Below are 93,564 nucleotides of genomic sequence, written 5' to 3'. Positions count from 1 at the left end.
TAAACCCATTTAAATAATTTTTCTAATTCTTCTTCTTTCAAAATATAATTTATTGAATCACAACTTGATACAACTAAGTCATATTTTACATTGAACATTAAATTTTGCATATCTTGTTTATAAAAATTAACACTCTTATTTACAAGTTTATTAGATGCAACGGCAAGCATCTCATCAGACAAATCTATTGCATCCACATCAAAGTCATCTACCAAAAATTCTGTTAAATTTCCTGTTCCACAACCTAATTCTAAACACTTGCCTTTAAGATTCCCATTTTGCTCAACCGTATCTTTTATAAACTTATAAACTTTTTTATAATCAAAATCCCACATTAATTCATCATACACAGCTGCAAACTCTTTATAATTATCCATTCATTACCTCATTATAAATATTCATTAGTACTTCTCCAGAATTCTCTCTAAAAACAAACTTAGCTCTTCTATCTTCTGGAGTGGGAGTATTATTTATTATTATCAAATCCTCCACATATCTTGGCAAAAAATTTACAGGACTTACTGTCAAGCTCGAACCTATTACAATCAACAAATCTGTATCTTGTAACTCATAAGTAGCTTTTGTGTAATCGTCTGGCATCATATCACCAAACATTACAACATTTGACCTAACTACCCCACCACACTCTTCACACTTAGGAGGGATTTCTCCGTCTTCAATCTTATTTTTCAAATAGTTAAAGTCATATTTAGCACCACATTTAATGCAGTGCACTCCTCTAGTCTCTCCGTGAACTTCATATACATTCTTACTGCCTGCTTCAAAATGTAAATTATCTATATTTTGAGTTATTATTCCTGAAAGATATCCCTCTTCTTCAAGCTTTGCCAATACAATATGTCCATTATTTGGTTTTCTATCATTTAAATCCTTTAAAATTAAATATCCTTCAGAATAAAATCTTTTAGGGTCCCCAATCATTGTATCAACTGAGAGAGCTCTTATAGGATCAAACTTTTTATAGTATCCGCTACTTGACCTAAAATCAGGTATTCCAGACTCTGTACTTATCCCCGCTCCTGTTAAAGCAAATACTTTCTTACTATTTTTTATAAGTTCAGCTGCTTTTTTAATATTTTCCATAACCTTAACTCCTCGTATAATATATTTTTAGGTCAATATTTTTAAACCTTATAACTGTAATTGAGATACCCCAGTGCTATAATTATTTTGAATATATTTAGCAAAGGAAAATTCTTTCAACTCCTGCAAATCTTTTGATATTGCTTTGGAAAGCATGCTTCCTGACTTAATAACCAAATCTTCTCACTTAAGGTGCTGCATCTTTTTGATTAGGCTCTCAGCATGGCTATTTTTCAACTTGAATGCTTATAATGCAAGGGGGAAGTTAGTTATTAAGATTGGGATATTTCTTTTGCTTACTTTCTTCACTTTATTTTTGATAAGAAGGAGGTGAAAACCTGTGAAGAATGATTTCTTATCTACTTTAAATTAAGTGAACTTATTAGATTAGATAAGTCTCAAAGAGCTTTTTCTGATATTTTTGGTGCTTCTTCTAAAGCTGTTATTAATGATTTTCTTTCTCTTGATGATATTGCTTATTCTTCTTTGGAAGATTTATCTTCTTTTTTAATTGAAAAAAGCAAAAATCGTTTTGAGGATCCTTCTCTAATTGCAAAGATTCTTCAAAAGGCGGCTAGAGATTCTTATCGTCTCGATAAGGTTTCTTATGAGCCTATTAATGTTCTATTGCTTCTTCTTTTAATGTTATTAATACTTTTGAGAAAGAGGTTAAATCAGTTGATTTAGCTATAGAGAGAACTTGTAAAGGTCTTAATCCTAATGAATACAATGTTTTAATTTCAATTCCCGGGATTGGTCCTGTATTTGCTTCTGGTATTTTATCAGAAATTGGCACTATTTCTAATTTTGATTCTAATGATAAATTAGCGAAGTATGCCGGTATTACCTGGAGAGAAACTCAATCAGGGTCTTTTTCTTCTGACAATACTAGAATGACTAAAACTGGTAACAAGTATCTTAGGTATTATCTTTTTGAAGCTACAAGCAGTATTATTCGTCATATTCCTGAATACAAGAATTTTTATCAAAAGAAATATGATGAATCCACAATACACAAACACAAAAGAGCCCTCGCACTAACAACTCGTAAATTTATTGGATTGATTTTTAGTTTGCTGAGCAAAAATCAACTCTACTCCAACAATTATGTTGAGTAGAACAACTTAGCTTAATTTTTTAACCTGCTTTTTATAGGGTCTTTTTGTCATGCGGTTTTTTCCTTTTTAAGGATAAAAAATTATTTTTTATCCTCTTGACATATTACTAGGTCGCTTTTAATAAAAAACAACTTTATAATAAATAAAATACAAAATAAATAATGCTATTATTGGCACAAAATTAAAAAAATCAAAAGTTTGAGCTGCTCTAATTCTCTGCCTACGCCCGTAAAATTCATCTTCTCTTTTCTTCTCAAAATACATTTTTCTATACATATTCTTTAAAATAAAAATTGATATTCCTGATAAAATAATCAATAAAGTTATTATATATAATTGTAAAGAGCCTATATCCCTAGCCAACGAAGTACTTTGTAAATAGCTAAATAGAGAATCGTTCACATATCTTGCTGAAATTAGAGCTATTACATTATTTACAAAATGAGCAATCATGCATGCAAAAATTGAACCTGTAAGTTCTAAAAAATTACCAAACATTATTCCTAGAAGAAGTGGCGCCAAAAAATTTTGAATATCAAAATGAAATAATGCAAAAACTAATGCACTCATAAAAATTGCAAATTTTGGTCCATAAATATCATATGAATTTATAAGAGCTCCTCTAAAAAATATCTCTTCACATATAGCAGGTACCAAACACATATAAAATAAATATCCACTTAGGTTCATATCTCTAGTTACTACATCCATAGAAAAATTATTTAACTCTGTTATATTTGAAAATATACTTAAAAACAAACCATTTACTAATAAAATTATTGGATATGATAATATTGTCATCAAAATGACTCTAAATATATTTTTTAAACTTATGTATTTAATTCTTAAAACATGAGTAAACTTTCCCGTACCCGCAATAAATAGTGCTGGTATTAAAATTATAAAAATTTCATTTATAAATGTTCCTCTAAAAAAATTTTTGCTCTGTATATAATTTCCTATCAATAAAAATAATATAGAAAGTAAAAGAGTAAATGTATTTACACTCAAAACATTTAAATTTTTCTTTTTATATTTTCTACGATTTAAATTTATCTTCATTTTTTTGCCTCAACATAATATCTAATTTTAAACTCATATCTTTCATTATTGCCAATATTTTACTCAATGTAATTTGACTACTAATTAAAATTATAAAAAATATAACAACCCTTAAAACTTTGTGCTTCATATCAAACATTATCCATAATTATATCAAATCGAATAAATATTTAAAACTTTCATCCTAAATGATATAATAAATTAGGAGGGATTATATGGAAACTTTTAATATCCAAGAGTTAGCTCAAAATAAATTAATCATTTTGTATATAATTCAAAAATCTTCTAATACGTTTCATGAAGATGATTTAACTTCTTTCATATTAAAAAATGAATTTTTAAATTATTTTTTTTATAAACAATATTTAGGAGAGTTATACGACAATGGCTTTGTTGAAATTATTGACCATTACATCCAATTGACTGAAGAAGGTCAAATCGCTCTTGAAATGTTCAATGATCGTCTACCTAAAAATATTGTAAATTCGATAGATAAAGAGATTGAAAACCTGAAAGAACCTACTGACTACGAAAATTCTATAATAGCTAACTATAAAAAAGAAAATGAAAGATTCTTTGTAAACCTAGCTATAATTGAATTTGAAGTAGACATCTTTAATTTAAACCTTGAAGTCCCTTCTGAGCAATATGCGATAGGCATCTGTGATAGATTTAAAAAAAATCCAGAAGAATTTTACATGAATGTAATTCAATATTTAGAATCTTAAAAGTGATGTTGCAAAGATAGACAATTCTATTTTGCACATCACTTTTTAATTAAATAATTGAATTTAGATATTATATTTTTTGATTGAAAATTTTCTTCTATATTAATTTAGTCAATTTCTTTTAAAAATGAGTACACTAAATATAGCTATACTTTCGAAAATTTTTTCTTAATCAGCTTTTTATTTTATGATTTCTAAGTTCTTTTTTATTATTTTTGTAATTTATTTAGGAATAGGTTTAATGTATATATGCAATTTGGATGGTGTGATATGTTTTCTCCTATGATAAATCCTGATGCACTTGCTAGTTGTATGTTGTATACCGGTTTTAGTTGACCATTTTTCATATGGTCTTCTTTCATTCGCATGAATGTTGCATCATAATCTGTTTTTGAGTATGAGTTTCTATTCTCTCCCATTATTTCTAGATGTTCTTTGTATTTTTCAAACTTTTCTTTCCAGTCTTTTAGCATTTCACAATCTCGTTGAATTTGTTTTTTATTTTTCCTTGTCCATATACAAATTCTATATTTTTATCTATACATTCTTTTGCAATTGAGTTAAAAACTGTTCTTACTACTTCAAGGACTTCTTCTGCTGTTGAATGTTCATTAAGTCCTAAGTGTTTTATAGCTTTAATTCTTAGCTTTTCTTGATATTTTTCTATGCTTTTTCTCCATACGAAGCTATATCTGTTGGCGTAGGCTTCTATTTTTGTTCCATCTATATATACTTGACATATCTATTTGATTTTCTTCTATTAATTTCTCTACTATTTGATTAAGTATACCTGGTGTTATTTCTGCTATTTTTTGCCTAAATCTGTTTATTGTGCTATGGTCCGGGAGTTGTTGTGTATCTAGTAGATATTTAATTCTTAAATCATATTTACAAGATTCTTCTATTTCTCTTGATGAAAATATTCCTTCTGAGTCGTACATTGTATTAGAAAAAGGTGAGGATTTTTATTAGTTTCCTCGTCTTTTTTCATTCTGAGACTTTTGCAACAACCTCTTCTTTAATATTATTTTAACTATATGATTTGTATATGATTCATCTTCATAGTCTTAATTGCACTTTCATGACTTTCTAAAGTCACACCCGCACAACAACTCTCATCAACTTTTATAGGTATATTAGGCAGATATGATTTTATTAGAAGTGCATTTGATACTACACAAATATCTGTACAAAGTCCAACTAAAGTTATGCTGTCAATTTTATTTTCTCTCTCCAATTCCCTTAACTCTTCAGCTAATTCAACAGTTCCAAATGATCCCTTATCAAAAATCTTACCTTTTATTGCCAAATCAGGATGAATTTCCCAACCATCAGTTCCCTTAATACAATGTTTAACCGGTAAATTCTTCCCTTCCTCAGTTTCAAGATAATCTTCTCCATGAGTATCCCTTGTGTAATATATTTTCCCCTCAAAACTATCAATTTTGTCTTTTACATTTGGTACTATATTAACCGCTTCTTTAGTACCCAAACTTCCATTTATAAAATCGTTTTGCATATCCACAACTATTAAAACTTCCATATTATACCTCTTATAGTAAATATATTTCCTCAGTACTTTCTATAGGTCTAATCTCAATTAAATTTTTAGATTTTAAACTGCTAAGTGAATTTTTTACAAACTCTTCATCTATAAACAATTCATAAAACTCATGTAAAAATACTTTTTTATATTTTTTTATAAAATTTAAGATATTTACTTCATCTTCCTCTATTTCCTTTTCTCTTAAATCAGAATGTTCATGTATAAAATTTAATAATTCCTTTTTTGTTTTGTATCCCTTAGCTATAAATTCCTTTCCCTCATTATCCACATACATAAAATTTGGAAAATTATCAAATCTTCTATCAAATGTACTCATTCTATCCTCTAAAAAAATTTGAGCAGAGTCTCGTTCAAATATCTCTATAAATTCCTTTTCATTTATTCCTATTTCCTTTAAAATAGGAATAATATTTTCAATGTCCATTGTATTTACTCCATAGAGTATGGTATCTTCTCTCAATCTTCTTAAAAAAATATTCGCCTTTTCTGGAGCTATTTCTCTAACAGATATAAAATATTTATCTAACTTATTTGTACTTGGATTTTTTCTAGAAAGCAAATTCGGTAATTTGCTCGACACAGGCATTTTATGTATTGTAGAACCAGCTATCCAAATTTGTTTTAAAATTGCATTTGCAGTTTCATCAGAATCTTTGTCTTTCATATTCATTGGAAGTATATCATGGTAATCAGAAATCATCCCCCCCATTATATTTTCAAACTCAACTTTCCCATCAAATAAATAATCTATTGCCCTTAAAACTTTTTCTTCTCCCCACGACCAAGTACATACTACATCTGAAAAAATATATATCTTCAAATTCACACCCCACACTTAATTAAAAATTTTCATTTACAAAAATTACATAATCCACCTCTTTCTCTGAAAAGGTTTTTCTTAAAGTCCTATAACACTGCTTATTTTTCTTGTGCTGTAATAATATTCTTGAATACTCATGCCTTTTTTATACTCTTCTTACTTTTTATAGTTTATATAAATTAAGTATATCATAAATAATATTTTTATGTGATAAATTGTAAAATTAAACACGACACCAAATAAAAATTAAAACTTATATTGACTAACTTCATGTAATTTTAATAGCCATAAACACACTAAGTCAATATGAGTAGTAAATATCTTCCACTAGAATTATAGAAATAAGATAGAGTTATTAAATAAAGAGGGTTATTTTTCTGGATAAATAGCAAAATTTTTGTACAGACATCATTTTACAATTTTAAGAGAATTTAAATAACAAACCATAGATGCAAATAAAATAAGAGATATAAATAATCATTTAAGGGAAAAAACTAATCTACTGATATCTTATATAAATATCTTGATTAATTTTACAATTTAAACATTATATAACTATTTACAATTCTACTTTTATTTTTTATTATACATTCAATTTATATCTTAATATTTTTATTTTTATCCTTAAAATCCCTTAATATACACCTTTAGCATATTCCCCAATATATAGTATTCATATATCTATCCAATTGATATTATCCACCATATATAGTATAATTACATAAGCGGAAAAGGAGAGGATTATATGGCAATATTAGAAGTTATAAAGAGAAACGGCAGAAGAGCAGATTTTGACGGTAAAAAAATAGAAATTGCAATTGAAAAAGCAATGAATTCAATGAGTGGCGTATACATAGAAGGTCAAGCTAGAAAAATAGCTGCTGAAATTGAAGAACAAGCTATGTTAAGTATGGAGCCAATTTCCATATCATCTATAGAAGAACTTGTATATTATAAATTAATTGAAAACAATAACCCTGCAACTGCAAGAGCTTATGAAAATTATAAAGCAGTTCAATCTTATAAGAGAGAACAAAACACAACAGATAAAGAAATTTTAGGCCTATTAAATCAGACGAATTTTGATATAATGGATGAAAATTCAAATAAAAATGCCATAATTGCATCCACTCAACGTGATTTAATTGCTGGAGAAGTTTCAAAAGATATTGCGAAACGTAAAATGATTCCTGCCGACTTAGTAGATGCTCATGAATGTGGAGCAATTCATATTCATGATATGGATTATATAATTCAACCTATTTTCAACTGTTGTTTGGTTAATATTAAGGATATGCTAGATAACGGGACTGTGGTAAACGGAAAAATGATTGAAACTCCTAAGTCCTTCCAAGTAGCTTGTAATGTTATGACTCAAATAATAGCTCAAATTGCATCTAATCAATATGGCGGTCAAAGTATTAACATTGCATGCTTGGGCAAATACTTAAGACGTTCTTACGATAAGAATCTAACTCTTGCTATAGATACTCTTGGCGATATCAAACTTGCAGAAAAGATGGCAGCCAAGATGACTCAAAAAGATTTAGAAAGTGGTATACAAACCATTCAATATCAAATAAATACTTTGATGACTTCTAACGGTCAAGCTCCTTTTGTAACTTTATTTATGCAACTTGAAGATAATGACCCTTATATAGATGAAATTGCTCAAATAATCGAAGAAATTTTAAAACAAAGAATTCAAGGTATTAAAAATGATGCTGGAGTATATGTAACTCCTGCATTCCCTAAATTAATATATGTACTTGATGAAAATAATGTAAAACCTGAATCTAAATACTATTATCTGACTTCCCTTGCAATCAGGTGTACTGCAAAGAGAATGTATCCTGACTATATTTCTGCTAAAAAAATGAAAGCAAATTATGAGGGCAATGTATTTAGTCCTATGGGTTGTCGTGCATTTTTGCCACCTTGGAAAAATAGCAAAGGACAGTATCAATTCGAAGGTAGATTCAATATGGGAGCTTGTTCTCTTAACCTACCTCAAATTGCAATCCTTGCTGGAGGCGACGAGTCAAAATTCTTTGAAATTCTTGAGAAAAGACTTGAATTAGTTAAGAGAGTTGGTATTTTAAGATATGAACATCTTAAAAAAGTTAACTCCGATTCATCGCCTATCCATTGGCAACATGGGGCTATTGCAAGACTTGGCAAACATGAATCCATAGCTTCTCTTCTTGAAAATGGTTATTCAACTGTTTCAATGGGCTATATCGGTATATATGAGGCTACTTACCTAACAAAAGGTGTGTCTCACACTGATCCTAAAGGTTATGATTTTGCTATGAAAATAATGGATAGTTTAAACGATGCAGTTAAGAAATGGACTGAAGAAACAGGAATAAAATTCACTCTATACGCAACTCCTGCTGAGTCACTTACTAACCGATTTGCAAGTATAGATAAAAATAGATTTGGTGTCATTGAAAATGTAACAGACAAAGGCTACTATACTAACTCTTTCCATGTTGATGTAAGAGAAGAAATTTCTGCATTTGAAAAATTTGCATTTGAATCTAAATTCCAAGATAAGTCTACTGGCGGATGTATTTCTTATGTTGAAATACCTAATATGTCTCATAACTTAGAAGCACTTGAAACAATAGTTAGATACATCTATGACAACATTCAATATGCTGAGTTCAACACTAAAAGTGATTATTGTGCTGAATGTGGTTATGACGGAGAAATTAAATTAAATTCTGATAATGAATGGGAATGTCCTCAATGCCACAACAAAGATAAATCTACACTTACAGTTGTAAGACGCACTTGTGGATATCTTGGAGAAAACTTCTGGAATGAAGGCAGAACTAAGGAAATCCATGATAGGGTTTTGCATATCTAATGAGATATGGACAAATAAGAAGATACGATGTTGCAAATGGTCCGGGAATAAGAACTAGTCTCTTTGTAACAGGATGTACTCACCATTGCGAAGAATGTTTCAATCAAGAATATCAAGACTTCATGTTCGGAGAATTGTGGACTGATGTTCAAACTGCTGAAATAATAGACCACTTGAGTGAGTCTGTAAACAATGGACTAACTATTCTTGGTGGTGAACCATTCCAAAATATTCCCGATTTAACATCAGTAGTCAGAGAAATAAGAGGTTACACATCTAAATCCATTTGGGTTTATTCAGGATATACTTTCGAACAAATATTAGAAGACGATAAAAAGCTTGAACTTTTAAAACTCTGTGATGTTCTTGTTGATGGCTTATTTATAAACAGCCTTAAAGACTTGAGTTTAAAATTTAGAGGTTCATCCAATCAGAGAATAATAGATATAAAAAAATCACTCGAACAAAATCAAGTGATTTTATTAGAAATATAAGAGCTTTATGATTTTTAGCAAATCTAATTTGCCATTAATCAAAAGCTCTTTTTTGTGCGCATTAAATATTTTTTATCTCTTTTATAAGATTAATAGATTCTATTACCGTCATTGCAGCATCATAACCTTTATTCCCCGCTTTTGTACCGGCTCTTTCTATAGCCTGCTCTATAGATTCTGTTGTGAGAACTCCAAATGCAACTGGCAAGTTTGTATCCAAAGATATCTTCGCCACACCTTTTGAAACTTCACTACATACATAATCAAAATGAGGTGTACTTCCCCTTATAACAGCTCCCAAACAAATCACACCATCATAATTTTGCGTATTTGCCAATTTTTGTGCAAAAAGAGGTATTTCAAAAGCTCCCGGAACCCAACACACTGTTATACTATCATCTTCTATCTCGTGTCTTTTAAGGCAATCTATAGCACCACCAAGTAATTTAGATGTGATAAATTCGTTAAACCTGCTCACAACAATCGCTACCTTACTTTCTTTTGCTGAATAATTCCCCTCAATAATTCTCATTACATAATCTCCTCAGTTTTAAATTCTTTTAATATATGACTCATCTTTTTAGCTTTTGTCTCCAAATAAAATCTATCTGTTTCATTTGAATGTATTTCTATTGGAACTCTCTTAGTAATCTCAATTCCATATTCCTCAAGATTATATACTTTATCAGGATTATTTGTCATGAGTTGCAACTTCTTAACTCCTAAATCCTTTAAAATTTGAGCTCCTATATAGTACTCCCTCGCATCTTCAGGAAATCCCAAGGCTAAATTAGCCTCTACAGTATCCATTCCTTTATCTTGTAATTCATAGGCCCTAAGTTTATTTATAAGGCCTATTCCCCTGCCCTCTTGCCTCATATACAAGACTATTCCTCTGCCTTCTTTTTCAACTCTTCTCATTGCCTCAGCTAATTGTTCCCCACAATCACATCTCGCAGAACCAAAAGCATCACCTGTCAAACACTCTGAATGTACTCGGCACAAAACATCATTACCATCTGATACATCCCCTTTTACCATTGCAACGTGGTGCTCTCCGTTCAATTTATTTATATAACCATAAGCTGTAAATACTCCATGCTTTGTTGGAAGTTTACACTTTGTAACTCTTTCTACTAATTTTTCATTTGTCTTTCTGTATTTTTTAATTTGATCTATGTGAATAAAAACAGCTCCTAAACTATCAGCCATTTCCTTTAACCTGTCTCTTTTCATCATGGTGCCATCTTCTTCCATTATTTCACAACACAATCCTATTTCTTTTAAACCAGCAAGTCTTAACAAGTCTACAGTTCCTTCTGTATGTCCCTCACGCTCTAAAACACCACCATCTTTAGCTATAAGTGGAAACATATGCCCCGGTCTTCTAAAATCAATTGCCCTTACGTTCTCATCACAACACATTCTCGCCGTAAAAGCTCTCTCCTCTGCTGAAATCCCTGTAGTTGTTTCAACATGGTCTATCGAAACTGTAAATGCAGTTTCATGATTATCAGTATTTTTACTCACCATAGGTTCCAAACAAAGTCTTGCCGCTTCCTTCGAACTCATTGGCATACAGATAAGTCCCTTTGCCATAGATGCCATTTTATTTAAAGTTTCAGTTGTTGCAAACTCTGCCGCTAAAATCATATCTCCTTCATTTTCTCTGTCCTCTGCGTCCAAAACAAATATTATTTCTCCTCTTCTTAACGCTTCTAATGCTTCATCAACTGTATTCCACATAATTCCCCCTAAAAACCATATTTTCTCAAAAATTCCATGTCTATTTTAGATTCACCATTTTCATTTTTAAATTCAAAATATCTATTTATATATTTTCCAAGTATGTCAAACTCTACGTTGATACTATCTCCTAAATTTAAATCTCCTAAATTTGTCCTCGCTAATGTTTCAGGAATAAGAGATACCATAAAAGAATTTCTATTCACACTAGCTAAAGTTAAACTCACTCCATTTAACCCAATGGAACCCTGTGCAACAAACTGTGTTTTAAACTCATCTTCAACACTTATCTCAAGTAAATAGCCATCTTTATTTGGTATTTTGGAAATTATTTTGCCAACTGTATCAACATGACCTTGCAGGATATGTCCTCCTAATCTGTCCATCGGTCTTACAGCTCGTTCCAAATTCAATTTACTCCCAGAAATTAAACTATTTAATGTAGATTTTTCAGCCGTGACACGCATCATATCAGCCGTGAAAAAATCATCTCCAAATTTTGTAACTGTTAAACACACACCATTAGTTGCAATACTATCTCCAAGTTTCACATCTTCTAAAACTAATTTTGAATCAACACAAATAGTAATTCTATCTACTCTCTTTTCAATTTTTCTAAGTGTTCCTATTTCTTCAACAATCCCCGTAAACATCTCTCACTCCATGTATTAAAATGTCTCCATCTAAATTTTTTGTACTGATTATATTAAAGTTCAAACTATCAGATAAATTTAATATTCCCACTCCATCATCAACAGACTTTCCCCCACCTATCAATTTTGGAGCTATATAATGATAAATTTCATCTACCAATCCGGACCTTATAAACGAAGAGTGAATTTTAGAGCCGCCTTCAACTAATATATGAGCTATATCTCTCTTTAAAAGTTCTTCACAAATTTCATTTAAATTTAAACCATCCCCATCTCTTGAAATCCTTACTATATCAACACCTTTATCCGTTAAATTTTTGTACTTTTCTAAATCAGAAGAATTTGTAAAAGCAATTGTCTTAGCTTCAAAATTATAAATGTTGTAGTTAGAGTCTATTTCAAGCTCACTGTCTAATAAAATTCTAATTGGATTATATCCTTTACCACTTCTGTTAGTTAATAATGGATTATCTTTAATAGCTGTGTTTTTCCCAACCAATATTCCATCTACCTTACTCCTTAAGATGTGTGAATCTTGTCTTGAAGTAGAATTTGTAATCCACTTACTTTCTCCAGAATTCGTCGCTATTTTCCCATCAAGAGTAGTTGCAAATTTAAGTGTTATAAATGGTCTCTTCATAGATTTATTCAGTAAGAAAACTCTATTCTGAAACTTTGCTTCATCTTCAAGCATTCCAATTTCAACTTCAATTCCCTCTCTTTTTAAAATTTCTATTCCTCTTCCAGAGACTCTTTCATCAGGGTCCCTTATTGCAACCACAACTCTTTTTAATTTTTCTTTTATAATCCTGTCTGCACAAGGTGGTGTCTTCCCATAGTGTGAACACGGCTCTAAAGTTACATACATAGTTGCTCCTTCTGCCAATCCATTCACCTTATTAAGCGCATCCACTTCTGCATGATTATCTCCATATCTGTGATGATAACCTTCAGCTATTACTTTGTTATCTTTTACCACAACTGCTCCAACCAATGGATTTGTCTTTGTAAATCCCCTTCCCATCTCTGCCAATTCAAGGGCTCTCTTCATAAATTTATTTTCTTCAGAAAATATAAATATCGCCTCCTTTATAAATGAAACAAAATCATATTTTCTTACATAAAAAAACCGAAGCTCACAGAGCTCCGGATGGACGTCAAATTATAGCAAGATAAATTATCCTGCCTAAATACTCTTCTCCCATCCGGACTATAACCGTCGGTATCGGAATTTCACCGATTCAATCTTTCGACTCGTGGACTATCACCACCGGTGAGGAATTACACCTCGCCCTGAAGAAATATGAAAATGTTTTTCTTATTAAGAAAATAACATAAAAAACTTTAAAAGTAAACCTTAAATTTTAATTTTAAAATGGTTCATAATTATAAAATTTGTTATAATTATAGATGTTATTTATATAATAAATTATACGGAGGAAATTAATGGACCAAACAATTACTCTTGCTGAAATTAATTGGCAATTTATAGCAGGAGGTTTAGCACTTTTCCTATATGGTATTAAACTTATGGGAGATAGTTTGACAAATTTTGCCGGCACTAAGATTAGAAGTTATATAGAAAAATATACATCTTCTCCAATCAGTGCAATATTTGTAGGTATACTCATGACGGGTATAATGCAATCATCATCAGCCACTACAGTAATCGCCATAAGCTTGGTTAGAGCAGGTCTTATGAATCTTAAACAAGCTATAGGTATAACACTTGGTGCCAATATCGGTACTACAGTGACAGCAATCTTAATAGGTTTTGATTTAGATTATTTAGCATACTTTATTATATTAGTTGGTGTTTTAATATATATGCTCTCTGACAAAAAGAGAAGTACTTATGCTGGTGAAATAATAATAGGATTTGGACTTTTATTCATTGGACTAAATATGATGGGCGGTGCCCTTAAAGATTTAAAAAACATTGCAGGATTTGAAACTTTTGTTGTTAAAATGTCAACTACACCTGTATTTGGAGCTATAGTTGGCGCAATAGTGACAGGAGTAATACAATCTTCAAGTGCCATTGTAGGTATTGTACAATCACTATATCAAACAGATGCACTAACACTAAAAGCATCTCTTGGATTAGTATTTGGTGCAAATATAGGTACTACAATAACTGCCCTTTTGGCATCTATAGGCGGTACTGTTTCTGCTAAAAAGACCTCCTTATTTCACATTATATTTAACGTTGGAGTATCTGTAGTATTTTTAATTTTAATCACGCCTTATTACCATATCTTGTTGTTCATTGCTGAAAAATTTGAACTCAACAAGATGATGACTATAGCTGTTGGACACTTCATGTTTAATTTCTTAGGTATGCTTATATTCTTACCATTCATTTCTAAATTTGGAGAAATACTTGACAGACTTATGCCAGGTAAAGATGAGCTTGCAATTGACTATGGTAAAGTTGAATTTGATGAACAAATGATTAAAAATTTTCCAGCCGGTGCTTTAAAACAAGCAAGACTCGCTATCGAATCTGCTTCTGCTCTAGCTCTTCAGACTCTTCAAACTTCACAACAATATCTTGAAACTGGAGATAAAAAATACTTTGACAAAGTAAATCAAATAGAAGAAATAGTAAACTCACAAGATACGGAAATAGCAACTTACCTACTAAAAATTTCAAAAGAAAATTTATCTTCAGATATGATTTTGGAATACTCAGTAGATTTACAAGTTCAAAAAAACTTTGAGAGAATATCAGATTTAGCTCAGAATTTAGCAGAATACTATGCAATGATTTATGACTCTGGTGAAAAGATCAGTGAAGATGCAATGGAAGAATTAAAAGACGTATACGATCTTATTAGCAATATATATATAAATGCTGTAGAAGTTTTTAAAACTAATGATATATCACTTTATGATACTATGAAAGATGATGAAAACAAATTAAATCAATTGGAGTATAGATTAAGAGAATCACACTTCAATAGACTTACTACAAGACACGTAAAAGCAACAGTTGAAACATCACTTTTTGTAGACATCATTGGTACGCTTGAAAGAATTGGAGACCATGCATTCAACATAGCACGTATAACTTTTAAACCAATTAAAACGCACGATGAAAAAGCTGATCCTGCAGAATTTTTTGAATAATATTAAAACCACCTTGGTTGGTGGTTTTCAGAACGTAGACAAACCCCGAAAAAATTTCGGGGTTTGTCTACGTTCTGACATAAATCTTTTATAACTTTATGCTATAATGAAAAAAATAAAGGGGGATTTTCACTTGAATACTATAAAAGATATAAAAGGACCAGTTATATTTGTACTGTGTCTATTATTTTCTTTGGCAATAATGTTTAGTTTTAAGTATATTGTTTGGATACCGATAATAAATAATCTTTTATTGGGAATAAATTTTTTGATAGTATTTAGTCTAAGTATTTGGATTTTAATATTTCTTAAAAAAATCAAAGCCAGAGAAAAAGTTGAAAAATTTTTAAAAATAATTGTAATAATTTCATTTTTTCTACTATCAACTATAATAGTGTTTTTTTTAATCCTATTTTCTGTTTTTGCTGGAAAATCCAATAATAAAATTGAGTTTAAGAACCAGGTTTACTATTATCAAGATGAAGGATTTTTAGATACTTATTATGTATTTTATAGAAAAAAAAGCTTTTTTACTATGGAAAAATTATATAGCTACAATTATTTGCCTGAATTAAATGAAAAAAATTTAGAAGCACTTATTAAGGGCAATTATGAAAAAGAAAAAATTAAATCTAAAAAACCTAATGAAAATAAAAAACCTATAAAAAAAGAAATAAAGCCTTTAAGCCTAACAGAAAGAGAGGAACTAATAAACAAATATAAGGGGCCTGAATATATAAATAAAATTAAAGATTCCAATTATGTTATTATATCAGTTGACAAGGCTATGCACCAAAATTTATATTACTTTGGACTTGAAGAAGGAGAAAAAATAAAATATATTTCAGAGTTGCCTGAAAATTCAGCCTTTCTAGATGGACTTATAGAAGATGAAGTAATAAAATTAACATTTAAAGACACAAATGGAAAGCTTTATAAATATAAATCCATAAACGATGGTATAAGTTGGGAAATAGAAGAATAAGCTTGAACAAAACTTATTCACAAATATAAGGACTTATCTATAAAAAAGCAGTCTGAAAGTTCAAGCTACTTTTCTTAGTTAGCTTCCTTTTTTAAATTTAAATTTTTATCTCTTTAATTTGACAAATGAAAAATTTAAAAAACAATAAAATAAGTATTAAAGCTTCAAAAATATTCCATACATCACTATATTTAAGTTTGTTGCCTGCTACTTTATAAGTATATTTTATAGTCTAGATTTGGATATAAAAGTAGAGCTTATAAAAAGCTCTACTTAAGTAAATTATAATTCAGCTATTGCCTCTATTTCAAGAAGACCATTTTTAGGAAGTTTTCCAACTTCTACACAAGATCTTGCTGGTTTGTGGTCCCCGAAAAATTCAGTATAAACTTCATTTACTGCTGCAAAATCGGCTATGTTATCTAAGAAGATGTTTACTTTTACAATTTTATCAACGCTTGAACCAGCTTCTTCAACAATAGCCTTTACATTGTCTAAACTTTGTTGAGTAGCTTTTTTGATATCATCAGTTACTAATTCCCCAGTTTCTGGAACTAACGGAAGTTGTCCTGAAGTAAATACTAAATTACCAACTATCGTACCTTGTGAATATGGACCTACTGCTGCAGGTGCCTTTTCTGTTTGAATTATTTTCATATTTCCCCCTTGTCACTAAAATTGTCTCTATTAGACCAAAGTCTCTCAATATTATAGTACTCCCTTTCATCTTTGTGGAATACATGTACTATTATATCATCAAAATCCAATAGAATCCATCTCATTGAATTTCGGCCTTCTTTATTAGTAGGTTCAAAACCTGCCTCTGCCATCTTTTCTTCAACTTCATCTGCTATAGCAGAAACTTGAGTTGATGAATTGCCACTAACTATGACAAAATATTCTGCAATACCTGACATCTCTTGAATATCCAAAACTTGAATATCCATGCCCTTTTTATCTTCACATGCGTTTTTTATAATCTCAAGTTTTTTATTTACCATTTACTCTCCTTGCTTTAAATCCAATTCTCTAAGCAATTTATCCGTCGCATTTTCATCTAGAAAAAAATAAGAAATCTTATTCTTGTATCCAGCTCTACCAGGTAAAGTATGCTTTTCTATATTTTCCATTCTAAACCCACCAACATTCTTTCCAAGCTTCATAACAGTTGAAAAAGGCATATTGGTATCAGTATATTGCTCATACGCCTGCAGTAAAAGTGGTGCCTTAAGCCAAGTTTTAGGCTCCTTCAACTTCGACAAAAAAGCTCCGGCAAATTGTTGCTGAGCTTCAACCCTACCTAAATCTTGATTGACATAGCCCTTTCTAAATCTTAAAAACTGTATAGCCTCTTCGCCATTTAAAGTTTGGACACCCTTTTTAAGATCTATGTGTAGAGGAGGATCAGAATACTCATCATTATATTTCATATCCATAGGAACGTCCACTTCCACTCCATCAACTACATCAGTTACCTTTTTTACAAAGCCGTAGTCCACTACAACATAATTCTTTATATTTGTTCCCAGCGTATCATTAATAGTCTTTAAAGTCAACTCAGGACCACCAAAATTGAAGGAATGATTTAATTTTTGTCTTCCATGTCCCTCAATCTTAGCATAAGTATCACGCGGCACAGAAATTATATCAGTCTTTCCAGTCCCGGTATCAATACTTACAATCATCATAGTATCTGAACGTGTGCCATTTTCAATATTCTTAACGTCCTTTACGTCCACTCCCATAACTATAAAAGTTTCTCTTTTAGTACTATCATTAAACACTTCATTAAAGAAATCACTAGGATTTTCAATATGGTTTTTTAATAAAAAATATCCTATAGACCCTACAAACACTACAATAAGAATTAATAATGTAGCGAAAAACGCCTTAAAAAACCTTCCCATTCCTCATCTCCAATAAGTAATTTCTGGCATCAAAAGTATATCTCGCAATATAATTCATGTCTTTTGCCAAAAACAAAATTGTATTATTCAAACTTTCCAACATAGCTAAATCAATATCCTCATAACTCAACTTACGAGCTCTCTCAACACCAGTAAAGTTTCTCATAGGCTCTATATAATCAGCCAAATATATAACCTTATCCAGCATAGTCATATTAGCTCTGCCGGTAGTATGAAATCTTATAGCATTTAAAATTTCTTCATCATCTATTCCGTATCTTTGCTTCGCTATTTCAGCGCCCAAAAAAGAATGAATTATCTGTGGTGAAAAATGCATATCATGAGTGAGTTCAAGATTGTATTCCCTACATTTTTCAAGTAGCAAATTCAAATCTCTTATCTTGGCGCAGTCGTGAAAAAGACCCGCTATCTTAGCTTTTTTAATATTAACCCCATGTATATTAGCAAGTTTTTGAGCTTCATCCGCCACTCTTAAAGTGTGTTCAAATCTCTTTTCTCCTATTAAGGAGATTATTTCATCTCTATATTTTTCTATCACTTGTACAATTCCTTCTCTTTTATAAAATCTATAACAACATCTGGTATGAGATACTTAACTGATTTATCCTTGGAAATTCTATTTCTCAAATCAGTAGAAGAAATTTCATAAAGCGGGGTTTCTACTATATTAATCTTGGCATCATATTTTTGCTTTAAATATTTCAGCTCAAGAGCCAAAATTTGAGTAGACACATATTCAGGTCTAATAGCACAAATAAATTCAACCCTTTTAAATAAAAGGTCTATCTTTTTCCAAGTCTTTAGTTGAAAAAGAGTGTCTGAGCCAATTATGAAATAAATTTTTCCGTCAAGCTCACTTTCTAACTTAGAAATAGTGTCCACAGTGTAACTTATGTCACTATTTTTCACTTCAATATCTGAAATAGAAAAATACTTATTTTCCTGAACTGCCAACTCAACCATCTCATACCTAAGACTTGCATCAGTAGTTTCTTTGTGAGGTGGATTTCCAGTTGGAACAAAAATTATCTCATCAAGTCCCATATCCACCCTGATATATTCACTTATCATCAAATGTCCAAGATGAATAGGATTGAAAGTCCCACCCATTATGCCATACTTTTTCATTATTCAAACCTTACAGCTCTATCTTTTTATTTTCCTTAGATTCTCTATAAATAGTAAGTTTATTTCCTATTTGTTGTACAAACTCAGCATTTGTAGCATCTAATATCTCTTCTACAATCTCTCTTGCTTCTACAGGTGAATTTTTTAGAACAGTTATCTTTACCAACTCATGGTCTTCCAAACTCTTATCTATTTGAGATAACACTCCATCTCCAATACCACCCTTGCCAACTTGAATCAATGGATTTAAAGTGTTGGCAATTGACTTTAAATATGATCTTTGCTTTCCTGTTAACATTTTACTCCTATTCAAAAAACTCAAATTCGTAGTCTCCGATAAACACCGAGTCCCCTTCACCTACGCCAAGTTCCTTAAGTTTTTCCACAACTCCGTTCTTTCTCAAATTTTCTTGGAAATAACGAAGTGAATCTCTATCTTCAAAATTAGTAGATCTCAACAACTTGTCAATATAAGGTCCATCTACAATATACTCATCATTTTCTATATATACCTTGATTCCCTCTTCACGAACTTCCTCTTCAACATGGATTTCATCATAAGTTTCATATTCTTGCTCTTCGACACTCTGAAGTTCAGTGTAAACAGCTTTCATCAGCTCATTTAAATTTTCAGTAGTGGCTGATGAACCGGCAAATATCTTATAGTTAGATAACTCTTTCTTTACCCTTTCAACATTTTCCTCACTACCCGGTATATCAGTCTTATTTAAAAATATAACTTGCTTCTTTTGAGAAAGCCTTTCATTATAATTCTTCATTTCCTCATTGATTTTATAAAAATCTTCAATCGGGTCCCTACCCTCTTGACCAGAAGCGTCAATTACATGAATTAAGACCTTGGTTCTCTCAACGTGTTTTAAAAATTCATCACCAAGGCCAATTCCCTCACTTGCTCCCTCAATAAGACCAGGAATGTCTGCAATAACAAAACTCATCTCATTTCCAAGACTTACAACACCAAGATTGGGGGTCAAAGTTGTGAAATGATAATTTGCAATCTTAGGCTTAGCCGCAGTTACAACAGAAAGTATAGTGGACTTACCTACATTAGGAAACCCTACAAGCCCTACATCCGCAAGCATCTTTAACTCAAGAATTACTTCTCTTTCCTGACCACGAGTACCGGCCTGTGCAAAAGAAGGCGCCTGTCTAGTAGAACTGGTATACTTAGCATTTCCCTTTCCGCCACGTCCACCTTTACAAATGACATACTCATCATTCACACTCTTTAAATCAACAATAACTCCGCCAGACTTAGCATCCTTTACAAGAGTTCCAACAGGAACACGCAACACTATATCCTCACCGTCTTTACCAAACTTGAGCTTGTTCATTCCATTTCCGCCGCTCTCAGCTTTATAAACTTTCTGATACCTAAAGTCCATAAGAGTGTGTAACCCGGAATCTGTCTTTATGATGATATCTCCGCCACGTCCTCCGTTTCCGCCCGCAGGGCCGCCAGCTGGCTCATATTTTTCTCTTCTCCAAGCCACAGCTCCATCTCCGCCATGACCCGCTTGTAATTTTATCTCTGCTCTATCTATAAACATATTTCATCACTCTTTAATTATATCATTTAAATCCTGCCAAACTTATTAAAGTAAAGCTAAGATTTCTATAATATTTCTAAGAAAAAAAGTCGTAGGTTTCTACGACTTTTGTGTTTAAGCGTAAACGCTAACTATCTTTTTGTTACCTCTGCCTTTGGTTTCAAATTTAACTACTCCATCTGCAGTTGCAAATAGTGTATCATCATTACCACGCATAACGTTTAGTCCCGGATGGAACTTAGTACCTCTTTGTCTTACAATAATGTTACCGCTAAGTACAGGTTGTCCGTCACTTCTCTTAACCCCAAGTCTCTTAGAATTAGAATCACGACCGTTCTTTGATGAACCTACACCCTTCTTAGAAGAAAATAACTGTAAATCAAACTTTATCATTATCCCACCTCCTGTGAGTTGTTATCTACTTTAAGCATCACATGCTCCGAGTAATTTTTTTCCAACAAGCTTAGTCCCTCAATTAAAAACAAGAAACTATCTTGTAACTTTATATAATCAGATTTATTTTTAAAAACGATCTTTAAATATCCCGAATCTTGTTCATCATAGATATCCCCTTCAGCAATACCCAAATTGTTTATCGCTTGAAAATAAAGTGTTTGAGTGAGAATTGAAACCCCTGCACACACAATATCATACTCAGAATTTCCATAATCAGCATGTCCCTTAGACCTAAATCCGAAATATAAATCATCTTCCCTATAAAGAGTTATCTCAACCATTAGTTAATAGCACTGATTTCTACTAATGTATATGGTTGTCTGTGTCCTCTTCTTTTTCTTTCGTTCTTCTTAGATTTGTATTTGAAAACAACAATTTTCTTATCCTTAGCTTGTGCAAGAACTTTAGCTTCTACTTTAGCTCCTTCAACATAAGGCTTACCAATCTTTGTAGATTCTCCACCAACTAAAAGGACTTTGTCAAAACTTACGTTAGAACCTTCTTCAACGTCTAACTTTTCAACCTTTACTTTGTCTCCAACTTTAACTTGGTATTGTTTACCACCTGTTTCGATTACTGCGTACACTGTAGCACCTCCTCATTTTCAAGACTCGCCTAATAGGTAATATAAAATTTTAAACCTAGTTCGTGCGGTTACTCTTGGTATATTAACACAAAGGCTTGTATTTTGCAAGAAAAAAGCTATTAAAATTAACTTTTTAAGCTATTTAATTCTTTAAAATTTTTATAACCTGAATAATCAAATATATAAGAACCACAAACCCAAAAATTATTTGAGTACATCTACTGAATAAATTAGTAAAATAAAATACAAGACCTATCAATAAAATTATCAATCCAATAATAAAATCTTTCAATCCATATTCTCCTCATAAAGACTAGTACTCCACTTTATCTAAAATCCCTTTTAATTTTGATATTGCTAGTCCATAATTTGTAACTGAGATTTTTGCGGTTTTTGCCTTCTCTATTCGATTCATTACTCTCGCCCTGTTAAACATACAGCTTCCACACATAATTATCAAATCATAGTCAAGTTCTTTTGGAAAATCCAATCCTCTTGAAAAATCTATTTGCATATCTCCATACTTTGCTCTTAGCATCTTTGGAATTTTAATTCTCCCTATGTCTTCTTCAAGTGGAGCGTGTGTACAAGCTTCTGAAATTAAAATTTTAGAGTTTTCATCTAACTTATCTATTTTTTCTGCGCCTTTTACAAGTTCTGTTATATCACCCTTGGCTCTTGCCATTAGTATAGAAAATGAAGTTATCTTAGAGTTTTTAGGTTTTAGTTTATAAACTTCTCCGAACACTTGTGAATCTGTGATAATCATGTCCGGAGCATTTTTTAATAATTCAAGTGTTCGCTCTAAATCATCTGTCTTACAAGAGAATACTGAGCAACCCAAGTCAAGTAGAGCTCTAATAGTTTGGACCTGTGGAAGAATCAATCTGCCCTTAGGCGCTTGTAAGTCTTGTGGCATTACCAACACAACAGTTTCTCCACCTACTAAAAGTCCTTCTAGCAATGGCCTTTCGCCTATCAATTCTTTTGCGACTTCTCTTATCTTTGCTAAAATTTCTTCTTTGACAAATTTGGTGTATCCTTCTTTTTCTGAGCCGGAGTTATCTATCTTTATAAGAGGTTTTTTTATGCTCTTTAATATTTCCAAAAGTTCATCGTTAGTCTGATTCCTTTCAATATAGATTAAAATATCACACTCTTCTAATACTTTTTTTGTACGCTCGACTCTCTTTTCTCCAAGTTCTGAATAGTCGTCGAATCCCGCGGTATCTATTAGCGTTGTAGCCCCAACGCCTTGAATCTCCATCGGTTTATAAACCGGATCTGTAGTAGTCCCTGAAACACTCGACACGAGTGATGTTTCCTGCCCTGTCAACAAATTTACCAATGTCGATTTCCCTGCATTTGTGCTTCCAAAAATCCCTATATGAATTCTGTTTCCCTTTGGAACTTTAATTCCTTTAGAATCTAAAATCTCTTTCTCCACTTTTTATTTTCTCCAAGTATTCTTTAGTTCTCTCTCTAACTTTTTCATTCTTTATTACTCTCAAATTTTCTTCTATTATTCTATTTCCCTCTTCAAGAGTCTTTTCATTTCCATAGTCGCACATATATTCTTCAAGGGTTATCAATGCATTTGGATGGCAACAGTTCACGATTTGCCCGCTCTTTAAAAGACTCATAAATCTATCGCCTGTCCTCCCTTCTCTGTAACAAGCTGTACAAAAACTTGGTATGTGTCCAAGTTCTAAAAGCCAGTTAACTACTTCTTGCAATGACCTTCTATCTGATACATCAAATTGTGCCGACTCAGATTCTATATCTTTTATATATCCTCCGACAGCTGTTCTTGAGCCCCCCGATATTTGACTTACCCCAAGGTCAAGAGCCTTTCTTCTCATTTCCATAGATTCTCTTGTGGAGATTATCATTCCTGTGTATGGAACTGCTATTCTAATGAGGGCTATTAATTTTTCAAATGTTTCATCGTCTAATGCGTTTTTAAAATCTTCTGTATCTATGTCATCAGCCGGGCAAATTCTCGGCACTGAAATTGTGTGTGGGCCAACTCCAAATGTGGCTTCTAAATGTTCTGCGTGCATTAATAGGCCTATGAGTTCATATTTATAGTTTTCAAGTCCGTATAACACGCCAATCCCTACGTCATCTATCCCCGCTTCCATTGCTCTATCCATTGCCTCTGTATGGTATGCGTAGTTTGACTTTGGTCCTGTTGGATGAAGTGCTTCGTAATTTTCTTTGTTATATGTCTCTTGGAAAAGTATATACGTTCCTATTCCGGCTTCTTTTAATTTTTTATAGCTTTCAACGTCTGTGGCCGCTATGTTTACATTAATTCTTCTAATTGATCCATTTTTATGTTTTGTATCGTAAATTGTCTTTATACTTTCTAATACATAGTCTAGTGGATTGTTTACCGGGTCTTCTCCAAGCTCAACTGCTATTCTTTTATGCCCCATATTTTGTAATGCTATTACTTCTTGTCTTATCTCGTCTTGTGTAAGCTTTATTCTTGGAATACTCTTATTTTTACTATGGTAAGGGCAATATACACAACCGTTCACACAATAGTTTGATAAATAAAGTGGAGCAAAGAGTACAATTCTATTCCCATAAAATTTTTCTTTTATCTCTCTTGCTATGGACTTCATCTCTTCTATTATTTCCTCATCTTCACAGTTTAGTAAAATAGCAGCTTCTCTGTGTGCAAGTCCCTTTAAGCTTCTGGCCTTTTGTAAAAGTTGTCTATGTAATTCATAGTTATCTTTGTTCTTTTTCCCATACTTTAACGATTCTAAAATTTCATCATTATCTATAAATTCAGTAGCTAATTTACTTTTTACGTTGTACATCTTTAAAATCTCCTCTATTCATAACAACACAGTAACCTAATTTCCCAAACATACTTTTTAATTCTTCTAAATTTTCTGCTGCTTCTATTTTGAAACAAGCTTTATCTTTATACAGGGCATAGTCTTTCCTTCTATAAGTCGGGGTCATATTCGGCATATATACATTCGCTGCAAATTCTATTGCCTTATCTCTCCACTCTTTTGAAAGTGTTGCAAGTGAAGTAGTGGCCGGTATATTGGCTTTTGGGAACATAATTCTCAAAATGCATAGTAAAAATACCGTAAGTTCCGCCGACCCACTCTCTTCATTTTCAAATGGTGTCCCTTTTGCCGGTATAAAAGGTCCTATCCCCACCATTTCAGGGTTTAACTCCGATAGGTAAACTAAGTCCTCTGCTATGTTTGATACTGTCTGCCCTGGTGACCCAACCATAATTCCTGAGCCTGTTTGAAACCCAAGCTTTTTTAAATTACTTAAAGCTTGTAACCTATGCTCTTGGCTCATAGATTTTGGATGGAGTTTATAGTAATGTTCTTGATTTTTAGTTTCGTGTCTCAATAGAAATCTATCAGCTCCTGCCAATTTATATTTCTCCAACACATCAAACTCTTTCTCCCCCACCGATAGAGTTATTGCCGTTTCAGGATTGATTTTTTTAATCTCTCTAATTATCTCCATCAGTTCTTCGTCTTTAAATCCGTTGTCTTCCCCACCTTGCAACACAAATGTTTTAAATCCTATTTCCGTTCCGAGCTTTACACTTTCCAATATTTCCTCTTTGGAAAGTCTGTATCTATTTACATCACGATTAGAAGCTCTTATTCCACAATAATAGCAGTCATTTTTACAACAATTTGAAATTTCTATAAGGCCTCTGACATATATTTCTTTATTAAAAAATCTTTTTGTGATTGCCTTTGCCGAAAGATATACTTCATCTAATATCATATCTCTATTTTCGATTAGCAATTCAAATTCTTCTTTTTTTAATTTTCTTGTCTTTAACAATTTATCAAAAATTAAATAAATATCGCTTTTAAAAATCTTTTTATTCATCTTAATATCCTCACAAACTAAGAAAATTATAGCACAAAACAATGGTGTTAATATTAAATTTTAAATTTAAAATAAATTGGTCGGTATTAAAATTAAATTTATTTTATATCTTTAAATGGCTTGGTTATTAAGTTTTCTAATTTTTCTAAACTGTCTGTCTAAATATTTCAAAACAACTAAAAAACAGTATACTTTTATTTGTTTTTTACAAATTTTATTCTTTGTGATTTTAAACTTTGGGTATATTAACATCATAAAGGAGTTGCTTATGAAAGAAGTTTTTAAAAATATATATACGTTTGAAGTTACTTTGCCTAAAAGCCCTTTAAAGGCTATAAATTCTTATGTAATCAAGGGCAAAGATAGAAATTTATTGGTTGACACCGGATATAACAAACCTGAATCAAAGTCCGATTTATTAGAAGGTCTTAGCGAGCTTGGACTTGAGATAAAAGATATGGACTTAGTCATCACTCATCTACACGCTGACCACAGTGGACTCGTAAATTTATTTAGTGATGCCAATTGCAAAATATACGCAAGCAAAGTTGATGGAAAATTTATAAATTCAATGAGTAATGACACTTATTGGAATATGATGGATGGTTTTAAACATCTATATGGTGTCGATGAAGATGAAATGACCATAGCTGACAACCCAGGTTATAATTTTAAACTCGACCATCCTGTTGAATTTATTGAACTCAAATTTGGAGACACTTTAAAAATTGATGATTATGAATTTGAAGTTTTGAATTTGAAAGGTCATACCCCCGGGCACATAGGACTTTATGATAAAAATCACAAAATATTATTTGGTGCCGATACCGTTCTAGACCCGATAACACCAAATATAACTTTTTGGGGTTTTGAATATCCTGATATTCTTGGAACTTATTTTAAAACTCTTTCTAAGTTGAATAAAATGGATTTAAAATATATCTTTTCTTCTCATAGAAGAATAATAGACAATCATAAAGAACGAATTGAGGAACTATTTATTCATCATAAAAACAGATTACAAGAGATTTTAGATGTAATGGACAGCGACAAAGAATATACTATTAAAGAGCTTTCTTCTATGATCACTTGGAAAATAAAGGCTGACAATTGGAATGAATTCCCTAAACCTCAAAAGTGGTTTGCAACCGGAGAAACCATGTCACACGCTGAGCACTTATTATACACAGGTAATTTGAGTATGAAAAATAAAAATGGAATTTTATACTTTAAAAAATTAAAAAATACTATTGAAAATATATTTCCGAAAAACTAAAATCTAATATTTAAAGATATTGAGAAACCCCTTAATTCTTTTATGAACAAGGGGTTTTTTTATCCAATTATTAAATTTTCTAATACTTCATTTGGTGGCACTATTGGATATACATCAAAGTCTTTATCTATATTACATTGAACAAATAACGGTTCATTTGTATCGGCTTCTTTTAAGATTCTCTGTAACTCATTTAAATTTTCCACTTCATGGCTTTCTATACTAAATGACTCGCACAATTTTAGATAGTCTATGTTAAATGATATATCCGTTTCCGAATATCTTTCGTTAGAAAAAAGTTTTTGCCACTGTCTAACCATTCCCAGTGAATGATTATTAAACAACAAAATTACAATCGGTAGATTATAATCTCTTACTGTTGCCAACTCATTTAAATTCATTCTAAAACTTCCATCTCCTGTCACAAGAACTACTCTCTTGTTTGGATTTCCAACTGCTGAGCCTATTGCTGCTCCAAGTCCAAAGCCCATAGTTCCAAGTCCGCCTGATGTTACAAAGTTTCTACCTTGTTTGAATTTCCAGTGTTGTGCTGTCCACATTTGATGTTGTCCTACATCTGTTGTCACTATTGTACCATTTTTATCTTCCAAAACTTCATTGGCAACTCTTAGAATATTTTGAGGGTGGAATAAATTTTCATCTAATTTATCTGTGTTCTTATATGAATTTATTTCATCTCTCCACTTACCATTATCCATTGGCTCCATAGTTTCTATTAATTTTTTTAATATTTCTTTACTATACCCCAAAACCTGTAAATCTGGTGTTATATTCTTTCCAAGTTCACTTTTGTCTATTTCTATGTGAATTATTTTTGCATTTGATGCAAAAGCGCTACACACTCCTGTGCCTCTATCGCTAAACCTTGTTCCTATTGCAATAACTAAATCAGCTTTTGAAATTGCAAAGTTCGCCTCTCTAAATCCATGCATTCCCATAAGTCCAAGCGACAATTCTTCATTTCTATCTATGCTCCCCAACCCCATTAATGTATTTAAAACTGGAATGTCCATTTTTTTTGCAAACTCTACTAATTCATCGATTGAGTCTTGAGTTTTTATTCCTCCACCTGCATATATAACCGGTCTTTTTGAATTTCTTATAAGTTCTACAAGTTCATCTACATTAGTTTCTTTTATTTTTCCAACAAATTCTTCTTCAATTTCTTCTTTTGGATCTTGAAATGGTTCAAAATCTATTTCTTCTATAAATAGATTTTTAGGTATATCTATTAAAACTGGTCCTTTTCTACCATTTTGTGCAATTTTAAACGCTTCTTTTATCGTAGGCACTATTTCTTTAGTATCTCTTAATAGATAGCTATGTTTTGTAACCGAAAGTGTCATTCCCGTTATATCTATCTCTTGAAAAGAATCTTTCCCAAGCATTGAAGTTGGAACTTGACCTGTTATTATTACCATTGGAGTTGAATCCATATATGCTGTAGCTATTCCCGTTATTGCATTTGTCGCTCCTGGACCTGATGTAGTTATACATACTCCTGTTTTGCCCGTACTTCTTGAATATCCATCAGCTGCATGCACAAGTCCTTGTTCGTGAGAAGTTCTAATGTGTAAAAAATCTTTTTTATAATCGTATAAAGCGTCATACAGAGGGATTACTGCTCCTCCTGGATAGCCAAACAAAGTATCTACTCCCTCTTTTTTCAAACACTCTAAAACTAATTCAGCTCCGTTCATAACCTACTCCTAACTGCAAATTGCTCCCTTATCTGCTGAAGATACCAACTTGACATACTTGGATAAATATCCATCAACTTGTTTTTTCAATGGCTCAAAGTTTTCTCTTCTCTTTGTGTATTCCGCTTCGTCCATTACTACATCAAGTGTTGATTTTTCTAAATCAATTTTTATTGTATCTCCATCTTCAATTAAACCTATCATTCCACCTTCGTACGCTTCTGGAGAAATGTGTCCTATACAAAATCCTCTTGTGCCTCCTGAAAATCTTCCGTCTGTCAAAAGGCATACATCTTTATCTAAATTCATTCCCGAAAGCACGGCAGTAGGCGTTAGCATTTCTCTCATACCCGGCCCACCTTTTGGACCTTCGTATCTTATAACCACAACATCTCCTGCAACTATCTTTCCTAAAAGAATTGCGCTCACTGCTTCATCTTCTGAGTTATATACTTTAGCACTTCCCTCAAAAACTTTTACGCTCGCATCAACTGCCGATTTTTTTATAACGGCTCCGTCTGGTGCTAAATTTCCTCTTAAAACTTTTATTCCACCTTCATTTGAATATGGGTTTGTGAAATCCCTAATCACTTCACTATTTTTCTTTTCGACTAATGTACTTCCCATATCAGTTCCGTACACTGTCTTTGTATCTAAATTTATTAAACCCATCTTGCTGAGTTCGTTCATTACAGCTTTTACGCCGCCTGAAACGTGCAAATCTTCCATATAGTGATTTCCAGCCGGACTTAGTTTACACAAATTTGGTGTCTTCGAGCTGATTTCATTTATTAAATCTAAATTTATATCAACTCCTGCTTCGTGTGCTATTGCTGTTAAATGCAATACTGTATTCGTTGAACAACCAAGCGCCATATCCACTGTCAAAGCATTGTGGAACGCTTCTTTTGTCATTATATCTCTTGGTTTTAAATCTTTTTTAAGTAGTTCCATAATCTTCATTCCGGCGTATTTTGCAAGTCTTTTTCTATCTGCATAAACTGCCGGTATTGAAGCATTGCCATTGAGTGCCATTCCAAGAGCCTCTGTCATACAGTTCATTGAATTTGCAGTGAACATTCCTGAACACGAGCCACAAGTTGGACAAGCTGACTCTTCCAAACATTTTAATTCGTCACAAGTCATCTTATTGTCCGCAACTTTTCCAACAGCTTCAAAAACTGTAGTTATATCTGCGTTTTTGCCATTGAATTTACCCGCCAACATTGGCCCGCCACTTATGATTATTGATGGAATATTAACTCTTGCCGCCGCCATCAACATAGCCGGAACAACTTTATCACAACTTGGTATCAACACAAGGGCGTCAAGTGAATGAGCTCTTGCCATTATTTCTATACTGTCGCAGATAACTTCTCTGCTCACAAGAGAATACTTCATTCCCTCGTGGTTCATAGATATTCCGTCGCAAACAGCTATCGCCGGAAATTCAAGTGGAGTGCCGCCCTCTGCCAACACACCTCTCTTGACAGCTTCGGATATTTCTCTTAACCCAACGTGTCCCGGAACAATTTCGTTAAACGAATTCACTATTCCGACAAACGGCTTTGCTATTTCTTCATCAGTTAGACCTGTTGCTTTTAATAATGCTCTGTGAGGGGCTTTGGTAAGTCCTGACTTAGCTAATCCACTTTTCATTTTTCCCCCTTACTTCTTTAAAAAACTCATCATACTTCTTAAATTTTTGCCAACTTCTGTAACTTCACTATTCTTTGCATCTTCTCTATACTTGTTGAAGTTCACTCTGCCATTTTCATTTTCTGCAATCCATTCTTTTGCAAATTTTCCACTTTGTATATCGCTTAGAACTTCTTTCATTGAGTTCTTTACGTGATCGTCTATAATTCTTCCACCTGATACGTAGTCTCCGTATTCAGCTGTATCACTTATGCTGTATCTCATTCCTTCAAATCCGCCGGCATAAAGTAAATCCACAACCAATTTCATCTCATGTAGACATTCAAAATATGCAACTTCCTTTTGGTATCCAGCTGCAACAAGAGTTTCAAATCCGGCTTTCATCAAAGCATTAACTCCGCCGCATAAAACTGCTTGCTCTCCGAATAAATCTGTTTCAGTTTCTTCTTTAAAACTTGTTTCAAGCACACCGGCTCTTGTCGCTCCAATTCCCTTTGCATATTGTAGAACTAAACTGTCTGCATCTCCTGTGTAATTATTTTCAACTGCAAACACAGCCGGAACACCACTGTTCTCAACAAATACACTTCTAACTAAATGGCCAGGACCCTTAGGCGCCACCATAATAACATTGACATTTGTAGGAGGTTTTATTTGTCCAAAGTGAATATTGAATCCATGAGCAAACACCAAAGTTTGACCTTCTCTCAAATTAGGTTCAATTTCATTTTCATATACTTTTTTTTGTTTTTCATCAGGGATTAGCATAACCAAAACATCAGCTTGCTTAGTTGCATCTGCAACGCTAAGTACATCAAAGCCATCTGCCTTTGCAACTTCAGCAGACTTGCTTCCTTCATATAGTGCTATTACAACATCGCAGCCACTATCTCTTAAATTTTGAGCATGAGCATGACCTTGGCTACCATAACCAACCACTGCCACTTTCTTGCTCTTTAACGAATCTAAATTTACATCCTTATCATAATACATCTTTGCCATTTTATTCCTCCTACTAAAAATTTATCCTACTACAACTCTTACATTTCCAACATCACATAACTTTTGCATATGATTTAGCACAGATTGAGAAGAAGTTTCCTGTTCATTCAAAACTATCACCATCTCATTACAATCAGTTGACATACTTAATGATTTAAGCTTTAACTCTCTTCGTCTGAGTGTCATTGCGATTCTCAAAAAAGAATCCATACCTTGTAATAAATTTGCATAAACTTTTGTCTCCATAACTTTCTCCTCCTAAATCCTAAAATAAAAAAATCTTTCGTCCTTTCACATTTGTGAAGAGACGAAAGATATATAAACTATTTTCCGCGGTACCACTCTTCTTCATCTTTAAAATGATGCTCTCAATTCAACAATGAATATCTCTATAACGGGAGATCCCGACAATACTTACTCCTCTTTCAGTATCATTACTCAATGGCGATTTTCAATAAAACTTGTATTGTGTCTCGCACCAACCGACACATCTCTTTAAAACTCACTTTATCTACTCTTCCATATCAGTATTTTTTAACTTTTACTTATTATAAATGATGAAAAATATTTTTGCAACAGTTTTTTAAATTAAATTTCCATTTTTATCTTTTACCGTTTGTATAAGTTCAATTTTATTTGAAAAATCTTTATCCCCTATGACCCTATATAGCTTAGGAATAACGTGTATATATCCATGCTCATCTTCCACTTCAAAATTAACTTGAACTTTATCATTCTTTAAAAATTTGTACTTTCTACTCTTTATATCTCCCCTCATATAGTTTGTTCCCTTATCAGTTGGTATAATTGAGTGCCTATATTTTTCTCTATCATTTACTAACAATACAAAATCAATTTTTTCCGGTATTTTATTCCATTTCCCTTGAAAAGTAGTATATATTTCACCATCAAATTCAATTTCAAAACCATCATCTTTATCTTTTTCTTTAAAAAAATCATATTCCCATGGTGCATTAATATAACATTCACCTAAAACAGTATTTAAAACACTGTCTTCATAATTCAAATTTTCTACCTCTTTAACAGATTCACTATAAATATTAAGCAATCCTAATTTTAAATTACTATTTATTGGTAAAACTTCCCTGTATATATAATTTCCATTTTCTAATTCAGTATTTTTTTCAATACCATTTACATTAATCAAAACCTTTGAATTATTAAAACTCCTTTTTAAAGTCAAACTAACTTTGCACTCTACTGTATTATTCTCTATGTTCAAATTATTGAATGAAATATCTTTTTTCATTAAAATTGATTTATTTCCTTCTTTTAATTGATGCAACTGCGATTGTATTTCGCTTAATCTAAGATTATTATTTACTATTTGGTCGTTCAATGAAATTATTTCACTCTTTAAATTTAAATATCCTTTATATAATAAAAAAACAATCAAAGCTATAAAGAAAATTTTAACTTTTTTGCTCATAACTCCTCCACCAATTACAATATATATTATATTTTCTCTATATTTATTATACTAACGCAATACAAATAAAAATACAAAACTTATTAACTTAAATTATCTAATTTAAAATATTATTTCACTCAATAAAAAAGGAGAAGAAATTTACTTCTCCTCCTCTATGTCTTACTTAAAAGTTACTTCAAAATTGTACATATTAGAATCATCAATGCTGTGTTTTGGTGTAGCTTTAACATAAAAACTCTTGCTGGAATATGTTTTTGGCATTTTTGCCAAAATCTTTTCCCCTGGCTTTATATCTATCTGCTCACCTAATATTGCTCCATAATTATCTAAAAAATAGATTGTTGCTTCTTTATTAAATTCTGAACTCTTTATCTCTATGTCTTTAATCAATTTAAACTCTGCTTTTGCAATAGGGTTAGGACATGCTACTCCCAATGGTTGATTTGATTCAACAACATATTCTCGATTTATAAAATTCCATCCAACAATCAATGTTCCAAGTAATACAATGGCAATACTAATCAAAATTAATTTTATTTTTCTCTTTATAATACTCATCTAACAACACTCTCCTTATAGATATTACTTTAAATCATCAATGTTTTACGTTACCCAATTACTAAATTATATATACATTATATCACCGCAAAAAAAATACTTTTTTAAAATTTCCAACAAAAAACCTACTATTCTAAATCACTCTTAAAACAGTAGGTTTGAAATCTTATTCAGTTATTGTTTTTTCTGCAATTTCTTTTTGTAAGTCAGCTATGAAATCTTCAACTTCAACGTCTTTGATTTCTTCTCCGTTTCTCTTTCTTACAGAAAGTTTTCCACTTTGAATTTCTTGTTCTCCAACTACAAGCATATAGTTAATTTTCTTAACTTGTGCTTCACGTATCTTGTAGCCTACCTTTTCTGCTCTTCCATCCAATTTAACTCTTAATCCGGCTGCTCTTAACTTATCAGCAACTTTGTTTGCACCTTCTGCAAATTTGTCTGATACAGGTATTACTGCAACTTGTACTGGAGCTAACCATAGTGGGAATTTACCTGCAAAGTGTTCAATTAAAATTCCAAGGAATCTTTCTATTGAACCGAATAATGCTCTGTGTAGCATTACAGGTCTTGCCTTTTCTCCATTTTCATTTATATAAGTCAAGTCAAAGTTGATAGGCATTTGGAAATCAAGTTGGATTGTACCACATTGCCATGTTCTTCCAATCGCATCTTCAAGGTGGAAGTCTATCTTAGGTCCGTAGAATGCTCCGTCCCCTTCGTTTATAGTATATTCCATTCCTCTATCTTTTAAAGCTGCTTCAAGAGCTGTTTCTGCTTTGTTCCAAGATTCGATATCACCCATAAAGTCATCAGGTCTTGTTGAAAGCTCTACTGTGTATTTAAATCCAAAAGTTCCATATAATTTATCTGCTAAATCGATTAGCTTGAATACTTCTTCTTCAATTTGAGATGGTAGACAGTATACATGGGCATCGTCTTGAGTAAATGTTCTTACTCTGAATAGTCCGTGTAGTGCTCCTGAAAGCTCATGTCTGTGTACTTGACCGTATTCAGCAAGTCTGATTGGAAGTTCTCTGTAAGAGTGTGGGCTTGAAGCGTACACTATTGTAGAACCTGGGCAGTTCATAGGTTTTACTGCGTAATCTCCACCATCTATTTTAGTGAAGTACATATTTTCTTTATAGTGGTCCCAGTGACCACTCTTGTGCCACAATTCTTCGTTTAAAATTATTGGAGTTAAAATTTCTCCATATCCATTTTGTATAAGTTCATCTCTCCACCAATTTAATAATTGGTTTCTAACCAACATTCCATTTGGGTGGAAGAATGGGAATCCTGGACCTTCTTCGTGCATTGTGAAAAGTTCAAGCTCTTTTCCAAGCTTTCTGTGATCTCTCTTTTCAGCTTCTTCCATTCTCTCAATGTATTCATCAAGTTGTTTTTTCTTTTCAAATGAAATACCATAAATTCTTTGAAGCATCTTATTGTTCTCGTCGCCTCTCCAATAAGCTCCAGCTATTGAATTTAATTTAATTGCTTTAATATTTTTTACTGTATCAAGGTGCGGTCCTTTACATAGATCGTAAAAATCTCCAATTTTGTAAAGAGTTATATTTTCATCTTTTAAGCCTTCAATAAGTTCAAGTTTGTAATCTTGTTCTTTTTCTTTGAACATTGCTATAGCTTCAGCTCTTGGCATTGAAAGTTTTTCAACTGCTGGAGCTTCTTTTATAATAGCTTTCATTTCAGATTCGATTTTTTCTAAATCTTCAGGTACAAATCTATGCTCAACATCTATATCATAGTAGAATCCATTGTCTATTGCAGGTCCTATTGCAAATTTTGCATCTGGATACAATCTTTGTATTGCATAAGCCATAACGTGAGAAGTTGTGTGCCAGAAAATTTGTTTTCCTTCTTTGTCTTCAAATTTTACAACTTTAAAATCACAATCTTCATTTACAACTTCAAGTTTCCCTCTAACTTCGCCATTTACAACTGCACCAACTGCTGCTCTTTCAAGTCCTTCTGAAATATCAAGAATTAATTCTTTTACAGTTTTTTCTGAATCATATTTTCTTTCTGAACCGTCTGGTAATCTTACTATCATTTTCTCCTCCAATATATTCCACAATATCTTAGTGGATACAGCGAAACCTAAACAATAAAAAAAGCCCAACATCCCAAAAGGACGTTAGACCGTGGTTCCACCTTAATTGCTCCTCAAAAGTCTTATCGCGACCTACACGCTTCGCATTACCGAAGTACTCAGGGTTAGTTTTCATATCGTTACTCAAAGCCTTTCACCAACCGGCTCCTCTCTAAAGAGATAGTTATACTACTCGTCCCTTCAACGTTGTAAGATATGATAGCACAACTTGGGAAAATAATCAATAATTTTATTTTCCTTAATTCAATTTACATTTTATGAGTAATGGGTATAATATAAAAGCAAAATTTTTTAAGAAGGAAAAATTATGAAAATTAGCGCACGTAACGTGTTTAAAGGTAAAGTTGTTGAAATTCAAAAGGGAGCAGTTAACGGAATCGTTAAAATCGACCTTGGAAATGATGTAGTAATCACTTCATCTATTACAAATACTGTTATCGAAGAATTTGGTCTTGAAGTTGGAAAAGAAGCAAGCGCAATCGTAAAAGCAAGCAACGTAATGGTTGGTGTTGAATAAATAAGAGAAGGAATTACCTTTTTGATAGTACAAAAAATCCAGGAGAAATTTCCTGGTTTTTTTAATTCCATTATACACTAATAGTTATAGCAATTTATAATACTTACTTTTTTGTTCATTAGCTCATTATGATTCTCTTTAATTTACATATAACTTATTCTTTCAAACTTTGTCTATTTAATATATTTCTCATTATCAAATAACCAACAAAAAATATTAAAAACATTATTAAATACGCCATAGGATATACATAATCTCCTACATTAACAATTTTAAAAATAGATTCAAGAATAGGCCCCGTAATAATTGGATCAGTATCTATTATAAAATTAAGTATTATTTGATAAATTAAATTTTTACTTTTTATATAAAGTAATCCTAATACAAATCCACCTACAATAGCAAATAAAGCCATTAAAACAGTCTCTAAATGAATAATCCCAAATGGTACTGCCATGATAAATACGATATATTTTTCATTTAGTTTATTGGCTCTATAATAAATGTATAGTAATAATTATCAAAAAATTTTGAATTAAATTACTCAAAATTACAAATAAAAATAAACTTTAATACAGTATATTGTAGTTCTACAAGCCTTGAGCTGTTATAACTGCACTTGCCAAAACTTCGGATGCTGTTTTTATTCCACTATCTGCTGCATGATAATATGAATGGTGTAGTGCTTGATTTTCTGCGCCAACTATTCCACTTCCAAACCAATACATAAATGACGGAACGTTTTGCATTATAATTGCAAAGTCTTCACTAGCCATTGTCGGTTTTATATCAATTATATCTTCTCTTCCAACTATTTTCCCAGCAGCTTTAACGGCTAAATTATACATTTCTTCTGAATTGAACGTTAGAGGGATATCTTCATGGTATGTAATTTTATAATCACATTCATAGGCGGAACAAGTGTCTTTTACAATTCTCTCCATTCTATCTTTGGCTCTTGTCATAGCTTCACTACTCAACGAACGAATTGTAGCTGTCATTATTGTATTGTCTACAACTAAATTTTCTTTACTCCCGCCGTTTACATAATTTATAGAAAATACAACTTGTTCAAAAGGGTCTATATTTCTACTCAAAACAGTTTGTAAAGACATTATCACAGCTGAAGTACAAACTATTGGGTCAATATTTAAATGAGGCATTGAACCGTGTCCTCCTCTTCCAATAATTTCTATTTCCAAATTTGTCTTTGCTGACATAAGTGCTCCATTTTTGCAAATTACTTTTCCTGCAGATACTAAAGGCCAATTGTGTAGACCGAAGAACATATCCGGTTTTGTAATTTCTAAAAGTCCTGCTTCTAACATTTCTTTTGCACCAGTGGTAGTCTCTTCAGCTTTTTGGAAAAGTAAAATAGTATTTCCTTGCATTTTACTTCTCAATTTACTCAAAATTATTGCCGCTCCAAGTAGCGAAGCAGTATGAAAATCATGACCACAAGCATGCATTACTCCATCAACTTTTGACTTATACTCCCAATTATACTTTTCTGTTTGGCTGATTGCATCTATATCACATCTAATCCCTATGGTCTTCCCCTCTTTAGCTCCTTTTATTTTAGCAACCACTCCCGTTTCAACGTCAAGTGGAATTATCTCAACTCCATCAATTGTACTCAAAATTTCTTTTATATTTTTTGTAGTGTTGAACTCCATATTAGAAAGTTCTGGATATTCGTGCATATGGTGTCTAAATTCTAAAATTTTGTTTTCTTCTTCTCTTGTAAGTTCTATATTCATTTCTTCCTCTATAAAAAAGAGCCTGAAATAAATCAGACTCTAAATCTAAATCTCGATAATACTTCCTATATCGATTATATTACTTTCTGTTAAAAACTCAAAATTTTCATTATTAGCTTCTAAAAATTTTATAATTTTATCTTTTGATGAATGCCCTTCTAATACACCTGTAAAAAACAATCTATCTCCTACTAAACCTGTCGCACCGCCAATAAAACCGTATTCAAAATTTCTAAGTTCAATTTGTTTGTGCTCAATCAACAATATATTTGAAATATTTTTTAATTTTTCATAAATATCAACATCTGAAGTTACTAGACAATTTTTACCAACTGCAAGATTGCATTTTGTATAGCCTTGCTTTACATCTATAAGGTTAAAATCTCTCTCTTTATAAAATTCCAAAACTTTTTTATCTGTAAATTTTAAATTATGAATAAAAAGATTTTTATAAACTGCAAAATTAAGTTTTACATGGTTTGGATATGGACTTTGAATATTTTCAATTTGAATTATTTTTTTGTTCTTAAAAATATTCGAATAATACTCTATATTTTGTGAATCCACAGCAATGGTTTCTTCGTCTAACTTTCTTATTAGAATGTCAGGGTGTGCATCTATTCCCTCATATATTTTTGAATTAGGAAGTGTGGTTACAACTTCACCATAATTTTTTAATTTAGTTTTAATTGTTTCGTTTGTATAGTAATCTACAACTATCATTTATCTCATCATCTCATACATCAATATTGAGCCCGCTACGTTTACATTCAACGATTCAATGTTTTGAGTTTTTATATATATTTTTCTGTCGGCCAAACTTGAAATTTCTTTTGAAACTCCCTTTGCTTCATTTCCCAAAACTAATACAGTATCTTTTTTAAATTCAAAGTCTTTGGATATTTCCCCACCGTTTACATCTGTAACTATAATTTCAAAACCTTTTTCTCTGAGTTTTAAAACTTCTGCTTTTTCTTTTAAAATGTGAATTTCGGTTCTAAAGATAGATGCCATTGTTGAGCGAATGAGTTTTGGATTGTATAGTTCAACGCACTCCGGTGTCATAATAAGCTTAACTCCAAAACCATCAGCACTTCTTATAATCCCACCAACGTTTCCTGGGTCTCTCACATCGTCAAGCAATATATATTTTCCATCTCTTATACTTTCTATTCCCGTACTGTGAATTTGCTCAAAGTATGCTATCACACCTTGTGAATTAACTGTATCTGAAAGGCCTTTAAATATTTTATCTGATATTATATAAATTTCAGTTTTTATATTTAATTCCAAAAGCTCTGAAAGTTTAGATTCGCTCACAGCTATAAATTTTGGAATTTTATATTGAAGAGCTTCATTTAAAACAACGAAGCCCTCTATATAAAATAAATTTTCTTTATCTCTGTATTTCTTTTGTTGTAGTGATTTTAAATATTTATAAATTTTATTTTCTTTGCTATTTATATTTATCATATTTTATTCAACTTCTCTATTGAAACTCTCAACAAATCCTTATTCTTGTCATATTTTTGAATTGTATCTAATAAATATTCTGTGAGCTCTTGTGTTGACTCACTGTTCATAGCTCTTCTAACTGCCCAGTTAAATTCCATTTCTTCTTCATTCAATAGTAACTCTTCTTTTCTAGTACCTGATTTGAAAATGTCAATTGCAGGGAAAATTCTCTTTTCAGACAACTTTCTATCTAAATGAACTTCCATATTTCCGGTACCTTTAAATTCTTCAAATATTACATCGTCCATTCTTGAGCCTGTGTCTACTAAAGCAGTTGCCAATATTGTAAGAGAGCCTCCTTCTTCAACATTTCTTGCAGCTCCAAAAAATCGCTTTGGCTTGTGTAGCGAAAGTGGATCAAGTCCACCTGATAGTGTTTTTCCACTTGCCGGAGTTATTAAATTATATGCTCTTGTAAGTCTTGTAAGTGAATCGAGCAAAATTATTACGTCCTTTTTCTGTTCAGCTAATCTCTTCGCCCTCTCTATTGCAGCTTCAGCAACCTTTGTATGATTTTTAGGTTGTTCATCAAATGTTGAATAGATTACTTCTCCCTTTACAGATCTCATCATATCTGTAACTTCTTCCGGCCTTTCATCTATTAGTAAAACCATTAAATGTGCTTCAGGATAGTTTTTAGAAATTGAAGATGCTATTTTTTTCAAAAGTGTAGTCTTACCGCTCTTTGGTTGAGATACTATAAGCCCTCTTTGACCTTTTCCTATTGGGGCTATCAAATCGATCATTCTTGTTGCAGTGTCTTTTGGATCACTTTCAAGAATGTATCTTTGATTAGGATAAATTGGGGTCAAATTATCAAAATAAGGTCTTTTTACAATCTTATTAGGCTCTATTCCATTTACTGATTTAATATATATTAGTGCATTGTAGGATTCTCCTTCTTTATCAGGTCTAGGCACACCTACTATTTCATCTCCATTTCTAAGTCTAAACCTTCTAATCTGACTCGGAGAAACATATATATCGCCTTCTCCCGGAATATAATTATTTACTCTTAAAAACCCATATCCATCTTGATATAAATCTAAGATACCACTCACATAATTTATATCTTCCATATCCTCAACTATTTCTGTTGCATTGTCTGATAACTCTGAAACATCTATTGTCTCTTTCTCATTAGTATCTTCTGAAATAAAATCTTCATAAAATTCATTAAATTCTTCTGCGTCTTGGTCAGATTGAATATTTAAAATTCTATCTACTATCTCTTGTTTCTTTAATGTATATGATTTTTCTACTCCAAGTTCATCTGCCATTTCTCGAAGTTTTATAAGTGTCATTGAATTAAGTTTGGATCTGTTTATATCTTGATCTGATAAGTTAACTTGAGTTTCTAAAATGGTTTTAATCAATTCTTCTTTCTTTAATTTGTATGAGCTCTGCACACCCATATCTGTGGCAATTTTTCTCAAATCAATTAAAGATAACTTTTCTAAAAATTCTTCGTCATAACTATCTATTATTGGCTTTTTACCACTTACTATATAATTATAGTAGTCTCCGCGGGTTAAAGACTTATGGTCTATTAACCCCATGGAAACCGCTATATTTCTTAAATCATCTATAGTTTTATTATTTAATACTTCGCTATTGAAACTATTATTAGGCAATTTTCCCTCCAAAATTACTTAGCATATTCAGGTTTTTGAGATAGTTTGTGTTGTGATTTTACGTATCTTGCTGTACCACTTGGAAGTCTGAGCACTAATGTTTCAGTAGTAGCAACATCTTTTGAAATAAATTTAACTGCATCTAAAAGTTCCCCTTTTGAAACTCCAGTTGCTGAGAATACAACTTCATCGCCCTTTACTAGATCATCTATTGTATAAATTTTATCTAAATCAGCATTTAAAGTTTTACATCTTTCAACTTGTTCTTCATCTGATGGCGCAAGTCTTCCTTGGAAATCTCCACCAAGACACTTGATTGCCGCTGCTGCTATTACTCCTTCAGGTGCTCCACCTATTCCAAGTAATAAATCAACCCCTGAATCTTCAAAACAAGTTTCAACTGCAGTTATGATATCTCCTTCTGAGAAAGATTTTATTTTTGCACCAAGCGTTCTAACCTCATCTACTATTTTTTGATGACGTTCTCTATCTAGTATTGCAACTGTTATGTCTTCAACATTTTTATCTAATGCTTTAGCCACTCTCTTTATATTTTCGGTTGGAGAATCATTTAAATTTATACACCCTTTAGCTTTAGGCCCACATGCTATTTTATCCATATACACATCTGGTGCAAATAATAGACATCCTCTTGGCGCCATTGCTATTACAGCTATTGCATTGTTCATACCCTTTGAAACTGCTGTTGTTCCGTCAACCGGATCCACTGCAATATCAACTTTATCTGCATTTAATTTGCCTTCACCAATTTTTTCACCTATGTAAAGCATAGGTGCTTCATCCATCTCACCTTCTCCGATTACAACTTCTGCATCGACTTCGATTTGATCAAGCATTCTTCTCATGGCATCTACAGCTGCTCCGTCAGCTCCGTTTTTATCTCCTTTGCCAAGCCATTTTGCCGCATTTATTGCCGCTGCCTCTGTAACTCTTGCTAAATTAAGCGCTAAATTTCTGTTCATTAAAATTCTCCTTTTGTCTTAACTGTTTTAAAATCTTCTAAAAACTTCTCTATCCCTGAATTAGTTAAAGGATGTGAAAGCATTTGTTTGAAAACTTTGTAAGGTATTGTTGCAATATCCGCTCCAGCCTTCATACACTCTAAAACGTGGCCTGTGTGTCTTACTGAAGCTGCAATAACTTCTGTTTCAATACCATAAATACTAAAAATTAGAGCTAAATCTCTGATGAGCTCCATTCCATCTTGTCCTATATCATCAAGTCTGCCTATAAATGGACTTACATAGCTAGCACCGGCTCTTGCTGCCAAAAGTGCTTGATTAGCAGAAAATATCAAAGTTACATTTGTCTTTATACCTTCTTTAGACAATACTTTAACTGCTTTTAATCCTTCATCTGTCATTGGAATCTTAATTACAATATTATCTGAAATCTTTACAAGTTCCATAGCTTGAGCAACCATGGTCTCTGCATCAAGTGCTGTTACTTCTGCAGAAATTGGTCCGTCTACTATTTCAGTGATTTCTTTGACAACATCTTCAAAAACTTTTCCCTCTTTTGCTATTAAACTCGGGTTTGTAGTTACTCCTGAAACAACTCCCCATGAATTAATTTCTCTTATTTCTTCTACATCTGCAGTATCGATAAAAAATTTCATATATTTCTCCTCTCTAATAGCACAACACTTTGTGCCGCTATTCCTTCTTTCCTTCCTTCAAATCCTAATTTTTCAGTTGTTGTGGCTTTTATAGACACATTTTCAACGTCTGTCTTTAAAATTTTAGCCAATATAGTTCTAATAGCTTCTATATGATTTTTTAACTTAGGTTCTTCGCAAATAACTATAGAATCTAAATTCCCTATCATATAACCTTTAGATTCCATAACTTCAACAACTCTTTCTAGTAAGATTTTAGAATCTATATCTTTGTATGCCATGTCAGTGTCAGGAAATAATTTGCCAATATCTCCCAAGGCAAGAGCTCCCAAAATTGCATCCATTATCGCATGTATCAAAACATCTGCATCTGAATGTCCCAAAAGTCCCTTTTCATATTCTATTTTCAGACCGCCAAGGAACAAATCCCTTCCTTCAACTAATTTGTGTACATCATACCCTATGCCTATCTTCATATGTCACTTCCTATTAATGCTTCGGCTAAAATTAAGTCTTCTGGAGTAGTTATCTTTAAGTTACCATAGTCATTCCAAACCAATTTAACTTTTCTTCCGGTTTTTTCCACCAAAGAACAATCATCCGTTCCATAATAGCCTTCTTGATAAGCTTGATTATAAGCACTCATCAAAACTTCTTTAAAAAATACCTGTGGAGTTTGCACTGCCCAAAGTTCATTTCTATTTGGAGTGTAGTCTACAGTTTTACCATTGTGAGAAATTTTTATAGTGTCTTTAACTGTATTTGCAAGAGTTGCAGCTCCTGTTTCAAAAGCCGCTTCTATAACTTCATCTATCTTAGATGGTTTAACTAGAGGCCTTGCTCCATCGTGTGTCAAAACTATTTTTGTATTATCTGGAATTTGTAAAAGACCATTGTAAATTGAATCCTGTCTTTCCGTTCCACCGTATACTATATTATAAGGTATATTTATTTTTAAGGTTTCCAATATGCCATTCAAATAGTTCAAGTCTGTATCCTTTATTATAATTGTCAAATGATCAATATATTTTGACTCCAATATCTTTTTTAATGTATGAGATAATATCTTATCCCCGCTTATTTCTAAAAACTGTTTATTTAAATCAGTTTTCATTCTTCTACCCATTCCAGCTGCTGCCACCATAGCGCTCACATATTGCCCATTTATCATCAGTCCAACACTCCCAGTGAATAATTTATTATATCTCCAGCTATAGGGGCTGCTATTTCTCCTCCAAATTGTTCAACGTTTTGAATAATTACTGCTACAGCAACTTCAGGGTCTTTTGCAGGTGCATATCCTACAAACCAAGCATTATACTTATCTGCATCCTTAGATATCTGCGCTGTCCCAGTCTTTCCTGCAACTTGAGCTCTTCTTATTTTGGCAGTTTTCCCGGAACCACTTCGCACTACATTCACCATCATATCACCTATCTGTTTCGCAACTTCCGGAGATACTGCTTCTGATAAAACTTGTGGTTCTCTTGTAAATATATTAGAACCTTCAGGTGATTTTATATTACTTACCAAGTATGGAGCCATCATCTTTCCCTCATTAGCTATTGCAGATGCTACCATACACATTTCTAATGGCGTAGTTAGAATATCTGCCTGCCCTATACCGGCACTCGCCAAAGCATGTTGATCCCAATGCGCGGAATTGAACGAAGATTTTGCAAGATAAGTTGTATTTGTATTTAAATCAAAGTCCACTTTTTTATTCATCATAAATCTCTCTGCAACTTCTACAAATTTATCTTTTCCAACTTCTGCAACTTTATTTGCAAAATAAGTATTTACAGAATGAGTAAATGCTTTATTTAAATTAAGATCTCCATACTCTTTTCCACCTGCATTTTTTATTGCACGGCCCAAAATTTCTTCTTCTCCAGTATCTTTATACTTTTGGTCTATTCCAGATTCTATTATTGCTGCAGTAGATATTATCTTAAAAATAGAACCCGGAGCATATCCCCCTTGAATTGCATTATTAAAAAACGCACCATTATTTTGCTCAACTATGGCGCTATAATCAGAATCTATGTTTTGAATATTAAAGTCCGGATAAGACACCATTCCTAAAATTTCTCCAGTTTTCGGATTCATAACAACAGCTGCACCCTTTTCTCCACTTTCAGCTAATTTATCTCTTATATACTGTTGTATTTTAGTGCTTGTTGTCAATGTCAAATCATTTCCAACATCAGAATCTACTTTATTATTAAAGAATGCACGGATTGACTTCAATGTACCGGAACCTTCAATCCCCAAAAGTTGTTTGCTATATGAGGCTTCTAACCCGGAACTGCCCTTAGTCTTACTTGAATACCCAACTATATGTGCATAGGCCCTTGGATGAGGATAAACTCTAGTATATTTATACTTTTCTCCTTCGGTTTGGGCTAGTACTTCTCCATTCCTATCTACTATAGTCCCTCTCTTCAAAGCTGCAACTTTAATTGCATCACGCCTATTGGCAGGATGTTTTACAATTTCTTTAGCATCAAATATTGTAAAATAACTCAAATAAAATATCAAACCTAAGAACATTATAATAAGCCCCACAAGGACCACTAACATTCTCCTATTTTCTTTTATATTCATCTCTATCCCTCGTACTTATATGACATATCTTCACTTGTTACCTGTAGAACCCCAAGAGCTATGAAACTTGAAAGCATTGAAGAACCGCCATAAGATACAAACGGCAATGTCAAACCTGTCATAGGTATAAGTTTTATTACTCCACCTATGTTTAAAAAGCATTGTACTGCAAATAAAATTCCAATGCCTATTGCAAGTATTCTGTAAAATTTAAATTCTTGTCTTATGCTTATTTTTACAGCTCTATATGCAAGCAATAAAAACAACATTATAATTCCAATTCCGGCAAATATTCCCATCTCTTCACATATAACCGGGAATATAAAATCTGAGCTTCCTACCGGAACCAGCTTAGGAGATCCTAAACCAATTCCCTTGCCAAAGAATCCCCCTTCAGCAATAGCAAATAGAGATTGAACTATTTGAGCCGAGCTCTTATATATTGTCTCAGGATTCCACGGATCTAACCAAATTCCTATTCTAACTCTCACATGTCTAAACAAAAAATATCCTACAACACTACCCACTATAACTAAAAGAATATTTAACAAAATCATCTTTCTATCTTCTTCATATATAAATTGTATACCTGAAAAAATTGAAAGAAATATTGCTGCTGTTCCCAGGTCCTTTTGTATAAAAAGTAGCCCTATTAAAAAATACACTACTCCCATCAACAAAACAGATTTATACTTAAATTTCTTTGGTATTTTGTATTGATACTCTGTGTAATAAGATGCTATTAAAAATACTAATACTATTTTTGTAAGCTCTGTAGGCTGTAATAAAACACTTTCACTAAGCTTTATCCAGTTTTTTGAACCCCCTCTTTCAACTCCAAACACCAAAGTTATGAAGAATAAAAACAAAGAAATCGCCACATAAAAATATGTCCAATTCTCTATTTTTCTAAGAGCTCTCATCACAAAATAAGTTATATAAAAAACTAATATACCAACCAATGCCCATACTAACTGTTTAAGACCTAAATCAGGATTTAATCTGTATATGGTCAAAATCCCTATGGTTAACAGCATGGAAACAATGAGGAAAATATAATTGTCCCCAGTTGATATCCTACCTAATATAAAATTTGAAATATAAATTACTGAAATTAGCCCAAAAAATAATATTACTATATATTTGTCTACATGTTGGTTATTAAAAAAGAAAAGCAATAGCACTGCTAAAATTTCAAATACTAAGAGTAGATTTCTTGGTTGATCAGATCTAAAAACTTTACTAATCATCTTCTACCCCCTGTCATCCACGAATAAAAGTTGTATGAATCCCACACCAATTTTATCCCCGTTTCTCAATTCTATTATATCGTGAACTTCCTCACCATTTAAAAAAGTGCCATTTGCAGAATTTAAATCTTCTAAGAAATAAACCCCATCTTCTTCCCTGATTTCAATATGTTCTTTTGAAACAAATTTATCTTTTATAGTAATATCACACTTTGAAGATCTTCCTATAACTGTAATGCCTTTTAAAACGTAAAATTCATCCATTTTAAAATCTAAAGAGTCTAATCGATTCACAACTTTTAAATAAGCTGCATCCATATAAGATCCTTTCATATCCATTTTTTTTATATCCATGTATATAAGTCTTATAATACTTAATAAAAATAAATATATTATAACTATGAATACATATCTTAAACCTTGTGAGATTATTTCAAACATTGTGCACCTCTATAAATTTCTATTAAATATAATATCATAAATGGAAATACTTTAAAACTATAACAATATTAATTAAAATCAAGCTTTTACCACTCAAAAATGTTAAAATTTAATTAGGTGATAAAATGATTATTGAAAAAATTGTATTTCTAAATAAAAATAAAAAATATTCCATATTTTTTAGTAATGGGACTGGTGTAGAAGTCGTTGAAGATACACTGGTCAAATTTAATTTATACAAAGGCATGGAAATAGAAGATGATGAAATTTCAAATATAAGAAAACAAAATCAAAAATTTGAAGCAGCAAACTCTGTATTTAGATATATACAAAATAAAAAAACAGTTAGAGAAGTTAAAGACTATCTCTCGAAAAAAGGTTATGATGAAGATATTGTTGAACTCACTTCCAATTATTTAATTGAAAAAGGCTATATTGATGATAAAAAATATGCCTCTGCTTTTGTTCACGACAAGCTCAAAATTAATAAATACGGTAGAAATAAAATCAAAAATCATTTATTAATGCATGGGATAGATAAAGATCTTGCCGAAATAGCCGTTCTTGATTTAGACGAAGATATTGAATTTGAAAATTTAAAACTCCATGCTCAAAAAAAATTCAATACTTTAAAAAAAGACCACAACACAAAATCAAAATTGATAAACCACCTTATTTACAAGGGGTATCAATACGATATGATAAAAGAAATTTTAAAAGAGTTTGACTTTAAATATGATAGATAAAAAATATTATGTATACCTATTAAAGTGTAGAGATGATTCTCTCTATTGTGGATACACTATAAACTTAGAAAAAAGAGTCGCTACTCACAACAATAAAACCGGAGCAAAATACACTCGTGCTAGAACTCCCGTAGAGTTAGTGTTTTATGAAATTTTCAACACCAAAAGTGAAGCTTTAAAAAGAGAATATGCTATAAAAAATTTAAGTAGGGATAAAAAACTTCTTTTAATAAAAAACTTTAAACCTCCAAAATAAAGAACTCCTGAAATTTTATCAGGAGTTTAATTTATCTTCCGTTTTGTACTATTCCAAAAATTAGGGCAACTAAAAGCGAAATAACGCCACTTGAACACCCTATTAAAAATATTGCTATCGAATTTACATTGGCTGGATTAAATAAATCATTTATTACAGAAAATAATACAAATATTCCTATTGTAATTAGAAAAATACCAGGTAAATACTTTGCAAACTTAAGCCTTTTAGCTACCATACTAATAGCAATTGTAACTGCTATAGTGATGACTATTGCATAAATCGAAAGCATTATAAATTCTGTATTTCCTCCAACAAGTTCCATAATTTTCGACATCTTACACCTCTAATTTGTATTTAATTTTTTTCTAACTTCAATTGAGTTATTTCCTACATATCTTTCAATCTGAACAATTTCAGAACCTTGTGGTATTTCTATAGAATATATTTTTTTCGAACCTAATTCTGCGTTAACTATATTATAAATGTTCAAAGTACTATTTTCCATAGTCACAATAAATCTATTGTTAGATGAGATGACGGCATCTCTTAAATCAGGTAAATATGTTTTGATATTTTCAAAAGGCATATTGAGTTCTGCTGTATGATCAAGAATTCTATTTATATCTACTCCTAAATCAAACCACACATCTTCTTTGGCAGAATCTCTATACGACATAAGACCGAATACCATAAACTTTCCATCTTTTCTCTTTATCCCAAAATTAACATCGTTTATATATCCTTCTTCACCGTATTTTAATGCTTGCTTTTTAAAAACTTTATCTCCATCATCAATTAATTTTGAAAAAGGAATACCTCTATCTTTTTCAATATCGTCTGTATACTTAAAAACCAAACTATTTCTGCCCTCTATAGTCTCTTTTCTCAAGCTTAAATAATCATCTGAAGCATACATTATTTCATTAATTTCAGAATCTGAATCTAAATTTTCTTTTTTTTCTTCTCCATTTTCATTTTTCAATGTAACTTGTTTATTATCTTCATCTATAGATAATAATCCTTCATCAGTCGGAATTTTTAAACCTTTTGATTCTTCAACAGATTCCAAATCATCATTGTTGAATTTCAAGTAAAAACTTCTGTATTTTATATTGTTTTCATTTTTATATTTTATTCCCAATAAAATACCATTATCTTTTGAATTTGCATCAAGTTGTTCTTTTAAGTTTATAAGTTTTGATTCTCCTCTACTTTTTATACTTTCAAATTCCTCTTCACTGATATCTTCAGATACTCTTGATAATTGTAAAAATACTCCATCTAAATATACATAACTTTCATTTTCTTCAACCTTCAAAATCTGATAAACCAAATCTTTTGAGTTATATAAGTTGACAATAGTTAGTTTTTCTTTGTCAATACCCAATGCACTTGGTTCAATTTGATATTTTCTTCCCAAAAATTTCTCTGTATTTACCACCTTAGACCTTATCGAAGGATTCTCAAAATAATATCCATCTATTATAAAACCCTTATTGGAAAAATATACATCTGAGCCTATTTTATCTTTGTAATCAAAATATTCTCTATCATTTTTTACAAATATGACTTTTGTAACAGTCCAACTCCCATTTATTGGAGTTTTATTGATCTTTGGCTCAGTTATGTTTCTCATATTAGTGTTTATAAAAGAACATCCTGTAAGAGTCATAATCATAAACAAAAATGTTAAAATTTTAATTTTCTTCTTCATCTTTTTGTACCTTTATTATAGGAAGAGTTACCTTTACAGTAGTCCCAATATTTTTTTCAGAATAGATATTTAACTCACCTTGATGTAGATGGGCAATCTCATCAGCTATTGAAAGGCCTATACCACTATGACTCTTTGAATGTTTTCCCTTATAAAACTTTTCTTTTACATGTTGAATTTCATCCTTATCTATTCCTTGCCCATTGTCAGTTATCAAGACTACTATAACATTTTCTAATACGTTTGATGTCAATCTAACAAACCCATCAGTTGCTGTAAATTTAATAGCATTATCTAATAAATTTATAAGTAATTGTCTTATCCTATTTTCATCTCCTATTAAAATTGCTTTCTCAGGGTCTATATTCGACTGAAATTCAATCTTATTAAGTTCTGCTCTAGGCCTCATTTGCTTTGCTATGTCATTTAGCACATCAGTAATATTCAAAGTGTCTTTTTCTAATTGTATTCTTCCTGAAATAAATCTTGAGAAGTCCAACAGTTCTTCAACCATTTTAGACAGTCTGTCAGTTTCATTTTCTATTATATTCAAACCATCATTTATAAGAGTTCTCTCATCTTCTCTTGCATTTTTTAAAACTACCGCCCAACCTTTTATTGAAGTCAACGGCGTTCTAAGTTCATGTGATATTGATGATATAAAGTCATTTTTTATCTGCTCTCTCTTAATTATTTCTTCAGCCATAGAATTTAACGTACTACCAAGCTGACCAAACTCGTCCGGAGTATTTAACTCAGACCTAATTTTATATTGTCCATCTGCCATCTTCGTTGCAACAGAAATCAATTCTTTCATTGGTTTTACTATTGAGTTTGCTAAAATCAAACTCATTATAGTAGTTATAATAACTACTATAAATCCTAATCCTAGTATTCCAAGAGAAGTTTTTAATATTTCCTTATTCGGTTCTTCCAAAGAACTTATAAATCTCAAATAACCTATGTCCATTCCCGCTGAATTTCTCAATTTTCCAGTCAATGCCATTACATTGTCATTTGTATAATTGTTTGAACCTATATAAGTTATTTTCGTTCCATTTTCAGCTGCTTTTACATCATAAGTAATAATTTTATCAGTTGGCATTGCCCCTATCGAATCATATATTACATATTTGTCATTATTTAAAATCTGTACTTCTGAATTAGTATTAGCCCATAACATTTCTGTATCTTCTAAAATTAAATCTTCCAATGTTCTGTCAGAATAAAATTTTTCAAATGAATCAATGGACAAATTGAGCCTCGAAGAAAGTTCATTTTCTATATTTGAATAATAAAAACTTCTAAATCCAAATATTAAAAACAAGCTTATTATAGCTATTGTTAGTATAATAATAAACAGGAAATTTTTTACAAGTTTTTTCCCTATTGAATACTTCAACTTACACCCCTGACCATCTATATCCTATTCCCCAAACTGTTTCTATATATACAGGTTTGGCAGCATTTTTTTCTATTTTGGAACGTAACCTTCTAATATTTACATCAACAATTTTAGAATCTCCTATGAATTCCTCTCCCCAAACCATTTTCAAAATTTCATCTCTCTTTAAAGCTTTGCCTGGGTTCTCCATAAATATTTTCATTATTTGATACTCCGTCGGAGTTAAAATCAATTCAATATTATCTTTATAAAATCTTCTTGAATAAGTATCAAGTTTGAATGGACCATCAATCATCATGCTTTTTTCTGTATCTTCTATTTCAAGTCTTCTCTCTAAAGATTTTATTCTAAGCGTCAGTTCTGTAGGATTGAATGGCTTTGTCATATAATCATCTGTACCATACTGTAAACCCATTATTTTATCGTAGTCTTCAGCTTTAGCTGTTAGCATTATTATGCCAAGATTTGGAAATTCTTCTCTTAGTGTTTGGCATACTTCAAATCCGTCTATTCCTGGAAGCATAACATCCAGAACAACAATTTCCGGTTTTACTTCCCTTGCTATACTTATTCCATCTTCTCCAGTTCCAGCTTCATATACATCATAAAGCTCTCTTTCCAAGTTTATCTTAACAAATTTTCTAATGGATTCTTCATCCTCTACTAAAAGTATTTTCGTCATATTATACCTTCTTAAAAAATTCCCTTCTTTTTTATTTCAACTTTCACGGTTTTAGGATTTATTCCTTCTACTTTAAATTGTTCAGGAAATTCTATTTTAGGTGTTACTTCATAGAATCCTACTCCTAAATCCTTTAAGTTTAAAATTACTTTTACATCTTCTTTTTTTATAGTTAAATCTTCTAAAACATTTTTTTGAACAAACTCAATGTTCAAACTGTCTATATCTGATATTGCTTCTTTATCTTTTAAATTTTCAAATATTATATCTTCTTTAAAAAAATTAATGCTAGTTTTCTTGGGTGTCAAATCTTCTGAAGACGCCACAATTTTTACATCTTTATCTACAAGCCCAACTCCATCAGGGAGCACAAGCCCAACTTCAGCCCTCTTACCTAATAAGCTCTTTACATCTACCGGTTGTGTAGTAAGTTCAGTTATGCCATTTATTACAGCTGAATTCCCCCTAATCATTACAGAACTTGGTTCTATAGAAAATGCTTGAGTATCCATACCCTCTGGGATCTTGCCTACAATATTTAATCTTATTGGAACAGTCATAGTCTTAAGCACCGGTACTTCAATATCTATTGAACTTGGCGTTATAGATACATCTTCTATTTCTACTCCATCTTTATCGTAAGCTAATATCTCACCTGTTTTTACACCACTCTTAGACATACCTGTAACATCAACTTCAGAAACAATTTTTTCTATTCCATGAACTAAACTTGAAGGGCCCTTTACTTCAACTTTTTCTGAAGGCTTTATATTTCCAAGAACATATCCCTCTTCTAAATCTCCAATAGTTGATATAAATGCTTCCATTTTTTCATTTATAACTTCGTCTATCTTCACTGTAACTCTTGACGGTTCCTTAGATACTACCCTAATTCCACTACTACTAGTATCCAAACTTACCTTTATCGGTATACTGCTTTCGCCTTCTGAATATCCTGAAAGATTAACTGAAGCTGAAATATTTTCTCTATTCATTCTGCTTATTTCAGAAGTTTTCCCTGAAATAGAAATGTCTGTTCTCAACTTCATATTTGAGACTATTGCTAAATTATGTTCTTTTATTTCAGCTAAATTTTCAAAACGCACATCTATATCTTTATAAGTTACAGTCCTCTCTGGATCTACTTCACTTCTAACATATGACCATAAAAAAAGTGAAAATATTATAGATATAAATTTAAACATAGTATTTTTACTCATTTTTCGCATTTTTTTCACCGCCAAATTTCCATTTAAATAAAGCATTTTGATTTACTAATGATGGATTGTATATCTTATTTAAAATTGTTTCCAATGTTTCTAAATCCAAATATCTTGAAATCTTCCCTTTCTCAGCCACAGATATAGACCCGGTTTCTTCACTTACCATTATACTTAAACAGTCTGATTTTTCACTTATACCAATTCCCGCTCTATGTCTTGTTCCAAGCTCTTTAGATATATTGTCCGAGTCACTTAAAGGCAAGAAACAAGATGCCGCAACAATTCTATCTCCTTTTACTATAACAGCTCCATCATGAAGCGGGGTATTTGGGATAAAGATGTTTATAATCAAACTGCTAGATACTAAGCCATCAACTTTAGTACCGGTTTCTACAATTTCATTTAATCCCGTTTGCCTTTCAATTATTATAAGTGCCCCTATTTTTTGACGTGCCAAAGAACCAACAGCATCACATATTTCAGTAACTGTCTTAGGTACCACTACAACTTCTCTTGAGTTTCTAAAAGAGCTTGAAGACCTTCCTATCAATTCAAGTCCTCTTCTAAGTTCAGGTTGGAACACAACTAAAATTGCAACTATTCCCCAAGTCATAACCTTGTCCAACAGCCAATATATAGTGTAAAACTCTCCCCATTCACTAAGCTTAGTTAAAATTAAAATTACAATAATACCCTTTGCTAACTGTTCCGCACGTGTGCCTTGCCAAAGTTTTAGACAATTATATGTTAGGACTGCAATTATAAAAATGTCTATTATATCTATTATTCGTATATAATTAAAAATTTCTTGTAGATTCATTTATATCTCCCGTTTAAATGTCACATCCGCTTGAATTATTATTGTTAAAAACAAGCCAGCAGCTATCAATATATCTCCTACACTTATAATAGTTTTATATGGAAAAGGTAAATAAATTATATCCGAAAGCCAATATATTTTAGGATTTTCAAAAAGCCCATGGCTTAAGCTCTTACCTTCCAGTATTACTTTAGCTCTATTAATTGGAATTTTATTTAAAAGCTCATACTTTACCGGCATCTTTTTATTAAGAATTATAGGAATTGAATTTAAAATAAAACCCATTCCTATTATATTCATGCCCTTATTTTGTAAATTTAATAAAAGTCCTGTTCCCAATAGTAAAAGATACAGCACATGTATAAAACTATAATAATTTATAAATAACTGAGTTAAAATCCCAAAATCATATATAGTAAAAACTGTGAGCATAACATCTATTAGAACTCCTATAATCAAAATCCACAAATGTTTTATATTTATAGTGTTCAATTCAGTTTTCCCAAATACTTTTGCAATTATTATCCCAAAAATAAATGCTAAAATAATCATCTTTATTCTCCTATAATATCATAATTAACTATCTCTTATCAAAAAAGGATTTATCAATCAATTGACCTGATGATAAATCCTCTTCCTTCGTGTACTATTATTTTCCCTGTGTCGCCTTTTAATTCGTTACTGACACCTCTAATTTCACTTGTCAAAATTTTTAATTCATCAGCCTCATATTTCATTCCGTATGTAGAATAAATCATTTCCTCACTAATGGCTATAACACTTATATAAATGTGTTCATCTTTTTCAAAAAAATATTCTCCTTTTTCAACATACTCTATTATATTGTTGTTGTCTACTATTGTAGCTTTTGATCTGCCAAATAACTTTTGCAGCAAAAATATATTTGCCAATGTATGGTCTAATCTTGTGCCAGTAGCTCCTAATATCACTATCTCTTCAAATCCTCTTTCAAGTAATATATCTATTGCTGCTTCTGTATCTGTAAAATTTTTGACTGTATTGTACACGTTCTTTTCTATATTATTATCTTCAATAAATTTTCTTCCATTTTCATCTATGGAGTCAAAATCTCCAACTATTAAATTAGGTAAAGTATCTAATTCATAAAAATTTTTAATTCCACCATCACAACATATTATATATGAATCATTCAAATATTTTTTTAATATCTCTTCAGATACTTTGTTCCCGGCGGAAACAACTACTCCTCTCACTTTTCTATTTCCTTGAATAATTCTATTGCCTTCATTGGGTCTTCTGCTCCAAATATTGCTGAACCTGCCACCAAAAAATCCGCTCCACTTTCATAAACTTTAAGAGCATTTTCTAATTTAACTCCGCCATCTACTTCAAGTATACACTCAGGATTTTCTCTGTCTATTATTTTTCTAACAGATGCTATCTTTCCATAAACTTGTTCTATAAATTTTTGTCCTCCAAAACCTGGATTTACGCTCATAATTAAAACTAAATCTAAATCTTTAATCGTATAGTCAAGTATATTTAAATTTTCTGCTGGATTTATAGCCATTCCTGCTTTTACACCCTTTTCTTTTATCAAGTTTAAGGTTCTATTTAAATGTTTTGTAGCACTTGGATGAATTGTGATTATATCTGCCCCAGCCTTTACAAAATCATCTATATATCTTTCAGGCTGTTCTATCATCAAATGCACATCAAAAGGTATATCTGTAATATTTCTAAGCTGAGCTATTATATCCGGTCCAAATGAAATGTTTGGGACATACACACCATCCATTACATCAAGATGTACATAATCTACCTTAGATTTATTCATTATTTCAAATTGTTCTCTTATTCTGGTGAAATCACATGCTAATATTGATGGCGAAATCATGAGTGCTCCTTTTCTTTTAATTCATTGTATATTTGTAGGTAACTTTTATATCTTGATTCAGGTATTTCTCCTTTTTCTACTAATTTTTTTATTGCACATCCAGGTTCATTTATATGACAACAGTCTTGAAATTTGCAATTTCCTCTGTTTTTTTCAAACTCTCTAAAATATTCTTTTAGGTCATCAGCTTTTATATCTAATTCAAAGCTTGAAAATCCCGGAGTATCAAATACATATGTATCTTCATCTCCTGATATTATTTCAACGTGTCTTGTAGTGTGAGTCCCCCTCTTAGTTTTTTCTGAAACATTTCCTACTTGTACTTCTTTTTTTAATATATTACTTATTACAGTAGATTTTCCAGCAGCAGATACCCCTGATAAAGCTGTTGTCTTTCCTTTTAAATATTCTCTTAATAAATCAATTGTAAAAGTATATTTATAAGATATCAAGAAAGTTTTGAACCCGGCTTTTCTGTATATTTCAAAAAGGTACTCTCCCTCTGATTTATCTAAGTCATATTTATTAATTGCCACTAAAATTTCAACCTCTTCTTCATAAGAAGCAATTATTTTATCTACTAAGTTTAAATTATATACCGGGTCCTTTGTAGGTATAACCACTAAAACCTGATCAACATTTGCAACTTTTGGCCTCTTTAATATATTTTTTCTAGGATATATCTTTTCAATATACCCTAGATTATTTTCCATTTTAAATTCAACTATATCTCCAACTAATGGTTTTTTATCTTCATTCCTAAAAAGTCCTCTAGCTCTAGTTTCATAAACAACTTCATCTCTCATCACATAGTAAAATCCGCCCGTAAGTTTTACAATTTTACCTCTCATATTTCACCTATTCCAAAATAGTATTTTTTATAACTTTACCATCAAGTATAACTTCAAATCTATCACCCTTTTTAGCATACTCAATGTTTTGTACAAAATCTTCCTTTAAATTTTTAAAATCGGCAAGTACATATTGCTTTCCATTTTTAGTATATCTTGTGATTGTTAAACTGTGAGTTTCACCATCATCAGGTATATCTACATTTATTTCAGAAGGCCCTGTAGTATGTTCTTCTTTAGTTTGTTTACTTGAACTTTCACTATCTGTATTTTCATTAGAACTTTCATCCTGTCCTTTGCTTACAAATAATTCAATAGTTGTACCTTTATTTGCTTCTCCCTTTGGATTATAGTCTGATACTTCTCCAAACTCTACGCTTGATGAATTAACTTCTTCTATCTTAACTTCAAATCCCAAACTTCTCAATGTAAACTCAGCATCTTCAGCACTTAATCCAGATACCTTTGGAATATTTACAAGTTCCTTATCTTTTCCTGATGAAATATAAAGCTTTATCTTTGAACCAGCCGGGATATTTTCTCCACTAGCAGGTTCTTGTTTGAATATTTGCCCTTCTTCGACTTCTGTAGATGGTAAATTTGTAATATCTCCCACTAAAAGTCCCGCTTGGTCTAATAAAATTTTTGCTTGTTCCAATGTCTTTCCTACAAGTCCAGGAGCCGGGACTTCTTGAGGTTTTACATTTATTTTAATAGTGACTTTACTTCCCTCTTTTATCTGTTCTCCCGCCTTTGGATCTTGGTCTAATACTTCTCTATCTTTGACATTTAAATTTTCACCTTGGTCTTCTACAGCTTCTATATCAGCTATAAGACCCAATGATTCCAACTCTTCTTGTGCTTTTTTATCATTTTTACCGATAAGTTCAGGTACTGTTACTAAATCTGCTTTTTGTGAAGATTTAAATGCATTTGGTCCAACAAATAGTATTAAAAATACAAGTAAAACTGCACATATAATACCCAATATAACAGGTAGAGAAGATTTTTCTTTCTTTTTTGGTTCTCTAGGTTCTATTCTCTTTGCCTCACGGTTATAATTTTCAGGTCTACGCAAAACTTTTTTCGAAGACTCTCTGCCATTGTTTGAATATAAATTAGAAGTTCTTTCTGTCCTTGATGTATTTGTATACATATTAGGATTAGTCTTTCCAAGTTGAATATTTTTTATATCATTCATCAATCCCGAAACATCTGAATATCTATCATCCGGGTATTTTTGTGTCATTTTTAAAACTATTGCATCAGTTTCTTTAGAAATTTCATGAACCACAGTAGATGGTATAGGCATATTCCCTTGAACTTGCATAAGAGCAACTGATACAGGATTATCTGCATCAAAAGGAACTCTTCCAGTTAGCATTTCAAACATTACAATTCCTAGAGAGTAAATATCTGATCTATTATCTACTTTTGAGCCCCTTGCTTGTTCTGGTGAAAAATAGTGTACAGATCCCATTATCGCATTGGTTGCTGTTACAGTAGCATTATCTGCAACTCTTGCAATTCCAAAATCTGTAACTTTTACCCTGTGGTCTTTTGTCACCATTATATTTTGACTTTTTATATCTCTGTGAACTATCCCTTTGTTATGAGCTATTTTAAGAGCTTCTGTAATTTGAGCTAAATAATTTAAAGCTCTTTTTTCAGGAATTTTACCATCATCAGCTATTAATTCTTTTAAAGTTTTTCCATCTATAAATTCCATCACTATATAGTGTACTTTTTCGCCATCAACTTCTTCAGTTCCAACGTCATAGATACTAACTATATTAGGATGAGAAATACTAGCGGCCGCTAAAGATTCTCTTTTAAATTTTCTTATAAAATTGTTATCGTCATTGTATTGAGCCTTTAGCACTTTTATTGCTACTATTCTATCTAACTTGTGGCAATGAGCCTTATATACATCCCCCATACCACCTGTGCCAATTTTCTCCAATATTTCGTATCTATTGCCAAGTATTTTCCCTATCATTTAAGCACCTACTCAATTTCTATAATAATAAATGTAATATTATCCATTCCACCTGCATTAAGAGCTTTATTTAAGAGATTATCTCCCCAATTCTTCATCTCAGAATTCTTTAAAACTTCCAATATTTCTTCATTTGAAACCATATTAGACAAACCATCTGAACACATAAGTATTTCTCCGGTTGCTAAATCAAAATTTTTAACTTCAGCATTTAAATCTTCAGCTGTCCCAATCGCCCTTGTTATAACATTTTTCTTAGGGTGTTGTTTTGCTTCTTCCTCTGTTATTTCTCCTATTTCTACTAAATAATTTACAAAGGAATCATCTTTGGTTACTTGTTCAATTTTTTCGGCTATTTTATAAATTCTGCTATCTCCAACATTTGTATAGTAAAATTTACCTTGATATATATACCCTATGCTAATAGTTGTGCCCATTCCCCTTAAGTTTGAATCTTCTAATGATTTTTTGTAAACAACTTCATTAGCAATTTTAACTGACTCTTTTATTTTGGTAACGAGCTCATCGGAAGTTTTAAATTCACCACTTAATTTTTCAACAACCGTTTCAACAGCCAACCTCGATGCTGTTTCTCCGGCTAAATGTCCTCCCATTCCGTCTGCCAAAATAAATAAATTTCCATTCTCATTTGGAACATAATAAAAATCTTCGTTTATTTCTCTAATGTTGCCTTTATGAGTTCTATGAACAAACTTCATTAATACCACCTTCATACTTCCTTCTCAGTTGTCCACATGATGCACTTATATCTCTACCAAGTTCTCTTCTTACAGTTACTTCTGCTCCATAAGACATGAGTTCGGACTTAAACATATCTATTTCTTCAGCTGAAGGCCTGCCTTTTTGATATTCCTCTATTGAATTCAAAGGAATTAAATTTATATGATATTTAAATCCCTTTAATAAATTAAATAATTCGTAAGCATCTGATATAGACGAATTTTCTCCACTAATAAGTGTGTATTCAAAAGTTATTCTACTGTTAGTTTCATTTGAATAATACTTACAAGCCTCAATTAGGCTTTCTAAATTATATTTTCTATTTACCGGAAGCACTTTCGACCTCGTATCATCATTTGGACTGTGTAAAGATATAGCTAATGTAATTGGTAGATTTTCCTCTGCTAAATCGTATATTCTATCCACTATGCCACAAGTTGAAATAGTCATATTTCTATAACTCATGTTGTGTCCTTCTTCCGAATGAAGAATTTTTAAAAACTTTAGTGTATTTTCATAATTATCCAAAGGTTCTCCACTTCCCATCAAAATTATATTGGAAACTCTTATTCCCAATTTATTTTCAACGCTATATATTTGCCTTAACATCTCTGCCGAGGTTAAATTTCTTATGAGTCCTGCCTTTGTTGAAGCACAAAATACGCAACCCATTCTACACCCAACTTGAGTGGATATGCATTGCGAATAGCCATGCTTATATTTCATCAAAACTCCTTCTACTAAATTTCCATCATTCAACTTAAATAAATATTTTTTAGTGTCATCTAATTTCGAAGAAAATTCACACTCTATTTCTGCAATATCTAAGCTTCCAACTTCTTCTATAATATTTTTAGGTAGGTTAGAATTTTCAATATCTATTCTCTTGTTTTTATTAAAAAAAGTGTATAGTTGTTTTGCTCGAAACTTTGGATAATTCTTTTCAACTACCCAATCTTCAAGCTCTTTTAGTGTCATATTATTAATTTTCATTTATTTTTACCAATCTAGTTATAGCGAAACCATCCGTTCCTTGAATATTAGGGTATAATTTTAATGTTTCTCTATCCATTGTCTTCACTAGTTTAAAGTTTGGATTTTCTTTCAAAAATTTCAAAATAACATCTTCATTTTCTCCATTTGTGATAGTACAAGTTGAATATATTATCATACCTTTAATTTTAACATATCTCGCCGCATTTTTTAGTATATCACTTTGAATCTTTGATAAACCTTTAATATTTTCTAAACTTCTATTCCATTTTATTTCAGGCTTTCTTCTTATTAACCCCAAACCTGAACAAGGAGCATCTACAATAACTAAATCAAACCTGTTTTCTAAATTCTTATTATATATTGTAGCGTCATTTTTTATTATTCCATTCGTTCTAAGATTTAATCTTATAAAATTTTCGCCTACAAGAGATATTTTCTTGTCTGATATATCACAAGAAACTATAGTAGCATTTGGATTCAAAAGTTTTGCATTTATAGATTTCCCACCCGGTGCTGAGCACAAATCTAAAATATCTTCCGCCTTATAATCTGATAGCTCCACAGCTAAAATTGATGCTTCATCCTGAACATAAAATTGTCCTTGTTTGAAATTTTTTGTATCTATGATACCACTTGGATTTTCAATTGAGAGCCCATATTCTGACATCTTTGTCTTGTGTACTGTATATCCTTGACTCTCCAAATCTTTTTTCAATGATTCTCTATCTGTTAAATTAGTATTTACCCTTATTGTAAAAGGTGGCTTTTCATTATTAGCCATTAAAAGAGATTTCACAAAAATTTCATCATATTCTTTTAATAAACTTTGAACATACTCTATCGGATGTGAGTAGAGTATAGAAAACTTCTCCGCCACATTTTCAATTTCCTCAGTATAAAATGCAGACTGTATTATCTTTTCTTTTGAGTTTGATATGTTTCTAAGTATCGCATTTGTAAATCCTATAGAGCCTTTATTGCCATAGATTTTTGCAAGTTTTACAGATTCATCAACCACTGAATAGTTCGGTACTTTATCTAAAAATAAAATTTGGTAAACTCCTATCATAAGAATATTTAAAATAGTCTTATGTATTTTTTTTATTCTAATCTTTGAATTTTTTCTTATAACATATTCTAACAACAATCTGTTTTTGACTACTCCTGTTGTTATTTGAGTTAATAAATTGTAATCTCTAATATCGTCTTTAGGATTATATGCTATTAAAAGTTCTTCATTTAAAAAGGCCCCTTTATAAAGGACATTGTCAATTATAGAGAGCGCCTTTCTTCTAATATCTTTCACTATTTTATCTATCCCTCGAAATGTTCAACAATCTTAACAGTTGAAGAACTGCCATAACTGTTGAAGCTACATAAGTAAGTGCAGCTGCACTTAAAACTTTTCTCGAACCTGCAAGTGCTTCTTGACTCATATAATTTTCTAATTCTATTTGTGCTCTTCTTGAAGCATCAAATTCCACAGGTAGTGTAATTATAGTGAATGCAACTGACGCAGCAAAAAATATTATTCCAACGTCAACTAATACTCTTGAAAAAATCATTCCCATAATTACCATATATATTCCAAAGTTTGACCCTATATTTGCCATTGGAATTAAAACACTTCTAAGTTTTAAAGGCGAATATCCCTCTTGATGTTGTATGGCATGACCTACTTCATGCGCTGCTATCCCAAGAGATGCTATACTTCTTTTTGAATATACTCCATCAGATAGATTTAATTCTCTTGTCTGTGGATTATAGTGGTCCGTTAAATTTCCAGATACTCTATTTATTCTAACGTCGTTTAAGCCATGACTTCTTAATATACTCTCAGCGACTTCTGCTCCTGTCATTCCTGTTCCTGAATCAATTTTAGAATATTCAGAGTATGCTTTTTTAACTTTGTATTGTGCAAATAATATAAGCAATATTGCCGGCATTATATGAACTAAGTAATCATATCCGTACAAAAAATCAACCTCCTAATACAATCCCCTTTTCAAGACTATTCCCCAACATAAAACTCTTTGAGTCCATTCTCTTTTTATTTGGCATTTGAAGTTCTTTTATCTGTATTGCTCCATCAATAGTCTTAATTTTTAAATCGTCTAATAGTTCTCCAGCTATTTGGCCAGATACGTCTTCTACCTTTTCCGCTTTGAATATTTTTAGTCTTTCTCCTTTGTACGTAGTAAAAGCTCCGCCTCTATCTACCATGCCTCTAACCAATCTTTCAATTTGAAAAGTATTCATTGTGTTGAAGTCTATATTAGCTGTTTCTTTTGTTATCTTTTCTGCGTAAGTTGAAATTGACTCGTCTTGAGGAGTGTAATTTATATTTCCATTCTCCAACTCTGATAAAAATTTTAAAATCAACTTTGAACCCAACTTAGAAAGTTCCGTGCTCAATTCTTCTGAATTTAAATTTTCTATAGCCATAGATTCTGATAATGCAACATCACCTGTATCAAGACCCGTGTTCATTTTCATAATTGATATACCTGTTTCACTATCACCATCAATTATAGCTCTATTTATAGGTGCTGCCCCTCTTAATCTTGGAAGTAATGACGCGTGTATATTTATGCAGCCATACTTTGGCATTTCAAGTATTTCTTCTCTAAGAATTTGTCCATACGCAACCACTACAAACGCATCAGCCTCTACACTTCTTAACACTTCAATAGCTTCTTCGCTGTTTATATCTTCAGGTTGATAAACTTTTAATCCTAAATTTTCTGCACTTATCTTAACTTCAGGCGGTAATAGTTTTTTACCTCGTCCTTTTTTTCTGTCTTCTTGAGTTACAACCAACTCTACATCATGGTTTTCGTTAATTGCTTCAAGAGGCATTACAGAAAAATCAGGTGTACCCATAAACACTATCTTCAAATTACTCTTCCTCACTTATATCTTCTAAGTCTTCTAAATCAAACATTTCCTCTGCTCTGTCAGAATATAAAATTCCATCTAAGTGGTCTAACTCGTGTTGTATTACTGTAGCTAAAAATTCACTTGCTATAATTTCCTTTTTATTACCATCTTCATCCATATACTCAAGTTCAAGTTCGCTATATCTCTTAACTTTTCCTTGTTTTTGTGGAACTGACAAACAACCTTCCATACCCACTTGTTCACCTTTAGGATTTTTTATAACGGGGTTTATTAAAGTTAATTTATTTTCTTCTCTGTCATCTATAACTACAATTCTCTTTAAAATTCCAACTTGAACAGCAGCTATACCAACTCCATTTTCGTGATACATAGTTTCATACATATCACTTATCAATTCTTTAACTCTTGGTGTTATTTCACTAACTTCTTTTGATTTTTTTCTTAAAATTGGATCCCTATCTATTCTAATATTTCTAATTGCCATTAAATCACCTCTTAAATTCTACATCTATATATATATTTAAACGTTCGCTTTCATTTTTATGTTCATCTAATACCCTTTTTATCTGTTTAGATAACTCATCTATACTTTCAGGCCCCACCTTTAAAGTGAATTTAACCTTGTGTACATTTTGAATTTTAGGCATTGCTATTATTCTACTATATTGTACTTCATAACCAACTATTTTGCTTCCTATATCCATTAAAATTTCATTTGCAAATTTTTCTAAACTTAGATTCACTTCTGATGAAAAATATATATTTATCATCTCAACAAATGGTGGATATCCATACAATTTTCTATTTTCTATTTCCTTATTGTAAAATTCTCCATAATTAGAATTTGCTGAATACTTTATAGAATAATTGTCAGGCGAGTAAGTCTGCACCACTACGTATCCTTGGTCTACTGACCTTCCTGCCCTACCTGCTACTTGAGTTAAAAGATCAAATGTACTTTCTTCAGCTTTATAATCTGAAATGTGAAGTGATAAATCAGCAGCTATAACTCCAACAAGAGTTACATTTTCAAAATCTAATCCTTTAGCTAGCATCTGAGTTCCTATTAAAATATCAGCTTCTCCATTCTTCATCATTCCATAAAATGATTCGTACGAATCCTTTTTAGTTGTGGTATCTCTATCCATTCTTATTATTTTTTTATCAGGAAACAGCTTTTGACATTCTTCTTCAACTTTTTGTGTTCCTATTCCAAATTGTTTTATATACTTGCTTCCACAATTAGGACAAACTTTTGGAACAGGCTTGGTCTCTCCACAATAATGACATCTCAATCTATTAATCGATTTATGATATGTCATTGAAATATCACAGTTATCACAATTTATGACATGCCCACAACTTCTGCAAGATATAAAGTGAGAAAAGCCACGTCTATTTAAAAATAGTATTGCCTGTTTGTTTTGATTCATTGTATTTTCAAGTTTCCTTTTAAGACTTTCACTAAAAATAGAAATATTTCCATTTAAAAGTTCTTCTCTCATATCTACTATTCCTATTTCAGGTAACTTAGCCCCTGTTACAGCTCTTTTATTTAAAGTTAGTAAATTATATTTTCCTTCTTTAGCTTTATAATAGCTTGTCACATCAGGAGTCGCACTTCCCAAAACAACTTTCCCTTTTAATAACTCCATTCTCTTCTTAGCTATTTCAATAGTGTCATATCTAAGCCCACTATGAAATCTGTAAGAGTTGTCGTGTTCTTCATCTATTATTATAAGTTTTAAATTTTCAAACGGAGCGAACACTGCTGACCTTGCACCAACAACTATATCAACTTCCGAATTCTTTATCTTACGCCACGCGTCGTATCTCTCTCCCCTTGATAATTTCGAATGAATAACTGCAACTCTATCTTTAAATCTGCCTAAAAATCTTTCTATCATTTGAGGAGTTAGCCCTATTTCAGGCACCAGCATAATGACTTGCCCGTTTTCTTTTACAATATTCTCTGCTAATTTAAGATATACTTCAGTTTTTCCACTTCCTGTCATTCCATGCAGAAGAGATACAGTCTTATTAGTGCTTAAAACGCCTTCTACAGCGTTCAACTGCTCTACATTAAGAATATGAGCTCTATATTCCTTAAACTCTCTTAAGTCTCTATAAACTTCTCTATCAACTAACTTTATTAAATTTTTTATCTGTAGTGACTTCACTGGTGAATTTGAAATTTTTAAATCAGCTAGCAAATCAGATTGTTTTACACTTCCATTTTTAGATAGATATTTTATTACCATAGATTGTTTATCTGTGATTTTAAAATTCCCTTTAGATATTTTATCCAAGTAATTTTCATCAAGTTCTATAAATATTTGAGTTTTAACTCCACTTTCAGTATCTACTATGACTTCAGTTTTTATCTTTTTAAGTTCTAACATCTTAGAAATAAAATTTTTACTTTGGTTCTCCAAATCATATAGTTTTAATATATCTTCTTTAGATAAACCTTCCTTTGAAATTATTTTAAATTTTGTCCTCACTTTTTTAAAGTCTCCAGGAGGCATAATAGGAGCAAAACTTTGATTAAAACTTGTAAGATATCTCTCATGCATATAAAATCCAAGTTGAATCAAATCATCTGTTAAAATTGGCTCATAATCAATTTGTCTTAATACCTTTTTTATTCTATACTCATTATCACACGAATTTAAAACTTTTAAAACCATTGCAACTTTTGTTGAATTGCCCTTTCCAAATGGCACTAAAACTCTCATTCCCGGTTTTAAATCAAAATCAGTGGAGTATGTATATAAAATGTCTATTTTGGATATATTATTCTTTATAAAAACTTCTACAAATTTCATTTAACCCTCCACATCATAAAAAAAGCAAGAAATTATCTTGCTTTTAAAAATTCTAATACTTTGTCTAATATCACATGGGAAAGCTGTTCTTTAGACATTGTTCCCGGATCAGTAATATTTTTATTTCTATCGACTATTTTTACAGTATTTATATCTTTCTTAAAGCCCGCATTTTCTTGAGTTATATTATTTATAACAATCATATCAAAATTTTTAGACTCTAATTTTTTTAATCCATAGTTGAGTTCATCTCTTGACTCTGCCGCAAACCCAACTATAATTTGATTTGTTTTTATCGAACCGAAATGTTTCGCTATGTCAGTATTTGGAACAAGCTCTATTGAATTCATATTCGCATCAGCTTTTTTTAACTTATCTTTACTATAATTTTTAGGTTTAAAATCAGCCGGAGCTGCTGCTTTTATCAACACATCAGTTTTTTTAAAATGTTCCTCTACGGCATTATACATATCTTGTGTACTAAACACCTGCACAAATTTATCAACGTTAGGTCTTGTTAAATTTGTAGGACCTGAAATCAAAATTACCTTAGCACCTCTTTTAGTAGCCGCCTTCGCCAACTCATATCCCATTTTCCCACTTGAATGATTTGATATAAATCTAACAGGGTCTATAGACTCTTGAGTTGGGCCTGCTGTAATTACAAAATTATACCCTTCTAAATCTTTCTCAGCTAAATGAAAATCTATCAAGTCGACAATTTGTGATGGCTCTAACATCTTCCCATCACCAATATCATTGCATGCAAGTAAGTCATGTTGTGTCTGTGTTACAATTACTCCACGATTTTTTAATTTACTCATATTCTCGATATTTGCTTCTGAATTTAACATATAAGTATTCATTGCTGGAACTATCATAACCTTTGACCTACTAGCGCTGAGTACAGTAGTTAATAAATTATCTGCTATCCCCGTGGCAAATTTTGCAATTGTATTTGCACTTGCCGGGGCAACAACGATCATATCTGCCCATTTTGCCAATGATATATGTTCTACATCCATATTTGATAATTGCTCAAACATCTTGTAGTGTACAACATTGTTTGACATTGTCTGAAAAGTTAGAGGAGTTACAAACTCAGTTGCAGACTCCGTCATCACAACTTTTACATTAGCTCCATTTTTCTTTAATATGCTTACTATCCCTGGAGCTTTATATGCTGCAATCCCTCCAGTAACACCTAATAATATATTTTTATTCTTGAGATCCAATTAAATCTTCTCCAGTTGTTTCAATTTCACTACTTACTTCAACATCTGATTCATCATTATTCTTTAGGCTATTTAACTTAGCCTCTCTTTGTGCTGCTATTTTTTGTGAATATTCTTTATCACTCATTGGTTTCCCAAATTTCACAGCGCCATTTATAATTTCTTCTATTGCAATAGAAACCGGTTTTTCATGTTTAGTTTTTATTAGTGGGTCATTTCCATCTACTATTTTTCTAGACCTTTTAGAAACTAACATTACAAGCCCATATCTACTGCTTGATATTTTCCTTAATTCATTAAATGAAGGAATGTTCATTCCTTATTTCCTCCTCTTTCTGCCATAACTTCCGCTTTAATATCTTTATGACGTTTTACCCTCAACTTTTCAGCTTCAATTATGTTTTCTATATCTTTTACTGCATTTTCAACTTTATTATTAACTACAAAATAGTCATATTCTCCAACAAAGTCAAGTTCTTTAAAAGCATTTTTAAAACGTGTATTAATTTCCTCTTCCGTTTCAGTATCTCGTTTTATAAGTCTAGACTTCAATTCATCCATTGTTGGTGGTAAAAGAAAAATAAATACAGCTTCCTTATATCTTTTCTTAATTTGTAGGGCTCCTTGAACATCTATTTCAAGTAATACAATTTCGCCCTTTTCTATTTCATCAAATACAAACTTTTTCGGAGTTCCATAATAGTTGGTATGGACAAAGGCATATTCTAATAATTCATCTTGCTCAACCATTTTTTCAAATTCTTCAATTGTGGTGAAGAAATAATTTTCTCCATTTACTTCGTTAGGTCTAGGTGTCCTAGTAGTTACTGATGTTGAAAAAGATATCTTGTCATTTTTCTCCATTAAAGCTTGACTAACTGTTCCTTTCCCACTACCTGAAGGACCTGATAGTACTAGTAAAAATCCTGCTGACAAAAGACCACTCCCCTCTATTCTATATTTTGAATTTGTTCTCTTAATTTCTCTACTTGTGATTTCATATCTACTACAAGCCCTAAAATTTCAACATTTGTAGATTTAGACCCTATAGTATTAATTTCTCTATTAATCTCTTGAACTAAAAAATCGAGTTTTCTACCCACCGGTTCATTAGATTCTATTATACTATCAAATTGTGAAAGATGTGAGAAAAGCCTTCCTATTTCTTCATCGATTGCTAACTTGTCAGCCATTATAGCTGCTTCAGTAGTAAGCCTTTGAATGTCTAATTTTTCTTCACTTATGATAGATTTTATTTTATCTTCAATTTTCTTTAAGTTCTCTTCTATAACCTTAGGTGCTCTTTCATCTACATTGCGAACCATTTTGTGAAATATAAATTTATCTTTTTTAAGTATCTCTTTTAAATTATTTCCTTCTTCTTCTCTCATTTCTATCAAAGTATCTATTGCCATTTTAGTAGCCTCAAGTATAGATTCCTTGTAGAAAGTTGAGTCATTTTCAACTTGATGCACTTCAAGTACACCTTCTCTTAAATATAAATCACTAAGTCCAATAGGTTTTTGAATATCAAATTCTCGACTTAGGGAACTCAAAGCACTATGATAGTTTCTTGCAAGTTCTAAGTTAGCCTTTACTTTCATATTGTCAGAATTGTATATATCTAAATTTATATAAACATCCAATTTTCCTCTTGAAATTCTTTCTTTTATACTCTTTCTAACTACTTCTTCAAGATTGAATATAATTTTAGGAAGTCGTATATTTATATCAGTAAATCTACTATTCACCGACCTTATTTCAACTTTCAAATCGAAGTTTTCATTTTCAATTCTTCCAACTCCGTATCCGGTCATACTTCTCATAGTTCACCTCATTTTAACAATTATAACTCACATGAGACTTTTATGCCATATTAGTTATAAAGTTACAAAAAAAATAAGAGAATCTCAAAGATCCTCTTACTTTTTAGCAACAAGACTTAGATTATTTAAAATTTAAATATAGGCCCCGCAAATAAACATGGCTCAATATTTTATTTTACAACTATATTATATATTTTCTTAGGCACATAGATTTCTTTTACTACTTGTTTTCCTTCTATTTGTGTCTTATAGTTTTCATCTTCTTCAACTACTTTTTTTACTTCATCTTGAGTTGCATTCTTAGTTATTTTTACAGTGTATCTGACTTTGCCATTGAATTGAACGGGTATTTCTATTTCATCATCAATAGTTTTAGATTCATCATATATAGGCCATTTACTTTCATTCAAATATCCGCCTAGTTTATTTGCGTCCCATAGTTCTTCAGTTATATGTGGTGCAACAGGATTTAACAACATTAAGAAAGTTCTAAAATCTTTTCTTGATATCTTACCAAAACTATTAAACTCATTAGTTAGACTCATAAGAGCTGCAATAGCAGTGTTTGCCTTTAGATTTTCATAGTCTTCTGATACTTTCTTAATTGTCTTATGAATTGACTTTTCAAGTTCAGTTGTATATTCTTCTGAGTCTGTTAAAAGTTCTTGAAGATTCCAAACTCTTTCTAAAAATCTTCTAGAACCTTTTACACCATTTTCTGACCAAGGTGCATTCTTTTCAAAATCTCCTATGAACATTTCATAAGTTCTCAAAGTGTCCGCTCCATATTGATCAACTATTTCATCAGGATTTACTACATTTCCTCTTGATTTAGACATCTTTTCGCCATTGCCACCAAGAATCATACCATGAGATGTTCTCTTAGCATATGGTTCTTTAGTAGGTACAATTCCTAAATCATATAAGAATTTATGCCAAAATCTTGAATACAGCAAGTGTAGTGTTGTATGTTCCATTCCGCCATTATACCAATTAACAGGAGTCCAATATTTAAGAGCTTCAGGATCAGCCAATGAATTATCATTTTTAGGGTCTGTATATCTTAGATAGTACCAAGAAGATCCGGCCCATTGCGGCATAGTATCTGTTTCACGTTTTGCAGGTTTTCCACAATGAGGGCAAGTAGTATTAACCCATGAATCTATATTTGAAAGCGGACTTTCTCCATCATCTGTCGGTTCATAATTTTCTACTTCCGGTAAAAGTACAGGAAGTTCTTTTTCTGGAACTGGAACCCAACCACAATCTTCACAATAAACTAGAGGTATTGGCTCTCCCCAATAGCGTTGTCTTGAAAATACCCAGTCTCTTAGCTTGTAGTTTACTTTTCTGTGTCCTATGCCTTTATCTTCTATGTGTTTTAACATAGCTTCAATTGCTTCTTTTACGTTTAAACCATTAATAAAACCTGAGTTAATCATAATTCCAGTGTTAGTGTCTGTGAAAGCTTCTTCTTCAATATTTCCGCCTTCAATAACCGGAACTATTTCTAATCCGAATTTTTTAGCAAATTCAAAGTCACGTGTATCATGTGCAGGAACAGCCATTATAGCTCCGCTTCCATAAGTCATAAGCACATAATCTGATATCCAAATAGGTATTTCTCTATTTGAAATAGGATTTATAGCTTTTATTCCCTTTAATTCAACTCCTGTTTTACCTTGATTTAATTCGCTTCTTTCAAAGTCGGATTTCTTTGAAACTTCTTCTTTGTAAGCTTCTATTTCATCTATATTTTCTAATTTATCTTTAAACTCTTCAATTAATGGATGCTCTGGTGCAACAACCATATATGTTGCTCCAAAAATTGTGTCTGGTCTTGTAGTAAAAATTTCAAGTTCATAATCCAAATCTTTTAATGTGAATTTGATTTCAGCCCCTTCGCTTCTACCAATCCAATTTTTTTGTTGAGTTTTTACTCTTTCAATGTAATCTACATCATCTAAGTCATTGATAAGTCTTTCTGCATATTCTGTAATTTTTAACATCCATTGACTCTTGACTTTTCTTACTACTTCAGTTCCACATCTCTCACAATGTCCTCCGATAACCTCTTCATTAGAAAGTCCTACTTTACATGATGGGCACCAATTTATAGGCATTTCATGTTTATAAGCAAGTCCTTTTTTGTACAATTGCAAAAATATCCATTGTGTCCATTTATAGTATTGCGGATCAGTGGTATTGATTTCTCTAGACCAGTCAAAAGAGAATCCTATAGATTTTAACTGTTGTTTAAATCTTGCAACGTTATCAGCTGTAACTTTTGCTGGATGTATTTTGTTTTTTATAGCATAGTTTTCTGTAGGAAGTCCAAATGCATCCCATCCCATTGGATAAAGTACATTATAACCTTCATATCTCCTCTTTCTCGCAACTATATCAAGTGCCGTATAGGGTCTTGGATGCCCTACATGTAGTCCTTGTCCTGATGGATAGGGAAACTCTACCAATGCATAAAAAGGTTCTTTATCATAGTCATTTTTTGTTACATAAGTATCATGTTCGTCCCAAAAATCTTGCCATTTCTTTTCTATATCTTTTGGATTATAACCTGACATATTTCCTCCTAAAATTCTGCTGTTCCTACCGTTCTTGGGAATGGTATGACATCTCTTATATTCTTAATTCCTGTTATATACATGACTGCTCTTTCAAATCCTAATCCATATCCTGAGTGAGGTACTGAACCGTATCTTCTAAGATCTAAATACCAAGAATAATCTTCTAAATTCATTCCCAAAGATTCCATTTTCCCTTCTAATACTTCTAATTTATCTTCTCTTTGGCTTCCGCCAATTATTTCTCCAACTCCTGGAACTAATAAGTCCATTGCCGCTACTGTTTTCTTATCTTCATTTTCTTTCATATAGAAAGCTTTTATTCCCTTAGGATAATCTGTAACGAACACCGGCTTTTTATAAAATTCTTCTGTTAAATATCTTTCGTGTTCAGTTTGTAAATCAACACCCCATTCAACAGGATATTTAAATTCAGCCTTTGAATTTTTAAGCACTTCTATAGCTTCTGTGTAAGTAACTCTTCCAAAATCAGAATTAACTACATTGTTTAGTCTTTCTAAAAGTCCTTTATCTACAAAACTATTAAAGAAATTCATTTCTTCTTCTGCATTTTCAAGAACATACTTTATTATATACTTTAGCATTTCTTCAGCTATGTCCATATTTACGTTAATATCGGCAAATGCAATTTCCGGCTCAATCATCCAAAACTCTGCAGCATGTCTTTGAGTATTTGAATTTTCCGCTCTAAATGTAGGTCCAAATGTGTATACATTACCAAATGCCTCTGCGAAAACTTCTGCTTCAAGTTGACCTGAGACTGTTAAATTAGTAGCTTTTGAAAAGAAATCTTCAGAAAAGTCTACTTTACCTTCTTTCTTTGGAACATCATTTAAATCTAAAGTTGTAACTTGGAACATTTCTCCGGCACCTTCCGCATCTGATGCAGTTATTATTGGCGTGTGAACGTACACAAATCCTCTGTCTTGGAAAAATTTGTGAATGGCATATGCAATTATAGATCTAACTCTAAAAACTGCATTAAATAAATTTGTTCTCGGTCTTAAATGTGCTTGAGTTCTCAAATATTCCACAGTATGTCTTTTCTTTTGAAGTGGATAAGTCGGCTCTGATATACTAATAGGAGTAACTTTTTTAGCATGTACTTCTATACTTTGTTTTGATCCTGGGCTTTCAACTACAGTACCTTCTATTTTTAAGGAAGAGCTGATAGTATACTTTTCAATTTCTGAGAAGTTGTCCACTTCATCACCATAAACTATTTGAAGGCTTGAAAAAGATGATCCGTCATTCAGTTCTATAAAACCAAAATTCTTAGATGCTCTACTTGTCTTAATCCAACCTTCAATTACAATTTCTTTATTCAAATAATTTTTACTGTTTTTTAAAACTTCTCTAACTGTTAATTTCATACTTCCTCCTATCGTAACAATGTATTTCATTATAGACAAATACTGTGATTTTGTCAATTTCAGGGCTATTTATAATGTTTGATTTTAGATAAAAATTTATTAAATTTTTCTTCATAGCCATGCTCTGTTGGATGGTAATAAATTTTATTAATCTCCTCCGGGAGATACCTTTGTTCAACATATCCATTGGGAAAATTGTGTGGATAAATATATTTTTTGCTCTCATCTATATTTGGAGAATGCCTGTCTCTTAAATGCATAGGCACAGTGTAATTTCCCTTTTTTACATCTTCCAATGCCTCATTTATTGCAAGATAAGCTGCATTCGACTTAGGTGCACAAGCAAGATAAGCGGTTACTTGAGCTAAATTTATTCTACATTCAGGCATTCCTATAACATTTACTGCATCAAAAGCTGCATTAGCCAACACTAAACCCATTGGGTCTGCATTAGATATGTCTTCTGAAGCTAAAATAATAAGTCTTCTTGCTATAAATTTTGGGTCTTCTCCTGATTCAAGCATCTTCGCCAGATAAAATATAGCCGCATCCGGATCTGAACCCCTAACAGATTTTATAAATGCAGAAATTACATCATAGTGATTGTTTCCATTTTTATCATAAACTAAGTTTTTCTTTAGAATACAGTTTTCTACATCCTCAACCGTTACACTAACTATTCCGTCTACGGAATCAGTAGAAAATACAGCTATTTCTAAAGAATTAAGTGCAAGCCTTGCATCCCCCGAGCAAACTTCAGCTAAAAAATTTATCGCTTCTTCATCTATTTGCACATTGAGACCATTAAAAGCTTTTTCTTTTTTTAATGTCATTCTTATCAACTCTTCAATTTCATCAACTGACAAGGGATTTAAGTTCAAAATTTGACATCTAGATATCAGAGCTCTATTCACTTCAAAATATGGATTTTCTGTAGTTGCTCCTATTAATGTTATTATTCCTTTTTCAACAAATGGTAGTAATGCATCTTGCTGAGTCTTATTGAATCTGTGTATCTCATCTATAAATAATATAGAGTTAATATTTTCAAATTTTAGAGAGTCTTCAGCTGTAGTCAAAGTTTCTCTCAATTCTTTCAAATTTGAAGTAACTGCTGAGAGTCTTAAAAATTGTTTATTTGTAGTTATAGCTATAATTTCGGCAAGTGTTGTCTTACCAACTCCTGGTGGCCCATAAAATATTATCGATGGAACTCTATCCGATTTTATTACTCTTTCAAGATACTTTCCCCTTCCAACTAAATGTTTTTGTCCTATGAAGTCTTCTAACCTCTTAGGTCTCATTTTTGAAGCTAAAGGTTGTTTATCCTCTAAATTATTTTCTAAGTTCAAACTAAATAAATCCATCACTTTCTATTCTTTATTATTTCCTCCAACTCAATAAAAAAGCTCTCAACATCTTTAAATTGTCTGTATACAGATGCAAATCTTATATAAGAAACTTCATCTAAATCTTTGAGTTCTCGCATTACCAAATCTCCTATTTCATTCGAAGTTATTTCTCCTTTAAATGAGTTATTTACTTCCCGTTCAATATTCCATGCCGCTTTTTCAATATCTTCTGCAGAAACAGGCCTTTTTTCTACAGACTTAATCATTCCCTTTATTATTTTAGATACATCAAATGTTTCACGAGTTCCATCTTTTTTAATTACCATAATAGGTGTCTCCTCTATTTTTTCATATGTGGTGAACCTATTTTTACACTTATTGCATTCTCTCCTTCTCCTTATTGCATTACCTTCATCTGTAGGCCTTGAATCTAAAACTTTTGAATCGCCATATCCGCAATGTGGACACTTCATAATTAACCTCCGAATTTATTAAAAAAAAGACCTCATCTAAGATGAGGTACTACTTTCTTATATTTCTTAAAAATGGTGGAATTTTAAGATCCCCACTATCTTTTTCACTAGCCTTTTCAGTTTCTCTTTTAAACTCAGTTCTTGGAAATGAAGAAGATGTCTTTGTTTTTTCTTCCCTATATTGATCAAACTCAGTAGCTATTACAGTAATCTTAACCGCATCTTTAAGTGTTTCATCAATTCCTGCACCAAAGATTATGTTGGCATCTTCATCTACACAATCACGTATTAAATCAGCCGCTTCATTAACTTCAAAAATTCCTAAATCATTACCTGCTGTAATGTTAAGAAGTACAGATTTTGCACCTTGAATTGAAGTTTCAAGAAGTGGAGAGTTAATTGCCATCTTAGCAGCTTCTTGAGCTCTGTCGTCTCCTGAAGCAATACCAATACCCATGTGTGCTACACCTTTATCATACATAATTGTCTTGACATCGGCAAAGTCTAAGTTAATTAGATTAGGTACTGAAATCAAATCAGATATACCTTGAATACCTTGCTTTAAGATATCATCTGCCATTTCAAATGCTTTTGAAAAACTAGTCTTTTTATCTGAAATAGATAAAAGTCTGTCGTTCGGAATAATTACAAGTGTATCTACAACTCCCTTAAGTGCATTAATTCCACGTTCTGCTGATTTTGCTCTCTTATGACCTTCAAATGTAAATGGTTTTGTAACTACACCAACAGTTAAAAGACCCATTTCTTTTGCAACATCTGCAATTACAGGAGCAGCTCCTGTACCAGTTCCACCGCCCATTCCGGCAGTGATAAATACCATATCAGCTCCTTCTAAAGATTCTCTAATTTCATCTCTAGACTCTTCAGCTGCTGATTCTCCAACATCAGGGTCAGCTCCAGCTCCTAATCCTTTTGTTAATTTTTCTCCAATTTGTATTTTATTTTCAGCTAATGCATTTTTTAAAGCTTGTCTATCAGTGTTAGCTACAATATATTCAACACCTTTTACTCCCGCATTAATCATACGGTTTACAGCGTTATTTCCACCGCCGCCTACGCCCACAACTTTAATTTTTGCAAATTCGTCATGGTCCATATCGAAATCCAACATACACATCCTCCTATTAAAACGTCTTTATCATAAACTTATTTATATTTTATGAAATAATCTTCAAATAGTCAATATTTAGAGAAAATTATTGAATTTCATCTAAATTTTCTTCAATATTTTCTCTATTATGATCATCCACCATAACTATTGGATCTTCCTTGTCCAATTCAATTATTCTGGCATTTTTCGCAGTTGCTTCTATATCTTTTAAAATTTCTTCAAGCATTCTAAACTTATAATCCAAATTTTCTAATTTCCCGATTACAATTTGAATACCATCTTTAGTAAACAATGAATAGGTTCCATTTAAATCTATATTTTCTATTTTTGAATAGACAGGTTGCTTGACAAGTTCTTTAAAAAATTCAATTTTATTGTCATCTTTGTATATCTTTTCACCTAAATTTAATTTCTTTAAATTGTCTTTAATTTCTGGAACTTCAGCTTTGGAACTCTCTTTAGATATAATCTTCATATCTTCATCAAGCATATAGTATTCTAAAAAATTTTCTATTTGAAATTTAGGTATTCTTTCTTCAAGTTTAATTACAGCTTCTCTTTTAAAATTAAAACTAATTTTTGCAGATTTTACTAAAGGTATTTTTTCTAAATCCCTCTCTCTACTATTAGGCGAAATAGAAAAGTAACTTTGTCCAACTTTTATTCCCGAAACTTTTATAACTTCTGTAGACTTTAATCTTTCAGCACCCTCTACTCTAACACTTATAACATTAAATGCACCAACTTTATTTAAAGTAAAAATTGCGATCAAAATTATAACTGAAAATAAAAAAAGTCTATTCATAAATCTTTTTCGTTTTCTTCTATATTCATATTTTGCAAGCCTTACCTGTCTCTTCATATATTTTCGCTTCCCAATTAAATTAATTTAATCATTTCATCTACTATTTTAGTTACAGCACCTGAATTACCCAGTTTTTTAGAGTTTTCTGCCATTCCCTCTCTCTTTTGAGAGTTGTTTAACAATTCATTTATAGAATTTAAAAGTTTATCTCCTGTTAATTCATCTTCCAAGATGACTAATGAAGCTCCTGCATCTTTATAACTCATAGCATTGTGATATTGATGGTTCCCCGCAGTATATGCCTTTGGTATTAAAATACTAGCCCTTCCAACTTGTGATATCTCAGCCAAAGCCATTGCCGAAGAACTTGTTATTATCAAATCACTTGCTAAAATATACTTTGAAATTTCATCTGAATAATTTAAAATTTCTGCTTTTTTATTTTTTGTCATCTTTGATACAAATTCATCATAATGTGGTTTACCTGTTATATGAACCAGCTTAAAATCCAATTCATTCTTTAAAATTTCAAGCATCGCATCATTGGTAGACTCTTGTCCACCACTGCCACCAAAAGATAACACTAATTTTTCATCAAATTTTAAATTCAACTCTTTTCTAGATTGTTCACGAGTTTTTAATAAAAAGTCTTCTCTTACTGGATTTCCAGTTATTATTATATTTTTATTGTCCATATATTTTTCAGCTTCTTTGAAGCTCAAAGCCAAAAGAGAAGCTTTTCTCGCCAAAAACCTATTTGTCTTTCCGGGATAAGCATTTTGTTCCTGAATAACTGTCTTTATTCCCTTTTGTTGAGCTTTCATAACAACCGGAGCACACACATATCCTCCAGTTCCTATTACAATATCGGGTTTAAAATTCTTTATTATCTTCTCACAATCTCTCAAACCTCTTAAAAGATTAAATAGAGTAATTGCAGTTTTTATATTCACCTTTTTCCTAGGTAATCCTTCTATATGGATTCCTTTAAAATCAAATCCCGCTTTTTTAGCAAGCTCTTCTTCAAGTCCTGCTATTTTCCCAACATATAGTATCTCACTTGAAGAATCTCTTTTTTTTATTTCTTCAGCTATGGCAAGTGCCGGATATATGTGACCTCCGGTTCCTCCTCCTGAAAGTATATACTTCAAAATTACACATCCTTTGATATTTTAAGTAAAAATCCAGCTGCTATCATTGCCATTATAAGTGCTGTACCTCCATACGAAATAAAAGGTAGTGTTATACCCGTTACCGGAAATATCCCAACTCCAACACATATATTAATAACGGCTTGCATCCCGATATAAGATGTCAACCCAACAGCTACATATTTATCATAATTATTTTTTGTTCTACTTGCAATCCTTAATCCCCTATAAGTAAATATAAAAAATAAAGCTACTACAAATATACCACCTATCATACCAAATTCTTCACATATTACAGAAAAAATAAAGTCGTTATGAGCTTCAGCTAAATTAAAATATTTTTGCCTTGAATGAAAATATCCAACTCCACCAACCCCACCCATTGCAATTGCATACAATGATTGATTTATTTGGTAGTTTTGGTCCAAACTACCTTTGCTACTATTTAAAAACCCCAAAATTCTTTCCAATCTATATGCATACTTAAATACCATTGGTATTAAAACAATAATTCCAATACCACATAATGTTACAAATTGATGCATAGATATACCTGCAACTATATACATAAGCAACAATGTAGCTCCTATTACAAATCCTGTTGACAAGTCCTTTAACATTACCGGCAAAGTTGCAATACCGATTATGGCTATGATTTTAAAGAATACTTCTCTTTTATATAGTTTGTATCTATTCTCAGCTAATATTTTCCCCATATATAATATCGAAGATATTTTTACAAAATCTGATGGTTGTATTAATGGAAGAAAAGGTAAGTTAAGCCATCTACCTGAACCACGAGAATAATTTGTAAATTTAGGAATAAATAACATCAATACTAAAATTATTGTGCCGCAAAAAAGTATAAAAGAATATCGTTTAAAAAATTTTCTTGGAAATTTATAAGCTATTAACATCCCAAAAAATCCCACTATCATAAAAGTAAAATATCTCTTTCCAAAATAAAGTCCATCTCCAAATGTTTTGGACCCAACTGGATATGATGCCGATGTTACAGATATAAGTCCAACTCCTATCAACAAAAGCACCGTTATAAAAAGACCCAAGTCCAAAGACTTGAGAGCTTCTTTATATTTTTTCATTTAAATTCATCACCAACTCTTTAAAATGTTTGCCTCTCTCTTCATAAGAACTATACATATCCCATGAAGCGCAAGCAGGACTTAACAATACATTGTCTCCTCTAACAGAAGTGTCTTTAGCTACATTTAAAGCTTCTTCTAGATTATTGACAATTATACTCTCTATCCCTAATTTATCAGCTGTGTTTTTTATATCATACTTAGTTTCACCTAATAATATCAAAGCTTTTAGTTTATCTTTTGCAATTTCAAGCAATTCTGTATAATCGGCATTTTTTTGATATCCACCTGCAATTAGTAACAAGTTGTCTTCAAACGAGCCCACAGCTTTTATTGTTGATGCCGGATTCGTTCCCTTTGAATCATTAAAATACTTAACTCCATTTACTTCTTTCACAAATTCAAGTCTGTGTTCAACTCCGCCAAACTCACTAAGTGCTTTTTTTATAGATTCATGTTTTACCTTTACAATTTTAGCAACGCATACAGCTGCCAATACATTTTCTAAATTGTGATCTCCTAAAAGCTTTAAATCTTTTGTGTCAAATACTGCTTCTTCAGCCTTATCTCTAAAATAGATAATTCCTTCTCTTACAAAAGCTCCTTTCAATCCCGAATCTTCTATTGAAAAATAATATGTTTTTGATTTTGAAGATACTTTAGACAAAATTTCATCAGTATAATTTAAAACCGCAAAATCTTCTTCAGTTTGATTTTTTAATATATTTAACTTGGCATCTCTATAATTTTCAAAATTTCCATGCCAATCCAAATGGTCTGGAGTTATGTTTGTAATTACAGAAATTTTGGGTCTAAAATACTTCACATCATTTAGTTGGAATGAACTAGCTTCTATAACTACAAAATCAAGTTCTTCATCTACAACATCCACAACACCAACGCCTATGTTCCCAACAGCTTTAGCATTATATACTTGACTTAATATACTAGATATCAAAGATGTTGTCGTGGTTTTTCCATTAGTCCCTGTTACAGCTATGATATCTTTATCTGATATATTATAAAACAACTCTACATCTGTGATTATTTCTATACCATTATTTCTTGCCAAATTTAAAATTTCATTTGTCGGTTTAATACCTGGACTTTTTATAACTAATTCTATTTTGTCTTTTTCAAAAGATTCAAAAACTTTTCTATATCCTTTTAAATTTTCTTGATTATCATCATACACAAAGATATTTACATCACTTTTTTTCAATTCATTATATATTGCTTTCCCGCTTATGCCCATTCCTAGTATTAATATATTTTTTTTCATTTATATCCTCATTAAAAAATCATAAAATATGAAATTACACATAAAATTAATTCTACTACATAGAATACTGCAACTACTTTTGTTTCTTTCCATACCAGTTGTTCGAAGTGGTGATGTAGTGGGGCCATCAAAAATACTCTCTTTCCTCTTGTCTTAAATGAAACTACTTGAATTATTACAGAAAGAGTTTCTATAAAGTATATTCCACCTGCTATAGGTAAAATCAAAGGTAAATTCAATAAAATTGCTATTGCGCTTACAGCTCCACCTAGAGCTAGCGAACCCGTATCCCCCATAAACACCTTCGCCGGATATTTATTGTAAAATAAAAATCCTATCAATGCACTTGCAAATATCAAACAAAACATGGCTATTCCCATATTCTGTAACTTATAGGCGACTATTCCAAAGAAAGTCATACAAATTATAGTAACTCCACTTGAAAGTCCATCAAGCCCATCTGTTAAGTTAACTGAGTTGACAGTACCTACAACCACAAATATTATAAATGGTATATATAAAAATACAGGTAAATTTATTCTGCTCATGCTTATTGGAATTATCATATCTGTAGAATCTTCTCCACCACTATATTGATAAGCTAAAAGTATGCAAGCCACAAATATTTGTAAAAATAATTTTTGTTTTGCTGTAAGTCCTAAATTCCTTTTTTTTACAACTTTTATATAGTCGTCTATCAACCCTACAGCACCAAAAGCCAATGTTGAGAATAAAATCATTAAAGAGTCTAGATTTAAATTTCTCGCCAGTACATTTACTATAATTATAGTAAATAAAAAGATTATCCCACCTATTGTAGGTGTTCCACTCTTTACCAAATGTGTTTGAGGCCCATCTTCTCTAATGGATTGACCTGCCTTTAGCCTTCTTAAAATAGGTATTAAATAATAACCTAATATAAGAGAAATTACTATTGATATAGCTCCCCAAATTGGAAAAGCTGCTGCGACTGCAATACAAACCACTATCAGCCACATGTTATTTTTGATACTTTGCATTTAACTTACCTCACAGATTTATCTGTTTTATTATCTTTATTTTCAAATTTTTTTATCTTCTCTGAATTATTGGCCTTCTTAACTTTTGAATTTAATTTATCATCTTTTTCTTTAACACGATTTTTAATATCTGTTTCTTTGTTTCCTGTTTCTTTTGGGCTGGATGCAGTTTCTTCATCTTTTAGTTTAGTGTCTATCTTTGCTTCGCTATTACTCATTTCAAATTCAATTTTACTGTCAGTTGTTAATTTTGTTCCTGCAAATACTGATTGTCCTAAAACAACTCCAGTTCCTTTTATATTATAGCTTACATCCATAGCTTTTAAAACTAGCTCTATTTCTTCTTTACTCTTACCTATTAGATCAGGCATGTACTTTTCTTTGTCATTAGAAACATATAAATCTATAATAGTCCCTGGTTTTGCCAATGTTCCAGCCTTTGGTTCTTGCTTTAAAACTATACTTGCATCAAACAAAGAATTTTGATTTGTATTGAATTTAAATCCTAAATCTACTAATTCTCTTCCGGCATCACTTACTAACATATTTTTTAAATTTGGAACCAACATAGGTTCATCTTTTTTATCTTTATAATCTGTAGGTTGAGTCTTTTCTATCCCTAAATATTCTAAAGAATTTTTTAAAACTTCTTTAGCTGCCGGAGTGGCAACTGTTGCCGCAAAGAAATCCCCCTTAGGTTTTTGAACTATTACAAGAACTGTTATTTCAGGATTGTCTACTGGAGCAACTCCTATAAATGATGAAATGTATTCATCTTCGTATCCTCCAGCTTTTGAAGGTATATATGCTGTACCGGTCTTACCGCCAATTTTATAACCTTCTACCTTAGCCTTTTTACCAGTTCCATCCTCTACAACCTTATACATGATATCTAACATTTTCTTTGATGTCTCAGAAGATACTACTTTTCTCTTGGAAACAGAATCAAACTTCTTTAAAACATTTCTATTTCTATCTTCTAGTCTTTTTACAACTCTTGGAACTTTTAAATCTCCTCCATTTGCTATTGCAGATACAGAATTGATGAGTTGTATTGGAGTTATAGCTATACCATGGCCATAACTCATAGTTGCAAGTCTTATTTCTGAAATATCTTTATAATTATTTGGAATTGATCCAACTGCTTCTGCAGGAAGGTCTATTCCCGTCTTTTCGCCAAATCCAAACGCTTTTATATACTTATAAAATTTTTCAGGTCCCAATTCTTCTGCTATTTTCATAAGCGTAATATTACATGATTCCACTACAGCTTGCTGCATTGTTTTAGTTCCGTTATTTTTGGAAGCGCATTTTATTACTTTATCAAAAAATTTAATCTGCCCAGGACAATAATATTCCTTTAATTGATATGTTGTAGCTTCTTCAAGCGCTGCTGCTGCAGTTATTAATTTGAAAGTAGAACCCGGTTCATACTGAGAGCTCACATTGAAATTTGTCCAGTTTTTGTACCAAGCTACGACTTTTTCATCTTTACTAAGCAAATCCCAATCCTTCTTTTGAGCGTCTCCAACAGGAGATTTAGGATTATTCGCATCATAGCTTAATGAAGATGCCATGGCAAGAATTTCTCCGGTCTTGGTACTCTGAACTATTATATTGACTTCTTCGGCGTTATGCTTTGTTCTTGATCTTTCAGCTGCTTCTTCAGCAAATTTTTGTATATTATCATCTATTGTAAGAATCAAGTTTTGACCTTCTTTTGGAGCATAAGATTCTTCGTCTGTAAGTGGGATTTGCATACGAGTGTTAGCTTTTATAGAAATATTTTTCCCTGCTATTCCGCTCATTATTCCATCATAACTAGATTCAAGGCCGTATTGTCCATTCCCATCGTCAGTTACAAACCCCAAAACTTTAGATAATATATTTCCATTAGGATAAAATCTCCTTGGCACATCATCTAAAGACAGTTTTTCTATTTTGAGTTCTCTTAATGCACTTGCTGTATCTCTATCTACATTAGACACAATTTGTACTACCTTATCTCCAACCATTTTTTTCTTTATTTTATCTTGAGGAACTTTCAGTACTTTTGAAATAGCCAAAGAATCTTCTTCAACTTTTTTCTTTTTTTCTTTTATTTCCTTATCTGAGTAAATATCTCCTCTTTTAAAATCCATATTATAATACACATTTGACTTGGTTATATTTACTACTAACTCTTTATTATTTCTATCGTAAATTATACCTCTGTCGGCCTGAACTATTTCTGTACTCGTTAGCTGATTTAATCCCTTTCTAGTTAGTTCTTCTCCTCTTACTATATTTATGTATAGAACTCTAATTATTATTATAAAAAAGAAAAGAGCCATCCCGAGAAAAATCAAACTTATCTTAAAATTCGCATTCTTTTGCGAACTATTTATCTCACGAGCTCTTTTTAAATTTACTTTCAACTATATTTCCCCCTAATCCTTAGTGAAGGATTTAAGCACCGATAAAATTGGACTCAAAAAAACATTATGATTTACATCTAACTGTCTTTTATTTTCGCTTATATCTACATAAACAATTTGGTCTTGTGATGGATATACCATTCCTAATTTATACATTGCTTCATCTTGTATTTCAGTAGAACTTTTTATCCCCTTAACTTCTGCTTCCAAAGCTAATTTAGTCTTTTTCAAATCAGATATTTCTTTTTCTTTTGCAATTATATCTTTATCTATACTTGATAAATGAGAATATGCTATAGAAACCCCTAAGAACATTATAATAACAATAGCTATCGTCATATACAATGGTTTTGCCAAATTTTTTCTCTTTTTGACTTTTAATTGTCTGTTATTCAATTTTACTTGTCTAAATTTTCTTTGCTCAGACATCTATATAATACCTCTATATTTTTTCTGCCACCCTCAATTTAGCACTGTGGGCTCTATTATTTTCTTTCAATTCTTTTTCAGTAGCCACTACCGGTTTTCTCGTAATTATTTCAACTTCTCTTTTTTTATCACAAGTGCATACAGGACTTTCGGGTGGACATACACAGTCTAAAAATCTGTACTTAAAAGTTTCCTTTACAATTCTATCTTCAAGAGAATGGAAAGATATTATGGCTATTCTTCCATTCTTATTCAATCTGTTAATCATCCTATCTAATGCATTTCTCAACACTCCAAGTTCATCATTTGTCTCAATTCTAAGAGCTTGGAAAGTCTTCTTTGCAGGATGTCCACCTTTTACTCTAAATTTTAAAGGGATCGCATCTTTTATCACTTCAACTAATTCAAAAGTTGTATCTATTGGCTTTATACTTCTTTTTTTAACTATCTTATCAGCTATTTTAGATGCAAATCTTTCTTCAGAATAATCTTTTATTATCTTAGTAAGTTCTTCTTTTGAATATTCATTTACAATTTCCCAAGCACTTAAATTAGATGTAGTATCCATTCTCATATCCAATCTAGCATCATAATTATATGAAAAACCTCTACTACCCTCATCAAATTGGTGTGAAGAAACGCCTAAATCCAATAGAATTCCATCAACCTTATCTATATTTAACTCATTTAAAATATCCTCAAAATTTTTATAATTGGCATGAAATAGTTTATAGTTTGAACCTATTTTGCTAAGCACTGAATCAGCTTTTTTAAGTGCATTAGTATCTTGATCTATACCTATTAGAAGGCCATCGTTTCCAATACGTTTGAGAATTTCACGTGAGTGCCCAGCTCCACCTATAGTACCGTCCACATATATGCCACCTTCTCTTACATTCAAAAGATCTATCGTCTCATTCAATAAAACGGACTTGTGTACAAATTCAACCATGTTTAAATCCCCAATTCTTGCATTTTTTCAGCTATATCTTCATATGATAAACCAAGCGAATCATTGTAATTATCCCAATTTTCCGTACTCCATATTTCAACACGTGTACTTACTCCTATAATTACAACATCTTTTTCAATGCTAGCATGCTCTCGTAGTGACTGTGGTATTACAACTCTTCCTTGCTTGTCCAAAGACTCATCTATGGCGCCAGAATAAAAAGTTCTCACGAAACTTCTAACATCTCTGTTTGTCAAAGGCAATTCTTTCAACTTATTTTCTATTTTTATCCACTCACTTTGAGGATAAATAAATAGGCAGTTGTCCAATCCTTTGGTAATAATGAAATTATCTTTTAATTCATCTCGGAACTTTGAAGGAATTATAACTCTTCCTTTTGTGTCCAAGGTATGTCTGTATTCGCCTATTAACATTTCACACCATTATATACCACTTCAAACCACTATCTTCCACTTACCTCTATTCTACATCATTTTTTTGTTTATATCCATCATATTTTATGCACAATAAAAAAAAGGCCTCAAGTCCTTTTCATTGATCTTTAGCCTTTTCATATACTTAAAATTATTTATATTTTTTTGCTTTAAAATAAAAATTTGAACCCTTATTTAACTCTGACTCCACTCCATATTTATATTGATGTATTTCTAATATACTTTTTACGATATGCAGTCCTAAACCGGTTCCAACCCTTGGTCTAGTGTGATTATCCCTTATCCTATAAAATCTGTCCCAAATTAAATCTAAATTTTCTTTTGCTATTCCAACCCCATTATCTATACAATTAAAAATAACTTCGTCATCTTCTTCGAAAATTTTGATTACAATTTTTTTGTCCTTTTTTGTATATTTTACAGCATTGCTTATAAAATTATATATAACTTGTTCAATTCTTCTCTTATCCGCAAATATATTGCATTCTCCTTTAGATTCTATAGTTATTACATCTTCTGAGAGAGCAAATCTCTCTGCAACAATGCGAGATAATTTTATCAGATCAACCTTTTCCATCTTTATACTTTCTAGCGAAGATTCAATTTTAGATATATCCAACAAGTCATTTACTAACTGAGTCAATTTATCTGATTCTGAAATAATTATATCTATATGCTCATTTCTAAGCACTTCATTGCTTCCCGAAATATCTCTTATCATTTCAGCATAAGATTTTATTACAGTAAGTGGAGTCTTTAAATCATGACTTACATTTGCTATTAAATCTTTTCTCATTTCAATCGTCTTAGTCAACTCATTAGTTGCGTAATTTAGTGTTTTTGAAAGGTCGTTTATTTCTGTATAATATCCATATTTAAAATTGACATCATAGTTTCCCTTTCCAAGTTTTCTAGCTGTTTTTGACATTTCAACAAGCGGCCTTGATAACCTTTTTGAAATAAAATAAGACAATATCACGGATAATGCAAAAGATAATCCCAATACAATCAACAAAATATTTTTCAATATATCTACAGCTGAGTCTACCGGTTCCAAGTTTGTCTTAATGAGTATATAATGGTCTTTGCCACTTTCTTTCCCTAAGTATCCTCCATATACAATAGACGAATTCTCGAGGTATTTAAATTTTTTCAACGTTACCCTATACATTTTTTTCCCAGGTCCAACATTTTCAAAAAATTCTTCAAATCCTTTCTCATCTAATACCCTTGGATTCATTATGACTTCAACCCAATTAAGAGGATATACTAAATATCCTTCCTCATCTATAACTTCTATATTCATACCTTTATTTTGTGAATAGTTTAAAATTATATTTTCAAAATTTTTATCTTTAAATTCATTTTTTAATATATCACCAGTCTTAGTTACTTCTCTAATCTTCATGGTTTCATAAAATCTATTTAGAAAAACTATCTGAAACAACCAAAGTGCTAATAAAATAGAAGCTGCAAAGAGCATGAAATATTTCCAAAAATTGAACATCATACTCTTTTTATCTAAAACTTTATTATTCAAATTCTGACGTATCAAATTTATAGCCCATTCCTCTCACTGTGATAATAAACTTTCTATACTCCTTTATTGAGTTTCTAAGCATTTTTATATGAGTATCTACTGTTCTATCATCTCCATAAAAATCATATCCCCATACTTTTGATAAAAGTTTATCTCTAGACAATGCTATGTTTTCATTGGATGCTAAATAAACTAAAAGGTCGTATTCCTTTGGTGTTAAATCAACTTTTTCTGAATTTACATAGACATCTCTTCCGTCTAAATCAATTTTTAATCCCTCAAATTCCAAAGTTTCATTTTCAAAAGTTTTTTGGTGTCTTTTTACTATTACATTTAGTCTGGCCATTAATTCCTTTGGGGAAAAAGGTTTTACAACATAATCATCAATCCCTATTTCAAATCCAAATAACTTATCATATTCCTCTCCTCTTGCCGATAACATAAGCACTGGAATATCTGCTATTTTTCTTATTTCTTTATAAGTTGAAAATCCATCTAATTTAGGCATCATTATATCCATTACTATTACATCAAAGCCTTGTTCTTTGACTTTGTCAATAGCATCAAGACCGTCTTCAGCCTCAATTACTGTGTGTCCTTCAAATTCTGCATAAGTTCTTATAACTTCCCTTATCTTAGGTTCATCGTCTACTACTAAAATTTTAAACATAGTATCTCCTTAGAGTTCACCCTTTAATCCAACTATCTCTGCTCTGTCTTTAAGTCCCTTAATAGTATGTTCAATTACATCATTTTTATCCATACCAAGCATTTCGCACCCATTAAGTATTACCTCTCTATCACAGCCTGCAGCAAACTTTTTGTCTTTAAATTTTTTATTTACTGATTTTACATTTAAATCCAACACCGACTTAGAAGGACGTAGCAAACAACAAGCATTTATAATCCCGGTTAATTCATCTACTGTATAAATTGATTTTTCCATATTTGATTCCGGTTTAACATCAGTGCACATTCCATATCCATGTGACATAACTGCTCTTATTATATCCTCATCTATATCATTTTCTTTTAAAATCTTTGGAGCTACTTTCAAATGTTCATCCGGATATTTATCATAGTCTATATCGTGAAGAAGCCCAACTATTCCATATAGTTCTTCATCTTCTCCAAACATTTTTCCAAATTCAATCATTGCAGCTTCTACTTGTAGTGCATGCATTATCAACGCTTCAGATTCTGTATATTCTTTCAATAATTCAAATGCCTTTTCTCTTGTCGGTCTCATTTATTTCACCTCTTATTATTAATTATACTATGAATTCTTAAAACTTTAAAAGATTTATACTTTGTTGTATTATAAACCATAAGAGGTGAATTATGAAAATAAAAAAAGCTATAATTCCGGCAGCAGGTTTAGGAACGAGATTTTTACCATTCACAAAAGCCGTTCCTAAAGAAATGTTGCCGATAATAGATACCCCAAATATAGAATACATAGTTCGTGAAGCCGTTGAAGCTGGTATAGAAGAAATTTTAATTATATTGGGAAGAAATAAAAGTTCAATTGAAGACTACTTTGATTCAAATATCGAACTTGAAGAAAAGCTTAAATCAGCTAATAAAATTAATGAACTTGAACAAATAAATGAATTAAATTCTCTTGCCAAGATACACTTCATAAGACAGCATAAGGCCCTTGGACTTGGCCATGCTGTAAATTGTGCAAAATCTTTTGTTTCTGATGAGCCATTTTTATTACTCTTAGGAGATGAAATAATAGATTTAAATGACAATGCATCAAAAGGATTAATTGAACTATTTAATGAAACAGGTTTAAGTGTAGTAGGCTTACTCGAAGTCCCTAAAACTGAAGTAAATAAATATGGAATTGTCAAACTTGTCAACGATGAAATCGTGGATATGGTTGAAAAACCTTCAATAGAAACCGCTCCTTCAAACCTTGCAATAATAGGTAGATATGTTATCACGCCTAAAATATTTGATTTAATCTCAAAAACAAAACCAGGATATGGCGGTGAGATTCAACTCACAGATGCTCTTTTAAAGCTATTAAAATATGAAAAAATAATGGGCAAAAAAATTACCGGAAAAAGATTTGATACTGGCTCAAAAATTGGATATTTAAAAGCGACAGTTGAGTATGCATTAAAAGATAAGGACTTTGGTGAAGAATTTAAAGAATATCTAATCAATATTTTAAAAGAATGTTAAATTAATTTAAATCACATACAAAATAAAGGACACTTTAAAATAAAATTTAAAATGTCCTTTTTGTTTTATTTTGCATCATTTTTTTCATGTTTCGCTATAAAGTTTGTTACCTCAGGCATTAACTCTTCGCTCATTATAGTTAAGAGAGCTTCTAATTTTTTAGCATCTTCTTTGCCTATTCTCTCTTTTAATCTGTCCATGACTATGTTTATATATTCTTCTTTCATTTCATGATAATCATAAAACTTTTGTGTTACTTCCAAATAAAATTCTCTCTTATCTTCTTCAGATTGAATTTTCTTCAAATATCCCTTTTTAACTAAGGAAGCTATTTTATAGGCAATATTAGGATGAGACATTTCTAAGAACTCAGTTAAATCACTTACTCTTGGTCTTTTTAGCGCGTGTATAACTTCAATTGTAAATGTTTCCGTAGCAGTTAGTGTTGCTTCTCTATCCTGTAAATTTCGGAACATATTCTTATACAAATTCAACTTAAATTTATCATAAACTTCTGAAAATTTTTCATTTAACATAATAGCCCCCCTATATATTTTAGACAATTGCAAAAGAAATCTCACAACTCATAGCTTTCTCGCCATCTACAATTATGTATCCTTCTCCAAAGCCTATATTTCCTTTCTTATTTATTATTTTGCAATGAATTTCTAATAAATCTCCAGGAACAATTTGCTTATAAAACCTAGCTTTTTTTATTCCACCAAGAAAAGCATTCTTCCCTGTTTTATTAATCAAAATAGCTACCGCTCCAACTTGAGCTACCGTTTCAACTTGCAATACTCCTGGCATCACTGCACAATTTGGAAAATGCCCTTTAAAATATGGCTCATTTCCACTAACACACTTAATTCCTACAGCCCTTTCGCCCTCTTCTAACTCAACTATTTTATCTACCATTAAAAAAGGTGCTCTATGTGGCAAAATATTTTTTACTTCTTCAAAATTTAATTTCATTTTAATACCTCTTTATAACTAAAGTAGCATTGTGTCCACCAAATCCCAAAGAATTTTTCAACATATATTTTGTTTCGTACTCATTTATATCCGTTACAAAATTTAAATTACATTCAGGATCTAAATTTTTGTAATTCACAAGAGGTGGAAGGATATTTCCCTTCATAGAAAAAATACTTATAGCTGTTTCAACTGCTCCAGAAGCTCCAAGTAAGTGTCCTATTTGAGATTTAGATGAAGAAACAAATACATTAGTATCTTCTCCAAAAACCTTTTTAATAGCAGCAGTTTCATACTTATCATTCAAATCTGTTGAAGTGCCATGCGCATTTATATAGTCAACATCTTTTTTATCTATCCCCGCTTCTTTAATTGCTTGCTCCATTGCCATAGCGGCATATTCTCCATTTGGTGCTGGGGAAGTTATATGATACGCATCACAATTAGTGCTATATCCTACTATTTCAGCTAAGATATTTGCATTTCTCTTTTTAGCATGCTCTAATTCCTCTAAAACCAATATTGCAGAACCCTCTCCCATTATAAAACCATTTCTGTGTTTGTCAAATGGTATAGAAGCCTTTTTGCAGTTTTGTGATGTAGAAAGCGCCTTCATAGATGTAAAACCACCTATTCCAAGTTCAGTTATACTTGCTTCACTTCCACCTGCAAATATAATATCTTCATACCCATCTTTAATATTTCTAAAAGCTTCTCCTATTGCATTAGTTGAACTTGCACATGCTGTAACAAAACATTGACATGAACCATGAGCATGTATATCCATAGCTATATTTGATGCAGTTAAATTTGAAATCGCCATTGGAATAAAATAAGGGCTAACTTTATCGAATCCTCTCTTCATTCCTCTTTCATGTTCTTTTTCTATAGTCCCTAAACCACCTATCCCGGAAGAAACATACACCCCCACATTCATCTGCTCTACTTCTTCAACAGTTAATTTAGCATTTTCTAAGGCCCTTCTGGCTGCGACTATACCAAGTTGGTTAACTCTGTCCAGTCTCTTTTGCTCTTTCTTATCGAAGTATTCATCTGCATTAAAATTTTTCAATTCCGCTGCAAGTTTTACCTCTCGATCTATTGTATCATAATGTGTTATTTTATCTATACTACATATTTTATTTTTAACATTTTCTAAAACAGAAACTTCATCATCCCCTATAGGACATAAGATCCCAATTCCAGTTACAACTACTCTTCTCATATTCCCATTCCCCCATCAACATTTATAACTTGACCGGTTATGTAACTTGCACTATCCGATACTAAAAAGCTTACAACACTTGCAATTTCTTCAGGCTGTCCAATTCTTTTAAGCGGTATTTCATTAAGTATTTTCGCCTTTGTATCTTCTCCCAACTTATCTGTCATTTTAGTTTCAATAAATCCTGGAGCAATTGCATTTATTAACACATTTTTAGAAGCCAATTCTTTAGCTGTTGACTTAGTAAGACCTATCATTGCAGCTTTTGCGGATGAATAATTAGCTTGCCCCACATTTCCATGAACTCCGCTAATTGAAGTTATATTTATAATTCTCCCGAATTTTTTTCTTATCATTGATTTGCACAATAACTTGGTCAGATAAAATGCACTGTTCAAATTAGTCTCTATAACTTGAACAAAATCTTCTTCTGTCATTCTTATTATTAAATTATCTTTAGTAATTCCTGCATTATTTATCAACACATCTATACTGCCGGCTATCTTTAAACATTCATCTACAATTTTTTTACAAATATCAAATTTAGATAAATCCCCTACTACTGTGAATACATCTTCTCCAAGTTCTGATTTCAGTTTTTCTAATTTTTCAACATTTGAGTTTCCATGTATTATCAAAGAATATCCTTGATTTTTTAACTCTCTTGCTATTGCACTTCCTATTCCACCTGTTGAACCTGTTACAAGAGCAAACTTTCTATTCTCCATTTCTCAACCTCTCAATATAATTTATTATTTCATCGTCATTTTTTAACGTTTGTACATCTATTCCTTTAAATTCTTTTTTTACTATAGATGAAATTACACTTCCTGGACCTATTTCTATAAAAGTATCCACTCCATCATCCACCATATTTTTAAAAGTCTTATATAAGAGAACTGGTGATACTATTTGTTTGCACAACAAATCTACCATCTCTTCTCCGTTATATTTTTCACCACTCAAATTAGGATAGTAATCTATCTTTGGCTCGCTAAATTTAACACTTTCAAGCGACTTCTTATAATTTTTTGCCGCACTGTCCATAAAAGGAGTGTGAAATGCTCCACTAACTTTAAGTGGAATAGCTTTTATTCCATTTTCTTTTAATATTATCTGTAATTTTTCAATTCCAGTTTTTTCTCCTGATATAACAATTTGTTTGAAACTATTTATGTTTGCTACATAGACTCTATCTTTTAATTCGTTATTATTTATAAAGTTTTTCAAATCATCTTCATTTGAATTCATCACAGCCAACATTCCACTCTCAACTTCATTAGAAGCCAAGTTCATTTCAAAACCTCTAACTTTTACAAGTTCCAAAGCTGCTTTCTCATCAATCACTTCACTTAAAACCAATGCTCCATATTCGCCCAAACTAAGTCCGCAAGTTGCGCTGATATTTAATTTTTCTTTTATCAATTTAACTACACTTAGTTGAAATGCCAACATAATAGGTTGTAAGTTGTCTGTCTTTGAAATAATTTCTATGTCTCCATTAAAAGAAATATCTGATAATTTTTCTCCCAAAATAGAATATATATTAGAAATTTCTGGGTAGTTTGCTGATAACTTTTTCCCCATTCCACTATATTGAGACCCTTGTCCACCAAACACTACTGCTATTTTACTCATCTTTTCCTCCCAATATACTTGCTATATATTCTCTTACAGATGATATTTTTTTTATATTTTTAATATCTGTTCCACAGAAAAATAATCCTTCTTTAAAATCCCCTTTAACCGCTCTGATTAAAGCTTCATTTATGCAATACGGTGTACTCGCCGGGTCACATGTAGATATACAGTTCACACAGTGCTTCGAAGGAAATCTGTTTTTATTAGTATATTCAACAAATTCTGTACCTATAGCTCTAGCCGGAAGCCCAACTGGACTTTTTATGACTTCTACTCCAACTTTATTTTGATTATGTGAGTTCAATAAATTTTCTTTAGCTCTTCTA

Annotated in this window: 99 protein-coding genes, 2 pseudogenes, 1 riboswitch and 2 other annotated features; of the genes and pseudogenes, 11 read left to right on the top strand and 90 right to left on the bottom strand. The window is 31.5% G+C overall.

From position 1 onward, the window contains the following. From SOR77_RS01545 to SOR77_RS01535, 3 genes are all read right to left on the bottom strand, one after another. The coding region (locus tag SOR77_RS01545) for a class I SAM-dependent methyltransferase (protein WP_320635444.1) at positions 1-377 on the bottom strand (377 nt) is incomplete at its 3' end. Continuing rightward, a complete protein-coding gene (locus tag SOR77_RS01540) occupies positions 370-1,104 on the bottom strand; it encodes an SIR2 family NAD-dependent protein deacylase (protein WP_320635443.1) in 735 nt (244 codons plus the stop codon). The genes SOR77_RS01545 and SOR77_RS01540, both read right to left, overlap by 8 nt. A gap of 616 nt (positions 1,105-1,720) precedes the next feature. Beyond that, entirely contained in the window at positions 1,721-1,900 is a 180-nt protein-coding gene (locus SOR77_RS01535; RefSeq protein WP_320635442.1) for a hypothetical protein, read from the bottom strand. Between SOR77_RS01535 and SOR77_RS10215 the strand changes: the two genes are divergently transcribed. Beyond that, positions 1,842-2,222: a transposase gene (locus tag SOR77_RS10215; protein WP_414153378.1), complete on the top strand. Its 381-nt coding sequence runs from the start codon at positions 1,842-1,844 to the stop codon at positions 2,220-2,222. The genes SOR77_RS01535 and SOR77_RS10215 overlap by 59 nt on opposite strands. A 117-nt stretch (positions 2,223-2,339) precedes the next feature. Here the strand turns inward: SOR77_RS10215 and SOR77_RS01530 are convergent, their stop codons facing one another. Then, positions 2,340-3,284, bottom strand: coding sequence for a CPBP family intramembrane glutamic endopeptidase (locus tag SOR77_RS01530; protein WP_320635441.1), 945 nt, complete (start codon positions 3,282-3,284; stop codon positions 2,340-2,342). A 215-nt stretch (positions 3,285-3,499) separates the two neighbouring features. Here SOR77_RS01530 and SOR77_RS01525 point away from each other — a divergent pair, with 215 nt between their 5' ends. Beyond that, on the top strand, positions 3,500-4,012 hold the full coding sequence (locus SOR77_RS01525; RefSeq protein WP_320635440.1) for a DUF4364 family protein: 513 nt from the start codon (positions 3,500-3,502) through the stop codon (positions 4,010-4,012). Positions 4,013-4,221: 209 nt separating this feature from the next. On the opposite strand, the gene SOR77_RS01520 is transcribed toward SOR77_RS01525, so the two are convergent. From SOR77_RS01520 to SOR77_RS01505, 4 genes and pseudogenes are all read right to left on the bottom strand, one after another. Next, positions 4,222-4,485: a hypothetical protein gene (locus SOR77_RS01520; protein WP_320635450.1), complete on the bottom strand. Its 264-nt coding sequence runs from the start codon at positions 4,483-4,485 to the stop codon at positions 4,222-4,224. A 312-nt stretch (positions 4,486-4,797) separates the two neighbouring features. Continuing rightward, positions 4,798-4,953, bottom strand: a pseudogene (locus SOR77_RS10210) (transposase); the annotation flags it as partial. Between the two features lie 92 nt (positions 4,954-5,045). Further along, positions 5,046-5,555, bottom strand: coding sequence for an isochorismatase family cysteine hydrolase (locus SOR77_RS01510; RefSeq protein WP_320635438.1), 510 nt, complete (start codon positions 5,553-5,555; stop codon positions 5,046-5,048). Positions 5,556-5,565: 10 nt separating this feature from the next. Further along, entirely contained in the window at positions 5,566-6,399 is an 834-nt protein-coding gene (locus SOR77_RS01505; protein WP_320635437.1) for a hypothetical protein, read from the bottom strand. 751 nt (positions 6,400-7,150) lie between these two features. Between SOR77_RS01505 and nrdD the strand changes: the two genes are divergently transcribed. Both nrdD and nrdG read left to right on the top strand, forming a co-directional pair. Beyond that, positions 7,151-9,274 (top strand): anaerobic ribonucleoside-triphosphate reductase, encoded by a 2,124-nt coding sequence (gene nrdD / locus SOR77_RS01500; RefSeq protein WP_320635449.1) that lies wholly within the window; start codon positions 7,151-7,153, stop codon positions 9,272-9,274. After that, a complete protein-coding gene (gene nrdG, locus SOR77_RS01495; protein ID WP_320635436.1) occupies positions 9,274-9,768 on the top strand; it encodes an anaerobic ribonucleoside-triphosphate reductase activating protein in 495 nt (164 codons plus the stop codon). Before nrdD ends, nrdG begins: the two co-directional genes overlap by 1 nt. Before the next feature lie 61 nt (positions 9,769-9,829). Here the strand turns inward: nrdG and ribE are convergent, their stop codons facing one another. Genes ribE through ribD form a run of 4 tightly spaced genes read right to left on the bottom strand, consistent with a single transcriptional unit; the run spans position 9,830 to position 13,242 of the window. After that, entirely contained in the window at positions 9,830-10,300 is a 471-nt protein-coding gene (ribE, locus tag SOR77_RS01490) for a 6,7-dimethyl-8-ribityllumazine synthase (RefSeq protein WP_320635435.1), read from the bottom strand. Then, positions 10,300-11,514: a bifunctional 3,4-dihydroxy-2-butanone-4-phosphate synthase/GTP cyclohydrolase II gene (locus tag SOR77_RS01485; RefSeq protein WP_414153374.1), complete on the bottom strand. Its 1,215-nt coding sequence runs from the start codon at positions 11,512-11,514 to the stop codon at positions 10,300-10,302. Before SOR77_RS01485 ends, ribE begins: the two co-directional genes overlap by 1 nt. A gap of 8 nt (positions 11,515-11,522) precedes the next feature. Further along, positions 11,523-12,167, bottom strand: a complete 645-nt coding sequence (locus SOR77_RS01480) for a riboflavin synthase (protein WP_320635434.1) — start codon at positions 12,165-12,167, stop codon at positions 11,523-11,525. Further along, a complete protein-coding gene (ribD, locus tag SOR77_RS01475; RefSeq protein WP_320635447.1) occupies positions 12,148-13,242 on the bottom strand; it encodes a bifunctional diaminohydroxyphosphoribosylaminopyrimidine deaminase/5-amino-6-(5-phosphoribosylamino)uracil reductase RibD in 1,095 nt (364 codons plus the stop codon). Before ribD ends, SOR77_RS01480 begins: the two co-directional genes overlap by 20 nt. Positions 13,243-13,356: 114 nt before the next feature. Beyond that, a riboswitch (FMN riboswitch) is annotated at positions 13,357-13,472 on the bottom strand. Positions 13,473-13,613: 141 nt separating this feature from the next. On the opposite strand from ribD, the gene SOR77_RS01470 reads away from it, so the two are divergent. Then, on the top strand, positions 13,614-15,299 hold the full coding sequence (locus tag SOR77_RS01470) for a Na/Pi cotransporter family protein (protein WP_320635433.1): 1,686 nt from the start codon (positions 13,614-13,616) through the stop codon (positions 15,297-15,299). 129 nt (positions 15,300-15,428) lie between these two features. Here the strand turns inward: SOR77_RS01470 and SOR77_RS01465 are convergent, their stop codons facing one another. Next, positions 15,429-15,737 (bottom strand): hypothetical protein, encoded by a 309-nt coding sequence (locus SOR77_RS01465; RefSeq protein WP_320635432.1) that lies wholly within the window; start codon positions 15,735-15,737, stop codon positions 15,429-15,431. 97 nt (positions 15,738-15,834) lie between these two features. Between SOR77_RS01465 and SOR77_RS01460 the strand changes: the two genes are divergently transcribed. Beyond that, positions 15,835-16,284 carry a hypothetical protein gene (locus SOR77_RS01460; protein ID WP_320635431.1) on the top strand — a complete coding sequence of 150 codons (450 nt, stop codon included), beginning with the start codon at positions 15,835-15,837 and terminating at the stop codon, positions 16,282-16,284. A 282-nt stretch (positions 16,285-16,566) separates the two neighbouring features. On the opposite strand, the gene SOR77_RS01455 is transcribed toward SOR77_RS01460, so the two are convergent. The 13 genes from SOR77_RS01455 to hydE form a co-directional block, all read right to left on the bottom strand. Beyond that, positions 16,567-16,941: a RidA family protein gene (locus SOR77_RS01455; RefSeq protein WP_004821457.1), complete on the bottom strand. Its 375-nt coding sequence runs from the start codon at positions 16,939-16,941 to the stop codon at positions 16,567-16,569. Further along, entirely contained in the window at positions 16,938-17,285 is a 348-nt protein-coding gene (gene rsfS, locus SOR77_RS01450) for a ribosome silencing factor (protein WP_004821456.1), read from the bottom strand. The genes SOR77_RS01455 and rsfS overlap by 4 nt, the downstream gene beginning before the upstream one ends. Next, positions 17,286-18,191 (bottom strand): LCP family protein, encoded by a 906-nt coding sequence (locus SOR77_RS01445; protein WP_320635430.1) that lies wholly within the window; start codon positions 18,189-18,191, stop codon positions 17,286-17,288. Continuing rightward, positions 18,175-18,750, bottom strand: a complete 576-nt coding sequence (yqeK, locus tag SOR77_RS01440) for a bis(5'-nucleosyl)-tetraphosphatase (symmetrical) YqeK (RefSeq protein ID WP_320635429.1) — start codon at positions 18,748-18,750, stop codon at positions 18,175-18,177. The genes SOR77_RS01445 and yqeK overlap by 17 nt, the downstream gene beginning before the upstream one ends. Further along, positions 18,747-19,340, bottom strand: a complete 594-nt coding sequence (gene nadD, locus SOR77_RS01435; protein ID WP_320635428.1) for a nicotinate-nucleotide adenylyltransferase — start codon at positions 19,338-19,340, stop codon at positions 18,747-18,749. Before nadD ends, yqeK begins: the two co-directional genes overlap by 4 nt. Before the next feature lie 10 nt (positions 19,341-19,350). Beyond that, on the bottom strand, positions 19,351-19,638 hold the full coding sequence (gene yhbY / locus SOR77_RS01430) for a ribosome assembly RNA-binding protein YhbY (protein WP_004821446.1): 288 nt from the start codon (positions 19,636-19,638) through the stop codon (positions 19,351-19,353). A gap of 7 nt (positions 19,639-19,645) precedes the next feature. Next, positions 19,646-20,911, bottom strand: coding sequence for a GTPase ObgE (gene obgE, locus SOR77_RS01425; protein ID WP_320635427.1), 1,266 nt, complete (start codon positions 20,909-20,911; stop codon positions 19,646-19,648). Positions 20,912-21,025: 114 nt separating this feature from the next. Further along, positions 21,026-21,304, bottom strand: a complete 279-nt coding sequence (gene rpmA / locus SOR77_RS01420; protein ID WP_004821442.1) for a 50S ribosomal protein L27 — start codon at positions 21,302-21,304, stop codon at positions 21,026-21,028. Next, positions 21,304-21,648 carry a ribosomal-processing cysteine protease Prp gene (locus SOR77_RS01415; protein ID WP_320635426.1) on the bottom strand — a complete coding sequence of 115 codons (345 nt, stop codon included), beginning with the start codon at positions 21,646-21,648 and terminating at the stop codon, positions 21,304-21,306. Before SOR77_RS01415 ends, rpmA begins: the two co-directional genes overlap by 1 nt. After that, positions 21,648-21,953, bottom strand: a complete 306-nt coding sequence (gene rplU, locus SOR77_RS01410; protein WP_320635425.1) for a 50S ribosomal protein L21 — start codon at positions 21,951-21,953, stop codon at positions 21,648-21,650. Before rplU ends, SOR77_RS01415 begins: the two co-directional genes overlap by 1 nt. 11 nt (positions 21,954-21,964) lie before the next feature. Then, positions 21,965-22,033: a sequence feature (ribosomal protein L21 leader region), on the bottom strand. Positions 22,034-22,266: 233 nt separating this feature from the next. Next, a complete protein-coding gene (gene hydF, locus SOR77_RS01405) occupies positions 22,267-23,400 on the bottom strand; it encodes a [FeFe] hydrogenase H-cluster maturation GTPase HydF (RefSeq protein ID WP_320635424.1) in 1,134 nt (377 codons plus the stop codon). Beyond that, entirely contained in the window at positions 23,375-24,787 is a 1,413-nt protein-coding gene (hydG, locus tag SOR77_RS01400) for a [FeFe] hydrogenase H-cluster radical SAM maturase HydG (protein WP_320635423.1), read from the bottom strand. The genes hydF and hydG overlap by 26 nt, the downstream gene beginning before the upstream one ends. Beyond that, positions 24,768-25,844, bottom strand: a complete 1,077-nt coding sequence (hydE, locus tag SOR77_RS01395) for a [FeFe] hydrogenase H-cluster radical SAM maturase HydE (RefSeq protein ID WP_320635422.1) — start codon at positions 25,842-25,844, stop codon at positions 24,768-24,770. The genes hydG and hydE overlap by 20 nt, the downstream gene beginning before the upstream one ends. 268 nt (positions 25,845-26,112) lie before the next feature. Here hydE and SOR77_RS01390 point away from each other — a divergent pair, with 268 nt between their 5' ends. Further along, complete coding sequence (locus tag SOR77_RS01390) at positions 26,113-27,120, top strand: MBL fold metallo-hydrolase (protein WP_320635421.1); 1,008 nt, start codon at positions 26,113-26,115, stop codon at positions 27,118-27,120. 59 nt (positions 27,121-27,179) lie between these two features. Here SOR77_RS01390 and ilvB read toward each other — a convergent pair whose 3' ends face one another. From ilvB to thrS, 7 genes are all read right to left on the bottom strand, one after another. Then, entirely contained in the window at positions 27,180-28,841 is a 1,662-nt protein-coding gene (gene ilvB / locus SOR77_RS01385) for a biosynthetic-type acetolactate synthase large subunit (RefSeq protein WP_320635420.1), read from the bottom strand. Positions 28,842-28,850: 9 nt separating this feature from the next. Further along, positions 28,851-30,500, bottom strand: coding sequence for a dihydroxy-acid dehydratase (gene ilvD, locus SOR77_RS01380; RefSeq protein ID WP_320635419.1), 1,650 nt, complete (start codon positions 30,498-30,500; stop codon positions 28,851-28,853). 9 nt (positions 30,501-30,509) lie between these two features. Continuing rightward, positions 30,510-31,502 carry a ketol-acid reductoisomerase gene (gene ilvC / locus SOR77_RS01375; RefSeq protein ID WP_320635418.1) on the bottom strand — a complete coding sequence of 331 codons (993 nt, stop codon included), beginning with the start codon at positions 31,500-31,502 and terminating at the stop codon, positions 30,510-30,512. 21 nt (positions 31,503-31,523) lie between these two features. Then, the gene (locus SOR77_RS01370) at positions 31,524-31,748 is read right to left on the bottom strand and encodes an ACT domain-containing protein (protein WP_004821420.1); all 225 of its coding nucleotides are present in this window, start codon (positions 31,746-31,748) and stop codon (positions 31,524-31,526) included. Positions 31,749-31,802: 54 nt separating this feature from the next. Beyond that, positions 31,803-32,039, bottom strand: a binding site (T-box leader). 46 nt (positions 32,040-32,085) lie between these two features. Beyond that, positions 32,086-32,952, bottom strand: a complete 867-nt coding sequence (locus SOR77_RS01365; protein ID WP_320635417.1) for a hypothetical protein — start codon at positions 32,950-32,952, stop codon at positions 32,086-32,088. A 162-nt stretch (positions 32,953-33,114) separates the two neighbouring features. Next, entirely contained in the window at positions 33,115-33,513 is a 399-nt protein-coding gene (locus SOR77_RS01360; protein ID WP_320635416.1) for a hypothetical protein, read from the bottom strand. Positions 33,514-33,679: 166 nt separating this feature from the next. Next, complete coding sequence (gene thrS, locus SOR77_RS01355; RefSeq protein ID WP_320635415.1) at positions 33,680-35,587, bottom strand: threonine--tRNA ligase; 1,908 nt, start codon at positions 35,585-35,587, stop codon at positions 33,680-33,682. 367 nt (positions 35,588-35,954) lie between these two features. Here thrS and SOR77_RS01350 point away from each other — a divergent pair, with 367 nt between their 5' ends. Beyond that, a complete protein-coding gene (locus SOR77_RS01350) occupies positions 35,955-36,164 on the top strand; it encodes a TOBE domain-containing protein (protein ID WP_320635414.1) in 210 nt (69 codons plus the stop codon). Between the two features lie 154 nt (positions 36,165-36,318). Here the strand turns inward: SOR77_RS01350 and SOR77_RS01345 are convergent, their stop codons facing one another. The 12 genes from SOR77_RS01345 to SOR77_RS01290 all read right to left on the bottom strand — a co-directional run bounded on the left by SOR77_RS01345 (position 36,319) and on the right by SOR77_RS01290 (position 47,010). Beyond that, the gene (locus SOR77_RS01345) at positions 36,319-36,669 is read right to left on the bottom strand and encodes a type II CAAX prenyl endopeptidase Rce1 family protein (RefSeq protein WP_414153377.1); all 351 of its coding nucleotides are present in this window, start codon (positions 36,667-36,669) and stop codon (positions 36,319-36,321) included. An 85-nt stretch (positions 36,670-36,754) separates the two neighbouring features. Further along, positions 36,755-37,924, bottom strand: coding sequence for a M20 family metallopeptidase (locus SOR77_RS01340; protein WP_320635413.1), 1,170 nt, complete (start codon positions 37,922-37,924; stop codon positions 36,755-36,757). Between the two features lie 45 nt (positions 37,925-37,969). Further along, positions 37,970-38,647, bottom strand: a complete 678-nt coding sequence (locus SOR77_RS01335; protein WP_320635412.1) for a DUF6873 family GME fold protein — start codon at positions 38,645-38,647, stop codon at positions 37,970-37,972. Beyond that, positions 38,648-39,397, bottom strand: coding sequence for an RNA methyltransferase (locus SOR77_RS01330; RefSeq protein ID WP_320635411.1), 750 nt, complete (start codon positions 39,395-39,397; stop codon positions 38,648-38,650). Beyond that, positions 39,394-40,998, bottom strand: coding sequence for a transcription termination factor Rho (gene rho, locus SOR77_RS01325; RefSeq protein WP_414153376.1), 1,605 nt, complete (start codon positions 40,996-40,998; stop codon positions 39,394-39,396). Before rho ends, SOR77_RS01330 begins: the two co-directional genes overlap by 4 nt. An 89-nt stretch (positions 40,999-41,087) precedes the next feature. Then, the gene (gene glpX, locus SOR77_RS01320) at positions 41,088-42,056 is read right to left on the bottom strand and encodes a class II fructose-bisphosphatase (protein WP_320635409.1); all 969 of its coding nucleotides are present in this window, start codon (positions 42,054-42,056) and stop codon (positions 41,088-41,090) included. Next, complete coding sequence (gene fsa / locus SOR77_RS01315) at positions 42,056-42,712, bottom strand: fructose-6-phosphate aldolase (RefSeq protein WP_320635408.1); 657 nt, start codon at positions 42,710-42,712, stop codon at positions 42,056-42,058. Before fsa ends, glpX begins: the two co-directional genes overlap by 1 nt. Further along, positions 42,709-43,188: a 2-C-methyl-D-erythritol 2,4-cyclodiphosphate synthase gene (ispF, locus tag SOR77_RS01310; protein WP_320635407.1), complete on the bottom strand. Its 480-nt coding sequence runs from the start codon at positions 43,186-43,188 to the stop codon at positions 42,709-42,711. The genes fsa and ispF overlap by 4 nt, the downstream gene beginning before the upstream one ends. Beyond that, entirely contained in the window at positions 43,185-43,883 is a 699-nt protein-coding gene (ispD, locus tag SOR77_RS01305) for a 2-C-methyl-D-erythritol 4-phosphate cytidylyltransferase (RefSeq protein ID WP_004821391.1), read from the bottom strand. The genes ispF and ispD overlap by 4 nt, the downstream gene beginning before the upstream one ends. Further along, positions 43,883-45,319: a penicillin-binding protein 2 gene (locus SOR77_RS01300; RefSeq protein ID WP_320635406.1), complete on the bottom strand. Its 1,437-nt coding sequence runs from the start codon at positions 45,317-45,319 to the stop codon at positions 43,883-43,885. The genes ispD and SOR77_RS01300 overlap by 1 nt, the downstream gene beginning before the upstream one ends. Before the next feature lie 2 nt (positions 45,320-45,321). Beyond that, positions 45,322-46,569 (bottom strand): FtsW/RodA/SpoVE family cell cycle protein, encoded by a 1,248-nt coding sequence (locus SOR77_RS01295; RefSeq protein ID WP_320635405.1) that lies wholly within the window; start codon positions 46,567-46,569, stop codon positions 45,322-45,324. A 3-nt stretch (positions 46,570-46,572) separates the two neighbouring features. Continuing rightward, positions 46,573-47,010, bottom strand: coding sequence for an FHA domain-containing protein (locus SOR77_RS01290; RefSeq protein ID WP_320635404.1), 438 nt, complete (start codon positions 47,008-47,010; stop codon positions 46,573-46,575). Positions 47,011-47,135: 125 nt separating this feature from the next. On the opposite strand from SOR77_RS01290, the gene SOR77_RS01285 reads away from it, so the two are divergent. Both SOR77_RS01285 and SOR77_RS01280 read left to right on the top strand, forming a co-directional pair. After that, positions 47,136-47,756, top strand: a complete 621-nt coding sequence (locus SOR77_RS01285; RefSeq protein WP_320635403.1) for a regulatory protein RecX — start codon at positions 47,136-47,138, stop codon at positions 47,754-47,756. Next, positions 47,746-48,012: a GIY-YIG nuclease family protein gene (locus tag SOR77_RS01280; protein WP_320635402.1), complete on the top strand. Its 267-nt coding sequence runs from the start codon at positions 47,746-47,748 to the stop codon at positions 48,010-48,012. Before SOR77_RS01285 ends, SOR77_RS01280 begins: the two co-directional genes overlap by 11 nt. Before the next feature lie 31 nt (positions 48,013-48,043). Here the strand turns inward: SOR77_RS01280 and SOR77_RS01275 are convergent, their stop codons facing one another. From SOR77_RS01275 to SOR77_RS01085, 39 genes are all read right to left on the bottom strand, one after another. Next, positions 48,044-48,349: a cytochrome C biosynthesis protein gene (locus SOR77_RS01275; RefSeq protein WP_320635401.1), complete on the bottom strand. Its 306-nt coding sequence runs from the start codon at positions 48,347-48,349 to the stop codon at positions 48,044-48,046. A 9-nt stretch (positions 48,350-48,358) separates the two neighbouring features. Then, positions 48,359-49,729 (bottom strand): hypothetical protein, encoded by a 1,371-nt coding sequence (locus SOR77_RS01270; protein WP_320635400.1) that lies wholly within the window; start codon positions 49,727-49,729, stop codon positions 48,359-48,361. After that, positions 49,713-51,131, bottom strand: a complete 1,419-nt coding sequence (locus SOR77_RS01265; RefSeq protein WP_320635399.1) for a HAMP domain-containing sensor histidine kinase — start codon at positions 51,129-51,131, stop codon at positions 49,713-49,715. The genes SOR77_RS01270 and SOR77_RS01265 overlap by 17 nt, the downstream gene beginning before the upstream one ends. Position 51,132: 1 nt before the next feature. Further along, positions 51,133-51,816 carry a response regulator transcription factor gene (locus SOR77_RS01260; protein WP_320635398.1) on the bottom strand — a complete coding sequence of 228 codons (684 nt, stop codon included), beginning with the start codon at positions 51,814-51,816 and terminating at the stop codon, positions 51,133-51,135. Positions 51,817-51,827: 11 nt separating this feature from the next. Then, positions 51,828-53,045, bottom strand: a complete 1,218-nt coding sequence (locus SOR77_RS01255) for a YbbR-like domain-containing protein (protein ID WP_320635397.1) — start codon at positions 53,043-53,045, stop codon at positions 51,828-51,830. Then, positions 53,029-53,859, bottom strand: coding sequence for a diadenylate cyclase CdaA (gene cdaA / locus SOR77_RS01250; RefSeq protein ID WP_320635396.1), 831 nt, complete (start codon positions 53,857-53,859; stop codon positions 53,029-53,031). The genes SOR77_RS01255 and cdaA overlap by 17 nt, the downstream gene beginning before the upstream one ends. Continuing rightward, complete coding sequence (locus SOR77_RS01245) at positions 53,860-54,411, bottom strand: DUF5317 domain-containing protein (RefSeq protein WP_320635395.1); 552 nt, start codon at positions 54,409-54,411, stop codon at positions 53,860-53,862. A 53-nt stretch (positions 54,412-54,464) separates the two neighbouring features. Further along, the gene (locus SOR77_RS01240; protein ID WP_320635394.1) at positions 54,465-55,094 is read right to left on the bottom strand and encodes a thiamine diphosphokinase; all 630 of its coding nucleotides are present in this window, start codon (positions 55,092-55,094) and stop codon (positions 54,465-54,467) included. Beyond that, positions 55,091-55,738 (bottom strand): ribulose-phosphate 3-epimerase, encoded by a 648-nt coding sequence (gene rpe, locus SOR77_RS01235; protein WP_320635393.1) that lies wholly within the window; start codon positions 55,736-55,738, stop codon positions 55,091-55,093. The genes SOR77_RS01240 and rpe overlap by 4 nt, the downstream gene beginning before the upstream one ends. Then, positions 55,735-56,589, bottom strand: a complete 855-nt coding sequence (gene rsgA / locus SOR77_RS01230) for a ribosome small subunit-dependent GTPase A (protein WP_320635392.1) — start codon at positions 56,587-56,589, stop codon at positions 55,735-55,737. The genes rpe and rsgA overlap by 4 nt, the downstream gene beginning before the upstream one ends. 7 nt (positions 56,590-56,596) lie before the next feature. Continuing rightward, positions 56,597-58,588, bottom strand: coding sequence for a Stk1 family PASTA domain-containing Ser/Thr kinase (gene pknB / locus SOR77_RS01225; RefSeq protein WP_320635391.1), 1,992 nt, complete (start codon positions 58,586-58,588; stop codon positions 56,597-56,599). 8 nt (positions 58,589-58,596) lie between these two features. Next, entirely contained in the window at positions 58,597-59,307 is a 711-nt protein-coding gene (locus SOR77_RS01220; protein WP_320635390.1) for a Stp1/IreP family PP2C-type Ser/Thr phosphatase, read from the bottom strand. Further along, positions 59,291-60,322: a 23S rRNA (adenine(2503)-C(2))-methyltransferase RlmN gene (gene rlmN, locus SOR77_RS01215; RefSeq protein ID WP_320635389.1), complete on the bottom strand. Its 1,032-nt coding sequence runs from the start codon at positions 60,320-60,322 to the stop codon at positions 59,291-59,293. The genes SOR77_RS01220 and rlmN overlap by 17 nt, the downstream gene beginning before the upstream one ends. Continuing rightward, a complete protein-coding gene (gene rsmB / locus SOR77_RS01210) occupies positions 60,312-61,631 on the bottom strand; it encodes a 16S rRNA (cytosine(967)-C(5))-methyltransferase RsmB (protein ID WP_320635388.1) in 1,320 nt (439 codons plus the stop codon). The genes rlmN and rsmB overlap by 11 nt, the downstream gene beginning before the upstream one ends. Positions 61,632-61,635: 4 nt before the next feature. Continuing rightward, entirely contained in the window at positions 61,636-62,301 is a 666-nt protein-coding gene (locus SOR77_RS01205; RefSeq protein WP_320635387.1) for a zinc metallopeptidase, read from the bottom strand. A gap of 4 nt (positions 62,302-62,305) precedes the next feature. Continuing rightward, a complete protein-coding gene (gene fmt, locus SOR77_RS01200) occupies positions 62,306-63,214 on the bottom strand; it encodes a methionyl-tRNA formyltransferase (protein WP_320635445.1) in 909 nt (302 codons plus the stop codon). Between the two features lie 10 nt (positions 63,215-63,224). Next, positions 63,225-63,710, bottom strand: a complete 486-nt coding sequence (gene def, locus SOR77_RS01195; protein WP_320635386.1) for a peptide deformylase — start codon at positions 63,708-63,710, stop codon at positions 63,225-63,227. 4 nt (positions 63,711-63,714) lie between these two features. Further along, a complete protein-coding gene (gene priA / locus SOR77_RS01190; RefSeq protein ID WP_320635385.1) occupies positions 63,715-66,054 on the bottom strand; it encodes a primosomal protein N' in 2,340 nt (779 codons plus the stop codon). Between the two features lie 32 nt (positions 66,055-66,086). Continuing rightward, complete coding sequence (gene coaBC / locus SOR77_RS01185; RefSeq protein ID WP_320635384.1) at positions 66,087-67,289, bottom strand: bifunctional phosphopantothenoylcysteine decarboxylase/phosphopantothenate--cysteine ligase CoaBC; 1,203 nt, start codon at positions 67,287-67,289, stop codon at positions 66,087-66,089. Beyond that, positions 67,273-67,605 carry a DNA-directed RNA polymerase subunit omega gene (rpoZ, locus tag SOR77_RS01180; RefSeq protein ID WP_320635383.1) on the bottom strand — a complete coding sequence of 111 codons (333 nt, stop codon included), beginning with the start codon at positions 67,603-67,605 and terminating at the stop codon, positions 67,273-67,275. Before rpoZ ends, coaBC begins: the two co-directional genes overlap by 17 nt. Continuing rightward, positions 67,602-68,225 (bottom strand): guanylate kinase, encoded by a 624-nt coding sequence (gene gmk / locus SOR77_RS01175; protein WP_320635382.1) that lies wholly within the window; start codon positions 68,223-68,225, stop codon positions 67,602-67,604. The genes rpoZ and gmk overlap by 4 nt, the downstream gene beginning before the upstream one ends. A 14-nt stretch (positions 68,226-68,239) precedes the next feature. Then, entirely contained in the window at positions 68,240-69,115 is an 876-nt protein-coding gene (locus SOR77_RS01170) for a YicC/YloC family endoribonuclease (RefSeq protein WP_320635381.1), read from the bottom strand. 170 nt (positions 69,116-69,285) lie between these two features. Continuing rightward, the gene (gene leuS / locus SOR77_RS01165) at positions 69,286-71,697 is read right to left on the bottom strand and encodes a leucine--tRNA ligase (protein WP_320635380.1); all 2,412 of its coding nucleotides are present in this window, start codon (positions 71,695-71,697) and stop codon (positions 69,286-69,288) included. Positions 71,698-71,705: 8 nt separating this feature from the next. Continuing rightward, positions 71,706-73,091, bottom strand: coding sequence for an asparagine--tRNA ligase (gene asnS / locus SOR77_RS01160; protein WP_320635379.1), 1,386 nt, complete (start codon positions 73,089-73,091; stop codon positions 71,706-71,708). A 65-nt stretch (positions 73,092-73,156) separates the two neighbouring features. Continuing rightward, positions 73,157-74,458, bottom strand: coding sequence for a replication-associated recombination protein A (locus SOR77_RS01155; protein ID WP_320635378.1), 1,302 nt, complete (start codon positions 74,456-74,458; stop codon positions 73,157-73,159). Beyond that, on the bottom strand, positions 74,458-74,916 hold the full coding sequence (nrdR, locus tag SOR77_RS01150) for a transcriptional regulator NrdR (RefSeq protein WP_320635377.1): 459 nt from the start codon (positions 74,914-74,916) through the stop codon (positions 74,458-74,460). Before nrdR ends, SOR77_RS01155 begins: the two co-directional genes overlap by 1 nt. Positions 74,917-74,965: 49 nt before the next feature. After that, entirely contained in the window at positions 74,966-76,048 is a 1,083-nt protein-coding gene (gene ftsZ / locus SOR77_RS01145; RefSeq protein WP_320635376.1) for a cell division protein FtsZ, read from the bottom strand. 85 nt (positions 76,049-76,133) lie between these two features. Beyond that, entirely contained in the window at positions 76,134-76,910 is a 777-nt protein-coding gene (locus SOR77_RS01140; RefSeq protein WP_320635375.1) for a cell division protein FtsQ/DivIB, read from the bottom strand. Between the two features lie 17 nt (positions 76,911-76,927). Then, positions 76,928-78,004 (bottom strand): undecaprenyldiphospho-muramoylpentapeptide beta-N-acetylglucosaminyltransferase, encoded by a 1,077-nt coding sequence (gene murG / locus SOR77_RS01135; protein ID WP_320635374.1) that lies wholly within the window; start codon positions 78,002-78,004, stop codon positions 76,928-76,930. Between the two features lie 2 nt (positions 78,005-78,006). Next, positions 78,007-79,107 carry a putative peptidoglycan glycosyltransferase FtsW gene (locus SOR77_RS01130; RefSeq protein WP_320635373.1) on the bottom strand — a complete coding sequence of 367 codons (1,101 nt, stop codon included), beginning with the start codon at positions 79,105-79,107 and terminating at the stop codon, positions 78,007-78,009. Then, complete coding sequence (gene murD, locus SOR77_RS01125) at positions 79,094-80,389, bottom strand: UDP-N-acetylmuramoyl-L-alanine--D-glutamate ligase (RefSeq protein WP_320635372.1); 1,296 nt, start codon at positions 80,387-80,389, stop codon at positions 79,094-79,096. Before murD ends, SOR77_RS01130 begins: the two co-directional genes overlap by 14 nt. A gap of 11 nt (positions 80,390-80,400) precedes the next feature. Next, positions 80,401-81,387 (bottom strand): phospho-N-acetylmuramoyl-pentapeptide-transferase, encoded by a 987-nt coding sequence (gene mraY, locus SOR77_RS01120; protein WP_414153375.1) that lies wholly within the window; start codon positions 81,385-81,387, stop codon positions 80,401-80,403. Between the two features lie 26 nt (positions 81,388-81,413). After that, positions 81,414-83,825, bottom strand: a complete 2,412-nt coding sequence (locus SOR77_RS01115; protein WP_320635370.1) for a penicillin-binding transpeptidase domain-containing protein — start codon at positions 83,823-83,825, stop codon at positions 81,414-81,416. Between the two features lie 12 nt (positions 83,826-83,837). Beyond that, positions 83,838-84,254, bottom strand: coding sequence for an FtsB family cell division protein (locus SOR77_RS01110; RefSeq protein ID WP_320635369.1), 417 nt, complete (start codon positions 84,252-84,254; stop codon positions 83,838-83,840). A gap of 13 nt (positions 84,255-84,267) precedes the next feature. Next, entirely contained in the window at positions 84,268-85,206 is a 939-nt protein-coding gene (gene rsmH, locus SOR77_RS01105) for a 16S rRNA (cytosine(1402)-N(4))-methyltransferase RsmH (RefSeq protein ID WP_320635368.1), read from the bottom strand. A gap of 2 nt (positions 85,207-85,208) precedes the next feature. Further along, positions 85,209-85,640, bottom strand: coding sequence for a division/cell wall cluster transcriptional repressor MraZ (gene mraZ, locus SOR77_RS01100; protein ID WP_004821298.1), 432 nt, complete (start codon positions 85,638-85,640; stop codon positions 85,209-85,211). Positions 85,641-85,791: 151 nt separating this feature from the next. After that, positions 85,792-87,201: a HAMP domain-containing sensor histidine kinase gene (locus tag SOR77_RS01095; RefSeq protein WP_320635367.1), complete on the bottom strand. Its 1,410-nt coding sequence runs from the start codon at positions 87,199-87,201 to the stop codon at positions 85,792-85,794. Beyond that, positions 87,194-87,871 carry a response regulator transcription factor gene (locus tag SOR77_RS01090; protein WP_320635366.1) on the bottom strand — a complete coding sequence of 226 codons (678 nt, stop codon included), beginning with the start codon at positions 87,869-87,871 and terminating at the stop codon, positions 87,194-87,196. Before SOR77_RS01090 ends, SOR77_RS01095 begins: the two co-directional genes overlap by 8 nt. Positions 87,872-87,880: 9 nt before the next feature. Further along, positions 87,881-88,450 (bottom strand): HD domain-containing protein, encoded by a 570-nt coding sequence (locus SOR77_RS01085; protein WP_320635365.1) that lies wholly within the window; start codon positions 88,448-88,450, stop codon positions 87,881-87,883. Positions 88,451-88,542: 92 nt separating this feature from the next. Between SOR77_RS01085 and galU the strand changes: the two genes are divergently transcribed. Continuing rightward, positions 88,543-89,397, top strand: a complete 855-nt coding sequence (gene galU, locus SOR77_RS01080) for a UTP--glucose-1-phosphate uridylyltransferase GalU (protein WP_320635364.1) — start codon at positions 88,543-88,545, stop codon at positions 89,395-89,397. Positions 89,398-89,462: 65 nt separating this feature from the next. On the opposite strand, the gene SOR77_RS01075 is transcribed toward galU, so the two are convergent. From SOR77_RS01075 to SOR77_RS01050, 6 genes and pseudogenes are all read right to left on the bottom strand, one after another. Continuing rightward, a complete protein-coding gene (locus SOR77_RS01075; RefSeq protein ID WP_320635363.1) occupies positions 89,463-89,933 on the bottom strand; it encodes a MarR family transcriptional regulator in 471 nt (156 codons plus the stop codon). Positions 89,934-89,952: 19 nt separating this feature from the next. Then, the gene (gene fabZ / locus SOR77_RS01070; protein ID WP_320635362.1) at positions 89,953-90,372 is read right to left on the bottom strand and encodes a 3-hydroxyacyl-ACP dehydratase FabZ; all 420 of its coding nucleotides are present in this window, start codon (positions 90,370-90,372) and stop codon (positions 89,953-89,955) included. Between the two features lies 1 nt (position 90,373). Further along, the gene (gene fabF / locus SOR77_RS01065) at positions 90,374-91,597 is read right to left on the bottom strand and encodes a beta-ketoacyl-ACP synthase II (protein ID WP_320635361.1); all 1,224 of its coding nucleotides are present in this window, start codon (positions 91,595-91,597) and stop codon (positions 90,374-90,376) included. Continuing rightward, complete coding sequence (gene fabG / locus SOR77_RS01060) at positions 91,594-92,325, bottom strand: 3-oxoacyl-[acyl-carrier-protein] reductase (protein WP_320635360.1); 732 nt, start codon at positions 92,323-92,325, stop codon at positions 91,594-91,596. The genes fabF and fabG overlap by 4 nt, the downstream gene beginning before the upstream one ends. Continuing rightward, a complete protein-coding gene (locus SOR77_RS01055) occupies positions 92,315-93,235 on the bottom strand; it encodes an ACP S-malonyltransferase (RefSeq protein WP_320635359.1) in 921 nt (306 codons plus the stop codon). Before SOR77_RS01055 ends, fabG begins: the two co-directional genes overlap by 11 nt. Then, positions 93,228-93,564 (bottom strand): annotated as a pseudogene (locus SOR77_RS01050) (nitronate monooxygenase); the annotation flags it as partial. The gene SOR77_RS01055 and the pseudogene SOR77_RS01050, both read right to left, overlap by 8 nt.

It is taken from the genome of Peptoniphilus sp. (assembly GCF_034090345.1).
Lineage (GTDB): Bacteria > Bacillota > Clostridia > Tissierellales > Peptoniphilaceae > Peptoniphilus.
The sequence above is the reverse complement of the archived record's forward strand: the minus strand, read 5'-3'. Positions and strand labels throughout refer to the sequence as shown.

Bases quoted from the DNA above. Each gene is read 5' to 3' on its own strand.
- SOR77_RS01540 (WP_320635443.1), bottom strand. From the start codon at position 1,104: ATGGAAAATATTAAAAAAGCAGCTGAACTTATAAAAAATAGTAAGAAA.
- SOR77_RS01530 (WP_320635441.1), bottom strand. From the start codon at position 3,284: ATGAAGATAAATTTAAATCGTAGAAAATATAAAAAGAAAAATTTAAAT.
- SOR77_RS01525 (WP_320635440.1), top strand. From the start codon at position 3,500: ATGGAAACTTTTAATATCCAAGAGTTAGCTCAAAATAAATTAATCATT.
- SOR77_RS01520 (WP_320635450.1), bottom strand. From the start codon at position 4,485: ATGCTAAAAGACTGGAAAGAAAAGTTTGAAAAATACAAAGAACATCTA.
- SOR77_RS01510 (WP_320635438.1), bottom strand. From the start codon at position 5,555: ATGGAAGTTTTAATAGTTGTGGATATGCAAAACGATTTTATAAATGGA.
- nrdG (WP_320635436.1), top strand. From the start codon at position 9,274: ATGAGATATGGACAAATAAGAAGATACGATGTTGCAAATGGTCCGGGA.
- ribE (WP_320635435.1), bottom strand. From the start codon at position 10,300: ATGAGAATTATTGAGGGGAATTATTCAGCAAAAGAAAGTAAGGTAGCG.
- SOR77_RS01485 (WP_414153374.1), bottom strand. From the start codon at position 11,514: ATGTGGAATACAGTTGATGAAGCATTAGAAGCGTTAAGAAGAGGAGAA.
- SOR77_RS01480 (WP_320635434.1), bottom strand. From the start codon at position 12,167: ATGTTTACGGGGATTGTTGAAGAAATAGGAACACTTAGAAAAATTGAA.
- SOR77_RS01470 (WP_320635433.1), top strand. From the start codon at position 13,614: ATGGACCAAACAATTACTCTTGCTGAAATTAATTGGCAATTTATAGCA.
- SOR77_RS01460 (WP_320635431.1), top strand. From the start codon at position 15,835: ATGGAAAAATTATATAGCTACAATTATTTGCCTGAATTAAATGAAAAA.
- SOR77_RS01455 (WP_004821457.1), bottom strand. From the start codon at position 16,941: ATGAAAATAATTCAAACAGAAAAGGCACCTGCAGCAGTAGGTCCATAT.
- rsfS (WP_004821456.1), bottom strand. From the start codon at position 17,285: ATGGTAAATAAAAAACTTGAGATTATAAAAAACGCATGTGAAGATAAA.
- SOR77_RS01445 (WP_320635430.1), bottom strand. From the start codon at position 18,191: ATGGGAAGGTTTTTTAAGGCGTTTTTCGCTACATTATTAATTCTTATT.
- nadD (WP_320635428.1), bottom strand. From the start codon at position 19,340: ATGAAAAAGTATGGCATAATGGGTGGGACTTTCAATCCTATTCATCTT.
- yhbY (WP_004821446.1), bottom strand. From the start codon at position 19,638: ATGTTAACAGGAAAGCAAAGATCATATTTAAAGTCAATTGCCAACACT.
- obgE (WP_320635427.1), bottom strand. From the start codon at position 20,911: ATGTTTATAGATAGAGCAGAGATAAAATTACAAGCGGGTCATGGCGGA.
- rpmA (WP_004821442.1), bottom strand. From the start codon at position 21,304: ATGATAAAGTTTGATTTACAGTTATTTTCTTCTAAGAAGGGTGTAGGT.
- SOR77_RS01415 (WP_320635426.1), bottom strand. From the start codon at position 21,648: ATGGTTGAGATAACTCTTTATAGGGAAGATGATTTATATTTCGGATTT.
- hydG (WP_320635423.1), bottom strand. From the start codon at position 24,787: ATGTACAACGTAAAAAGTAAATTAGCTACTGAATTTATAGATAATGAT.
- hydE (WP_320635422.1), bottom strand. From the start codon at position 25,844: ATGAATAAAAAGATTTTTAAAAGCGATATTTATTTAATTTTTGATAAA.
- SOR77_RS01390 (WP_320635421.1), top strand. From the start codon at position 26,113: ATGAAAGAAGTTTTTAAAAATATATATACGTTTGAAGTTACTTTGCCT.
- ilvB (WP_320635420.1), bottom strand. From the start codon at position 28,841: ATGAACGGAGCTGAATTAGTTTTAGAGTGTTTGAAAAAAGAGGGAGTA.
- ilvD (WP_320635419.1), bottom strand. From the start codon at position 30,500: ATGAAAAGTGGATTAGCTAAGTCAGGACTTACCAAAGCCCCTCACAGA.
- ilvC (WP_320635418.1), bottom strand. From the start codon at position 31,502: ATGGCAAAGATGTATTATGATAAGGATGTAAATTTAGATTCGTTAAAG.
- SOR77_RS01370 (WP_004821420.1), bottom strand. From the start codon at position 31,748: ATGGAGACAAAAGTTTATGCAAATTTATTACAAGGTATGGATTCTTTT.
- SOR77_RS01365 (WP_320635417.1), bottom strand. From the start codon at position 32,952: ATGAGCAAAAAAGTTAAAATTTTCTTTATAGCTTTGATTGTTTTTTTA.
- SOR77_RS01360 (WP_320635416.1), bottom strand. From the start codon at position 33,513: ATGAGTATTATAAAGAGAAAAATAAAATTAATTTTGATTAGTATTGCC.
- thrS (WP_320635415.1), bottom strand. From the start codon at position 35,587: ATGATAGTAAGATTACCAGACGGTTCAGAAAGAAAATATGATTCAGAA.
- SOR77_RS01350 (WP_320635414.1), top strand. From the start codon at position 35,955: ATGAAAATTAGCGCACGTAACGTGTTTAAAGGTAAAGTTGTTGAAATT.
- SOR77_RS01340 (WP_320635413.1), bottom strand. From the start codon at position 37,924: ATGAATATAGAACTTACAAGAGAAGAAGAAAACAAAATTTTAGAATTT.
- SOR77_RS01335 (WP_320635412.1), bottom strand. From the start codon at position 38,647: ATGATAGTTGTAGATTACTATACAAACGAAACAATTAAAACTAAATTA.
- SOR77_RS01330 (WP_320635411.1), bottom strand. From the start codon at position 39,397: ATGATAAATATAAATAGCAAAGAAAATAAAATTTATAAATATTTAAAA.
- rho (WP_414153376.1), bottom strand. From the start codon at position 40,998: ATGGGGTTAATAGACCATAAGTCTTTAACCCGCGGAGACTACTATAAT.
- glpX (WP_320635409.1), bottom strand. From the start codon at position 42,056: ATGAACAGAAATTTAGCGCTTAATTTAGCAAGAGTTACAGAGGCAGCG.
- fsa (WP_320635408.1), bottom strand. From the start codon at position 42,712: ATGAAATTTTTTATCGATACTGCAGATGTAGAAGAAATAAGAGAAATT.
- ispF (WP_320635407.1), bottom strand. From the start codon at position 43,188: ATGAAGATAGGCATAGGGTATGATGTACACAAATTAGTTGAAGGAAGG.
- ispD (WP_004821391.1), bottom strand. From the start codon at position 43,883: ATGATAAATGGGCAATATGTGAGCGCTATGGTGGCAGCAGCTGGAATG.
- SOR77_RS01300 (WP_320635406.1), bottom strand. From the start codon at position 45,319: ATGAATATAAAAGAAAATAGGAGAATGTTAGTGGTCCTTGTGGGGCTT.
- SOR77_RS01295 (WP_320635405.1), bottom strand. From the start codon at position 46,569: ATGATTAGTAAAGTTTTTAGATCTGATCAACCAAGAAATCTACTCTTA.
- SOR77_RS01290 (WP_320635404.1), bottom strand. From the start codon at position 47,010: ATGTTTGAAATAATCTCACAAGGTTTAAGATATGTATTCATAGTTATA.
- SOR77_RS01285 (WP_320635403.1), top strand. From the start codon at position 47,136: ATGATTATTGAAAAAATTGTATTTCTAAATAAAAATAAAAAATATTCC.
- SOR77_RS01280 (WP_320635402.1), top strand. From the start codon at position 47,746: ATGATAGATAAAAAATATTATGTATACCTATTAAAGTGTAGAGATGAT.
- SOR77_RS01275 (WP_320635401.1), bottom strand. From the start codon at position 48,349: ATGTCGAAAATTATGGAACTTGTTGGAGGAAATACAGAATTTATAATG.
- SOR77_RS01270 (WP_320635400.1), bottom strand. From the start codon at position 49,729: ATGAAGAAGAAAATTAAAATTTTAACATTTTTGTTTATGATTATGACT.
- SOR77_RS01260 (WP_320635398.1), bottom strand. From the start codon at position 51,816: ATGACGAAAATACTTTTAGTAGAGGATGAAGAATCCATTAGAAAATTT.
- SOR77_RS01255 (WP_320635397.1), bottom strand. From the start codon at position 53,045: ATGCGAAAAATGAGTAAAAATACTATGTTTAAATTTATATCTATAATA.
- cdaA (WP_320635396.1), bottom strand. From the start codon at position 53,859: ATGAATCTACAAGAAATTTTTAATTATATACGAATAATAGATATAATA.
- SOR77_RS01245 (WP_320635395.1), bottom strand. From the start codon at position 54,411: ATGATTATTTTAGCATTTATTTTTGGGATAATAATTGCAAAAGTATTT.
- rpe (WP_320635393.1), bottom strand. From the start codon at position 55,738: ATGATTTCGCCATCAATATTAGCATGTGATTTCACCAGAATAAGAGAA.
- rsgA (WP_320635392.1), bottom strand. From the start codon at position 56,589: ATGAGAGGTAAAATTGTAAAACTTACGGGCGGATTTTACTATGTGATG.
- pknB (WP_320635391.1), bottom strand. From the start codon at position 58,588: ATGATAGGGAAAATACTTGGCAATAGATACGAAATATTGGAGAAAATT.
- SOR77_RS01220 (WP_320635390.1), bottom strand. From the start codon at position 59,307: ATGAAGTTTGTTCATAGAACTCATAAAGGCAACATTAGAGAAATAAAC.
- rlmN (WP_320635389.1), bottom strand. From the start codon at position 60,322: ATGAAAATTAATAATATGACACTAAAAGAGCTTGAAGATTGGGTAGTT.
- def (WP_320635386.1), bottom strand. From the start codon at position 63,710: ATGGCAATTAGAAATATTAGAATAGATAGGGATCCAATTTTAAGAAAA.
- priA (WP_320635385.1), bottom strand. From the start codon at position 66,054: ATGAAATTTGTAGAAGTTTTTATAAAGAATAATATATCCAAAATAGAC.
- rpoZ (WP_320635383.1), bottom strand. From the start codon at position 67,605: ATGAACATTCCTTCATTTAATGAATTAAGGAAAATATCAAGCAGTAGA.
- SOR77_RS01170 (WP_320635381.1), bottom strand. From the start codon at position 69,115: ATGAGAAGTATGACCGGATACGGAGTTGGAAGAATTGAAAATGAAAAC.
- leuS (WP_320635380.1), bottom strand. From the start codon at position 71,697: ATGTCAGGTTATAATCCAAAAGATATAGAAAAGAAATGGCAAGATTTT.
- asnS (WP_320635379.1), bottom strand. From the start codon at position 73,091: ATGAAATTAACAGTTAGAGAAGTTTTAAAAAACAGTAAAAATTATTTG.
- SOR77_RS01155 (WP_320635378.1), bottom strand. From the start codon at position 74,458: ATGGATTTATTTAGTTTGAACTTAGAAAATAATTTAGAGGATAAACAA.
- nrdR (WP_320635377.1), bottom strand. From the start codon at position 74,916: ATGAAGTGTCCACATTGCGGATATGGCGATTCAAAAGTTTTAGATTCA.
- ftsZ (WP_320635376.1), bottom strand. From the start codon at position 76,048: ATGTTGGATTTCGATATGGACCATGACGAATTTGCAAAAATTAAAGTT.
- SOR77_RS01140 (WP_320635375.1), bottom strand. From the start codon at position 76,910: ATGAAGAGACAGGTAAGGCTTGCAAAATATGAATATAGAAGAAAACGA.
- SOR77_RS01130 (WP_320635373.1), bottom strand. From the start codon at position 79,107: ATGAAAAAATATAAAGAAGCTCTCAAGTCTTTGGACTTGGGTCTTTTT.
- murD (WP_320635372.1), bottom strand. From the start codon at position 80,389: ATGAAAAAAAATATATTAATACTAGGAATGGGCATAAGCGGGAAAGCA.
- mraY (WP_414153375.1), bottom strand. From the start codon at position 81,387: ATGTGGCTGATAGTGGTTTGTATTGCAGTCGCAGCAGCTTTTCCAATT.
- SOR77_RS01110 (WP_320635369.1), bottom strand. From the start codon at position 84,254: ATGTCTGAGCAAAGAAAATTTAGACAAGTAAAATTGAATAACAGACAA.
- rsmH (WP_320635368.1), bottom strand. From the start codon at position 85,206: ATGGTTGAATTTGTACACAAGTCCGTTTTATTGAATGAGACGATAGAT.
- mraZ (WP_004821298.1), bottom strand. From the start codon at position 85,640: ATGTTAATAGGCGAATACAGACATACCTTGGACACAAAAGGAAGAGTT.
- SOR77_RS01090 (WP_320635366.1), bottom strand. From the start codon at position 87,871: ATGTTTAAAATTTTAGTAGTAGACGATGAACCTAAGATAAGGGAAGTT.
- SOR77_RS01085 (WP_320635365.1), bottom strand. From the start codon at position 88,450: ATGAGACCGACAAGAGAAAAGGCATTTGAATTATTGAAAGAATATACA.
- galU (WP_320635364.1), top strand. From the start codon at position 88,543: ATGAAAATAAAAAAAGCTATAATTCCGGCAGCAGGTTTAGGAACGAGA.
- SOR77_RS01075 (WP_320635363.1), bottom strand. From the start codon at position 89,933: ATGTTAAATGAAAAATTTTCAGAAGTTTATGATAAATTTAAGTTGAAT.
- fabZ (WP_320635362.1), bottom strand. From the start codon at position 90,372: ATGAAATTAAATTTTGAAGAAGTAAAAAATATTTTGCCACATAGAGCA.
- fabF (WP_320635361.1), bottom strand. From the start codon at position 91,597: ATGAGAAGAGTAGTTGTAACTGGAATTGGGATCTTATGTCCTATAGGG.
- fabG (WP_320635360.1), bottom strand. From the start codon at position 92,325: ATGGAGAATAGAAAGTTTGCTCTTGTAACAGGTTCAACAGGTGGAATA.
- SOR77_RS01055 (WP_320635359.1), bottom strand. From the start codon at position 93,235: ATGAGTAAAATAGCAGTAGTGTTTGGTGGACAAGGGTCTCAATATAGT.